Origin of the sequence: Enterococcus spodopteracolus (genome assembly GCF_030441955.1) — a bacterium.
GTDB lineage: Bacteria > Bacillota > Bacilli > Lactobacillales > Enterococcaceae > Enterococcus_B > Enterococcus_B spodopteracolus.
In genome coordinates this window covers 1-114,841 of the sequence record NZ_JARJHD010000008.1, presented here as the reverse complement: position 1 = coordinate 114,841, position 114,841 = coordinate 1, and the positions used below count along the sequence as shown (strand labels likewise).

Genomic DNA, 114,841 nt, shown 5'->3' with positions numbered 1-114,841 from the left:
AAAAAACTCACAACGTACTAGAAACTCTTGTAGAAAATTTAGTCCCTGGTAAGTAGCAGTTGTGCAATCAGGTTGTGATAGATTAAAGAAGTCAGGACTACGTTCGCGCAGTCCTGACTTCTTTTTGGATAGTTTCTTATACTATTCCTTGATTTTTCTTTCACGTACAAAATAGTAAACCGTCATATAGACCAAGAAAACGAAACCGATCATCAAAGAGATCCTTGTTTCAGGATTGATGAACATAAAGACCAATACGACTGCCAAAAAGGCTAATGACAGATAATTAGTATAAGGAGAAAAAGGCATTTTGAACGGATGTGACGTCATTTCTTGATGATGTGTCTTTCTAAATTTGATTTGACTGATCAAAATCACGATCCAAGGAATCATTCCGGGTAAGATACTGGAACTATAGACAAAAACAAATAAATCCTGTGTTTGGGAGTAGACTAATGGCAATAGATAGTTCAAAAGCAAGCCAATCAGAATACCAAACGAGATGGCTACCACTGGATAAAAGGGAACCCCATGACGTGTAAGTTTCAAAAACTTTTTAGACATTTTGCCGTTGATTGCCAATGTGTAAACCATACGACTGGCGCTGAAAATACCGGAATTACAACCAGATAAAGCAGCAGTGATGACAACAAAATTGATCAAACCAGCTGCAAACGTGATCCCGATTTTGGAAAAAGTTTGAACAAACGGTGATCCTAGTTCGCTTAATTGATTCCAAGGATAGATGCTGACAATGATGAAGATCGCCCCAATATAAAAAATCAAGATCCGCCCGATTGTTGATTGGACAGCGTCTACAATCGTTTTTTGTGGATCTTTCGCTTCACCTGCAGTCATCCCGATCAACTCGATTCCTTGGTAAGAGGCAACAACGATTGATAGGGCAAAAAAGAAACCTTTCACGCCACCTGTAAAGAAACCACCATTTTTCCATAAGTTTGAAATCCCGATTGCTTCTCCATGGTTACCAAATCCGAATAAAATGATGCCTAAACCGGCGATGATCATCAAAATAATTGTCACTACTTTAATAGTGGAAAACCAAAATTCTAATTCACCGAATGCTTTGACAGAAAAAAGGTTGGCGAACATCAAGAAAAGGATCACAACGATTCCTGGAATGATCTGGGGCAAGTCTGGCCACCAATAGTTCATATATTCCCCTACAGCAATTACTTCACTGATACCGACCACGATAAACTGAAAAATATTGCTCCAAGCCGTCAAATAACCTGCAACGGGATGGATGTATTCACTTGCATAGTTAGCGAAAGAACCGGTAGAAGGATCTAAATACAACATCTCGCCCAAGGCACGCATGATCAGGTACAAAAAGAAGCCTGCTACAGCATAAGCAACCATTACAGAAGGTCCTGTCCAACGGATAGTGGATGAAGCACCCATGAACAGACCGACACCGATCGTTCCGCCTAGCGCAATCATTTGAATGTGACGTGCACTGAGACTACGAGTTAATTTTTCTTCTTCCATACAAAAACTCCTTTTTTAAGTTGAGTGATAAAGTAAAAAATAAGTTTATTCTATAACTAGCAAACAAAATAACGCCCATTACTTTATAGCTCTTGATTGTGATTTTACAGAAAATTTTCGAAATTTGCGAGAAAAATCAAAAAAATTAGGTATAACACTTGTAAATGATTTTGATATTAGTTAAACTAAGTTTGAATAAAAAGTTAGGTACACCGAAAAGGAGTGGTAAGAGGTGTCTAAAAATGAAATATCCGTTAAAGATTTGACGGTTGCGTATCAAGGAAAGACAGTATTAAATCATGTATCAACAGTTATCCAAGCACAAAAATTTACAGGGATCATTGGACCGAATGGCGCTGGGAAATCTACTTTTATGAAAGCTTTATTAGAATTAGTTCCTAAAATTTCCGGTGAAATCACTTTCGATGGTCGCTCCATAAAAACGATTCGCAAAAAAATTGCCTATGTCGAACAGCGTAGTGAGCTGGATCTTTCTTTTCCGATCGATGTATTAGGAGTAGTTTTGTTAGGAACCTATCCATCCTTGCGCTTGGGGCAACGTCCTGGGAAAAAAGAAAAGGAACGAGCAAAGCAAGCCTTAGCGAAAGTGGACATGATAGATTATGAAAATCGACAAATCAGTGAATTATCTGGCGGACAATTACAGCGGATATTTATTGCCAGAGCCTTGGCTCAAGGCGCAGAATGGATTTTTTTAGATGAACCATTTGTTGGGATCGATGCGGTCAGTGAAAGAAAAATCTTTGCTATTTTGGATGAACTGAAAAATGAAGGGAAAACTATTGTGATCGTCCATCATGATCTGCACAAAGTCGAAGCCTATTTTGATGAAGTAATTTTATTGAATAAAGAATTGATTGCAGCTGGATCAGTTGACGAAGTATTTACTTCAGAAAATCTACAGTTGGCTTATGGGGAGATCATTGGGCAATTAGTTAAAGGGGTAATGGAAAAATGATTCAATCGTTTATTGAGGGGTTAATGGATTATCAATTTCTACAATATGCATTGATTACATCTATGTTAGTTGGATTGGCTTCAGGGGTGATTGGCTCTTTTATTATTTTGAGAGGGATGTCTTTGATGGGGGATGCGATTTCTCACGCGGTACTTCCTGGTGTCGCGATTTCGTATATGTTTGGTTTTAGTTACATTCTAGGAGCTACTGCATTTGGGATGTTGACAGCTGGAATAATCGGATTTGTCACACAGCGTAGCCGTTTGAAAAATGATACAGCTATTGGGATCGTTTTTAGTTCGTTCTTTGCATTAGGCGTCATCTTGATTTCTTTTGCTCAAAGTGCAACCAATCTGTACCATATCTTATTTGGGAATGTTTTAGCAGTTAGGGAAAGTGATATGTTGATGACTGCCATAGTGAGTGGGATCGTATTATTGTTTGTATTTATTTTTTATAAAGAACTGAAAATCACTTCTTTTGATCCGATGATGGCAAAAGCTTATGGGTTGAATACGACACTTGTTCACTATTTGTTGATGTTCTTCTTAACACTGGTTGCCGTCGTGAGTTTACAGACAGTAGGAACGATTTTGGTCATCTCGATGTTGATCACACCAGCAGCAACTGCATACCTATTGACCGATCGATTGGCAAAAATGATTTTTATTTCGGCAACAGTCGGCGTATTAAGTGCGATCATCGGTGTGTTTTATAGTTATAGTTATAATTGGCCATCTGGGGCGACCATCGTGTTGACCAGTGCAGTATTCTTTACGTTGGCCTTTTTATTTTCACCGACTAAAGGGATTATTTTTTCAAGAAACAGAACGAAAAAAAATGCCGAGTCGTAAAAAATCTAACGAATAGAAATGGAGTATGTACATGAAAAATAAACTGAATATCTTATGGTTAATGGGAGCTGTCTTATTTATTTTTGCAGGTTGTGGCAGTTCCGCAGCAGAAGAGAAAGAAGAAAACCTGACAGTCGTAGCAACAAATTCGATTATCGCCGACATGGCAAAAGAAGTTGGAAAAGAACATGTCGATGTTCATAGTATCGTCCCTGTTGGAACTGACCCACATGAATACGAGGTATTGCCAGAAGATATCAAAAAAGCAAGTGATGCTGATGTCATCTTGTACAATGGGCTAAACTTGGAAACAGGAGATGCTTGGTTTGAAAACTTGATGGATACGGCAAATAAAAAAGAAGATGAAGACTATTTTGCAGTAAGTAAAAAAGTTGAACCACTTTATTTGACTGGTGGAGAATCAGAGACAGAAGCAGATCCGCATGCGTGGTTGGATCTTTCAAACGGAATCAAATATGTACAAGAAATCACACGCATCTTTGCTGAAAAAGACCCAGACCATGCTACGCAATATGAAGAAAATGCAGATGCATATATCGGAAAATTGAAAGAATTAGATAAACAAGCGAAAGAGAGTTTTGGATCGATTCCAGACAATAAAAAACTATTAGTAACAAGTGAAGGGGCTTTTAGATACTTCTCACAAGCATACGATTTACCAGCAGGGTATATTTGGGAAATCAACACAGAAAGCCAAGGTACACCTGAACAAATGCAATCGATCATTAGCCAAGTTCGTGCTTCGGATGTTCCAGTTTTATTTGTGGAAACAAGTGTTGATCCGAGAAGTATGGAACGTGTCGCAAGTGAAACAGGTCTTGAAATCTATGATGAGCTATTCACTGATTCTATTGCAAAAGAAGGAGAAACTGGTGATTCTTATTATGGAATGATGAAATGGAACATCGAAACGATCCACGATGGTCTATCTCAAGAAAAGAAATAATCACTAATCGATCGAGCTAACAATCTAATAAAAGAGGCAAAAGTGTGTAGCCTCGATAAATAAGGCGTCATCCACGAAAATTGTTCTTTAAATTTTTGTGGATAGCGCTTTTTTTTTGAAGAGATTCCTTCTGTTCCTTCCGTTTGCTCCGTTTTTGGAGACGTGAGGACTAATGCCTCCGTACTTTATACAAATAAAAATTCGTTCGTTTATTGTTTTAAAGATACCAATTTTAGTGAAATTCCGTTATAGTTAAAAGAAAGGAAAGGAAGGTGAAGCTATGAATTTTACTAGCAAAGACAAACAATTGATTGCAAAAGAAATAACAAAAAAAATCAACCAACTAGAAAATAAAGAGAAAGATCAAGATCTCTTATTTCTTGAAGCAGAAATGGCGAAAGCGTTCATAGCAAGCCCAGAAGAATTGGAAACAGAGGAATACCCTGGGAAATGGTTATTTGATGATTTTCAGCCATTAGATGAAGAAACAGGCATTGGCTACTTTGTCTTTCTTTCATCCGTCGGTTTTACTCCTGGCGTATTAGTCAAACAAGAGAATGAACTAAAGGTTCAAGCATGGCCTGCATTGTTTTCTTTGATAGGGACAGAGGGTGTGATTCCAAAAATCCAATCCGCATTTTTTAAGAGTGCATTTATCGCAAATAGCAAACTTATGAATACGTATTATAATCGTTTAGTAGAAATTGCTCGTCCAGGAGAAATTCCACAAACGTTCACTTATGGGCAACAAAAAAATCTATACGAAGATGTTGTTTATTCACGGGATCTATCTGGGTTCTCACCAAGAGAACAACTCCGTTTACATGAACTACTTCACACAAAACCTGTTTCGCTGAACTTTTTCAATGCATTAGACCAACGTCGAAAATGGGTATCTGTGAATTTCTGGGAAGTTTTTGCGGCTAGACATCGTTGGATGGAAGAAAGAAAAATCCCAGATCAGCAGATCCAATTCGTTCAATTGAAAAAAGAACGATTATATTACGGATTATATAGTCGTGTCTGATCGAGGGTGGTAATGATGGTACTAACATTAAAGGAAGAAATCATTCAAGAAAGTAAGCGAATCGGGATTGATAAAATCGGGTTTACTACAGCAGAGCCATTTGATCATTTGAAAGAATCGTTGGTAGAACAAAAAGCTGCTGGACATACTTCTGGATTTGAACACCCTAATATCGATGAACGTTTATATCCGGAGATGACGTTTGATCGACCAAAATCAATCATTGCAATTGCTTTAGCGTATCCTACAAAGATCCATGAAAAGATGCCTAGAGATGAAAAGCGTGGACAGTTTGCTCGTGCTTCTTGGGGCATCGACTATCATGATGTCTTACGGGATCGTCTGCAACAATTGATTTCATTTATTGAGTCACGAGCGACACATTGGCAAAAGGAAGAAGAATGGCGCTTGGCGCCGCAAGTCGATACAGGTGAGTTGATCGACGTAGCTGTGGCGCAACGTGCTGGTTTAGGGTTTATCGGTCGAAACGGATTATTGATCACAGAGGAATTTGGCTCGTTTGTCTATTTAGGTGAGATCGTGACCAATATCGACCTAGAACCAGATGCTCCTGGTGTCTTTGGGTGTGGCGAATGTACGCGTTGTGTGACGGCTTGCCCAACGGATGCGCTTTTAGGTGATGGTCGAATGAACGCTAAACGCTGTTTGTCTTATCAAACGCAGACGAAAGGCATGATGCCAGAGGAGTATCGAAAAAAGATGAGCAACGTCATTTATGGTTGTGATATCTGTCAGTTGGTATGTCCTTATAATAGAGGGAAAGATTTTCACTTTCATCCAGAAATGGAGCCAAAAGTAGACGAAGTCTATCCGAAACTCACCCCCATGTTAACGATCTCTAATAAAGAATTTAAACAGCAATACGGTCATTTGGCTGGTTCATGGCGTGGCAGGAAACCTCTTCAACGAAATGCGCTGATTGCCTTAGCCAATTTAGGAGAACGTGCTGCTTTGCCTCATATTGAAGAGTGTCTAAGTGATGTCCGTCCAGTGATTCGCGGGACAGCAGCGTGGGCAATCGGTAAGTTAGGAATCAAAGATCCTAAAAAATGGCAAGAGGTATTAAGTTGCGCACTAGAAAAAGAAACAGAAGAAGAAGCAATCCATGAAATGAACCAAGCAATCCAATTGTTACAAAAGAAAAAAAGTTCTAAAAAATGAATTTTTTACTCAAACACGTCATTTTTCCCAGTAATTGTTGTAACAATTACTGGTTTTTTTGTGTTTATTATATTAATTATTGGAAAAACGAAAAGAATTTCGCAGATAAATACCATAAATTGAAAAAAAATTATTCTGAATATTACAGAACATAAGTTTTTCAAAAGTATCTGCGGAAGAGTTAGAAAACGATTTCGACGTTGATTTATAAAGATTCTACGACTTTAGTCCTAGTTTTTCGGAAAATCAAATATTACAAATATTAAAAATGTGACGATTTTGTCATTAAATGTCATAATTCCTTCACCTATGAAATATTTCTAGATGATAAAGTTAGTGACGTTGAAACAAATCAAAGAGAAAAAAAGGAGCTTACTATGAATTCAATTAAAAAGATCGTTTTGGGGACAACTGTTGCCGCTGGAGCAACTGCAATGTTTGTAGGGACTACTGCTCATGCAGATGAAGTCTATACAGTAAAAGCTGGAGATTCATTATCTAAAATCTCACAAAAATTTGCAGGTGACAATTCACTGATAAAGGCTATTGCAGAGCAAAATTCGATTGACGATATCAACCGCATTTTCGTTGGTGAAGAATTAACAATTCCAACTGACGCTTCATCAGTAAAAACAACAGAAGTAGCACCAACAACTGAAAAAGTAGAAACTCCTGTAGTAACAGAAACACCAGCGCAAGAATATACATATGTTGCGCCTGTTGAAACAGTTGAAGTAGCACCAGCTACAACTACTGTAACAACAAACAGCAACTCTGCGAAAGAATGGATTGCACAAAAAGAATCAGGTGGTTCTTACACTGCAACAAACGGACGCTACATCGGACGCTACCAATTAGATTCAGCATATTTGAACGGTGACTACTCACCAGCGAACCAAGAACGTGTTGTAGAAGAATACGTTGCTGGACGCTATGGTTCATGGGATGCTGCAAAAGCATTCTGGTTAGCAAACGGTTGGTACTAAGATAACCATCAATTTATGATGTCAAAAAAGAGGGCTACGCAAGTAGGCCTCTTTTTTTCTCTTCATTTACAATCGTGAAAGATACGTATCGATCGGTTTTTGATAATGATCACCTCGCCAAATCCCTGTATTGATATACTCTGCAATCAAATAGCCGATATAAGGGCCGGTAGTCAAACCAGAGGAGCCTAAGCCGCTTGCGGCAATCAAGCTTGGTTCCCCTGGGACAGGGGCAAAGAACGGCGCAAAATCGGATGTGTACGCACGAGTACCTACTCGCATGGTGTGTTTCCATGTAGCAAGCTGATCGGGTTCAGCTAAAAATGGCACTGTACTTTTTATCAATTGCAGATAAGCAGATTCAGTAGGAGTCAAATCCCAGCCTCCATCATTTTCATGGGTTGCGCCTACCAATATAGTTCCATCTTTGAATGGGATAAAATCGGCTTCCCCTTCCAACATGGCGACAGGCCATTCTTGACTGTTTACATAAGGTGTTTGAAAAACGATCAACTGTCCTTTTTGTGGACGAATATCGGCATGAAAGCCAACCTGCTCCAGTAATGGCTTCAATGAAGGGCCAGGCGCTAATATGACTCGGTCAAAGCTAAGATGTCCAAAAGCACCAGAGACGATCCATTGTGCAGATTCTTTGCGTAACTGGACACGTTCAGAGATTACTTTGACCGTTTGTTTCTCCAATCGTGTGGCCAGATGAGATAGGTAGGCATGGCCGTCTAAACGTCCCCCTCCACTTACAAATAACGCAGGTGTTGATTTTAACAATGGAAGAGTCGTGGCTGTCTCTTCAGCCCTTAACAGCGAAATATTGCCGATTTCAGGTGCGTCTTTCTTTCGTTCTTCGGCCACTGCAGCAAGATCTTCCAACGCTTCTTTTTGGCGAAAGATCAGTGTACCGGATTGTTTATAGATGGAATCATCAAGTGATAGATCCTGGATTAGTTTTGGGAAAAAAGCCGCACCATCTTTTGCTAACTGATACCACTGTTTATTTCGTCTTTTTGAAAGCCAAGGCGAGATGATGCCTGCACTAGCGCGAGTGGCTTGTCCTTCTTTTGCATCAAATAAGGACACCTCAAATTTAGAGGTGTCTAAATAGTTGGCTAATGTCATACCGATGATGCCACCACCGATAATAGCAATTTTTTCCATAGAAAAACCTCCTTTACTTATCTACCATCTCATAGAACCATTAGAGATACAATATTTTATCCAAGGATTTTTTTCTATTTCATATGAACAAATGTATGGACAAAACTGATTATTGATCAAATTAGAGACAAAAAACAAGGAGGAGTGAGCTTCATTCTCCCACACCTCCTTATATATTAATTTTGTATTTACTTAGGCTTTTGCACCATATGGCGGATAAATAGGATCAAACTAATGAGCAACAAGCCAAGTAGGACGCTTAAAGCAACTTTTGATCCTAACGTTGTTGCTGCTTCATAACTATCTGAACGATGGTCTTGGAAAAAGTTGATGATCACAGCGACTAGCGTAGTAGCGACAGCTCCGGAAAATTGTTGTAACGTATTGAATACAGCGTTACCATCACCTTGTAATTCCATCGATAAAGCATTCATTCCAGTAGTCATCATATTGCTATAAGACAAACCAATACCGATCATATAGAAGAAATGACAGGCAATCAAAAAAACTAATGATGCGTGACCTAAAATAAGCACAAGGACGGTCCACCCGATAAGTGAAAATAAGAGACCAATAAAGATTGGCTTTTTAGGTCCATGTTGGTCGAGTAACTTTCCAGAAAAAGGAGATAAGAGGGCACCAATGGCTGCACCTGGTAGCATAGCTAGACCAGCGACAAAGGCATTGTTTCCTTGGACGATTTGGACGAAGTTCGGTAGGACAAAAGAAACACCAAGTAATAAAAATTGATAAACTAAAAAGCTAAATAAGAATAAGCAGAACGTATGATTTTTAAAAATTTCAAGTCGGATCAAAGGATGATCGGCTTTTTTTGTTCGTTGATAGAAAAGAATAAATCCTAAAATGGCGATGATTAAGGATACCCAGCCAACCCAGTCTCTAAACATGCTTAGAAAAGTTAAGCTTCCACTGAACATCAGACTAACACCAAGGACGCTGGGCAAATCTAAGCGGCCACTTTTTTCAACTTTAAATTTAGGAATTGCGTATAAGCCAATCCCAAGTGAAAGGAGTAATACTGGCAATAGAAAGAGAAAAATATGACTCCATGAGAAATTAGCAGTCAAAATCCCACCATACGTAGGACCAATCGCGGGGGCAATGGCGGTTGTCAAAGTACCAAGGCCCATCATCGTTCCTCTTTTTCCCAGAGGAGCAAAAGTCAAGATGATGTGAAACATCAATGGCAAGGCTATCCCTGTCGCAGCACCTTGGAGTACCCGCCCTAAAAGCAGTAACAAGAAGGTAGGGGAAAAGTAATCGACCAACAACCCAGCAATAAATAGTAAATTGGAACACAAGAAAAGGGTTCTCAGACTAAAGTTTTTGGTCAGATAAGTTGAAAGTGGCACAATGATCGCAATCATTAATAAGTAAATGGTTGTTACCCATTGTACTTGGGAGGTACTGATTTGAAATTCCTGAATCAGTGTTGGGAAGGTCACGTTCATTGCGGTTTCGATCAAAACGCCTGAAAATGACATGATCCCAGTAGCAAGTACGGCCGGCACTAACTGTAGTTGTTTTTGTTTTTGCATGTTTTTCACCTCTAATTTATTCGTAAAAAAAGAGAGAGATTTCTATTCGAAAATAGAAACCGCCTCTCTCTCGACACGCTAGGCGTGTTATCTGTACGATTTATCGTTCGGCTTATTCTAGCATAAGTCTAAAAATAGTGTCAACCAGATTAGCCAATCCAATGTAAAAGAGTTATGATAGTAGTGAAGAAGAAAACAAGGAGGGCCTATGGAAAAAATCGAATGGAGAAAAACCGACCCTAGTTATCGTATGTCAAAGAAACCGCAATTGATCACACTTCCTGCTCAAAAATTTTTTTGTATCAACGGAATAGGTGATCCAAATGGAGAAGAATTTAAGCGTCGTGTAAGTAGTTTATATGCTGTTAGCTATACGATCCGAATGGCACCTAAAAATGATTGGCTAGTTCCTGATTACTCACCTTATACTGTGTATCCTTTAGAAGGTCAGTGGGGACTGCAAGAAAAATTTTTGAATGAACCATTGATGTTAAAAGAGCATTTTTCTTATCAGTTGATGATCAAGCAACCGGATTTTGTGACTCCTCAAGTTGCTGCAGAGGCGTTAGTGCGAGCCAAAACCAAAATTCCAGAAGATCTCGCGAGTCAGCTCGTTTTTAAGACGATCGAAGAAGGCCTTGTAGCGCAGATCTTACACATTGGTTCCTACGACGATGAACCAGAAACATTTGAAAAGCTGGCTTTATTTCTCAAAGAAAAAGGCTATCGCCGAACTTCGAAGGAGCATAAAGAAATCTATCTGAGTGATCCCAGAAGGACGGCGCCAGAAAAATTAAAGACGATTTTGCGAGTAACTGTTGAACAAGACAAATCATTCGAAGTGTCAGATATTAACTAAAAGAAAGAAAGACTCCCTGTTTTTTTGCTATAATAGATACGAAGAGGTGTTTTTTGTATGAAAAAAAATCAACGACAATCATTGATTCGCCAATTGATCACGGAACATGCGATCGGTACGCAAGAGGAATTATTGAATCATTTGCAACTGAACGGGGTCAATGCAACGCAAGCAACGATCTCACGAGATATACGTGAGTTGAAACTTGTGAAAATCCAAGATGAGAATAAACAAATACGCTATGCGTTGTTCAATAAACAAGCGGATTCTTTGATGGAAGATCGCTTGCGAAGTGCGGTCAAACGAGAAGTATTACGAATTCAACGGATTCAATTCATGATCGTTGTCTTAACCGAAAAAGATGGTGCGGATGTGGTAACAAACTGGTTAGATGAAGTGGATTATCCAGAAGTAGCTGCAACGATTGCCGGCGTTGATACGTTCATAGTCATTTGTCGCACAGAAGAAGAAGCCCAGACTTTCGCTGAAAAATTAGAGCAAATGAGAGAATAGGCTCACTTTTAGTCTAATGATCAATGGAAGCGCTAAACATATTGACGTTGTGTAAATCCTACTAAATTCCATGGATACTGGACTTGCAAGAATGGTACGAAATGATTAGAAGGATGTCTGTACAATCTGGATCATTCTAAAGTTGCAATCAATTTGAATAAGCATATAGTGAAAGAGGGGCGAGCAGTCCAGTGATGACAAATATGATCATTTTCCTGACGATTTTAGTTTACGGCGTCAATTTTTTGGCATTTATGTACATTAAAATAAAAGAGATCAAAAATTACCTGGAAAAAATTGCAATCTATTTTGGTGTGAACATGACATTGTTGTTTACCAGTAGTATTTTCCTATTTTTTGGTAAGATCGTCGAAGACGGAATATTGTTGATAGAATAATAGAAAAAACTGATGCCCATTAATATAGGGCATCAGTTTTTAAGTCTCATTTATTTTTTTTGGGAGGTGTACCATACATTTTAGGTGTTACCGGTTTTAATTTAGGTGCTTTGCCTTCGATCTTAGGTTCTTCCAACCATTGATATTCCCCTTCACCATCTAAAGCTTTACCTTTTGCCCAAGAACCTTTGCTACTTTCGTCACCTTCTGAAAAGTTATAGAAGTCATAAGCAATATCTTTACGTTCTTCTTCTCTTGGGAAAGTCGTAGGAACAAGAATACCGCCCTCTGTTTCTTCTAATTCTTTGACAGCTGCTGCCCAAAGGTTTTGATGATAACTGTCTCTAGCCAATAAAACTGATAGTAGGTCTTTTACGCCACGATCATCGATCATTTCGTAAATACGAGCTACTTGTAGTCTTCCTTGAGATTCTGCGTTTAAGTTTGCACGAAAATCAGCAAGTAAATTTCCACTAGCAACAATATAACCACCACTCCAAGGATTACCAACGCTATCCGCAGGACGAGGTCCTAAGCCAGCTACAATAGCGTGTTGAGGATTCATGCCGGAAATGATCGCACCAATCGTTGGGTCTTTTTTCATTGCTTCTTCTTGATCTTCAACAGGTGCATCTTCAAGTAAGCGAGCAACCATTGTCGCTAACATTTCAACATGTCCAAGTTCTTCTGTTGCAATGTCCATCAGCATATCTTTATATTTTTCTTCTCCACGACAGCTCCAACCTTGGAAAAGATATTGCATCGCTACACTCATTTCACCATACTGTCCGCCAATTAATTCTTGTAAATATTTTGCGATTAATGGATTGGGACGATCTGGTTTTGCCTCAAACTGTAATTCTTTTTGGTGTCTAAACATCAAATCTCCTCCTAATCATTTTTTAATACATTACTATTGTTATATGTAATGGAAAAAAATTCAAAGAAAACGCTCTAGATATTGAATTTATTTTTTAAACGTTGATCTATCAATGTTTTATTCTGTGAGAATGACTTCGTTAAAAGAAAAAAATTAGGAATAGCTCAATGAAATATTTTTTTTATAAATGATAACTATTGATGATTTCCAATTGTATTCTCATTTTTGTTAACGGAAAGTAAGTAACGAGAAAGAAGAGAGGGTCACATCAAAGAACGATTGTTTTTAATTCCAGCTTCCAGCTTGGAGCTGAACGGCTTTCTCACGCCCCTGATAAACGGTGTTCCAAAAGCTTACTGCTCAGGTCAAAATGCTTTTGTCACGACCTATTGTTACTTGTAGAATGTTTGCTTCTTTGATATGGTTAATACAAGAAAAACATCGGAGGTATATCATGGCTAAAATTATGGTAGTGGAAGATGAAGAGATCATTCGTCAGCTGATTATGGAAGAGTTGGAGAAATGGCAATTTGAAACCTATGGAACGTCAGATTTCAATCAGGTTTTTGCTGATTTTGAGAAAGAAGAACCACAACTTGTTCTTTTAGATATCAATTTACCAGTATTTGATGGATATTATTGGTGCCAAAAAATACGAGAAATTTCCAAAGTCCCAATTATTTTTATTTCAAGTCGTAATACGAATATGGACATGATCATGGCGATGAACATGGGGGCAGACGATTTTGTGACGAAGCCGTTTCAAATCGATGTCTTGATTGCTAAAATCAATGCTTTATTGCGTCGCTCATATAATTATGGTGAGTTGTCGAGTGAAATGATGACCCACAATGGAATCACGTTGAATGTCGATAATGGTAGTATGGAGATTAATGGTGAAATGATCGATTTGAGCAAGAATGAGTATCGCTTGTTGTTTATTTTAATGAAGCAACACGGGAAAATTTTGACTCGTGAAAAATTGTTGCGTGCGTTGTGGGATGATGAACGGTTTGTCGATGACAATACACTGACGGTTAATATCAATCGCTTACGTCGTAAAATCGAACAGGCAGGGATCACCGATTATATCGAAACAAAAGTCGGCCAGGGGTATATTGTTCCCTGAAAGGATGAAAGACAACTATGAACTTTTTTAAGTATTTGAAAGATCAATGGTCGCTGATCGTCGGATGGATATTTTTTATTTTATTGACGATTTTTGTGATGTGGTTAGCCCCTAATATTACGGTCGATTGGGCCACGATTGCTTATTTAATACTGATCGAAGGTGTTTTCTTAATCTTTTTTTTACTTGTCTGTTACTTGAGTAAACGTCGATGGTGGGCAAAATTGGCAAATCTACAAAAAAATTCTCCCTTGCAAAATTATTTAGATGGTGGACATACAGAGGAAGAGAAGTTGATAGAAGATTATATCAATCAACTGATACGTGAACATCAGGAAGTGATGCAAGAAGCCATCACGAACCAGCAAGATCAAAAAGATTATATCGACTCATGGGTCCATGAAATCAAAGTCCCCGTAGCGGCTGCAGAATTGTTAGTACGATCGATCGAGTTTGATATCGATGATCAAAAATATACATTGTTAGAAAATGAGTTGTCTAAAATCGATGAGTATGTGGAACAAGTATTGTATTATGCGCGCTTGGATAGTTTTTCAAGAGACTATTTGATCCAAGAATACAAGATCAAGAGTATCATCCAACCCGTCATTCGTAGCCAAGCCAATTATTTTATCCAAAAGAAAATACGTTATGAAGTGATAGGTGAAGATCAAACGATTTTGACTGATTCCAAATGGGTGGCTTTTATTTTCAAACAGATTCTTAGTAATGCCATTAAGTATACGCCGGATGAAGGCGAGATCAAACTATTGATCGAAAAGACGACAAAAGGTGTAAAATTTTCTGTCAAAGATTCGGGCATCGGTATACCGAAAGAGGATATTGGACGGATTTTTGACAAAGGCTTCACTGGAGCGAATGGCCGTCTGAGCAAAACTCACTCTACTGGTTTAGGATTATACCTCGCTAAAAATCTCGCGGAAAAATTAGGGATTTCTCTCACTGTTGACTCGATTGAAGGAGAAGGGACGACCATGTCTTTGTTTTTCCCTATCTTGAGTTTTTACCAGGAAGAACGTTAAAAAATGGGATTGCGACAGGTTCACGCGTATTTCTGAAGGAACTACCGGTTGAACATATTCTAATTTGGTTGTGAGAGAAGTGTGTTGACCTTAAATGATGATTGAACAAGTTTAAATATAGTTATCCATCAGCTGTTACCCCGAAAGTAGAAGAATTTTCGAGGAAACAGTTGATTTTATTTATGGATTTATTAGTGACTGATTGAACTTCATAAAAACGTCAATGAAGTTAAGTTAGAAAAAAGTGAGAAATAAAAAATAACTCTTGTGTTGTTAACGTTTTCGTTGATATGTTCTATAACATGTGACATTTAAAAGAAGGAGAATGTTTATGGAATTATTAATCGCATTAGTCCCAATGGTCGCGTGGGGAAGTATTGGTTTAGTCAGTGGAAAGATCGGTGGCGATGCCAATCAACAAACATTAGGAATGACGATCGGTGCATTTCTTTTTTCACTCGTTGCTTTTTTCATCGTTAATCCAACGATTACGCCATGGATCATATTGATTGGATTTTTATCTGGTCTAGCGTGGAGTGTCGGACAAAATGGGCAATTTCATGGTATGAAGTTCATGGGAGTATCTGTAGGATTACCTTTATCCACTGGTTTTCAATTAATTTTGAATACGATTGCGGGCGCTGTCTTTTTCCATGAATGGACACAAACAAAAGATTACGTTTATGGTATTTTAGCGCTGATTCTTCTTGTAAGCGGTGCGTATTTGACTGCTCGACAAGATGATGAAGGAAAAGTCGATACAGATAATAAAATGCTTGATTTCGGTAAAGGATTCAGAGCATTGATCTACTCTACTTTAGGTTATGGTGTCTATACGATCATCGTCAACTGGGCGAATTTAGATGCGATGTCGATTATTTTACCGCAAAGTATCGGTATGATCTTAGGGGCTAGTTTCTTTGCTTTCCGAAAAGTAAAAGTTGATCAATATGTTTGGAAAAATATGGCGAGTGGATTGTTATGGGGAATCGGTAACGTATGTATGCTATTGACCGTTAAGTCATTAGGACTAGCAGTCGGTTTCTCTCTTTCTCAAATGGGGATCATCATTTCAACTCTAGGTGGTATTTTTATCTTAGGGGAGAAAAAGACCAAAAAAGAGCTTATATTTGTAATTGTAGGTTGCCTTTTAGTTATTTTTGGTGGTATCCTTTTAGGGTATATGAAAACAGCGTAAAGCTGTTTTTTTATATACCAAAAAATCAGGGGGAGGGAATTTAATGGATTTGTTTCGTAAGAAAAAAATCAGTCTCAATCATACGAGTGAGATGAAGAAAGAACTAAAAACATCCGATTTGATCATGCTTGGTATTGGCGCGATCATCGGTACAGGTATATTTGTCGTAACAGGAGTGGCAGCAAACCAAAATGCCGGTCCGGCACTATCATTATCATTTGTTTTAGCAGCGATCGTTGTGATTTTATCTGGTCTAAGCTTTGCAGAATTTGCTTCGCGGGTACCAGTGATCGGCGGACCATATGCGTATCTATACGTCGTATTCGGTGAATTTGCAGCTTGGTTGACTGGATGGTTATTAATCGGTGAGTTCTTATTGGCCGTTTCATCCGTTGCGTCAGGTTGGTCCGGTTATGTACAAGGGTTTATTGAAAGTCTTGGTTTTGGCTTACCAACGGCACTAACAGGTGGATATAATCCAGCCAATGGTACATACATCGACTTAATTGCGGTGCTTGTTGTGATTTTCGTCACATACGTTGTTTCTTTGGAAGCGAAGAAAGCGTTACGATTGAACAACATGATGGTTTATGTGAAATTTGGAATCATTGCATTATTTATTATTGTAGGAATCTTTTTTGTTAAACCAGAGAATTGGCAGCCATTCACACCATTCGGCTTTGAAGGTGTACTAGACGGTGCAGCCTTAGTTTTCTTTGCATTCTTAGGATTCGATGCGGTAGCGATGGCTGCGGAGGAAGTAAAAAATCCTCAAAAAGATGTACCAAGAGGAATCATCGGCTCGATCTTGATCGCCACGGTGTTGTATATTATTGTGACATTGATTTTAACAGGGATCGTTCCTTATACAGAATTAGGTGTAAATGATCCTGTGGCATTTGCGATGCGTTACGTAGGGCATGGAACAGTAGGAGCAATCATTGCGGTTGGAGCGATTTTGACCTTATTGACTGTAACGATCTCAATGATGTATTCATTAGCTCGCTTATTGTTTGCAGTAAGTAAAGATGGCTTGTTACCACAGTTCATGACAGAAATCGACAAAAAACATCGTACACCGAAGAAAGCAACTTATGCAGCTGGAATCGCTGCACTATTCTTTGCTGGGTTCTTCCCACTAAATATTTTGGCAGAGTTGACGAACATCATGGCATTGGCTTATCTAATGTTAGTTAGTCTAGGCTTACTGAAATTGCGTAAAATGTTTGGCAAACCAAAAGCAGGCGAGTTCAAAGTGCCATTGGTACCGATTTTACCAATCATTTCGATCTTATCTTGTCTAGTCTTGATGTTACGTTTACAGGCGGTTACTTGGTTAGTCTTCGCGATTACGATGGTGATCGGCCTAGTGATTTACTTTGGCTATGGTTACAAACACAGTAAGATGAATACCGAAAAATAAAAAATGAACAAAAAACCTTGTATCAAGCAGCGTTGCTGATACAAGGTTTTTTCATTCTATTTGTTATTGCGTTAAATCGAGTAATTTTTGTTTCAAGTCTTCTTCCATATGGCCAAGTTCGACTTCTGCATGACGACGTTTTTCTTTTCCTTCTTGTTGGATACGAAGTGTTTCTTGGATCGTTTCGATCAAATCATTTTGTGTGGTTTGCAATGTTTCGATATCCACGATGCCACGTTCATTTTCTTTAGCAGTTTCGATGGCAGAGATTTTCAACATTTCTGAGTTTTTCTTCAATAAATCATTGGTTGTTTCAGAAACTTGTCGTTGTGCTGTCACTGCATCTTTTTGTCGAAGCAAGGTCAACGCAATCACCACTTGGTTTTTCCATAATGGGATGGCTGTAGCAATCGATGCTTGGATCTTTTCTGCCAATGCTTGGTTTGTATTTTGGATCAAACGGATCTGGGGCGCTTGTTGGATCGTGATCTGTCTGGCTAAGCGTAGATCATGAGTGCGCTTGTCCAGGCGATCAAGAAACTGTGTATAATCATTGGCGATCTGTACATCCATTTGATCCCCTGTTTCTTCTGCTTTTCGCATGGCTTCTGGAATGATCTTTGTTTGCAATTCTTCCATTTTTAATTCGCCAGCAGCGATATAAATGTTCAACGCATCAAAATAATCTTTATTTTTTTGATAAAGTTGTTCTAACATCAGATTGTCTTTTAATAGGCCATCTTTTTCTTTGTCTAATTTGACTGAGATCTTGTCGATTTGCGCACCGATTTTTTGGTATTTGGCAGTGACTTCATAAATCGATTGTTTGACTTTACCGAATACGCGTTGGAAAATATTTCCTTCTCCTGCACGTAATTCATCTGGATTTGCTTCTTGAAGGCGGTACATCAGTTCAGTCAATGAATCACCGACTGGTCCGATATCTTGTGCTTGCACGTGATTCAACATCGACTGTGAGAACTCACCTAATTTTGTTTGAGCAGCTGAACCGTAGCTGATGACCGACTGAGAATCAGTGACATCAATTTTTTCAGCCAATTGTTTGGCTTGTTCTTGTCTTTCAGCAGGTAATTTATCAATCAACCGAGCAGCAGTTTGCTGTTCTTGAAGTGCATTAATTTCATTTTGTTGTGTTTGAGTCAATTTATCGACGGGTGTCGAAAAAGGATTATTCAATAAATCTTCTAAAGTATCATTTACAGGGGTTACTTCGTTTTTTGGTTCATGTGGATTATTTTCCATTAAAATTCCTCCTTATCGATTAAGCTAGAAAAAGTACCCGAAACAATCAGACGATGTCTAAGTGTTCCGAGTCCAAGAAATAAACGTGCTTATTCTTCTGGTACATCTTTATTATCACGCTTTAAGCTTTGTTTCGCAACAGATATCTCTACATCGATATCTTCCAAATCTTCCGAAACGAAATCTTGATAGTCTTTCGCGACTAATGAAGCAAGTTGATCAATGATCTGGGTACTTTCTTCCAGTTTTTGATAGGTCTGTTTGTTTTTGATCTCGTGTTCATTGATCTCAATATATTTGTTTGTCAAATCCACTAGGTTTGGCAAGTGGGTGTAAAGAAACTGACTCGCATCATGCAATCGAGTAGGTTCTTTTACGAGTTCTTTGAACAAACCTTTTGCTGCTTTTACAGGTTCGTGACGAAGATCGATCGCTTTAAGCTTTGCCGTTTCGTACATATTTTTTTCTAGTTGTTCGATTTCATTTTTTGTTTGATTCATCGTTTCTCTGAAAAAAGAGACTTCACTCGGTGTCATGCCATTTTCGCTATAATGGGCTGCTAATTTATCAGATAGATTTGGTAAAGCTGTTTTGTCCTTAGGTTTTTTACGAAAACCAAAAAGCCCCCAAATCAGCAAAACTGCGCCAATTAACAAGATCATTGATATGATCGATACATCATTATAACTGAAGAACAGTATCACTAAGAGTAAACCTACGATCCATTTCCAATTCTTTTTAATCATCCTAAAAACCTCCGTGTATATTCATTGTCCACTCTGCTCATCTACTTCTTTATTTTAGCACAACCTTCTTAATAATTAGTATCGGACTAAAGGTGGATTTTATGAGTTTATAGAATTTCTAAGGTTTGGATATGGTAAACTAAGTAAGAAATCAAAAAGAAAATTGAAAAAAATAAAAAAAGTAGTTATTATAGGACAAAAGAAAGCAGGGGAAAAGATGCTTGAATATGAACAGTTTGAAGAGAAAACGATCCAACGAAAAGAAATTTATCATGGAGCGATCATTGATGTCGCTGTGGATGATGTCCGCTTACCAGATGGAAATATCGGGAAGCGTGAATTAGTCTTTCATCCCGGTGGTGTAGGAATCATTGCTTTTGATGAAAAAGATCGTCTACTATTAGTCAAACAATTCCGCAAACCTTTAGAAAAAGTGATCCTCGAAATACCAGCTGGTAAAATTGATCCAGGAGAAAAACAGGCGCCTGAGATCACTGCTGCTAGAGAATTAGAAGAAGAAACTGGATACCGCGCAGAGCGTTTAGAGCATTTGACTTCTATGTATTTGTCACCAGGATTTGCGAATGAACTCCTGCATATCTATCATGCAGTAAATATCGAAAAAGTGGAACAGCCTCTCGCACAAGATGAGGATGAAGTATTGGAACTTTATGCGTTGACTTTAGCAGAAGCAAAACAAGCGATGTCAGATCAAGTCATTTGCGATGCAAAAACGATTTATGCGATTCAATACTGGGAATCAATGAACAAAGGAAAGTAGAGGGATCAATTGATGGTCAAAGGACCGCTAGTCACACGTAGCGAAATCCGTAAACGACAGCAAGCACAAGCACAAGCATCATTAAAAAAACAAAGAAAAGCGGAAGCTACGTACAAACAAGAAGAAAAAAAGATCGCGAGTTTCTATCGTAAAGAACAAAAGAAAAATAAGCCAATCACGAAAACAAGAGCGGGCGAACGAGAAAAAACACGTAAATGGAATGCTGTTTTGATGAAAGGCTTGGTTATCGTTATTTTATTGTTAGCCATCGTTTTTCTGGCAGTTGCATTTATATAGAAAGAAGGAACAACTAAATGAAAATTGGAATCATCGGAGCAATGGAAGAAGAAGTAAAAATTTTAAGAGAACAACTAGGAGAACCCTTATCATGGGAAAGAGCAGGTGCTCTGTTTATCTCAGGCTCATTAGGCAATCATGAAGTCATTGTTGTACGTTCAGGTATCGGTAAAGTCTTGGCATCGATCACAACAAGCTTATTGATTCAACAATACGGTGTAAACATGGTCATCAATACAGGATCAGCTGGCGGCATCGGTGAAGGCCTACGTATAGGGGATGTAGTGATCTCTGACAAAGTTGCCTATTTTGATGCAGATGTTACAGGGTTCGGTTACAAGCCAGGACAGTTACCAGGCATGCCTCTTTATTATGAAGCAAGCACGTATTTACGTTCAGAAATGAAAAGAGCCGCAGAAGCAACCAACTTGAATGCAAAAGAAGGCTTGATCGTCACAGGAGATACATTTGTTGATTCGCCAGTCAAAGTCCAAGAGATCCTTGGCAATTTCCCTGAAGCACTTGCTTGTGAGATGGAAGGGGCTGCAGTCGGTCAAACGGCGCAACAATTCAATATTCCTTTCTTGATCGTGCGAGCAATGAGTGATACGGCGGACCATTCAGCGACACAAAGCTTTGACGAATTCATCGAAGAAGCAGGGAAACGTTCAGCTGAAATGGTGATTGAATTTGTCAAACATCTTGTATAAGGAGCGAACCGAATGAAAGCATTGATTTCGATTGATTACACCTATGATTTTGTGGCAGATGATGGGAAATTGACGACTGGAAAGAGCGGTCAGGCAATTGAACCAGCTTTAACGAAGTATACAAAAAAGTTTATTGATGAGAAAGAATTTGTCGTATTTGCGATCGATGCACATGATCCCGAAGATGCTTTTCATCCGGAAAACCAATTGTTTCCACCACATAATATAGTCGGAACCAGAGGCCGCGATCTGTATGGTTCATTGCAAGAGATTTATGCGGAACATCAAACACAAGCCAATGTTTATTGGATCGATAAACGTCACTATTCTGCATTCAGTGGAACAGATCTTGACATTCGTTTACGGGAACGTGGGATTACAGAGATTTATTTAACAGGTGTTTGTACAGATATCTGTGTCTTGCATACAGCAATCGATGCCTATAACCTAGGCTATCAATTATTTATTTACGAAGATGCAATTGCCAGCTTTGATCCAATCGGACATGACTGGGCATTGAAACATTTTCAAACAGCCCTTGGTGCAGAGATCATTAAGGGATAAAAAGAGTGAGGTAGTGGATAAAATATTCGATCGAATATTTTATCCACTATTTCTATTGGTCATTAACTGAAACAATGGGAAATATATACATACAAATTGATCAATGGAGTGTACATAAAGTCGTTTATACGTGAAAGGAAGGAATCGGTATGAGAAAAGGGAAAGCAAATTTAGGTTTTTTTGGTTTAATGGGAATTTTAGTGTTTTTAGGATATTTACCAAATCTCTCAGGGTTATTTTCGCTCTTTGCATTATTTTCTTTGCTTGGCTTTTTTTGGATAACAAAAAATGGGGGAGGAGTGGAAGATTTTTTTATTAAAGAGAGCATTTTAACCAGAAGTATCTTACTAAAAACTATAATTTTTTCACTGTTATTAGCATATATTTTAACTATAAAACTGGGAGAGTTACAATTTTAATTGTTTTAAATTCATATCTGAGCAGAGGCTAGTACGGAGTAGCATCAGTTGATAGGTAAAGAAAATATAAAATCATACATAGATTCAAATTCAAAATATCAAAAAGAAATATGAAATAAGCCGGAAAAAAAGTTTTTCGACAAGTAGTGTTTTCATTTCAACTATTAAGAGGTGGGTGGAAAAAAGCAGGAACTCTATTTAAAAAACTGAACACTGCTGAAAGCCAGTTAAGTCAAATTGTGGGAGTAACCACCATTCGAGAATCAGAGTCAAAGATTGGTATAGAGACAAAATGAAAAAAGACTGTTTATCGAAGTAATTACTGTAAATAATATGATATAATTTTGAGGTAGAGAAGTGAAAAGATGGTGGCTAATCTCTTGAAAAAAGGATGATGCCTATGGTCCATAGCTCTTTATCCCTAGAAGGGGTAGGCAAGTGTCAAGTTTTGAAGCAATGCAACTGATGATTGCTTTTGCGACGTTAGTGTTGCTGATTATTGACTATAAAAATCAAATAAATAACCCTCTAAACAGAAAATTCTTTACTGAAAAAACGTTGATACAATGAAATATGACTTTAAAAAAAGAGTATAAAGCAAACAATTTGGTGTGTCTGCTCTATACTCTTTTAACTTGTTGTTTGACTATCAATTTTTTGATATAGTTCCTAAAAGAAATTTTTCACCAAATATGCACACGTTTTTCAGGTGCTAGATACATCGGATCTTCTTCGGTAATCTTAAATGCTTCGTAGAACTCTGCTAAGTTTTGTGGTTGGATATTCGCCCGAAGTTTCGCAGGTGCGTGAACATCGATTTGTAAAAGTAATTGTTGGTATTCTTTTTTCGCTTTTGTACGCCAGATTGTCGCCCAGTTCATGAAGAAATCGGCTGCTGAATAATCGTCTTCTGTCATTGCAGCTTCTAGTGCGCAACTTAATCCACCGGCATCGGCAATGTTCTCAGAAACAGTCAGTTTTCCATTGACTGTGCCATCAGCAAAAGGTACACCGTCAAACTGTTCGATCATGGCTTGCGCTTTTTCTTGGAAATGAGCGAAGTCTTCTTCTGTCCACCAGTTATTCAAGTTACCGAATTCATCAAATTTCGCGCCGTTGTTGTCAAACGCATGGGAAATCTCATGGGCAATGACTGCACCGATTCCGCCGAAGTTTGCCGAGCTAGATTGTTCCAAACTATAAAATGGTGCTTGTAAAATCGCAGCTGGGAAAACGATCACGTTTCGAAATGGATGATAGTACGCATTGACTGTATCAGCACTCATTTCCCATTCATCACGATCAACAGGCTTGTTCCATTTACTGAAACGGTCTTTTAGGGTTAGATGACTAAAGTTCAACGCATTTGAAAGCAAGGTTCCACCTTCATTTGCGGGAACTGTTTGGAACGCATCGAACAAGGCAGGGATTTTATCAGGGTAACCGACTTGGATGCCTAATTTGTTCAATTTGACGATTGCTTTTTCACGTGTCGCATCACTTAACCATTCATTCGTTTCGAGTCGTTTTTGGTAAACAGTGATCATTTTCTTGACCATTTGTTCAACATCTTTTTTTGCTGCTTCGCCAAAATACTTGTTTCCGTAGTAATCGCCCAACACATGATCAAACTGTCCAGAAGCAAGGTAATAAGCTGCTTTCTTTTGTGGCATTGCTTCATCAGTTCCTGATAAAGTCCGAGAGAAGATCCCACTGACTTGACGGAAATCTTCAGATAGATAACTGCTTAGTGAACGAACCGTTTTTACGATCATCCAGCTTTTAAGTAGTCGGAAATGTGGAGTCGTCAAAAGTTCAGCTAAATGTTCAAAGTAGACAGGGTCAGTAACGATCACTTGGTCTGGACGTGTGCCGATCAAGCCAGTGGTCAACGTAGTTAAGTCGAGAGCATCTGTATATGCCGTAAATTCAGTAAAGGCACGTGGGTTGTACATTTGGCTATAATCTGCATTTTCTTCCGCGCTTTTGACATGTGGCGCAATCAATTTATCGAATTGGATCGCTTGTTCGACGATTACTTCTGCCTGACTTCTTTCTCGGCCTGTCATTTCTAAAAGTTGGACCATCATATCAAAAAAGACGGACAATAATTGAGCACCATTTGGATGTTCTGCTTCATAATATGTTTTATCTGGTAAAAATAAAGAGGGTGGTGAAGCGAAAAAGGCATTGACCTGCGCATTTTTCATATCTGCATCCACATCTAAGACAACAGGCAACGGTAAGCTGTCCAATGTCCATTCGGGAAATTGCTGATTTAATTCGTCAAAGGAAGTGACTTGCTCGATCCTTTCGAGGATTGGTTGTAAAGGTGTAGCACCTAATTGATCTCTATATTCATAATCATTTGCTAGTTGATAATAAGCAAGGAAGTGACGCATTTTATCAGATGTAACTTTTGTTGGATCAGCTAACATCTCATCTGTATCTCGCATCATTAGTTGATCAATGCCATCAACTAAATCCTGAAACCCACCAGTTGCTGGCTTATCGGCAGGAATTGTTGCTGTTTTTAACCATGCTTCATTTACTGCTTCAAAAAAATCTTGTTTCAAACGTTCTTGGTTCATTGAATCATCGCTCCTTTTTAGTTCCGTGTGCCCATTATCTAACAAAAAAGCAGAATAAACAAATGGAACGTAAAATCTATTTCCGAGGAATAAAAGTGTAATCGGTTTCTCAGGCGGAAGAGGAGTAAAAACACGTAACATCTGAATCAAGAAAATTGATCAGAAAGAGCAATCAATCACTAGTCGATCTGATTTATTTTTTTAGGACTATCCCTTATAATGAGGGAGGAGGTGATTGATTCTGAAAAAAGCAAGTGGGAAATGGCAAGAAGTCTTGCTCAATGGAAAAACCGAGCGAATCAGTGAGTTTCGTCTGCTAAAAAGGAAACAAGAAAAAGGACACTATTTAGCAGTGATTTTTGAAAATGAGAGTTATTTGATCGTTGATCCTCAAGGAAAAGCAGTCGAATTTGTTACAGTGGTAAATGCCTATTCAACAAGCATTGCAACATCCAATACTTGGCAAGAAGCCAGTATAAATGCAGAAGGAATTGACGATGAGATGATCGATAAGCTTTGGGCAAAGTGGACACAACGAGCGCCGACGACTCATTTAATTGATTGCTGGGTAGGTTTGCCGGAACAACGTTTCTTGACATATAAAAAGTGGCGAACAACATCTGGTTATCTTTGTGGTACCTATGCGGCAGCAGTTTTACTTGCCTACTATCAAGATCATTGTATGCCCAATCTGATTCCTTCAGATATCCGCCGAAAAGATTCCCGCGATGCGAAAGAATTGATCCAAAAACTGCGTAAAACGATTCAACCTTTAGGCTTGCCTACCGTACCTATCCAAGTAAGTACAGGAATCTCAGCCTTTTTTAGAAAACAACAGCAACCGATTTATGCCAGAAGTACAGTAGTCGGTTCTTGGCAACGAGCAACAAAGCGTATTCGAGAAGGAAAACCTGTGATGATCGGTATTTTAAGATTGCTAGGTAGTACCTATGGTAATCATTGGGTCACTGCGTATGCTTACTATGAATCAGCTTCTGGTGAGCGTTATTATAAAGTCCATGATAATTGGGGAAACACAAATAAAGTGATTCCTGCAAGTTGGGGAAATGGAACAGTCTCACTTCCTTGATTATTTTCAGAAAATACCAGAAATACGGAACGAAATATGTTAAACTATCGAAGAATAGAGAAGTTTGGGAGGATGTCATGAGTAAAAAGTATCAGGACGACACGTTGAAAATCTTTAGTTTGAATGGGAATCGACCGTTAGCAGAAAAAATCGCCAAAGTATTTGGAACAGAGTTAGGGAAAAGTGTAGTCAAACAATTTAGTGATGGAGAAATTTCAATCAACATTGAAGAAAGTATCCGTGGCGACCATGTCTACATCGTTCAATCGACGAATGCACCAGTCAATGATTACTACATGGAATTATTGATCATGATTGATGCGATGAAACGTGCAAGTGCCAAAACAATCAATGTGGTATTGCCTTATTATGGTTATGCGAGACAAGACCGTACAGCGAAGCCCCATGAACCAATTACAGCAAAATTGATTGCGAACATGCTTGAAGAAGCAGGAGCGACTCGTGTATTGACCTTAGATCTGCATACGGTGCAAGTACAAGGATTCTTTGATATTCCAGTAGATAACTTATTTACAATGCCATTATTTGCACATTATTACCGTGAACTTGGTCTGATCGGCGATGACATTGTCGTTGTTTCACCAAAGAACAGTGGTGTCCAACGCGCGCGTAGCTTATCAGAGTATTTGAATAGTACGTTAGCGATCGTTGATCATGCGGACGAAGAAGTCGAAGGGACAGCAGCAAGTTACGTGATCGGGAATGTTCAAGGAAAAACGTGTATACTGGTTGATGATATTTTAAATACTGGATTGACATTCGCTCGAGCAGCCAAAGTCTTGAAAGAAAATGGCGCCAAGGATATCTATGTTTGTGCTTCCCACGGCTTGTTATCAGAGCCAGCAAAAGAGATCTTGGACGAAGCGCCAATCAAAGATATCTGTATCACTGATTCTGTCTATACACCAGAAGACCGTCACCCTGAAAACTTGACGATCGTCACTTGTTCAAACTTGATGGGTGAAGCCGTCAAACGTATCCACGAAAACACGCCAATGAGCCCATTGTTCCGTTTGGAAGAGAAGAGCTTTAGATAACAAATGAAACACCATAAAATGACGGAATTTAGGTCATTTATGGTGTTTTTTGCTAGAAACTTGGGCATATCGACTAAAAAAACATCTTTTTGGCTAAGTTTATTTTTGGTAACTAGCTATTTCTATGCTAGAATGTGCCTAGTTCTATTTGAAAGGGATGAATACATTGGGCAATATTTATTTAGATCATGCAGCGACGACGCCGATGCATCCGTTAGTAATCAAAGAAATGATGGCTATCATGGAAGGGACATTTGGCAATCCTTCGAGCATTCATGGATTTGGTCGGATGGCTCATGAAAAATTAGAAAATGCCAGACAAATCGTGGCAGATAGTTTGCACGTCCACCCGCATGAAATCATTTTTAACAGTGGCGGAACGGAAGGCGATAATACTGCGATTATTGAAACAGCATTCTCACGTCAAAATGAAGGGAAACATCTAATCACTACAGTTATTGAGCATCCAGCTGTCTTGAATACGATGAAGTATCTTGAAAAAAAGGGTTTTGAGGTTACATATCTACCAGTTGACCAAAAAGGAAATATCTCGATCGCTGATTTCCGCTCGGCTTTAAGAGAAGACACGATTCTAGTCTCGATCATGTACGGGAACAATGAAATCGGCAATTTATTACCAATCAAAGAAATCGGTGGAATTTTACGAGAACATCCAGCCTATTTCCATACGGATGCTGTTCAAGCTTATGGTAATCAAACGATTCATCCTCAAGAGTTAGGAATCGATCTTTTGAGCATATCTGGTCATAAAATCAATGGACCTAAAGGAATCGGTTTTTTATATAAAAGAGATGGCGTAAATATCCCACCTTTGCTTTTAGGTGGAGAACAAGAAGAAAAACGCCGTGCCGGTACAGAAAACTTAGCAGGGATCTGTGGCTTAGCGAAAGCGGTAGAAATATTAACGCTGGAAGAAAGAGAAGCACGTAATAAAAAATACTTGGGCTTCCAACAACTGATTTTAGATAAATTGACAGAAAATGAGATTGAATATGCGATCAATGGTGATTTGACGAATAAATTACCTCATGTACTGAATTTACGTATTCCAGGGATCGTCAACGATCTATTGTTGATGAAATTGGATCTACAAGGCTTTGCGATCTCAATCGGTTCGGCATGTACTGCTGGAAATATCGAACCTTCTCATGTACTAGAAGCCATGTATGGAAAAGGAACACCATTCTTGAAAGAATCCATCCGCATCAGTTTTGGCTATGGGAATACAGAAGAAGAAGTCCAACGATTTGCTGATGGTTTAGTCAAAGCAATCTAAGCGCTAAAAAACCTAGTAAAACGAGTTAGAAACTTTTATAATAAAGAGGAAACTAAACTTACTGAGGTGAAAAAGATGGCATTTGAACAAACAGCGTCCGTACTCGGTTCTCCAGTTAGCTACCGTTTACATCCAGATGCAAAAAGATACACATTACGCGATAATGGCTTTACAGAAACAAATGGCGGGAACTATCAATTGATTCGTCCACTTGATGCAACACCACAAAGCAAAGAAGGTTTTAAATTAAAAATCACGGTTGCAAAAGACATCAAGACAATGAAAATGTCGATCACGACAGCCAATGGTTTGCGTGCAGTCGATATTTTTAAAGATCCAAAGCAAAAAATGAGCCAAGATAAGTTTTATTTCTTGATGGATAGCATGATCAGTCGTGGACTATTTGAAAAAGTAGAAGGCTAAGCACTCATGTGACACAACAAAGAAAAACAAAAAAGTACCCAAGCACTAGAAAAACAAGTGCATGTATCGTCTTCATGTGACGGCGAGCATGCGTAACTGTCCTTCTTGCGCTTGGGTATTTTTCATTTATCGATCAGCAATCATTCAACTTTTGACCATTCATCTAATGTTTTTCCTTGGGCATCTTTTAGTTCTAACCAACTATTTGTTCCGCCATAATACAGTAATAGGCTAGCTTCATTCACGCTTTTGACGATGATGTCCTCCACAACTTTCCCATCTTTGATCTGCTCTTGGTAGTCAGCCCGCATCTTATCTCCATATTTCGCGGCATAACTAACCGAACCGTCTTTATTCAAAGGGGCATCAAGTAATAACGTAGCGCCAGCTTTGATCAACATCTCATTGCGACTGATCCAGTAAAGTGTTGCCTTGCTACCACGAAATTCCACAGTAAAAGGAATCTCGCTGATTTGTTTCGTCCACCGATGACGCGCTTTGGCAGGTTTCTTTTTCGTTGCAGTAAGCGGAGCAAATCCGTAGCCAAACGAGGATAACACAGTCGTTACTTTTTCGATCGTCGGGGCTAATTTTTTGGTTGCTTCAACTGGGATTTTTTCTTTGAAATCTTTGTCTTTTTCTAATGTCAGCCCAACTTCGGCGGCTTGATTATTCATTAGATACATAAAATAATCGGCTTCAAGATCCCATGGTAAATGGATAGTGATGACTTGGTCAAAGGATTTTGGGCGGATCTTTGTACCAATTGCCAGACACTTTTTATCTAAGTAATAAAGATAAAAGGAATTTTCTATTTCTTTTACTGGCTTTGAACAAATAGAGAGTTGGATTTGTTCTTTCTCCAATTGGATCTGTGTTTCAGAAGCAGTGATCGTGGTGTGAAAACTAACCTTAGGCATAGGTGTATCCTCCCGTTTTTTTCTACAGTGTACCATGTTTTTCAAGCAATAATAAAATAATCATAATTATAAAAAAATATGAGATAAATGAATGGTAAAATACAGAAAGAATACAAAATTAGGAGGCGTTATGCAGAAATACTGGAAAAAGAATATTAATTTATTTTTGATGGGACAATTTTTATCAGGAATCACAAGTATGGTCGTTCAATATGCTATTATTTGGTATTTGACGCAAGAAACAGGTTCTGCGACTATTTTAAGTTTTGCCACATTATTAGGAATGTTGCCGATGGTTCTATTAAGTCCGTTTGTTGGGCCGCTGATCGATCGCTGGGATAAGAAAAAATTATTGATTTATACGGATATCATTGTTGCGATCTTTGCACTTATTTTATCCATTGTAGGAACGGTGATGTCGACCTTGCCGCTCTGGTTAGTGTTTGTTTCTTTATTTATTCGCTCGGTCGCACAGACATTCCAAATGCCGACGATCCAATCAATTTTACCAACAATGGTTCCAGAAGAAGAATTAACAAGGATCAATGGGCGATTGGGGATGGTGCAATCAGCGAATTATATCGTTGCTCCTGGACTAGGTGCTTTTTTATTTGCTGCGGTACCCATGAATGCTTTGATTCTTTTGGATGTATTAGGTGCCATTCTTGGTGTGGGATTGTTGATTCTTGTGGTAATTCCCAAGATGGACATCCAGGGAGAAGCGGTTCATTTGTTAGCTGATACTAAATTTGGAGTAAAGAAACTATATGAGAAGCGAGGGGTGTGGCATATCATGATCAATGGGGCAGTTTTCATGTTGTTGTTCATGCCTGCCGCAAGCTTATATCCCCTGATGACCATAGGCTATTTTAAAGGCACAGTTGGACAAGCGGGGTTGATCGAAGTCATTTACGCCGTTGGGATGTTAATAGGAGGCGCAATCATTGGTTTTTCTGGCCATTTTAAGAATCGGATGCAGGTAGTCATTCTTTCTTATATTGTCATGGGTCTGTCGATTGGTGCTAGTGGATTGTTGCCAGCAACCTCACAAGGATTTATTTACTTTGTTCTGTTGAATGCCATTGCCGGCTTGGCTACGCCTTACTACAATACATTAGTCATGGCGATGATCCAACAAAGTTTTGAGCCAAGTATTTTAGGAAGAGTATTGGGCGTGTTCAATTCGCTGATGTCTCTCCCTGGTCCAATCGGTTTGATCTTTGCCGGGCCACTAGCAGATGCCATTGGCGTTGAGAAACTATTTGTGATTGCCGGTGTCGGTACATTACTTTGTGCAATTGCACTGTACATGGTTCCTTCAGCTAGAAACTACGATTTAGAATTACAAAGTAAACATAGCTAAGAAAAAGCAATAAATTTCTTTTTTGAAAATAGGCATTGATTGCCTATTTTTTTTGTTTTCACATACGATATTTATATAGGAGAGTGAGCTTAGATGAATTATTTTATCAGTGATATGCATTTTTTCCATGAACGGTTGCTCGGTAATAGTGATTTTTCGCCGAGACCATTTAAAAATGTTGCCCACATGCACCATCAACTGATCACTAGTTGGAATGCAGTCGTAAAGGAATCCGACCATGTTTATCATCTAGGAGACCTCGCGATGCACCCTAAGTATGAAAAAGGTAGCGCAGAAATTCTTTCCTTAGTCAAAGAACTGAATGGCACGATCCACTTTATCAAAGGGAATCATGACAGTCGGGCCTTTTTCAACTATTTGGAACAACATGATCCGTGGAAAAATGAAGGAAAGCAAAAGTTTCACTTTTATGATGTAGGTGTCATCATAAAATTCAATCATCAGCAATACTATTTGACCCATTATCCATTGTTGCTCGGAGGCAATGATAAAATACGCAATCTTCATGGCCATATCCATCATTATAGCGTACCCATCGGCAACGACGTCAATGTAGGCGTAGACGCACCAGAGCGAGAACTGTTGGCAAAATCATTACCTTTTGGCACTCCCTTATCTGAAAATAATATTGAAGAAATCTATCAGAAAAAACAAGCAGAATTGGAACGTTTGAAGAAAATGTAACCGCAAGTACGAGATCGTAGTAAAAGCATTCAGTCGATAGATAGTTGAAAAAGCATTCAAATACTACTCGTAAGGGGAGTACTTGAATGCTTTTTATTGTCGGTAGATGAGTTAGTTAAAGAAATGTTACTTATTCTATATAATACAGTTCACCCATTTTCCTTGATCATTCAGCCCTTTACCCACGGAAGCAGTATCATCATTCAAACGTTTAAGATCATTCGTGATATTTGTTGAGTAGACGATAAGGACCTCTTCTTTTGTATATTGATTCAACCAGTCGATCGCGTAATCCACCGATTGGTTGACGCCGATATGATAGTAATAATTTTGGTAAATCGTTTTGGCTTCATCGGTCATTGTAAAGTCATAGTTCAAGCCATAACCGTTCCTCTGAGAAGCAGGGGTTGTGAAAGAGCCATGGAATCGTAGATAAGTAGCGGAACGATAGGTACCATTTTCTAGCTTGATCAAGGCATGGAAATTATTAAAGAAGTAATACCAAGTCGGACGGTTCTTCGTGTAGGATACGTCATAATTCAATGGATTCGGATAGGCTAGATCATAATTTTCATAGACACTTAAATTCTCCGTGTAATCAAATGTTCGTTGAGTAAATGCTGGAGAAGTATGTACTACTTGACTAACTAAATAGCCATATGAAGGATGTGCTTTTTGATCAATTTTTGAATAAGTCGGATTATAGCGTAGGTGATTACTATCCGTCGTGATATCTTTTGAGTAAACAATATCAAAGCTACACTGAGTATAGAGATTGATCCAATTCATCACGTAATTTGGGATATCCGCAAGTTCAATACCATTAGGTACAACAGGGATATTTTTATCTGCGTATTTTTGCTTCGCTTCATCAGTCAAAGCGAAATTGATGAATAAATCTAATTGTGCAACAACATTTCCACTGGCGTTACGACCGAGTGTAAGGGATTTGTTGGTGTAGGGACGTTGGTTGTTTTGGTCGATTGCTAAGAAATGATAGTCGTTTTCAAGGTAATAGAGGTTAGAGTTTCTACTGAAAATAAAATCTTCACCTTCCATTGGGGAACCTCCTCCCGCCCAAGTGATATTCTTTGTATAATCATTGTATTCAGGGAACGAAGGACTGATTTTTTCCAGTTTATCGGAGCGCCAGATATCGTTAGGTGTAATCGTTGGCGATTCAAACGGATCATCTTTAGACTCAAGATCAATCCCTTGGAAATTTGGGTCATCTCCAGGCGTCAGGTCATCAATGTTGCCATCAGGTGTAGCGTTCATGTAAGCAGCCCATACGAGCATGGAACAATACCATGTAGATCGGCTAGAGGAGCGGTTGCGATGATTATCATGATCATCAAGATCATGTAAGGCATAACCTTTTCCTAGTTGTGATTCCATAAATCTTACGGCAGCTTGTTTTTGTAAAACTGTTGCTTCAGGTACTCGTAGGATGGAGGCATTGGTATAATCAAAGCGTTCGTCATCTAATACTCCGTAGACAACGCCATCACTTTTGACACCGAAGTTTCCTTTTGTCGCTTCAATTGTTCGAATATATGTAAAGGTTTCTTCTTTTCCATTGATTATATATGTTTCTTCAACAATATCATCGACAATCATGACATGATGAAGGTATCTTATGAGAATATCAGCTCTGTTTACCTCAAAAATAACATCTCCAGGCTGGACCGTATTTAACAAGTCATAAGTACCATATTCCGGCTTCTTTTCAAAAGTAATATTATCTAAAGAATTTCCAATATTGAAGGACCATAGTGGTGGAATTTTGGCTAACCTTTCTGCTTCCTCGGTTAAATACGTGTCATTGATGGAATGTGCATATTCTTTTAAGTGATCCTCATCTAAATAAGGTGTCTGGTTGTAGTAATCAGCTGAAAATTCCTCAAATGTCCGCCTAATGGAAGCGTATTCATTTTCGAAAAATTCATAATAATCCTCTAAAGACTGATAAGATTCCGCTTCGGCAAGTACCTGCATATTTGAGAATTGAAGTGAAACGATTAATAAAAAAGTTGTGAAAAAGAGTTTGATCTTCATGATATTTTCTCCTTGATTTTATGATAAAATAATAACATATGAAAATTTATAAAAACACCTATTTTTTATTTTTTTATGTTTTTTTTATATGAATTTATGGGAAAAATATCTAATTATATTGTTTATTAAAAGTTGATGTGGTTTTTTTATTATTGATTTGTAAGTTTGTTGATTTATTTTAAAGTTATTTTATCTTTTATTTTAAATAACTGTTTATCGGTTTTTTTGTTCACCGTAAATTATTTATTCGCCCCGCATCTTCATATCAGATATTTAATCCAGTTTTTAACGAGGGTTCTATAGGTTGTAAGAGATCAACGAATAAAAATAAGCTGAATCAGCGAATAGCGTTACCTAAAATTTTTAGAAGAAAGGAAGATTAGATGAACGGTTATAAAATCGGGTTAATTATTTCTATGATTTTATCGATCTTATGTTTATTGGGAATACTCATAGATTATAGAGGGTATGTTGGTTTTATTTTGTCATTTGTAATCATAATTCCTGGCTTTTTGGGAGTTTATTTTACTACAAAAACTACCATGAAAAAGTACTTAGAGTGGACTCTGTTAGTTGTGAATTATTTATTTGCGACTACGCTTAGTGGTTGGTATTTTATTCAGTTTATTTTACATTTATGCAAGTAATGTATGATACATATCAAAAAATGGGAAAAGGAGGAAATATAATGACTCAAAATAAAAAGTATTTAATTCTATCATTTGTCTTTTTAGGTCTGTCATGTCTGCTTGCTAGGCATTATTTTTTACCCTATATGCAATACCCTCTTATATTTCGAAGAATCATTATTATCGGCTGTTGGATACTAAGCGGATTTAGTTTATTTTTTTGTCGAGGAATCAGGAATAAACTTCTGAAAGTGATTGTCATTGGCATCAACATTTTCTGTATCTATGGTTGGTGGATTTTTTATTGATTGTTAAGTTCTATCAAGTAAACTGGTCATCCGAACAACAATAACTTAAATGAAATTATGAGAGGATATAGTTATGAACGGTTATAAAATCGGGTTAATTGTTTCTATGATTTTATCGATCTTATGTTTATTGGGAATAATCATAGATTACGGAGGATATATCGGCTTCATTTTGGTGTTTGTGATCATTATCCCAGGACTTACGGGAATTCATTTTACCACAAAAATCACTATGAGAAGGTACTTGAAATGGTCTCTGTTAGTCGTGAATTACTTATTTGCGACTACGCTCACCATATGGGATTTGGTCTATGTTTTCTTACAATTTTTTATAAATAAAAAGGACCAGATGTATCAATAAAAGTATTGAGAGAAGGAGAAAAAAATGGTTCGAAATAAAAAATATTGGATTTTGTCGTGTGTATTATTGATACTCTCATGTCTACTTGCTAGACATTATTTTTTATCCTATAGACTATATCCACTTGTATATCAAAGAATGATTGTCTACGGTTGTTGGCTACTAAGTGGATTTAGTTTATTTTTTTGTCGGGCGATTAATAATAAATTTCTGAAGAGTATTGTCATTGGAATCAACATTTTCTGTATTTATGGTTGGTGGTTTATATATGATTTTTGAAAATACAGATATTCATAAGTTTAAAGGAGAATAAGATGACGAATAACCAATTCATATTATCTATAGCAATGTTTTTTTCGATGAGTTGTTTTGTTGGAGGAATCATTTCAGGAGAGAGTGCTCTACGAATTATTTTGTTTTTCATGATGACTTTTCCAAGTCTGCTAGGACTTTATTTTTCCACTAAAGTGGAACTTCGACATTATAAATGGTTGCTTATTTCTTTGAATTACTTTTTTGCTACATTTATAATTATTGGACAATTCATTCAATTAATTGTTTTAACTTTGAACAAAAAATAGAGGTAAGTATTATTTGAAAGGGAGATTGAAATGAAAAGTACATACAAAAGATATTGTTCATTGATTGTTTTACTATTATCCATCAGTGTGATTACGTTCAGCCTGGTTCAAGGAGGATGATATAGTATTGAATTGCGAGTAATATTGACATCGATTTGTTGGCTACTTAGTAGTATAAGTTTATTTTTTTCAAGGTTCATTGAAAGTAAAGCCTTAAAAAACTTAGTCATTTTTTTGAACTTTAGCTGTATTTACGGTTGGTTATTTTCCTTTAGTTAAGTCTCTATTTATTTATGAAATGAACATTAACTGTAAATAGAAAAAAACGCCATCACGCTACAATAAATAAAAGTTGAATAGGAGATCACCATGAAATTCCATAAAACAGGATTCAGTTTGTCGATGCTGTTGTCTACCTTCTTTATGATAGGGAGCTTTCTATATCGAGAAGATCAACTTTCAAGTTTTGCATTTGTCCTGTACATGGTAATTCCTGGACTTATGGGGATTTATTTTACGAACTGTCTTACGATGGGTAAATATCAGAAAGGATTTCTCTTAGTCGTAAATTATGGATTTGCGACCGCTATGAGTTTGATGCGTGTGATTGAGTTTATTTCTAGTAAGCTATGATCGTAATCGTTGAAAAAAGGAGTGAGTGGAATGTTTGTAAAAAAAGTATGCCGAATAAATATATTTCGTTCTATCTATTGGCGCTTTGTTTTCTATTGGGAAGTTTAGTTTTTGTTTTCAAATTTTTTTGGTTATTTGGAACAGTCCAATATTCTTGGTGGAACATCAGTGGAATCAGTTTGTTTTATTCAACTAGAATCCCCTCAGCATTCTTAAAAAGGTGCTCATTGGCATTCATCTTGTTTTGATGTACGGTATTGTACTTGGAACTTTATTAGGTTTTGTCAGCTTTAGTAAGGTGGAGTATTTATTATTCCCTGTTGCGTACGTATGGATTGTGGGCGCGCTTCATGAGTTAGAGAGAAAGAAAGCATTCTTTATCATGGGCTGGGTCATCCCGATGTCTATTTCTACACTCGCATTTATTTATGTGCATTATTTGATTATTTTTCAAAGTCATTCCTTCGAAAGTTATTATTTGATTCCTTTACTGCTGTTGATGGTGATCTCTGGATTGATTAGATTATACGCCGTACCAAAGCTTGAAACTAGCCGGCGAAAGTTTTACTTATTGCTTATCAACTATTTGTGTTCTACATATTTCAATGTTGTGCTGTTACTTTTGTTTTTGGTGAATGTAGTAAGAAACTAAATCACGAATAAGACTCATCTCATAGCAAAGTTTTGGTATCTGAAAAGTACAGAATGAGCTAACTAAAAAACGTCGCTTTTTTAAATTGATTATTTAGGGGTGAAATTTTCAGAAAGATGACGTATAATGTAAAATACTGAAAAGTTGCGACCTTCAACTCGTAGATGTTTCAGAATCTAATTGAAATGATGGTGATACCATGACAGACAACAGCAAAACACGCGTTGTCGTTGGGATGAGTGGCGGTGTTGACTCATCTGTAACAGCACTTTTGTTAAAGGAACAAGGCTATGATGTAATCGGGATCTTTATGAAAAACTGGGATGATACAGATGAAAATGGCGTCTGTACGGCGACGGAAGATTATAAGGATGTAGCGAAAGTCGCTGCCCAAATCGGGATTCCTTATTACTCAGTCAATTTTGAAAAAGAATATTGGGACCGTGTGTTTGAATATTTCTTAGCAGAATATCGTGCGGGGCGTACCCCGAATCCAGATGTAATGTGCAATAAGGAAATCAAATTTAAAGCATTCTTAGACTATGCAATGGACTTAGGAGCGGAATATGTTGCTACAGGCCATTATGCGCAAGTCACACGTGATGAAAATGGCGTGTCACATATGTTGCGTGGGGTAGATAATAACAAAGACCAAACGTATTTCCTTAGCCAATTGTCACAAGAACAGTTAGCAAAAACGATGTTTCCGTTAGGCGGTATGGAAAAATCAGAAGTACGTGCGATTGCGGAACGTGCCGGTTTAGCGACTGCGAAGAAAAAAGACTCAACTGGTATCTGTTTTATCGGCGAAAAGAATTTCAAACAATTTTTAAGTAACTATTTACCAGCTAAAAAAGGCAATATGGTGACCCTTGATGGTGAAGTCAAAGGCGAACACGCTGGTTTGATGTACTACACGATTGGACAACGCCAAGGCTTAGGTATCGGTGGCGGTGGCGATTCACAAGAACCTTGGTTCGTGGTGGGGAAAGATCTTGTGACGAATACATTATATGTTGGGCAAGGTTTCCACCACCCTGCATTGTATGCAACCAGTTTGGATGCAAGCGAAATCCATTTTACAACGAATGAACCAATGCCAAAAGAATTCAAATGTACAGCGAAATTCCGATACCGCCAACAAGATGTACCGGTAACTGTACGCTTATTAGAAAATGATCGGGCGGAAGTCATTTTTGACGAACCTGTACGTGCAATCACACCCGGACAAGCCGTTGTTTTTTATGACGGAATGGAATGTTTAGGTGGCGGATTGATTGATCATGCGTATCAAGAATCAAAAGTTTTGCAATACGTCTAACATAATCTAAAAAAGCCGCAGGATTTTTTTACGAATCCTGTGGCTTTTTTGCTATTTATTGGCGAAAGCATGACCATTGCTTGTTTCTTCCTGCTTATGGATCTCCTTCGTATTATGGCGAACCAGTACAAAGTTTGCTAGTACAAGTAAGGATGTGGATAAAAAGACCCCACGATAACCGAAAATACTTGAAACGCTTGAACCAATCAATGGACCAACGACATTTCCAGTGGCTTGGAAGGATTGATTATAACTAAATATTCTTCCGGCAGCTTGTGGGGGAGAGTATTTAGTGATCAATGCTTGCACCGCTGGAAGGAGGCAAGCGTCGGAGATCCCGATCAAAAATCGTAGTCCTGCAAGTTGCCATACATTCGTTACGAAAGCCATTGGGATATAGACGATCAAGGCGAAGCCTAATCCGATGGCTAAGATTCGTTCACTTCCGATTTTATCACCTAAGCGTCCGAAACGAGGAGCGGCTATCAGGGTGGCAATCCCGGGAATAGACGCAATGATTCCGCTGATCAACGTGACGTTGCCGTGTCCATGTAATAATTGCCGGATATATAAACTAATGATCGGGCTGATTGAATTATTTGATGCTTGAATGATCATTGTCGTAATAAACATGCCGATGACAACATGTGGGTATTTCAGGTCACGGAAAATTTGTTTAGCAGAAACCAACTCGCCTTTTTCTACAGGAACAAATTGTTCATGGACAAAAAATAAGCTGAGTAAGAAAACGAAGAACAAAATTGTTCCAGTGATAAAGAAGGTGGGGCGATACCCAAAAGCGGAAGCAGAGAGTCCGCCGAGTAGAGGACCAAGCAATGTTCCGGTCACAGAGCCAGTCGCCAAAGTACCAAGTACTTGGCCACTTTTTTCTCGCGGGGTGCCAGTAGCGACTAAAGCTGTTGCATTACTGATATAACCGGAAAAAATCCCTTGTAATAGTCGTAATGCGACTAATTGATACACGCTTGTTACTAGACCCATCAATGAAATCACTACCGCCATCCCTAGTGAAGCGCGTAACAACATCAATTTTCGGCCTTTTTGATCGGCAAGGCGACCCCACCATGGAGAGATCAATGTCGTCACAAGGAATGTCGAGGAGAAGGTCAAGCCACTCCAAAAGTTCAATTGTGACGTACTGTAATTTCCTAACGTATCTATGTAAAGGGACATAAAAGGCATTACAAGACTAAAGCCAATGCCAGCCATAAATGTGCCAAACCATAAAACCACTAGATTTTTCTCCCAAGGTTCTCTTTTTCTGAATACAGCATCCTTTACTTTTGAAACCACAATAAAGCCTTCTTTCTGAAAATTTTCATCTACAATTATTTATTATAAACTACAATGTGTAGTTTATCAACAACAAGTCTTTTTTCTCTTTGTCTTTCATGGTAAACTAAAGGGGATTGAGTTTATTCCATAAGAGGGGAAATCAAATGAAAAAACGAACGCTGTCACAAGAGAAAATCATCGACTGCTTTCGAGAATTGGCAGAAGAGATGACTGTACAGCAAATCACTTTCCAACACTTAGCTAAAGCTTTGAATATCAAATCACCGTCGCTTTATAACCACTTCAAAAATATTCGAGAAGTAAAAACGGCATTGACTGCGAAACTTTTAACGGAGTTAAATGATCAATTACGTCGAGTGTTAGTTGGGAAAAGTAGGGGAGAAGCGATACAAGCATACGCGCAAACTTATCAGTTATTTGCTTTTCAAAATCAAGCAGTCTATGAACTGTTGATCAGTGTACCGCATACAAATGAAGAAATTTTATTAGAGGGAATACATGAAACAAACCAAATTATTTTGCAAATATTTGACGCTTTTTCTTTGTCGAAAGAAGAGAAGGTCCATCGAAGTCGAGAACTGCGCAGCATGATTCATGGCTATCTTTCATTACGTTTTTTAGGGTATTTTACCAATGAACCGAATGTTTCTCCAGAAGAAAGTTATGTCTGGATGATCGACGACTTTATTGCAACTTTACCAATAAAATAAAAGGCATCATTTCAATGAATTTTCTGATCATTCATAAAAAGCCCCTTTTAAGCAAAATTTCTTGCAACTTTCTTGGAAAGTGACTAATATGTTTTTAAGATGACCTGAGAAAAGGAGCGCATGTATGTATCAAGTAATTACAATGTTCGGTGATAATGAGCCTTGGTGGTTCTTTGAGGATTGGCAAGAAGATATTCAAATGGAGGAAACTTTCTCCTCTTTTGAAGAAGCGCAACAAAACTATGAAGAAAAATGGCTAGCCATTAAAGACAACTATGAGTATATCCACGCCAAAAATAATTTTCTTAGCGCTTTTTGGAATGATGGCGATGAGCGCTGGTGTGAAGAATGCGATGATGATTTGCAGCAATACAAAGGACTGGCTTTGCTGAAGGATTATCAGCCGATCACCATGGAAAGCAGAAAGGATTTTTATGAAACAACTAATTCTAGCGGAAAAGCCAAGCGTTGCGAAAGACCTAAGCAAGGTGCTTGGTGCTAATCAAAAACACAAAAATTACTACGAAGGACCTAAGGTGATCGTGACTTGGGCCCTTGGTCATTTATTAGGTCTAAAGATGCCAGAAGATCTGAATAAGGAATGGCAAAGCTGGCAGATGGAAACATTGCCGATGATCCCGAAAAAACTAGGGATCAAACCATTACCAAAAACTGGTCATCAATTGAAAGCTATCAAGCAATTGGCTAGTCGTAAAGATGTCTCAGAAGCAGTGATCGCCACAGATGCCGGACGTGAAGGAGAACTCGTTGCACGTTGGATCTTGGAATACGTTCATTTCAATAGGCCGGTGAAACGTTTGTGGATCTCCTCACAAACAGATAAAGCAATCAAGACAGGTTTCAACCAATTGAAACCAGCTAAAAGCTATGATGCGCTTTATGAGTCTGCTTTGGCTAGGGCAAAAGCAGATTGGTTGGTTGGGTTGAATGTGACACGTGCGCTGACAGTAAAATATCAAGACAATTTATCAGCGGGTCGGGTACAAACTCCAACCTTAGCTTTAGTGCGTAATCAAGAAAAGAAAATCGAGTCGTTCCGACCACAAACGTATTTTACGATTTCATTGACAGTCGGCAATGAACAAGCAAAAATGGTCCAAAAAAACCAGTTTGCTTTGAAATCCCATGAAGAAGCCCAAGCGTTTGTTAAAACCCTTAGTCAGAGTAAGGGAACAGTAGTCAACATTGAAGAAAAAACAAAGACAGAAAAAGCGCCACTGCCTTATGATCTAACGGAGATCCAACGCGAAGCCAACCAACGTTATGGCTATTCTGCAAAGAAAACGTTAGGTCTTGTTCAAAGTTTATACGAAACGCACAAGATCGTCACCTATCCACGAACAGATAGTAAATATTTGACGAATGATATGAAAAGCACGATGAAAGAACGACTTCAAGCCATCAGCGATTTTGCACCAGAAGTCAAAACTTATTTGAAAAATGGGGCAGTGGTTCGTCAAACGAGTGTCTTCCAAGATAGTAAAGTAACAGATCACCATGCCTTGTTGCCGACGGAAAATCGTCCACGCTATGAGAAACTAAGCAACGAAGAACAAAAAATCTATCAAATGATCGTGACACGTTTCTTAGGCTTGTTTGCAGAACCACATAAAATCAGTCAAACAAAAATCACTGTCGTATTTGGTAACGAACAATTTGTTTTTCGCCAAAACCGGGTGTTGGAAGCTGGCTGGAAAACGTCTGCGGAAAGTCATGTGGATTCGTTTGACTGGAAAAAAGACATGCGCATCCAACCTGATTTTACAATCAAAAAAGAATTGTCGGCACCGCCGAAACCTTTGACGGAAGCAAGTTTGTTAGGCTTAATGGAAAAACACAGTTTAGGCACGCCTGCGACTCGTGCGGAGATCATTGAAAAATTGATCAAATCCGAATTAATGGAACGCACACCCCAAGGTTTACAAGTCTCGCCGAAAGGCAAGCAGTTGTTAGAACTGGTCAATCCATCACTTGTGACACCAGATTTGACTGAAAGTTGGGAAAGAGATTTAGAAGCGATCGCGCTTGGGAAAAAACAAGCGAATGTCTTTTTGCAATCCATCGAAAAAGAAACGAAGCGACTTGTCCAAGAAATCAAAACAAGTAAACAACAATATCAAGATTTTTCGATTACACAAAAGAAATGTCCGGATTGTGGCTCGAATCTCCGTGAGAAGAACACGAAAGATGGCAAAATCTATGTGTGTACAAACCAAGATTGTAACTATCGCCGTCGCAAAGATCCGAAAGTCTCCAACCATCGTTGTCCGCAATGTCATCGCAAAATGGAGATCATTGAAGGCAAGAACGGGGCTTACTTCCGTTGTAAATTTGATGGGACGACAGAGAAAATGCTAGGGAAAAAAGAGCAGAAGAAAAAAATGACGAAACATGAAGAACGTCGCTTGATGAAGAAATATTCTCAAGCAGAAGAACCGGAAGAAAGCCCACTAGCAGCAGCCTTAAAAGCTGCGATGAAAGATCATTGAGTTACAAGACTTCATATCTTGGTAGATGATTTACATGAGTGAGTAGTCGTTCAAAATCTGCAAAGGGAAATATGATGGTACTGGTGTTGCTGTTTGGATGAAAGCCAACGGTATCATTGCGATCGATCGAGGAGTCAATGACGACTTGGATCTCGTTTTCTAAATCGTTGACTAAGGCAAATGGATTGACGGTGCCTGGCGGAACATGCAACAACTGTTTGACTTGGTCTTCTGGCACAAACGATAATCGTTTTTCATTCAACTGTTCTGCCAATAATTTCAAGTCGGCTTGTTTTTCATCAGGTAAGACGACAAAATAAATTTGTTTACCTTTCTTTGGTTTGACCAAAAGATTTTTGACTTGTGGACCTGGCAAAGTAAACGTTAGATTTTTAACAGAAGTAATGGCTGGGTGGTTCACTTCATGGTAATTGATTGCCAATAGATCCAGCAATTCATAGGCCTCTTGTTTCGTGGCATGACACATAAAAAACAATCCTCCATTCATTTTTTATTTATTTTAGCACAAAAAAGATTGACAAATAAAAATGAATCGGGTAAATTACTCATTAAGTTAAATAAAAGACATCGAAAAGAAGAGTAGCAATTAAGTGTTTGAAGAGAGTCTCTGGTTGGTGAGAAGAGGCAATAACTGATTGTGAAACACATCTTGGAGTCGATTTTCTGAACAGCCAGTAAGGAAATCCGGGAAGCCCGTTACAGCTGCGGTCGTTGTTAGACGACCAGATAAGGTTAGTTTTGCGAGAAACTAATAAAAAAAGGTGGAACCACGTATTTTGCGTCCTTTGGTCTTCGGATCAAAGGACTTTTTTTGTTTTTCATGTGGTTGGAAGGGACAGCTAACAATGTACCCCTTTAAAGAAAAGAGGAGGAAAAGAAAATGAATGATTTATTAGAAGTGATGCCACAGTTGTTAGTAGGGGCACTGACAACCTTGAAATTATTTGCCTTTACCTTGATTGGTTCTTTACCATTAGGAATTATTTTAGCCTTAGGGTTGTCGTTACATTTTAAACCAATCCGTTATTTCGTACAAACGTATGTCTGGATCATGCGAGGAACGCCGCTATTGTTACAATTGATCTTCGTGTTCTACGGCTTGCCAACGATCGGGATCGTGTTTGATCGCTTCGAAGCTGCCTTGATCGCATTCATTTTAAATTATGCTGCCTATTTTGCAGAAATTTTCCGTGGTGGTATCCAGTCGATTCCTAAAGGGCAATATGAAGCAGCACAAGTCTTACAGTTGAGTCCTTTCCAAACAGTGACAAGAATCATTATTCCGCAAGTAACAAAAATCGTGTTACCTTCTGTCGGCAATGAAGTCATCAATCTAGTGAAAGATTCTTCGTTGATCTACATCTTAGGTTTAGGTGATGTGATGCGAGCTGGTAAGATCGCGATGGAGAGAGACGCAAGTTTACTTCCGTTGCTTGGCGTGGCGTTGATCTATCTAGCGCTAACAGGAGTGCTGACGATCGTGTTGAAGCAAATTGAAGAAAAATTAAATTATTACCGCTAAGAAACGAGGAGGGAACAGCGATGATTGAATTAAAAAAGATTAGTAAATCATTTGGTGACAAACAAGTGATCAAAGATTTTGACTTAGTAATCCCAGAAGGGCAAACCTTAGCGATCGGTGGACCGTCAGGAGGCGGTAAAACAACGATGTTACGGATTTTAGCCGGTTTAGAAAAAGCCGACAGTGGCGAGCTTTACCTGGATGGCACGAAATTTGACCCTTTCGAATTGAAAACGAAAGAACAAGTGGTAGGCGTCGTCTTTCAAGATTTCCAACTTTTTCCGCATTTAAATATTTTTGATAACATCACTTTGGCACCTAAAATGGTGTTGAAACAAAGTAAAGAAGAATACACCAAAAAGGCGGAAGAATTAGCGGACTCATTAGGGATTCGTGATTTATTAGGAAATTATCCTTATCAATTATCTGGGGGACAAAAACAACGTGTGGCCATTGCTCGTGCGTTAGCGATGAACCCGCGAGTGCTAGCTTATGATGAACCGACGAGTGCATTAGATCCAGAGTTACGCCAACAAGTAGAGAAGTTGATTCTTTCATTAAAAGAAGAGGGCGTGACACAAATCATCGTGACCCACGATTTAGTCTTTGCTGAAAACGTTGGGGATCAATTGATCAAAGTTATGCCAAGTAAGTAGGAAAGCGGTGGGGAGAAAATGAAAAAATTCAGCTTTTTGATTTTATCTTTGATTGGTTTTTTCTTTTTAACTGGCTGCACGAATGAGCGGACAGCGACAGAAAGCTGGTCAAGAATCAATCAAGAAAAAAAGATTATCGTAGGACTGGACGACAGCTTTGTACCAATGGGTTTTCGTGATAAAGATGGCAAATTGACAGGATTTGATATTGAGTTAGCGAAAGCTGTCTTTGATGAATATGGCATTACTGTTGAGTTCCAACCAATTGACTGGTCAATGAAGGAGTTCGAATTAAACAACGGAACAATTGATCTGATCTGGAACGGGTATTCAAAAACGCCAGAACGTGAAGAAAAGGTCTTGTTTACAAAACCATATATGAAAAATGATCAAGTGCTGATCACACCAAAAACTTCTGGCATTACAAGCTTTGAACAAATGCAAGACAAAATCTTAGGCGCACAAAACGGTTCTTCTGGTTATGATATGTTTGTCAGACATCCAGAAATACTCAAAGACTATGTGAAAAATCAAGAGGCAGTTTTGTACGCAAGTTTTAATGAAGCATTGATCGATTTGAAAAGTGGCCGTACAGATGGTGTGTTGATCGATAAAGTCTATGCCGAGTATTTTTTGAACATACGAGACGAATTAGATAATTTCAATGTGATCAAAGGGGACTTTGATGGAGAAGATTTTGCTGTCGGTGCGCGAAAAAATGACGAAATACTTGTGGAAAAAGTCAATGACGGCATAGCTGAATTGGTTAGAAACGGAAAATTTAGCAGGATCTCAGAGAAGTGGTTTGGTGAAGATGTCACACCAGAATAGGTGACAGGATGACATGAAGGATCGAATCATAGGGGAAGTCAAAAAAGTGGAACAGCATCTGCTGCACCACTTTTTTTGTTTGTTTCGGACTTATTTTTTAAATGACTAGACTTTTATTTGTAAATGTCAAAAATCTACTTGGTAATGAAAAGGGTTTCGTGTTATTCTAAAGAGGTAAAGATTGAACTAGGAAAGGAAGATGTTCATGGAACACCAAAAATTAACTGCATTTCCTGATGATTTTCTTTGGGGGTCTGCTTCAGCTGCCTATCAAGTAGAAGGCGCATGGCAAGAAGGCGGAAAAGGTGAGTCCGTTTGGGATCGCTTTGTTCGTATTCCGGGTAAGACATTTAAAGGAACAAATGGCGACTTAGCTGTTGATCATTATCATCGTTATAAAGAAGATATCGCCTTAATGAAAGAACAAGGTTTGAAAACGTATCGCTTCTCTGTGGCTTGGACACGTATTTTTCCAACTGGCCGCGGCGAGATCAATCAAGAAGGCTTAGCTTTCTATATGGATTTGATTGATGAATTGATCAAACACAACATTGAACCAATGTTGACATTGTACCATTGGGATCTGCCACAAGCATTGCAAGATGAATACCAAGGATGGGAATCTCGTCAGATCATCGAAGATTTTACGAACTATGCAAAAACATTATTCGAAGCATTTCGTGGCAAAGTCCACTATTGGGTTAGTTTGAATGAACAAAATATTTTTACTTCACTCGGTTATTTATTAGCGGTTCATCCTCCAGGAGTGACTGATCCAAAACGAATGTACCAAGTGAACCACATTGCCAACTTAGCTAATGCAGCAGTGATTAAGGCGTTCCATGAAATGGATATGCCTGGGAAAATCGGACCAAGTTTTGCGTATACGCCAAACTATCCGATCGACAGTGATCCAAAGAACATTTTGGCTGCTGAAAATGCGGAAGATTTGATGGCCCATTATTGGATGGATGTTTATATGTGGGGCAAATATCCAATCGCTGCGATGAAATTCTTGGAAGAACAAGGGTGGGCACCAACGATTGAAGAAGGCGATGAGGAGCTATTAGCATCTGCAAAACCTGACTTTTTAGGCATCAACTACTACCAAACAGCAACGAATGCTTTTAATCCATTAGATGGTGTCGGCGCTGGTAAGATGAATACTACAGGTAAAAAAGGCTCATCAGAAGAAACAGGCGTGCCTGGCATGTACAAAAAAGTAGAAAATCCATTTGTCGAACGTACAAATTGGGATTGGGAAATCGATCCAGAAGGTTTACGTATTGCTTTGCGACGAATCACGAGTCGCTACCGTATCCCTGTGTTGATCACGGAAAACGGTTTAGGTGAATATGACAAATTGACAGAAGATAAAAAAATCCATGATGACTACCGTATCAACTACTTGGAAAGTCATGTCAAAGCCATCAAAGAAGCTATTTCAGATGGTGCAGAAGTCTTGGGCTATTGCACATGGTCTTACACAGACTTGCTGAGCTGGTTAAATGGCTACCAAAAACGCTATGGCTTCGTTTATGTAGATCAGGATGAAACACAAGAAGGATCACTTGATCGCTATAAAAAAGATAGCTACTATTGGTACCAACAAGTGATTCGTGAAAATGGCGCGCATATTGGTGAATAGAGGGTCACTTTGATGCGTTTCCTCATTAAATAGTGAATAATTAACTAAGAAGAGAGGACCTAGGTCTTGCTCTTCTTTTTTTGATAAAGAAAGAAAATCAGTAATCGGGCAAACAAAACTTTTGTTCGCTTGCTTTTTTTTGTATAATGGAACTTGATGAAAAGAGGGATATATCATGGCAAAGAAAAAACGTCCTGCTAAGAAGAAGAGAAAAACTAAAAAACAAAAACAGCAGCAGGAGCAAATGATCGCGATCGGTGTTGGCTTTGCTTTTATACTATTTGCCGTCTTTGGCTTTTTGAAATTAGGCTTTTTAGGCATTTTAGTGGCGAATGGCTTTCGCATAGTCGCTGGAAATACGTATCAGATCCTCTGTGTATTATTAGCAGTTTTAGGATTTTGGATCATGGTCAAAAATAGAGAATTCACGATGGGTAAGAGTCGTCGTTGGCTGGGAGTTGGGCTGTTTTATTTAGGTATCTTACTCTTTTTACATGCCAATCTTTTTGGAAAATTGAACAGCGGAGAACCCAATATCATTGGAACGACTTGGGATCTACTATCGGCAGATATTCGTCAAAGCCAAATCACCACGAATGTCGGTGGTGGTATGCTAGGTGCATTTATTTATAATCTGACATTCTTTTTGATTGCTCAACCGGGAAGTTATTTCGTAGCTGTTTTATTGATTATTGGCGGAGCAGTATTATTCAGTAATGTTGAGGGGCATCAATTATTGAATGCCTTACAAGTCATGGGCGATCGATTCCAAGAACTGTTAGAAGGCGACCCAGAAAAGCAGGCACGCAAACAAGCTGCGAAAGAAGAGCGGCAAAAGCAACGAGCAGAAGCGAAAGAAGCGAAACGTCTTGCTGCGAAAGAAGCAGCCGAAGCTGAAGCGACGGAAATGGAACAAAAGCGAGCCACTCGTCAAAAGAATCAGGTCCAAAAGGAAACTTCTCCTATTTATGAAGAAAGTGAACCTGAACAATTAAGTTTTGTGCCGATTGACAGTTTCCAAGGAAATGTCCAACCTCCTGTTATGGAACGTCCTAAACAGGATGAGATGAGTCAATTACAAGAGTCTTCCGAAGATGAGTTATTTGAAGATGATGGCACTGCATTAGAATTTGAGATCGAAGCAGAAGAAGAAAATCAAGCATACGAACTACCTTCAATCGATTTATTAGACTCAGCGCAAACCGTGGATCAAAGTGATGAGTACAAGAAAATTGAAAAGAACATTGGCGTATTAGAACAAACTTTCCAAAGTTTTGGTGTCGATGCGAAAGTCGTCAAAGCAAGTTTAGGACCATCTGTGACGAAGTTTGAGATTCAACCAGCTGTCGGAGTAAAAGTAAGTAAAATCGTTAGTTTAACGGATGATATTGCCTTAGCTCTAGCCGCAAAAGATGTTCGTATGGAAGCACCAATCCCTGGGAAATCATTGATTGGGATCGAAGTGCCGAATAGCAAGATCAGTATGGTTTCGTTTAGAGAGATCATCGAAGCCCAACCGGATCATCCAGACAAGCTATTGGAAGTACCTTTAGGACGAGATGTTTCGGGTCGTGTCCAAACGGCTGATTTATCGAAAATGCCTCACTTGCTCGTTGCCGGGTCGACTGGTAGTGGGAAGTCAGTGGCGATCAACGGTATCATCACAAGTATCTTGATGCGAGCAAAACCTCATGAAGTCAAACTGATGATGATCGACCCGAAAATGGTCGAGTTGAATATGTATAATGGTATCCCGCATTTGTTGACGCCAGTTGTGACCAATCCTAGAAAAGCAGCACAAGCGTTGCAAAAAGTCGTTCAGGAAATGGAGGAACGGTATGAGAAGTTTGCTGCAACTGGTGTGAGAAATATCTCTGGGTACAATGAATTTGTCCAACAAAAAAATCTAGAAAATGGAACCAAACATCCGACCTTACCATTTATCGTCGTCATTGTTGATGAATTGGCGGATCTGATGATGGTTGCAAGCAACGAAGTCGAAGATGCGATCATCCGGTTAGCGCAAATGGCTCGTGCCGCAGGTATCCATATGATCTTGGCAACACAACGCCCAAGTGTGGATGTTATCACCGGAATTATCAAAGCCAATGTGCCTTCACGAATGGCGTTTGCTGTTTCCAGCGGAACAGATTCACGAACGATCATTGATTCTAATGGGGCGGAAAAGCTCTTAGGACGAGGGGATATGCTCTTCTTACCAATGGGTGAGAACAAACCGATCCGTGTTCAAGGAGCCTTCATTTCAGATCATGAAGTGGAACGTGTGGTCAACTTTGTCACCGATCAACAAGAAGCCAATTACGAAGAAAAAATGATGCCAACGGATGAAGTTGAATCGGCTGGTTCAGCAGAACAACCTCAAGATGAACTATTTGAAGAGGCAAAAGCATTAGTCATTGAAATGCAAACAGCAAGTATTTCTTTATTGCAACGTCGTTTCAGAATTGGTTACAATCGAGCAGCCCGTTTAGTCGATGAGCTGGAAGCTCACGGCGTCGTGGGTCCTTCAGAAGGCAGTAAGCCTCGAAAAGTTTTTATTGAGCAAGTGGAAGAGTCAATGGATCAATCATCATCTGAAAATCAGGAAATATAAAATGAAAGCAAGAAATCTTTTCTTATCGAATTGATTTTTTGCTTTTATTTTGCGTTTAGTTCATAAAAATATCTGTTTCGTGTAAAAAACAAGAATTAACAAAACATACATAATAAAATTATACCCACTAAATAATGATAAGCTAAAAGTTACAATTCATCTATGTGACACGTATTTGGGGCATTTTTTATGGAATTATTTTTGATCGATTCTAAGTACGATAAGTGTAATCGCTTTTACTTTGACCTTGTAATTATTGCTTTCAAGAGCATCAGGCTCGAAAAAAGTGGTTGGACTGATCATTTCAGATGTCGGGTATGGTTCGTCTCTTTTATTTAGTTTTTCTTGATCATTCCAGCAACCTTGTCGATTTTAGGGTTTATCTTTATTGAATGGATGATTTTGGATCCAGAAAAATCAGTAGAAGAATACGATGAGTTGCATGATACTCATGCATAGCCTAAATAAGATTTAGTATAAGTTTTTAACGATTATTTAGTTTCTTTTGTGAACTATTGCATTAATAAAGGGAATCAGTTATAGTATGTAGCGATACTTTGAAAAAAAGAGGGAATAATCGTGGAAAAACAATCCATTTATAGCTTAACAAATAAAGAATTGACTGCTTGGTTTTTAGAACATGGTGAAAAGAAATTCCGTGCCTCACAAGTATGGGAATGGCTCTATCAAAAGCGTGTCACAAGCTTTAAAGAAATGACGAATCTTTCAAAAAGCTTGATTGAAAAACTATCAGAAAATTTTGAGATCAATCCATTGAAACAAGTGATTGTGCAAGAGGCAAGTGATGGGACAGTCAAGTACTTGTTTGAGTTGCCAGATAAAAATATGATCGAAACGGTGTTGATGAGACAAGAATATGGCTTGTCTGTGTGTGTAACTACACAAGTCGGATGTAATATTGGCTGTACTTTTTGTGCCAGTGGTTTATTAACGAAAAACCGAGACTTGACTGCGGGGGAGATCGTGGCTCAGATCATGATGGTCCAACATTACTTTGATGAACGTCAACTGGGGGAACGAGTCTCCCATGTCGTGGTGATGGGGATCGGTGAACCGTTCGACAATTACGACAATGTCATGGATTTCTTGCATATCATCAATGATGCCAAAGGTTTAGCAATCGGTGCTCGTCACATCACAGTGTCAACTAGTGGGTTGGCAAACAAAATCAAAGAGTTTGCTGAAAATGGATTACAAGTCAACTTAGCAATTTCATTACATGCACCAAATAATGAAGTACGTACGTCCATGATGCGCATTAATCGCCGTTTTCCAATCGAAAAATTGATGGAAGCAGTGGATGAGTACTTGGAGAAAACCAACCGCCGGATCACGTTTGAGTACATTATGCTGAATCAAGTAAATGATCGTCCAGAACATGCGCAACAACTTGCTGATCTGTTGAAAGACAAGAAAAAATTAACTTATGTCAATTTGATTCCTTACAACCCAGTAAGTGAACATGATCAATATTCAAGAAGTCCAAAAGCGGATGTATTGAAATTTTATGATGTCTTGAAAAAGAACGGCATCAATTGTGTGATTCGCAAAGAACATGGGACAGATATTGATGCAGCTTGTGGGCAATTGCGTAGCAAACAAATGAAAAAAGAAAAAACTGTAGCAAAATAAATATTCTTAAAGTTAAGTTTTCTTTCCTTCTCTTTTCCCCGTTTGGCTGATAGAATAGGCTGAAATTGGAATGGAGGGGAATAGGATGATCATCAGTGAATTTGATCGTAGAAATATTGGTTTGAAGGATCAGCTAGCTGACCTTTTGCGATTGACTTGGCCGAAGGATTACGGCGAACAACCAATGAAAGAAGTCGAGCAACTACTAGCGACGGATCGAATCGCCGTCTCAGCGGTTGAACAAGATCGTTTGGTTGGTTTTATCGGTGCGATTCCGCAATATGGAATGACTGGTTGGGAAATTCACCCTCTAGTAGTAGAAACTTCTTATCGAAAGCAGTATGTCGGTAGCCGCTTAGTTGACTATTTGGAGAAAGAAATCACCTCTAAAGGTGGTGTGACGGTTTACTTAGGAACAGATGATATGGATGGAGACACAAGTCTTAGTCATACAGATCTTTTTGATCATCCATTAGATAAACTGAAATCAATCGAAACCATCAACAAGCATCCTTATACATTTTATGAAAAAATGGGTTATCAAGTCGTTGGAGTGATTCCTGATGCAAATGGGATCAATCAACCAGATATCATTCTGGCAAAACGGCTTGGAGAAATGAATCAATGAACGAAACACTAAAATTTTTGTTTAATCGAATAAAACAAGCGAGCCTCCCCGTATGCGGAGGCTCTTTTTTTAGGCAAAAACCGAACATTCATATCGAATGTTCTAATGAAGACCATTTTTTTATGATTATTTTATTCGAAAGAGCACTAGTTAAAAAACCTTGATTTATCTAGTTTTTTTAGAAAAAAATAATAAAACGTTCATGGAAAAGACATTATTTTTTAGAAAAAGCAAAAAAAACTGTTGCAAATTTAATAATTATTCATTAAACTCATAAACAACTCAGAAAATACTAATTATTCTGAAAATTTCGATAGAGGGGTACGGAAGATGAAAAAGAATTTAACTTTTGGAGTTGTGGCCTTATGTGGGCTTGTGCTTGCTGGTTGTTATGGTGGCAGCAGCGCAGATACAAGTGGTAGTGGTTCTTCAAGCAGTGGATCAGCAGATGGAGGAGGCGTCTTCAACTTAGTAGTACCTCAAGAAATGCCATCAGCCGACTTATCGGTTGCAACAGATACAATCAGTTTTACTGCACTAAATAATGTGTATGAAGGAATCTATCGTTTGGATGAAGATAGTAAACCTCAACCAGCCGGTGCCAGTGAATTGGCTGAAGTGAGTGAAGATGGATTGACTTATAAAGTCAAATTGCGTGAAGACGCAAAATGGTCAAATGGGGAGCCTGTCACAGCAGCTGATTATGTATACGGTTGGCAACGTACGGTAGATCCAGCGACGGCATCAGAATATGCGTATCTTTTTGCACCAGTTGAAAATGCTGAAGCAATCACAGCAGGCGACAAAGACAAATCAGAATTAGGCATCAAAGCAGTTGGTGATTATGAATTGGAAATCAAATTAGCCAAACAAACACCATACTTCCAATACTTACTTGCTTTCCCTTCATTCTTCCCACAAAGTCAAGCGGTGGTTGAAGAACATGGAGATGCGTACGCATCATCAAGTGACAACGCAGTATACAACGGACCATTTACTTTAGCTGATTTTGATGGACCAGGTACTGATACAGAATGGACGTACAAGAAAAACGAAGAGTACTGGGATAAAGATGCAGTTAAATTATCAGAAATCAAAGTCAGTGTCGTAAAAGAATCTTCTACTGCATTGAATCTGTTCAAAGATGGACAAGCAGATGATGTTATCTTATCAGGTGAGTTAGCACAACAAAATGCGAATGATCCAGCTTATACGTCAGTTAAAGAAGCACGTACAAGTTATATCGAGTTCAATCAAAGAGAAGATGATTCACCATTCAAAAATGTGAACTTAAGAAAAGCCATTTCTTATTCAATCAACCGTGAAGCATTAGTGAAACAAGTTATGGGTGATGGTTCAGTGGTTTCAACAGGCTTGATTCCTGCAGACATGACTAAGAACCCTGAAACAAATGAAGATTTCGCAGCAGAAGCCGGCGAATTAGTATCATATGATCAAGACAAAGCAAAAGAATATTGGGAAAAAGCGAAGAGTGAATTAGGAATCGACTCATTAGAATTTGAATTGATGGCATCAGATGACGACTCAACGAAAAAAGTGATCGAATATATCCAAAACTCTATCCAAGAAAACCTTGACGGTGTGAAAGTAAAACCTACACCAGTACCATTCTCTGTTCGTTTGGATCGTTCATCTTCTGGTGATTTTGACACAGTATTAGGTGGCTGGGGCGCAGACTATGCTGATCCAAGTAGTTTCACTGACTTGTTTGTAACAGGTAACTCTTACAACCGTGGTCAATGGTCAAATGCAGACTATGACAAAGCTGTTGAAGCATCTGCTTCTAAAGATGCTGGTGACGAACAAGCGCGTTGGGCTGACTTACAAGAAGCGAATAAAATCATCGCTGAAGATATGGGTGTCGCTCCAATTTACCAAAAAGCTGAAGGTCATTTAGTTAATCCAAAAGTCAAAGGTATCGTTCATCATGCTGCTGGCGCATCATGGGATTACAAATGGACATATATTGAAGAATAATCTGTCCTAAAAAGAAAAAAGAGCGTCTGGGATGTTTGATAAATCCCAGACCTCTCAATTTTCTGATCCTAGTTATTCTTTTGGCCGTTCATTTAGACAAGTGAAATGAGCGCAAAGACAATCGAAAACACAAGCAAAATTCCAGCGATGATCAGCCAAAAGGTATACATACCGTAGCTGACCGAAGATAGGGAAGTAAATTCTGTTTTTTCCTTCCGGTTTCTCGTTCTTGCTAAGTGAAACGAACGTTGAAAGTGATCAAAGAAACCTGAGGAGAACACCCATAAAAATCCGCCGATAATCAAAAACGGCAACGCACATAAAAATAAATCATTGGATAATTGAAGAAGGGTCAACTGATCAGTCAAAGCATTTTTAAGTAACACGAGGACGATCACTAAACCGGCAAACAAATAAGGACGATATTTTTTTTTCATTTTTTTGCTCCTTTATCATTGATTCATTAAATAATGTAGCGAAACATTGATCAGAAGTCAAAAGCTAGGGGGAAACATTCGTGAATAGTTATATAAAATATGTATTAAAACGCGTCTTCTTTATGGTCATCACACTTTGGTTGATTGCAACCATCACATTCTTTTTGATGCAATTATTACCTGGTACACCTTACACAAACCAGGAACGTTTAAGTCCTGAAACAATTGAAATGTTGAACAAGCAAGTTGGTTTGGATAAACCAGTCATCGTTCAATATGGGATCTATCTTTCTAATTTGCTCCAAGGAGATTTTGGTATCTCTTTCCAATTCAAAAACCAACCAGTTGCTAACTTATTAGCAGGACGAGTAGGACCTTCATTACAGCTTGGTCTACAAGCAATCATTTTCGGAACTTTCTTTGGAACGATCCTAGGAACAATCTCAGCAATGAAACAAAATACATGGGTCGATACGTCTTCTACATTAGTCGCGATCTTAGGCCGTTCTATCCCTAACTTTGTTTTTGCTGTATTGTTACAATACATTTTTGCCATCCAATTTCGTGTATTGCCGATCGCAAAATGGGATGGGTTCATGTATACGATTTTACCAACGATTGCACTAGCCATGTCGCCATTAGCAGACTCTGCTAGATTCATACGAACAGAAATGGTCGAAGTCTTGCATAGTGATTATGTCGAATTGGCTCGAGCAAAAGGCTTGAGTCGTTGGGAAATTGCATTCAAACATGGTCTACGTAATAGTTTGATCCCGTTGATGACCTTATTAGGCCCATTAGCAGTCGCGTTGATGACTGGTTCATTAGTTGTCGAAAATATCTTTGCTATTCCGGGTATCGGTGAGCAATTCGTTAAGTCGATCACAACAAATGACTATCCAACGATCATGGCTGTCACGATCTTGTATTCATTTATGTTGATCTTAGTTATTTTAGTCGTGGATCTATTGTACGGACTAGTTGATCCGAGAATCCGAGTTTCTGAAGGGAGTCGAAGCTAGATGGAACTGATACCTAAACGCTACGAAACAATTGCAGAAATTCCTGCAGATGAATTTTTACCGTTACAAAAAAATACAGAAGAAGAACGTGAAAAAATCGAAGCTCCTTCACTGAATTTTATTCAGGATTCTTGGCGTCGATTGAAGAAAAACAAAGCGGCTGTTATTTCCATGGGACTACTGATCGTGATCATCTTTATCTCGATCATCACGATTTTCGTTTCACCCCATGATCCAACCGCTCAAAATGTCGATTACATCAACTTACCACCACGTATTCCTGGTATCAATATCGACGGACTAAACGGAAAAGCAATGGTTGCGGGTGAGTTAGTCGATAAATATGCGCAAGCCAATGTTCCCGCAGATGTGAACTACTTTTTAGGAACAGATGGTCTAGGTCGTGATGTGTTAAGCCGTTTGTTCATGGGAACGCGAATCTCTCTATTGATTGCCTTCATCGCTGCATTACTAGATGTAACGATCGGTGTTGCCTATGGTTTGATCTCTGGTTTGTTAGGTGGTCGTGTGGATAATGCAATGCAACGTTTCTTAGAGGTCTTATCTGGAATTCCTAACTTAGTCGTAATGATCTTGATGTTAGTCGTTTTTGAACCAGGGATCTTCTCGATCGTGGCAGCGATGGCGATCACGAACTGGATTCCGATGGCTCGGATCGTTAGGGCACAAACATTGAAATTAAAAGACCAAGAGTACGTGTTAGCAGGAATGACATTAGGTGAATCCAAATGGAAAATCGCCTTCAAGCATATCTTGCCAAACATTTCGAGTGTGATCATCATCCAAATGATGTTCAGTATCCCATCAGCGATTTTCTTCGAAGCTTTCTTAAGTTTCATCGGCCTAGGCTTGACACCACCTTCTGCTTCATTGGGAACGATGTTGAGTGATGGCTACAAAACATTCTTATACTTGCCGTACCTATTATGGATACCGGCAGCAACTTTATCGGTGATCATGATTGGTTTCAACTTATTAGCAGATGGCTTACGTGATGCCTTTGACCCTAAAATGAAAGAGTGAGTACGATGACGAAAATTCTTGAAGTAAAGAACTTACAAATCTCCTTTGATACCTATGCTGGAAAAGTCCAAGCAATTCGAGGCGTCGATTTTCATTTGAACAAAGGTGAAACATTGGCCATCGTTGGCGAATCCGGTAGTGGGAAATCCGTAACGACTAGAAGTATCATGCGATTATTATCAAGTAACGCATCAATCGATTCTGGTGAGATTTTATTCAAAGGACAAAACCTTGTTGGTAAAACAGAAAAAGAAATGCAAAAGATTCGTGGGAAAGAAATTGCGATGATCTTCCAAGATCCGATGACTTCATTAGATCCAACGATGACGATTGGTAAACAAGTAGCAGAATCTTTACGTAAGCATAATAAAGTATCGAAAAAAGAGGGGCAAAAAGCCGCTTTAGAATTATTGAATCTTGTAGGGATCCCGGAGGCTGAGAAACGCATCCATAGTTATCCTCATCAATTTTCAGGGGGACAACGGCAACGGATCGTGATCGCGATCGCGTTGATATGTTACCCAGAAATCTTGATTGCAGATGAACCAACGACAGCCTTAGATGTGACGATCCAAGCACAGATTTTAGAGTTGTTGAAAAAAATCCAATCAAAAATTGACACGTCGATCATTTTTATCACCCATGATCTTGGTGTCGTAGCGAATGTCGCTGATCGAGTAGCAGTGATGTACGGTGGGAAAATCATTGAAGTGGGTACATCTGAAGAGATTTTTTACAATCCACAGCATCCGTATACATGGGGCTTACTTGGCTCGATGCCTACATTGGAAAGTGGCAATGAACGCTTATATGCAATTCCAGGTTCTCCACCAGATTTATTGAATCCGCCAAAAGGAGATGCCTTCTATCCACGAAATGAATTTGCATTGAAAATCGATGCGGAACAAGCACCACCGTTTTTCGAACTATCACCAACACACCAAGCAGCTACTTGGCTATTAGCCCCACAAGCTCCAAAAGTGACACCGCCAGAAGAGATTCAACGGCGCTGGGCGATTTTTCAAGAAAAACAAAAAGCACATGGCCAAGGGGGATTGAACAATGAACAAAAAACTGCTCGAGGTTAAAGGCTTAAAACAGTATTTTAATGTAGGAAAGAAAAATGAAGTCCATGCGGTGAATGATATCAGTTTTCACATCTATGAAGGGGAAACATTCGGCTTAGTTGGCGAATCTGGTAGTGGAAAGTCAACCACAGGTCGAACGATCATCCGTTTGAATGAACCAACGGGTGGCGAGATTTTATTTGATGGGCAAGATGTGACGAAATTAAAAGGCAAACAAGCCATGACAAAGTTTCGTCATGAAGTCCAAATGATTTTCCAAGATCCATATGCTTCATTAAATCCAAGAATGAAAGTACGAGATATCATTGCAGAAGGAATCGATGTCAATGGCCTAGCTAAATCACCCGAAGAGCGTGCAGAAAAAGTCAACGAGTTACTAAAAACAGTTGGCTTAAATCCTAGCCATGGCACACGCTATCCTCATGAATTTTCAGGGGGACAACGCCAACGGATCGGGATTGCACGAGCATTAGCAGTCAATCCGAAGTTTATCATTTGTGATGAACCAATCTCTGCTTTAGACGTATCGATCCAAGCCCAAGTGGTCAATCTTTTACAAGATTTACAAAAAGAGCAAGGATTGACTTACTTGTTTATCGCGCACGATTTATCCATGGTAAAACATATCAGTGACCGTATTGGTGTGATGCACAATGGCTTGTTGCTTGAGATGGGAACCAGTGAAGAAATCTATAATCATGGAGTGCATCCATATACGGAAAGCTTACTATCAGCGATTCCATTGCCTGACCCTGATCATGAACGTCAACGTCGCCGGATCAAGTATCAACCTGAACCAGACGATGGACAAATCCGCACGTTACGCGAAATTGCTCCTGAACATTTTGTATACGCAACAGAACAAGAAGTTGCTTATTATGCGAAAAAATTAAAACGGCAGAAAGAAGCCTTGCTAGTCGCAAACTAGGGGGAGAAGCCGATGCTAAAAGCCTTTAAATTTCGAATCTATCCCACTGATTCACAAAAACAGTGGTTGATCCAAACATTTGGTTGTGTGCGTTTCACTTACAATCATTTATTAAAAGCCAGACAGGCGTATTATTTAGAAACACAAGAGATCGATTATACGCTGACACCAGCTTCTTTAAAAAAGCAATATCCGTTTTTAAAGGAAGTCGATAGTTTAGCCTTAGCGAATGCCCAATTAAACTTGGATCGTGCATTTCGTAATTATTTTAAAGGACGCGCAAGCTTTCCCAAACTAAAAAATAAAAAAAGTATTTGGCAGTCGTATACGACGAATAATCAAAAAGGAACAATCTATTTAGAAGAAACATACCTTAAATTGCCAAAGCTAAAAGAGAAAATTCGCATCCATGCCCATCGTCCGATTGAAGGAACGATTCGTTCAGCAACGATCTCATCTCGATACAACGAGATCTTTTATGTCTCCTTGCTCTGTGAAGTTCCCCCAAAGACGATGAAAGCGTCAAATAAATGGATCGGGATAGCCTATGATCCAGATCGTCTAGTGGAGATGTCCACACCACTTGACATCACGATTCCAAAATTCAAACAAGTTGATCAACAACTCCTGCGGGCAAAGAGAAAGCTTGTGATCAAAGGACGATCAGCACAGCATCGACGCACACACGTTGAAAGAGTAAAAAATTATCAAAAGCAAAAAAGGAAAATCAAAGACCTTTATTTAAAACAAAAATTTCAACGAGAAGACTATTTAGAACAAATTTCAGGAACAGTGATTCGTCATTATGATTATTTGTTTGTCGAATCGATTTCAGCAGATTGTCCGGAAGGCGATTTTTCTATCCAAGACTGGCATAAGCTATTAGCAAAGCTCCAATATAAATCGCAATGGTATAGCAAAAAGTTAGTATTGATCGATATGAAAGAACAAACAAATCCTTCCACAAATAAAAAGAGTCTGGAATTAATTGAAATCGGGAAGCAAGTCCTGTTTGAATAAAAAACTGGTAGGGGCGCCAGGGTTCGCCTTGCTAATAAAAAACATCTATTGTTTTTGTTTCTAGGAATTTCTTTCAGAGAAGCTCACTAATTATGACAAACCAAAAAAGAGGAGAAGAGCATTCATGCCCTTCTCCTCTTTTTATTCTGTATGTCCAGGTTTTAATTGATAGATCTTTGAGGGACGTCCGATACCGACAGGACGTTCACCGATTTCATCGAAGTATTGTAACATGGCTTTTTTGAAATTGGAATGATCGATCATTTTAAAATCGATCCCTAAGAATTTAGCGAATACTTTGCGTGCTTCTGTGATCGTGAAGTCTTTTCCTAGCACTTGAAGCACTTGGGGTTCATGTTCCATTTTGTTGACGACACGGTTGAAGGCTTTGACAATGATCTCGCTATGGTCAAAGGCTAATGTGACTTTGCCAGAAGACTCGCTCGTCGTCAAGTCTAGAGTGATTGCTACATCCCCACTTGATAGATTCAGTTTGTTTGCATTACGTTCAAGTGAAAACCACTGCACTTCTTTGGCATCGTCTCCAGCGATCAAAGGTTCTTCACCGATAAAGGCGAGATAGCTGACTGTCACGACCCAGCCACGAGGATCACGATTCGGTGTACTGAAGGTATGCAGCTGTTCAATATTTTCTTCGGATATGATGACGCCTGTTTCTTCTTTTGTTTCTCGCAAGACGCTGGCACCAGTCGATTCATTTTTTTGGACGAATCCGCCGGGAAGTGCCCAAGAATTTCGGTAAGGATGACTTTTACGTTGGATAAGTAAAACTTTTAATTGATCTTCTTCTTTGTTGTAGCAGAGTAAAACGATATCGACTGTCAATGAAGGTTTTTCATATTCAGGACGTTCTTGGTCTTGGTACCAAGATAAGAAATCAGTTTCAGAGGCCTCTTGTTCATAATATGTTTTTTCTTCTTCTTTTGAATGAAAATGTTCCACTTTCTCACCTCCTGTTATGTTAAGGTACTTTTTACTTTATTGTAGCAGAATCTCCCTGAAAACCAAATATTTCTAGACAAATAAATCCAACTCAGAGTTGAAAAAGAAATGGTAAGAGTAGATTAAATAGGAAGAAAAGCAAATAAAAAGGGAGAAGTTTCTGTTTTTCTTCTCGAATGGCGAAAAATCCACAGAGGACGATATATCCTGCTAGGATCACTCGAAGGATCAAAGTGAGCAAAAGAAAAGTATTTAATTGCCCATGTAGATTGAAATAACCATACAGGTGTAAATAGTAAAAACTAAATAATAGATGGATGAGGGAAAGTAAAGCAATGCTGATAATCATTCGTTTGTGTTTTTTTGTCATTAGTCTCAAAACCTTTTCTTATATGATATTGCTTATTATAGCATGTTTGTAAAGTAAAAATGTGAGAGTAGACGATCCTGAAAAAAAAGGAGTAAGAGGGTGGGGAGAGAAGGAAGTGGATCATCACGATAACGTGAGTTCTTTATAAATGTTTTCATGAAGGGAAAGGACATCTTTACATTTCGGGAGTTATCAAAAAAAGCTAACAGCGTATTCATTTTATGGTATACTAGCAAGGAAACGAATTCGCACCATGCGATAAAGGAGGAAGTACCCCATGGCAGAAAAGGAAACTTTTTATATCACTACGCCCATCTATTATCCAAGTGGCAAACTGCACATTGGCAATTCTTATACAACGATTGCATGTGATGCTGTTGCACGTTATAAACGTTTGATGGGCTTTGATGTGTTTTATCTAACTGGGGTAGATGAACACGGACAGAAAATTGAGAAAAAAGCAGAAGAATTAGGCGTAGAGCCACAGGAATATGTAGACAAAATGGCTGCAGATGTCAAAAAACTGTGGAAAACATTAGATATCAGCTACGATAAATTCATTCGCACAACTGATGATTATCATAAAGCAGCAGTTCAAAAAATCTTTGATCGTTTGCTTGAACAAGGTGATATTTACTTAGGTGAATATGAAGGTTGGTATTCTGTCTCAGATGAGGAATTCTTTACAGAAACTCAACTTGCAGAAGTATACAAAGATGAAGACGGCAAAGTGATCGGCGGGAAAGCGCCAAGTGGTCATGAAGTTGAGCTAGTTAAGGAAGAGTCTTATTTCTTCCGTATGAGTAAGTATGCAGATCGCTTGTTAGAGTACTACGAAGAACACCCAGAGTTTATCCAACCTGAATCACGTAAAAATGAGATGATCAATAACTTCATCAAACCAGGTTTAGAAGATCTAGCAGTTTCACGGACGACATTCAGCTGGGGAATCAATGTCAAAAATGATCCAAAACATGTAGTGTATGTCTGGATCGATGCGTTGTCGAACTATATCACCGCACTGGGCTACGGTTCAGAAGACGATCAATTATTCCAGAAGTATTGGCCCGCAGATGTCCATATGGTTGGAAAAGAAATCGTTCGGTTCCATACGATCTATTGGCCGATCATGTTGATGGCATTAGATATCCCATTGCCGAAGAAAGTCTTTGGACATGGCTGGTTGTTGATGAAAGATGGTAAGATGTCTAAATCGAAAGGCAATGTCGTTTATCCAGAAATGCTTGTTGAACGCTATGGCTTAGATGCTTTGCGTTATTACTTATTGCGTGCAGTACCATTTGGTTCAGATGGTGTATTTACACCAGAAGACTTTGTGTCACGTGTGAACTACGATTTGGCGAATGACTTAGGGAATCTTTTGAATCGAACGATTGCAATGATCAATAAATATTGTGATGGCATGGTTCCTGACTATGCGTCATTAGTGACACCGTTTGACAGTGAGTTATCAACAACTGCTGCGAATGTGGTAGGTCGTTATCATGACGCAATGGAAAAAATGGAATTCAACACTGCATTAGCCGAAATCTGGGTATTGATTTCTCGTGCCAACAAATATATCGATGAAACAGAACCTTGGGTCTTAGCAAAAGACGAAGAGAAGAAAAAAGAGTTAGAGAGCGTGATGATCCACTTAGCTGAATCGCTACGTATCACTGCGATCCTCTTACAACCGATCATGACAGAAACACCAACTAAAATCTTCAATCAATTAGGGTTGGATGCCGAGATGATGAACCTTGAAGGATTACACTTCGGTGAATTCCCATCTGGGACAAAAGTCGTTGCAAAAGGTACACCGATTTTCCCACGCTTAGAGCTGGAAGAAGAAATTGCGTATATCCAAGCAAAAATGTCAGAAGGTACTCAAACAAATGAGGACTCTGTCAAATGGGACCCAGAAGAAACAGAGCTTGTTTCGACTAAAGAAAAACAAATCAAGTTCGATGTATTTGAAAAAGTCGAATTAAAAGTAGCAGAAGTCATCAATTGCCAAAAAGTCGAAGGGGCAGATAAATTATTGCAATTCCGTCTAGATGCAGGAGATGACCAAGACCGTCAAATCTTATCCGGTATTGCCGAATTTTATCCTGATCCAAGTGAATTGATCGGCAAAAAATTAGTGATCGTTGCTAACTTGAAACCACGCAAAATGCGCGGGCTGATCAGTCAAGGAATGATCCTTTCAGCAGAAGCAGCTGATGGTTCATTACAAGTGATCGAAGCACCAAAAGGTATGCCAAACGGTTCTGAAGTTGGCTAATCAATGACTGTTAAGAACTATTCTAAGCAAATAAGCTTAGAATAGTTCTTTTTTTGATAGGGTTACTTTTCATGGATCTATAAAAATAAAACTAACGAGGTTGTGCGAACACCGTTTATTTTTTTAGGGGGTACGAGAGGACGAAGGTCCTCGGCTTTTTTATAACTTTAATTGAGTGACAAATTTTTTGGAACTGCAGTATTAAACCATTCATACATATTACAATAAGAAAGAAAAGCGAGTAAGTAAACAATCCAAGCCAAATGATCCGATCATTGGGTTAACTAGCGCTTGAGAAGAGAGAAGAAATAGAACAACTATGCTATCTATTGGACGGAGACGAAAGATGAAGGTGGCTGAGTTAAATTTAGTTACCCGATTTGTACTGGAAAAAAAGCAAATCTGCATGGTGGAATTTACCATCTGACGCAAGTAGAAATGGCGTATCACTCCAATCGAATCGAAGGATCGAGAATTTCTGAGAAGCAAACCGCCTTAATATTTAAAAATAATATTCTCCCTCCTGCTGAAAGTGGCGAGGCAACGAAATTAGATGATATCAAAGAAATAGAAAGTCATTTCAAAGGTTTCGATTACGTGATCGATCATATCGAAGAACCGTTATCGAATGATTTTATCAAAGAACTACATCAAATTTTGAAAAGAGGAACAACCGATGAAAACAATCCGCTAACACCTGTCGGAGAATTTAAACTTGTTCAAAATATGATTGGTTTTGGTTATGCTGAGCTTGAAACCTCAGCACCCGAGGAAGTAACTGAAAAAATGACGGAATTACTTGCTTATTATGAAAACTCAAAAAAAAAAAGCTTAGTTGAAATTGTAGATTTTCATGTGAAATATGAACGAATCTACCCGTTTGCAGATGGCAACGGGCGTATAGGACGTTTGCTCATGTTCAAAGAACGCTTGAAGCACAATATCATGCCTGTCGTGATCAAAGATGTCGAACGTGAATTCTATTACAGAGGTCTAAGTAGTTGGGGAACCGAGAATGGTTATTTACTTGATATTTTAGGTATGAGCCAAGATATGCATGAACAGTTTTTGAAAAAATGAAATTCACAGGATTGATTCATCAATAAAATAGTTTTATAGATAATTGAAAAAAGTCGAGCGATGATAATCATCGTCCGACTTTTTTTAGTTTTAGCCGTTGTTTGACTTTCGTTGGCAATAATGCTGCGACGATCGAAAATGGAATACATAGAATATACCAAGCAATCAGGCGACTATTGCCGTAACGTGCATAAATCTTGGTCAATAGCGATTGAAGAATCACCAGCCCTAGGAGTAAGCTGATCGCGAAGAACCATCTTGTATCCCAATCAGTCAAATGACGTATTGCGTTCATGGCTAAAGGATAACCATAGAAAAAAATCCCGACTATCGTGACTCGCCAATTCCTGACGATTGTTTGAAGGTTCAATAGTAAAAAGACGACCGATAGTAAAAAAGCAATGGGCGGAAACAAACCGACGAGGAAGGTATAGACGATTCCCCAAAGTACCATTCCAGGTCCTTTGATCAATGTGACGACCAGAAGAAAACTAGCCATCAATAGCAATTGCTGTGTCAATGTCGCAATTGTTAACCAGCCAAATAAAATCAACAAAAACCAGTGTAGTTTGGATTGTTTTTGTTCTTTTTGTGGAAAGAAAGTGGTACCTTTATCTTTTAGATAAGATGCTAGTTTTGGATCGATCGATTGAAAATCCATAGGTTACCTCCTTACATTTCAAGTAGCTTCATTCTATAAGAAGTAAAACAAGAATACATCCGTCTTTAGAGGGATATTTTCACTACAAATTTCTGAAAAGAATGGTAAAATGAAAAGTTCTCGGTTATACTGAAAAAAATAAAAAAGAAATACGAAATGAGGAAGAGAATGAAGGGGAAATTAAAACGCGAGATCAATTTGTTTGGTGCATTATCCACAGTAATGGGAACTGTGATCGGCGCCGGCGTCTTTTTTAAAACAGCAGCGGTAGTGGCAAGTACACAATCAACAAGTTTGACGTTACTCGCGTGGTTGTTAGGGGGATTCTTAACGATCTGTGCGGGGCTAACAGTCGCTGAATTAGCCACTGCCATTCCTGAAACTGGTGGAGCGGTCAAGTATATTGAAGCAGCTTACGGTAAGTTACCAAGTTTTTTGTTAGGATGGGCACAAAGTTTGATTTATTTTCCAGCCAACATTGCGGCATTATCGATCATCTTTGCAACACAGCTGATCAATCTCTTACAGCTATCTCCTGATTATTTATTAGTGATTGCTATTATTACAGCATTTTCTATCACTGGATTGAATCTGTTAGGGACCAAAGTTGGTGCGTACGTTCAATCTATTACATTGGTAGTCAAGTTGATCCCAATTGCAGTGATTATTATTTGGGGGCTTCTGACACCAGGACAAGGTACTGTTCAATTATTTCCAGTAGAAGCCGGACAAGGTGTTTCATGGGCAGAAGGACTTAGTGGTGCTTTGTTGGCAACGCTTTTTGCTTACGATGGCTGGTTAGGTGTCGGAGCCATGGCTGGAGAAATGAAACGTCCAGAAAAGGATCTACCAAAAGCAATTATTTTAGGCTTGAGTTTTGTGACATTCGTTTATCTATTGATCAACTTCGTCTTTTTAAAAACATTACCAATTGATCAAATTGCTGGGAACTTGAATGCTTCATCTGATGCGTCAGCAGTCATCTTCGGTGAACTAGGAGGGAAAATCGTGACGATCGGTATTTTGATCTCTGTCTACGGCGCATTGAATGGTTATACGTTGACTGGGATTCGTGTTCCATATGCAATGGCATTAGAAAATGAATTACCGTTCAGCAACCAGTTGACAAAGCTTTCAAAAAACTTTACTGTTCCTTATGTCCCTGCGTTGTTCCAATTAGCGATTGCATGTATCATGATGAGTTTAGGGTCTTTTGATTTTCTGACGGATATGTTGATTTTTGTCATGTGGCTATTTAGCTTATTGATTTTTATTGGTGTTTTTATTTTAAGAAAGAAAGCCCCAGAGATGCCTCGTCCATACAAAGTACCCCTTTATCCTGTGATACCGATCATTGCGATTTTAGGAGCCATCTTTATTTTAGGGATGACACTGATCACACAAACGAATTTGGCATTGATCGGAATATTAGTCACATTGTTAGGTGTACCTGTGTTTTATTACAAAAAAAAACAGACTGAAAGTAACTAACTGATAATGAAAAAGACAAGAAGTGAATCAAGTCATTTCTTGTCTTTCTTTGCATAATATATCTTGTTTTTTAGTCTTTGACACTTCTTTAACGCCTATATATATGCTAAAGTAATGAATGAAAAGGAGAGATAAAGATGATATTTGATTCTCATACTCATTTGAACGCGGAACAATTCAATGATGATATTCCTGAAACGATCCAGCGTGCAGAAGAACTAGGTGTGACTAAAATGGCCGTTGTAGGATTTGATACACCAACGATCGAAAAGTCCTTGATGCTTAGTCAAGATTACCCAAAAATTTATAGCATCATCGGCTGGCATCCTACAGAAGCTGGTAGCTATACGAAAGAAATCGAAAACAAACTACAAGAACAACTGACTTTACCAAAAGTGGTTGCTTTAGGGGAAATCGGACTGGATTATTATTGGATGGAAGATCCCAAAGAAGTCCAAGATAAAATCTTTAGAAGACAGATCGCCATTGCAAAAGAAATGCGTTTACCGATCAGTATCCATACGAGAGATGCCTTGGAAGATACTTATAAGGTGTTAAAAGAAGAAGACATTCGTGATATTGGTGGAATCATGCATAGCTTTAGTGGTGATTATGAATGGGCACAACGTTTCCTTGATTTAGGGATGCACATTTCTTTTAGTGGTGTCGTGACATTCAAAAAGGCGTTAGATGTGCAAGAAGCAGCGACAAACGTCCCAATGGATCGTCTATTAGTGGAAACGGATGCTCCTTATTTAGCGCCAGTGCCATATCGAGGAAAAAGAAATGAACCAGGGTATACTCGTTACACAGTCGAAAAGATCGCTGAACTTCGTCAATTACCAATGGAAGAAGTAGCGGCACAAACATGGAAAAATGCCCATCATTTATTTGGATTGTCAGAGCATGACTAAGTTAAAGATCCAAGAAATCATTGTTGTCGAAGGGAAAGACGACACGAGAAGGCTACAAGAAGTGGTTGAAACCGACACGATAGAAACGATTGGTTCAGCGATCAATGAAGAAATCTTGATGCAGATCGAACATGCACAGGAAACTAGGGGAATCATTATTTTTACGGACCCAGATTTCTCAGGTGAGAAGATCCGTAAAACGATCATGGAAGTGGTACCACAAGCAAAACATGCATTTTTGCCAAGGAACCAAGCCGTACCGAAAAAAAGGGGAAGCTTAGGGGTCGAACATGCGAGTGATGAAGCGATATTAGAAGCGTTGAAAAAGGTCGTTACGCCAATCGATGATGAGACCCAAGCACCGGAGATCACTAGACAAATACTTGTTGCATATGGATTGATTGCTGGAGCACATGCAAAAGAAAAACGTGAGATGTTAGGTGATGAATTACGCATCGGTTATACGAACGGAAAACAATTGGAAAAACGATTGAACATGTTCCGAATTACGTTAACTGAGTTTAAGCAGGCAATGAAAAAAGTGGAGGATCATTATGAGTGAATATCGGGATATTGCAACACCCACTAGAACAAAAGAAATTTTATTGAAGCACGGCTTCTCTTTTAAGAAGAGTTTAGGACAAAACTTTTTGACAGAGCCCAATATCCTTCGGAAAATCATTGAAACTGGTCAAATCGATCAGCAGACTAATGTGATCGAAGTAGGGCCAGGAATTGGTGCATTAACAGAGCAAATCGCGCGTCATGCCAAACAAGTAGTCGCATTTGAAATCGACGATCGATTGATTCCTGTCTTGGCAGATACCCTTTCACCTTATCCGAACGTCACAGTCATCCACCAAGATATTTTGAAAACTGATTTAGCAGAGGCAGTCCGTACAAAATTCAACGAGCAGTTACCATTGAAAGTGGTAGCTAATCTACCTTATTACATCACGACACCAATCATGATGCACTTTCTTGAATCAGACGTAGTGGTTGACGAAATGATCGTGATGATGCAAAAAGAAGTAGCTGATCGCATCTCAGCAAAACCGGGAACAAAAGCATATGGTTCTTTATCGATCGCTGTGCAATACTATATGGAAGCAAGTTTGGCTTTTATTGTGCCAAAAACAGTATTTGTGCCACAACCAAACGTGGATTCAGCAATCTTGAAATTGACAAGACGCGCAACACCAGCAGTTTCCGTAACGGATGAAAAAGCCTTTTTCCGTCTGACAAAAGCAGCGTTTCAACAGCGTAGAAAAACTTTATGGAATAATTTGCAACATGCCTATGGGAAAGACGAAGAAACTAAAAGATGGTTAACTGAAAGTCTGACTGAGGCAGGAATCGATCCGAAAAGACGAGGAGAAACACTTTCTTTAGGAGAATTTGCTGCTTTGAGCAATGCCATGGAACATCTAAAAAGATAAAGTGAAGAATAGAAGGCTGAAAAAGTCTTTTCGCTCTAAGCATAAGGCATCACTTGAGGAAACCATTTTGGGTATTCTTCAGGTGATGCCTGACTATGTTAAGAAATAAGGTCCGAGATCAAATTTTTCGATTTCAGAGTGGGTAGCATTTCAGACATCCTGTTTCTCTTGATGTGTCTTGACACTTAAGAAAGTTAGCGGTACAATAGGTCAAAACAAATGTGTCAAGACACATCAAGGGAGTAAAAAAATGAAAACAAATTCTGTAAGAAAATTGACAATTTCCGCTTTATTGATCGGAATGGGCGTCCTTATTCCGATGATCATGCCTAAGATCGTGATTCCGCCTGCTTCATTTACACTAGCTTCACATGTGCCATTATTTATCGCAATGTTTTTTTCACCTGGTGTAGCTGTGGCAGTGGCGCTAGGTACAACATTTGGCTTCTTCTTGACGACACCCGTGATTATTGCGCTTCGTGCACTATCGCATTTGGTGTTTGCTCTGCTTGGTGCGTGGTATTTACAAAAAAAACCAGGGATCGTCTTAAAAGACGGGCAATTCACATTAATGAACTGGCGTTTTCAAGGGTTTAACCTATTGATCGGCGTGATCCACTCGATCATCGAAATGCTAGTGGTAAGTGTGTTCTTCTTCATTGGGAATATGCCGGAAACATACTATGCAGAAGGCTACTTCTATACCGTATTCATCTTGATGGGGATCGGTGGCTTGATCCATAGTTTGGTGGATTACAATATCGCTTACTTCATTGCTGGAACATTGAGTAAATTCTTTGATATCCCAGTTTTCACTGCTGCCAAGAAACAGCAAAAGAAAGAGATCGTGCAAGGAACGATTAAAAAAGTCGTTTAGCAATTCTACAGATAAAGACTGAAAAATAACCAGAAAAAAGACCCAAGATCGAAAGATCCTAGGGTCTTTTGCTTATTGTCCATTAAGGGATCGTGATGACATCTTCTGTATCTTTATCAAAGAAATGGCCTTTGTTGATATTGAAGGCAAGGTCGATCATTTCACCTGGTTTGTGGAAGTCACGGGCGTCAACTTTTGAAATGAACTCAGTTGTTCCAGTGCGAGTATAAAGCATGGTTTCTGCGCCAAGTAATTCTGATACAACGACTTCGGAATTGACAACAGTTTCTGGTGAGGCATCCAAGACAACTTGTTCACTATGGATATCTTCTGGACGGATACCAAAGACAAGTTCTTTTCCTTCATAACCTTTTTCAACTAGCACTTTATTTTTACCTTCAGGGATTCTCAATTTTAGTCCATGACCATCTGAGATAACGCCTTGGCTTAATTTTACATTGAAAAAGTTCATGGCAGGCGAACCAATGAAACCAGCAACGAACATGTTGACCGGTGTGTCATAAACTTCTTTCGGTGAACCGATTTGTTGGATAAATCCATCTTTCATGATGACGATACGGTCTGCCATTGTCATCGCTTCTGTTTGGTCATGGGTAACGTAAATGGTTGTTGTTTCTAAGCGTTGATGCAACTTCGCGATCTCGGCACGCATGGCTACACGTAGTTTGGCATCCAAGTTTGACAATGGCTCATCCATCAAGAAGACTTTCGCATCACGTACGATGGCACGACCTAAAGCGACACGCTGACGTTGCCCCCCAGAAAGAGCAGCAGGTTTACGTTTTAAGTATTCAGTCAAACCAAGGATCTCAGCAGCATTTTCCACACGTTGTTGGATGTCTGCTTTGTCGTACTTACGCAATTTCAAACCAAACGCCATATTGTCAAATACCGTCATGTGAGGGTATAAGGCATAGTTTTGGAATACCATCGCGATATCACGGTCTTTAGGAGCAACATCGTTCATTACTTTGCCACCGATATTCAATTCTCCTTCGGAAATATCTTCAAGACCAGCGATCATTCGTAGAGTTGTTGATTTCCCACAACCGGAAGGACCAACGAATACGATAAATTCGCGATCTTTGATTGCCAAGTTAAAGTCAGTAACAGAATAGTTTTCTGCATTGTCATATTTCTTGTATACATTTTTCAGAGCCATTTCTACCATCGTACAAACCACGCTTTCTTTTTTCTTTTATTTGATGTGCTTAGTATAATTGAAAGCGCTATCTACATTCAATGTCACAATGAACAAGAATTCGTGAAATCTTTCGTCAATGTGTACAAAATAATTGAAAAGTGCATGAGATAACTAAATCTCTCACCTATAAAATAGAATAAATGATGTTCATGAAGCAGATCCTTCAATAATGAGAGGAAACTCCAGCAATATGGCAATTTATTTTTGGATCTTTTACTGCTCGCTTTATCAGAACTTTACCCTTTATTCACTATATTCGAGCGTATAATACTTTGTGGGTATTAAGAAATATAAAAAAAGATACAACCAAGAAAAAAATTTTGATTTTCATGTTAGATTAAGTTGAACTCGGTTTAACATGAGCTGGGAGATGATAATAATGGAAACAACTGTTAGAAAGATTGGAAATTCTGTAGGAGTGATTTTTCCAAAAGATATTTCTCCAGAAGTTGGAAAAATATATACGATTATAAAAATAGGTGAAACATATGTATTAAAACCCAAAAAAGAAGATATTTTCAAGAGTCCAGAGGCATGGGAAGGCTTTAGAGATCCAATCACCAAGAAGATAAAGAGTGGGATGAGATGAACCGTGAATGGGAGGAACTGTAAATGGATTATCCAAAGCAAAAAGACATTGTATGGCTGGATTTTGATCCATCTAGAGGAAAGGAAATAAATAAGCGAAGACCAGGTTTGGTAGTAAGTAAGAATAACTTCAACCAATACACTGGTTTTTGTTTTATTTGCTCAATCACATCAACTGAAAGAAAATTTGATACATATATTAAGATAAAAGAACCGCAAATAATTTCTGGACAAGTTGTTACACATCAGTTGTGTTCAATTGATTACACCGCTAGAAAATTAATAAAAATTGAACAATGTGATATTCTGACAAGGGTGGATGTACGAGAAGTCCTTGATATGTTTATAAAGGAATTTGAAAAATATCAAACCACAAAGAAATTTGTTACACTGGTAAAAAAGGAGTGAGGACGGATGAAAATAGCATTGATTGCACATGATCGTAAAAAAGAATTGATGATCAAATTTACAACAGCCTATAAAATCATACTTGAACAACATGAACTATTCGCGACAGGGACAACTGGTCAGCGGATTGCAGAAGCCACAGGATTATCGGTCCATCGGTTCAATTCAGGACCTTTAGGCGGTGACCAACAAATTGGCGCGATGATCTCAGAAGATGAATTGGATCTAGTGATTTTCCTGCGTGATCCTTTAGCAGCTCAACCTCACGAACCTGATGTCACTGCGTTGATTCGCTTGGCTGATGTATATGATATTCCTTTAGCAACAAATATTGGGACAGCAGAAGTTTTGTTGCGTGGACTTGAAGCCGGATTTTTGGAATTTCGAAAAGTCATTCATGAAGAAGGAAGTAAGCTCCCTTTTCCTAATAAGATCTAAAATTCGGATTTTACGAGGATAGAGACAGTTGATCAAGACGAATGTCTGCTATGTTACGAACTTAGGAATCGTTTTCGTTTAGAACATTAGGTTTTTTTATTTACAGTTCTTCCTTTTCTATGCTATAGTTTGTCTGGGATAAGTTCCCACTATTAACAGAGTAGAAAATAAAGCGTTAAGTGCTTAGAGGATGGGATGTTGCCTCTAGGACGAAGGACGTAAGTTCGCGGTTTTATTTTCGCATTCGCTGCATGAAACATGTAGCAGCTCTTAAAGGAGATGCTAGAAATGAAGAAAAATCGTTTAGATGCTCGTATGATTACGATCATGGGACTGCTGATCGCATTGATGGTCACGTTGTCTCGCTTAGTTTCATTTGAAACACCATTACTCAAAATCAGTGTAACGTTCATTCCCCAAGTAATCATGGGTATTTTATTTGGCCCATTTTGGACAGGGATCGGTTCTGTGTTAGCTGATGTGGTGGGTATGGCATTATTTCCTAAATCTGTCTTTTTCATCGGCTTCACGTTGAATGCTTTTATTGAAGGAGCGATTTATGGGTTCTTTTTCTATCGCAAAGAGATCACTTGGAAAAATGCAATCCTAGCCACGCTCAGTGTGACAGTGTTCGTTAGCTTGATCCTGACACCATTATGGTTGGTCATCATGTATCAAGTACCGATGAACTGGGTATTCTGGGGACCACGTTTATTAAAAGCCATTATCTGGTTGCCGATCCAATCGACGATGATCTATGTGATTGGGCGCGCCATGCCATATAAAAGAATTTTGCGGAGTTTAACGACGCATACAAAATAAAAAACAAGCAGTCTTCCCATCCCAGAAGACTGCTTGTTTTTTGCATAGATCAGAAAAACCATCTGATTCGATGTTCACTATTTTTCAACCGATCCAGTAAATTGCGCTTGGTAAAGTTGACGATAGCTGCCATCTTCAATTTTCAATAATTCATCATGTGTTCCCATCTCAACAATTGCCCCTTGATCCATCACGAGGATCTGATCGGCATTTTTGATCGTGGACAAGCGATGGGCAATCACAAAACTCGTTTTTCCTTCCATCATTTTTAGGAAGGCATTTTGGATTTTCTTTTCTGTCAACGTATCCACTGAACTTGTTGCTTCATCAAGTATCAACATGGGTGGATTACTGATCATCGTACGAGCAATCGTCAGTAATTGACGCTGCCCATCGGAGATTTTTAACCCCTGTCCACCAATGCGTGTATCTAGTTTTTGTGGCAAGCGTTGGACAAATTCATACATATAGGCTGATTTTAGGGCCTCATTGATTTCTTCATCGCTGGCATCTGGCTTCCCGTAACGTAAGTTTTCTCGTAACGTACTGTCGAATAACCAAGTATCTTGTAAAACCATCCCAAAGCTTTTACGCAAGGAATCACGGGCGATTTGGGTAATATCATAATCGTCGATCGTGATTGTCCCAGAATTGACATCATAAAAACGCATCAATAAATTCACTAATGTGGATTTACCAGCTCCTGTTTTACCAACGATTGCCACAGTTTGACCTGGTTTGGCAACAAAGCTGAAATTCTCGATCAATCGTTGTTGTGGTTCATAAGAGAAAGAAACATGTTTAAATGCGACCTCGCCTTTGATCGTTTGAGGATCAAGTTGATACGCAAAAGGTTCATCTGGCGTTTCTTCCGGTTGGTCGATCAATTCAAATGCTCGTTCTAAACCAGAAAATGCTGTTTGGATCTGTGTCGTGATACCTGATAATTCAATAAAAGGTTTCGAAAACTGACTTGAATAGATTGTAAAGCTTGAAATGATCCCGACAGTAATCGTTGAATCACTTCGTAAGGCGAGTAAACCACCAATCAAACCAATGGAGAGATAGGCTAAGTGATCGACAAAACGAGAAGAGGGATTCGTTAATGAAGAAGAGAATTGTGCGCGCTGCCCTTTTTCATATAAATCAGCATTCAATGCACTGAATTGCTGTTGATTGACTTCTTCTTGTTGGAACGCTTTGATGATTTTTTGATTACCGATCCGTTCCGTAACAAAACCTGAGATATTTCCGATGATTTTTTGTTGGTTATCAAAATCATTTTGAGAAGCTCGTGCAACTAACCAGCTGACTAAGAAAATGATTGGTGTCGAACAAATGACGACAAGTGTCAATAACGGACTCAAACTGAGCATGAAGATCAGTGAGAGGATAATGATGGCTACCCCAGAAAACAATTGATTGAACGCCGCTGATATCGCGATGGAGATGTTATCCATGTCGTTTGTAAAGCGACTGACAATGTTTCCATGGGCATTTTGATCATAGTATCTTAAAGGTAAAAGATTCAAACGTGCAAAGGCGTCTTTTCGTAGATTCGCAACGGAGAGGTAAGCCAATCGGTTACTTAATACTTGGATCAGCCATTGACTGATGACATTAAGTAAAACGATCCCGCCAAACATCACCAGAAGTTGGACTAATCGAGTAAAGTTGACTTGCCCCACACCAACCATTTGATCGATACTTTGACCGATTTGTAAGGTCATCACGACGGTAGCAACACCATTGACGATTCCCAACAAGACAGCTAACCAAATTTCACGTGGATGGGCCGTCAGATAAGGAACAAAACGTTTGAGCGTTTGCCAAGATAGTTTTTTTGTTTTCATTTTATACCTCCTCCTGTGATGCCACGATTTCACGATACTCAGAAGATTGACTAAGCAATGTATTATGTGTACCCTGGGCCACGATTTTTCCTTGATCCATGACGAGGATATGCTCTGCTTGTTGAATCGAACGGATACGTTGAGAAATAATGATGACCGTTGTGTTAAGGGAAGTTTGTAGTGCTTGGCGCAAGTTTAGATCCGTCTGATAATCAAGTGCACTCAAGGAGTCATCTAAGATCAATAAGGCAGGTTTGGCGATCAATGCACGAGCAATCGTCAACCGTTGTTTTTGTCCCCCGGAAAAGTTTTTCCCATTCTCCATGACTCTTGTGTCTAAACCTTTGGGTAATTGGCGAACAAAATCCTCTGCTTGGGCAATTGCCAAAGCTTCCCAACACTCTGCGTCTGTCGCGTCAGGTTTTCCCCACTGAAGGTTTTCCCGAATGGTACCGGTGAATAAGACAGCCGTTTGTGGTACTTGCGAAATCTGACTTCGTAATGTATCTAACGGCCAGTCACGAACGTCTTGTTCATCAAATAGCACAGAGCCTTCACTAACATCATAAAAACGTGGAATCAATTGTGTCAATGTGGTCTTCCCGCTTCCGGTCGGACCAATGATTCCTAAGACAGTTTGGCGTTTCAAAGTGAAATTGATTCCTTGTAATGACAGACCAGATTCTGGCGTATAACGAAAATCTACGTCTTTAAATTGTAGAATTGTTTCAGAATCCATGACTGGTTCACTAGGAGTCTCAGCATCTGTAATGGTATTTTCGGTATCTAAGACTTCTTTAACCCGCTGAGCAGAAGCTTCTGCACGAGTGAAAATCACGACAAGATTGGAAACGACGATCAAGGCTAATAACATTTGGTTCATATAATTGATCAATGCTAAAACTTGTCCTTGTTGTAAGGAACCGATATTTACCTTGACCCCGCCGACAGTCAATAGACAAATGATCCCAACATTCATGATCAATGTCGTTGCCGGAGAGAGCAAAGCGGAGATATTGGAAACACGTAAATAATTTTTTGCTAAGTCATCCGTGTTTTCATCAAATGTTTCGATTTCTTTATTGGTACGTGAAAATGCTCGGATCACACGAACCCCGCTTAAGTTTTGGCTAACAGTCTCATTTAGACCATCCAACTTTTCTTGGACTTTTTGATAGAGGGGGATCGTCTTACGGATAATAAAGTATAAAATGACTGAAAAAACAGGTAATAGAGCTAAGAAGAATAGCCCGACTTGCCAGTCGATCACAAAAGCCATCACTACTGATCCAATACTTAAAAAAGGTGCTCGGATCAATAAACGGATAACCATTGCGAGTGCAAGTTGTAGCTGATTGATATCATTGGTCATCCGCGTGATCAATGTATCCGTCCCAAAATGATTTAATTCACTATGGGAGAAAGAGTTGATTTTTTTGATGAGTTGGTTTCTAAGTTCTGTTCCAAACCCTTGAGAGGCAATGGATGAGTAATATTGACAAATAATGGCACAGATCAATCCAATCACCGACATGACGATCATCCAGATACCCATGTTGATAATTACTTCACGATTGTTCATTTTTAGCCCATTATCGATCAGCGAAGCCATCAGTAAAGGTAAAATCAATTCAAAGACTGCTTCTAAAAATTTAAATACAGGACCTAGGATGATTTGTTTTCGATAGTCTTTCGCATAGCGCAATAACTGAATCATAAAAATTTCCTCCTAAAAACAAGTTACCCAATATTGTTCGAACGTCTATCGGCAAAAAACAACCGATTTATGATAAATAGATATCCTTAAAGCAACAAAAATATCTTGCAGCGAGAAATCTAACGATGATATAACTAGGTACTCTCATATTGTAGCTTATGAAATTTAGAATGAAAAGAGAACAAGCCTTTTCATAATTCGCACATTTTAGTAAAACTTAAGAAATCACACCATAACGCTTAACGCATTGTCGCTCTTGCAACTCCTATAATTGAATAAACCATAGAAAAAAATAACCACAAAAAAGCACCATCTAAAAAAATTGACAAACAACTCTCGTAGATGGTGACTTATTTTCCTTGGCTAAAGATTCCTGCCTCGGTCTCTTTCGGTTATTAATAATTTTTATTTTTGTAAGTCAGCTAAAACTGTCTCACCTTTAACATCGACATCAATGACATTATAGAACCCATTTTTAGTATCAGCGACATCCCAAACAGCTAAGATCACATGATAACCTAAACGGTCATTGGGAATATTGATCGAATGTGTCGGATTAGTAGAAGCTAGTTGTCCATTATTGCCTACTTCACCAATGAATTCCAAGTCGTCTCTTGTCAACACATCATTTTGATTCCAACCGGCTTTTGTCATGTAGTAATGCCATTTTGTTGTTGAATGGTTGGCAGTGAATGTCCAAGTAAAATCATTTGCACCAGCTGTCAGTTGTTGTTTTGTCCACAATGAGGCTGTTTGTTGATCCAATAAGAAATCACCTACCGCACCATTTGCAGAAGCGATTTGACCATCTTCAGGTCCAGCAGCTGGGAATCCTTTTGGTGCTTCAAGAGATTGTGGCTCATTAATAACAGCTCCGTATTTTTTGAATGCAGCATTCCAGTCTGTATTTTTGTCAAGGCTTCCTTGGTATCCACGACTTGCTGGTTCAGAAACGTAACCATGAGCAGCAACCTCAACAGAAGTAAGCGTGCTTGCTCCGATACCTGCTAAAATGAATCCTAAACCAATTAATGTACTCTTTTTCATAATAATTCCTCCGATATTTTTACTTTATGCAATGTACGATTGTCATCATAACGGATATATTATTAATGTGAAAAATATGTATGTTATTGCAACAAAAAAATTTCGTTTATCGCGAGTGTTATTAGAAATTATACTATTTAGTCATTTTTTAGGTGGAACGCAAATGTTCGCTGGAGAAAGAATTGCCACTGAAGGAGTCGCGTTTGCACAGTATAGAAAGGGGAGACATGGAGACAAAACAAGTAATAAAAGAATCTATTGAGAGGAATTGTAGAGAACGAATCAGAAAATCAAGGAAGCAACGTTATGCACCAACACAGGCAGTAGGCTAGTACGCCCGTGTAGGTGATCCATATGACTGGGCAGGATCTGCTGACTTTAGTAATCGGTACCCCTGAAAGGAATACACGAAGACGAATTTCTTTAATGCGTTGCATTTCTGATAGTTCTTTGATCGATAATCGTCTGACTACATAATGTGTGAATGAACTATTTAGAAAGTCTCGTATCAAGTACGCTATTCCAGTGGAACCTATCGAATCAATCGAGAATAAATAGAGAGACTTAAAAACCGTGTATCTTCTCATTTGGAAGTGAGGAGATACACAGTTATTTTAGACAGGATTCACTTGGCGTTGTGGAGAGAGGCAATCGCACGTACTTTTGACAACGACTTTTGTGTGGTGATCATTGTGCGAAAATTCACATAGTTCAGCAGAAAATTTTTCTTTTAGATTGATCATGTAGTCTTTACTCGTAGAAAGATCTAACCATTCAAAAAACGCAATACCCGTTTCCACTTCTTTTAAAGCTGTTTTTTGTCCATCAGCTAGTTTATCTAAAGCAGCAAATACTTTGTAATGTGCAAGATCGAGTGTTTGTTTGTGTGTTGTCGCGATTTTTTTTAATTGGGCTAGAAATAATTTGCGTAATGTGGTTGATTCACGGTTAAAAGAAAGACGTACACCATTCAAAATAAAGTTAGAAAGGAGTTCAGAATAATAGGTATTATCTAGGTAGGATTTCATCTTTATGACACTATTTTGGAACGAATAGGCAATATATTCATCATCAAAAATAAATAAACAATTCGAAAAAATAGTCAATTCAAAGTGCCCCCATGTATCAATCTTTTCAAGATACTTCTTTATAACACTGATTTCTTCTTTCATTGATGCGGTAAAAGAACTACTATACAGATAATTTGAAATCAATTTTCTCTGGGCATAGATCAAACGATAATAAATGTTTCCTGTTTTTTCAAATTCGTTGAGCAATTCTTGTTCTTGAGCAGATGTAATGGTTTTTGAAGTGATTAAATAATTCGTTAATTTTTGTTTATTAGACAACGAATTACTATTCAACAAAAATTGATATTCTTCAAGTGTGATATTCATCCGATCAAGGTAGTTCACTATTAGTTCAAAGCCGATTTTTGTTCCCCGTGATTCGAAAGCTGCTAAGGTTCCTCTTTGTGAGATACCTGAAGTTAGTTGTTCTTGTGTCAATCCACGATCTTTTCTTAATTTTCGAATTAGAGCAGCATGTTCTGTCATGTTCATTTCCTCCAGAAGCTGTTTTTTGTACATGGCTATAATAGCATAATGTAGTTATGTGGATGTTATGTTTTCATATATGCGCCCTTTTGTTAAAAAAGTGCGATTTTTTTGTTTGGAAAGTTATTTTGTTGCAATACCAAACAAAAAAAATTTTGAAGGATAAGATATGTTTTAATCTGTTCTGTAATACAAATTTAGGAGGGAAAAAATGAATAAGAAAAGTTTATTATTCTCAGTTGGTCTTTTAGGTTGTTTGATTGGAGGCGGAACAGATGTGTTTGCAGCAGACGCAGCAGATACGATGCCAGATATCTCAAATCGCCAAGTTTCAGTAGGTTATTATCATAATTGGGTGCCTGAACAAGGTGCGGGTTACCAAGGTGGCCGTCCGGCAGATACTGATTTGGCAAAAGTAAATCCTTTTTATAATGTGATTGCTGTGTCATTCATGAAAGGAGAAGGTATCCCAACATTCAAACCTTACAATATGTCAGATGCTGAATTTAGACAAAAAGTAGCCACTTTGAATGCTGAAAATCGTGTGGTCATTATTTCACTTGGTGGTGCAGATTCTCATATTGAATTACATAAAGGGGATGAACAAGCCTTTGCCGATGAAATCATCCGTTTGGTTGAAGTTTATGGATTTGATGGCTTAGATATCGATTTAGAACAAACCGCAGTAGATGCAGGCGATAATAAAACAGTGATTCCAGATGCTTTGAAGATTGTCCGTGCGCATTTTGAGAAAGAACAAAAACATTTTATTATCTCAATGGCGCCAGAGTTTCCGTACTTAAGAACACAAGGTAAATATGTACCATACATTACTGCTTTAGAACAAGAATATGACTTTATTGCACCACAGTTATACAACCAAGCAGGTGACGGTATCAGTGTTGGAACTGAATGGATCGCTCAAAATAATGACAGCAAAAAATTTGAGTTCTTATATGGAATTTCAAAAGCTTTAAACGAAGGAAGCGGTGGGTTTATCCAAATCCCAGCGAATCGCTTAGCTTTAGGTATTCCAGCAAACGTGGATGCTGCAGCAAATGGTTTTGTAAAAGAACCATCGAAAGTTTACGATGTATTCGAACAAATGGAAAAAGATCAAACACCGTTAAAAGGTTTGATGACTTGGAGTATCAACTGGGATGAAGGAAGAAACTCAGCTGGAGTAGAGTACAATGAATCATTTGCGAAGTCTTATCAGGATCTATTCCAAGAAAAAACACCTGATACAGAAAAACCATCACAACCAACAAATCTAGCAGGCACAGCCACACATTCAACTGTTGCTTTATCATGGACAAAATCAACAGATGATCGTGGCGTAGCAGGTTATTACATTTATCGTGATGGCGAACAAATTGGCAGAGCAACAAATAATACTTATACAGACACAAAATTGACTGCCAGCACAGAATACACTTATACAGTGAAAGCATTTGATGCAGCTGGTAACGTTTCAGAAGAAAGTAAAGTATTAGTGATCTCTACATTAGAAGAGCCACCAGCAGACTTAGAAGCTCCATCAGTACCATTGAACATTACGGCTTCATCAATTAGTGACAAGAGTGTTGCTTTATCATGGACACAATCAACAGATAACGTGGGTGTAGTAGGTTACTATGTTTACCGTGATGGTGAGCAAGTAGGAGAAACAGAAACAAATAGATTTAGTGACGCAGGATTAACAGCTAATACGGAGTATTCTTATACAGTAAAAGCATTTGACGAAGCGGGCAACATTTCAGAAGAAAGCAAAGCATTAGTTGTGACAACGGCGGATGCACCATCAGTAGAAGCATGGGATGCAGATACAATTTATGATTTAGGTGATGTCGTGACACACAAAGGAAACACATATCGTGCAAAATGGTGGACACGAGGCAATGAGCCTGGAGCTGAACCATGGGGACCTTGGGAATTGATTGGCTAATCGATCCATACCCGTTTTTATTAATGAAGCAATCGTTGATGCTGAATCAATCAACGAATAATTGATTTGCTCAGTATTGTTAAGATTTTCGTGTATGTATAACGAGAATCTTAGCAACTGGGGGAAACGCATGATAAAAATTCAATTATTTTTTATGCTTGTATAACAGAACATGAAAAAAACATATATTATAACAACTATTATAAAAATTCCAAGTCCTCTTTTTAGAGGGCTTTTTTTATTTTATAAGAAACATAATTGTTTTGTTATAATAGTGCTATGTATAAAAAAATCATCGAGAAAGAATTACGGTAAATAGAAGAGATGGACACAGTGACAGCTGATTTTTAGAAAAATAAATAAAAAAACGAAAATCGCTTATTGAACGACGATCTTCGTATTTTTATTCTTGAGATTTTTGTCTATTCTTGAAAATTGGACTTACATTGGTGGAGTAACTGACCACATAAGATACACCTCCTTTTGTTCAACTGTTGATAAATAGACTATATCATTGGAATAGACCAAATAAACATCTTGTATGGTATTGCAACATTATAATTTCTATTTAAGTTAGATCAAGAAATAAAATGGCTGAATAAAATGTTTCTGGCGTCATTTGACCTTTCACACATCTAAACTGTATAAAGGAGGGGAACAAAAGTAGCCACTTCGAAACACTTCTATCTCGACCTCTTCTTAAACAAAAGCTAAAAACAATGAAAATAAGTCCAGTATTTTGTTAATCTATACTATAATAGAAACTAACTATGAATTTTGGAGGAATTTCCATGAAACAAAAAATTGCAGTATTAGGCCCTGGCTCTTGGGGAACTGCTTTAGCTCAAACCTTAGCAGAAAATGGACATGACGTCCGTATCTGGGGGAATGTTCCAGAACAAATCACAGAAATCAATACGTATCATACAAATAAACACTATTTACCTGAATTACATTTACCAGAATCGATCATCGGTTACACAAAATTGGCTGAAGCTGTCAAAGAGGTAGATGCAGTATTATTTGTCGTACCGACGAAAGCAATCCGTGCTGTAGCACAAGAATTGCTACAACATTTAACGACAAAACCAGTGATCATCCATGCAAGTAAAGGATTAGAACAAGACACGCATAAGCGGATCTCAGAAGTGATTGCTGAAGAAATCCCAGAAGAAAAACGGCAATCCATCGTTGTTTTGTCGGGACCTAGTCATGCAGAGGAAGTGGCAGTTCACGATATCACAACGATCACTGCTGCAAGTGTTGATCAAAAAGCAGCTACTTATGTCCAAGCAATATTTATGAATGATTATTTCCGAATCTATACAAATAATGATGTGATCGGTGTGGAAACAGGTGCAGCATTAAAGAATATCATTGCAATCGGTGCCGGTGCGATCCACGGTCTTGGTTTTGGTGACAATGCGAAAGCGGCGATCATGACAAGAGGATTAGCTGAAATCAGTCGTCTCGGTGTAGCAATGGGTGCGAACCCTTTGACCTTTATTGGATTGAGCGGTGTCGGTGATCTGATCGTCACTTGTACCAGTGTCCATTCACGTAATTGGCGCGCGGGGCATATGCTAGGTGAAGGACAGAAATTAGACCAAATCTTAGAGAATATGGGGATGATCGTGGAGGGTGTATCGACAACAAAAGCGGCGGTTGAGCTTGCTGAGCAACTAGGTGTAGAGATGCCCATCACTCAAACAATCTATCAGGTCCTGTATCAAGGGAAGGATATCAAACAAGCAGCAAAAGAAATTATGTTGCGTGATGGCAAGATGGAAAACGAATTTCAGTAAATCAACAGAATGGAGTATATAAATACGCATATGGAGAATAAAACCGTAAGAAAAGCAGTCATTCCTGCAGCAGGTCTAGGTACACGTTTTTTACCTGCTACAAAGGCAATGGCAAAAGAAATGTTACCGATCGTTGATAAACCAACGATCCAATTTATCGTAGAGGAAGCTTTAGCTTCGGGGATCGAAGATATTTTGATCGTTACCGGAAAAGAAAAACGACCGATTGAAGACCATTTTGATTCGAATATCGAATTAGAATTGAATCTACAAGAAAAAAATAAAATTGACTTGCTAAAATTAGTCGAAGAAACAACAAATGTCAATCTCCACTTTATCCGTCAGTCCCATCCTTTAGGATTAGGTCATGCGGTATTGCAAGCGAAAACTTTTGTTGGAGATGAACCATTCATCGTTATGCTTGGGGATGATTTGATGGACGATGAGATTCCCCTGACAAAACAATTGATTTTAGATTACGAGAAAACAAAAGGTTCGACTGTAGCAGTCATGAAAATTCCTCATGAAGACACGTCAAAATATGGGATCATCGATCCAGAAGCAAAAGAATCTGAAGGTTTGTATGAAGTGAAACGATTCGTCGAAAAACCAACACCTGAACAAGCTCCGAGTGATTTAGCGATTATTGGACGCTACTTATTGACACCAGAAATTTTTGAATTATTAGAAACACAAAAACCTGGAGCTGGAAATGAGGTTCAATTGACGGATGCTATTGATGAATTAAATAAAAAGCAACCCGTATATGCGAGAGAATTCAAAGGCTCTAGATATGATGTCGGTGATAAATTTGGTTATCTAAAAACAAGTATCGAATATGGTTTAGGTCATCCTGAAATCAGCGAGCAGCTGAAACAATACCTCATTGATCTAAGTCATTCTCTGGACTAAAAACTTAACAATTAGAGAAATAAAAACTTGAGAAAAGAATAGTAAATGAGGTGTATTGCTTACATGGGGATTCTAATCAACATTGCACAAACGTTTCTTGATGGATTGAAATGGTTGATGGAGGGAAATAATTGGCTGTTTTTACTGCCAGTATTATTTATTAGTTTGTTTACGATGTTTTATATGGTCAGAATAAAAGAAACCTTTTTGATTTTTATTTGGTACTTAGCAACAGTGGCAATCGGTAGTTTGATCATCGTTCTTTTGTGGGGAGATCAACAGGCATTTCTTTTTGCGGCAGCATTTCTTTTGCTGTATCTTTTTGCTTATATCCCATATCTACTCAAAAGATTTCATGTCGTCAAAAAAGGCAAACATGCGGCTTCTCCGAACCGCTTAAAGGATGTCTCAGAAAGACGGACAAGGTCTGACCGCTGATATTTTGATACTTGCACTTGTTTCGCACTTTCCTTACAATAGATGCAGATAGAAATAACTAAAAAAAAGGCTCCTTGATAGTTAGCGGCAACTAACTATCAAGGAATGACCAGTCACACGTATATACCCTGACCGATCATTTTGCCATAGTCGATGCAGCGCACCGACCGCATTTATTGTACCTGATTTAAGGAAGCTTTTCTACCTTATGAATCTAAAAAGCGGAGGAAGCGAGGCAGTTTATTTACTATGTCAAAACAGATGTATATTCAAGCGAGAAGTTTGTTTAATCCGTTTTAAAGACTTGCTTTTAGCGATACATCGTTCCTATCTTTTACACTGAAGGCGAAGAACATCAAGATGCTGCTACATCAAATCTTTTGCTTGATTGTAATGAATAAGTGGTTAAGGTAAAGATGAGACTGAGCAATTGCTTCGTCTTATCTTTTTGTATTTTTCTTTTTGATAGTTGTCTCTATTCTGAAATAGCAGAAGAAGAGGAGAAAAGAATGAGCTTACCCTATTTAGATTATTGTCAAAAACTTGAACAAAAATTAAGGATCGAGGAACCCTTGATGGAACAAGCGGGACGTTGGGTCGCTACACAGATTCATCGAGGAGGATGCTTACATATTTTTGCTAGCCGTACCTTACAAGGCATTGCCTATGAATTTTGGCAACAATGTCCAAAAATCTTGCCAACTCAGTTGATTGAACATCCCGCAGCGGGGATTTATGAGTCGCTGGAAGGAACTGGACAAGCAATCATTGAACAAATCAATGCGCAACCCGAAGATATTTTTCTTCTCTTATCAAATGAAGGTAGAAATCCTGCAATCATTGAACTGGCGGAATGGGTCAAAGAACAAGGGTACCTATTGATCGTGATCACCGGATTTGATCTATCCCGAAGTATCAAGTCAAGACATAGTAGTGGTTTGCGCTTATATGAATATGCAGATCTAGTATTAGATAACTATGCAACGATAGATGATGCCGTCCTTAGGGTTCCTAAGTTTGAGCCAGCTATATGTGGTGCGGCTTCCTTAGCCACCTTAATCCTATTACAGCAGATTGTTTATTTTTCAGTGTATTATTTGTTGGAGAGTCACTAAAGCGAAAAGGTTAAGAGTCCGAAAAAGAGACAAGAAAGAATCATGAAGATTCTTTCTTGTCTCTTTATACACGTTGATGAAAGAGTCTTCCCCAAAACTCTTTACACTCCAATTATAGTACATTTGTTATGAATATTGCAATGAAGATACCTAATGAAAATAAAAAGACAGGAAGAGCGAGGTAGAAATTCAATCAAAAACATCGGTTCAAATAGGAAAGGACCGAGGAAAAGATGTATAAATATTTGTGAATAACTGAAAAAATCTTTGTTTATACGTAATTATAAATGAAAATAAATAGTCGTAAATAGCGACATTGTAAAAATAAAAAAAGAATTTTAATCCATTTTTATAGGTTATATGGCTTTGAAAACAGCATTTTTATTAAAATATGTCTTGAGGATAACTAAAATCAATAGATTTTTTTAATTGTTTATTCATGTGGTATAGAACATTTTACTGTATAATCTATTTGCTTATTCATTATTGACAAAAACGTAGCAAGAAAGGAAGAACGAGTTTTGAAGAGAAAAAAATCTTCAGTAAAGAAAAAACGAGACTTTACCAAAATGACGACCCCGCATACGTATGTCATTATTTTTGGTGTAGTTGTACTTGCCTGGTTATTAACATTTATCGTACCAGCTGGGAGATTCAGTACGCAAGATATAGAATACAAAGATGCGAATGGAGAAACCAGTACCAGAACAGTATTACGCCAAGATTCGTTTCGTTATGCTTATGAATTAGATAAGGCTTTTGTATTTGATCAACTGGAAGAATTACAAAATGATCCAAAAGAAAGAGAAAAGTTAGCTGTTCCTGAAGAAGGATTAGAAGAAGTCTTGGCAGCTGGTGAGAAAAACTTGACCCAGGAGAAACTAGATGAAATCTCACTGACAGATGATGTTTTATACGATCAATATGGTGAAGACATCTATGACACCTCAAAGAAATTGCATAAAACAGCAAAACTATGGGGGACCGATGATTTCGGTGGTTTCGGTTTTTTAAACTTCGTTTTTGAAGGTCTAGTATCAGGTGATAAATATGGTTCAGCAGTCGGGATCGCTGCACTTATTTTAGTCGTGGGTGGTGCATTCGGAATCATCATGCGAACGGGTGCCATCGATGCAGGTATTTATGCTTTTATCAATAAAACACGTGGTCTAGAACGTTTAGCTTTACCGCTCTTATTCTTTGCTTTTTCATTTGGAGGCGCAACGTTCGGTATGGCTGAAGAAGTCATTCCATTCTCAATGGTCATGGTACCTTTTGTGATTGCCTTAGGCTATGATTCAATCGTCGCCGTCACAGTTACCTATGTGGCTTCACAAGTCGGGAATGCCACGTCATGGATGAGTCCGTTCAGTGTCGCCGTTGCTCAAGGGATCGCAGGTATTCCAGTCTTATCAGGCGCCACCTTCCGATTGATCATGTGGGTAGTCGTGACTGCGTTATCGGCTGGTTACTTAATGATCTATGGAGAAAAAGTTCGGAAGAATCCGGAAAGTTCATTAACGTATAAATCTGACGAATACTTCCGTAACCATTTGAAGAAAACCTCTGATGAACAAAAACCCTTTACACTAGGCCATAAATTGATTTTAGGCGAGATGTTGATCGTTTTAGTTTGGATCGTTTGGGGAGTCACACAAAAAGGCTATTATATCCCAGAAATCGCCTCTCAATTTTTTGTTATGGGATTAGTTGCAGGGATTATTGCTGTTTTATTCAAATTGGACGGTATGACGGTCAATGACATTGCCTCTTCTTTCCAATCTGGAGCAGCTGATCTAGCTGGAACAGCAATCGTTGTTGGGATGGCAAAAGGAATCTTACTTGTATTAGGTGGATCAGATGCTTCTGTACCTTCTGCGCTTAATACGATCTTACATGGTATTGGAACAGCACTGACTGGTGTGCCGGCAGTTATCGGCGCATGGGCGATGTACGTGTTTCAAAGTTTGTTCAACCTAGTCGTCACTTCAAATTCTGGACAAGCGGCATTGACGATGCCAATCATGGCACCGTTAGCTGATTTAGTTGGTGTCTCTCGTCAAGTGGCTGTATTAGCTTATCAATTAGGTTCAGGATTCATGGATGCGTTCACGCCAGTTTCTGCTAGCTTGATCGGTGTCTTAGGTGTAGCACGGATCGAATGGGCAAAATGGGCACGATTCCAAATCAAAATGCAAGGATTCTTCTTTGTTTTAGGAACGATCTTCATTATGATTGCGATCGCGATCGGACTTCAATAAACCAAATAAGAACTGATTTATAGCAATCAAAGAAGTTATGCTAACCGATACGTAACTCTGAGGCAATAAGCGAGGAATCCCGAAAGTATCTTCATATTTTTGGATTTTCTCGCTTATTTCCGAAAGAGCGATGGATTGCTTATTAAACAACCTTTTGAGTATTTTAAAAGGTACAGATTATTTATAAAGGAGAAAATCAGGTATGAAACTCATTCGACAAATCGATGTCTATGCACCAGAATATCTTGGTAAGAAGGACGTATTAGTGGCAGGAAATAAGATCGTTGCCTTGGAAAATCAACTATCTGGCGGTTACGAAGAATTGATCGTAGAAGAAATTTCAGGAGAAGGAAAACTCTTGACCCCAGGTTTTATTGACGCACATTTCCATATTTTAGGTGGCGGCGGCGAAGGTGGCTATCATAATCGCACGCCAGAAGTCACACTTAGTCAATTAACGACAGCAGGAGTGACAACAGTCGTAGGTTGTATCGGGACAGATGGCGAGGGTCGAGATATGACTGCTTTGATCAGTAAAGCAAGAGGGCTAGAGGCAGAAGGATTGACTACGTACGTTTACGTGGGTTCTTATCGGTTGCCGGTCAAAACGGTGACTGATTCATTGATCAAAGATTTTCTTACCATTGATAAGATCATTGGGATCGGAGAAATCGCTGTCTCTGATCATCGCTCTTCTCAGCCAACATTCGACGAGTTTGCTCGGGCAGTGGCGGATGCTCGTGTTGGTGGCATGTTATCAGGTAAAGCAGGGATCGTGAATGTCCATTTAGGTGGCGGAAGTAGAAAATTGGAACTATTGAATCGTGTGGTTGAAGAAACAGAAATCCCTATTACTCAGTTTTATCCGACGCATGCGAATCGGACAACTGAATTATTAGCTGAATGTATCGAATTTGCAAAAAAAGGTGGAACGATCGATTTCACTGCAAGTGAAGATCCTGATTTTTGGGAAAAGACCGATGGTGAAGTTCGTTTCAGTAAAGCATTGAAGCAGTTATTGGAAGCACAAGTCTCTCTTGATAACTTTACCTTGACCTCCGATGGACAAGGTAGTCTCCCATATTTTGACCAAGAGAACCATTTTATCGGTATGGGCGTCGGTAGTGCGAAATCTTTACTGGTGGGCATCAAAGAAGCCGTTCAAAAAGAAGCCATTCCTTTAGAGATTGCCTTACGAGCTGTGACTTCCAATCCTGCAAGAGTCCTTAAACTGGACCAAAAGGGAAGAATCGCTGTTGGTAAAGATGCAGATCTTTGTCTACTTGATAAAGAAACCTTAGAAATCGATACGGTGATCGCTAATGGCACCATCATGGTCCAAGAAAAACAAGTGAAAGTTTGGGGAACATTTGAGCAAACGATTGCAACGAGCTGAATGTTGAGATAAGCATACTGTTTGTTTGTTTTTATAATTGGTGTTAATCTAAAAGTAGTTACAAAGACAAATTTTAGAGGAGGAAATATCATGGCAGATTTAGAAGGACGCTCTAAAGATTTGAAAGACAAAGTTGCAGGTGAAGGCAAAGAAGCCTATGGAAAAGCAACAGGCGATAGAAGTAAAGAAACAGAAGGTAAAGCCCAATCTGTAGGTGCGGATATCAAGAGTAAAGCTCGTAATATCGGCGATGAAATCAAAGAAGGCTTTGAAGATGTAAAAGAAAAATTTTCAAAAAAAGACCATAAATAGTCTACTTGTAAATTATAAAAAAGCGTCCTACCAATAAGGTGGACGCTTTTTTAGCGATTATCCAATATCAATGGACGCGAATGTTTTATTTTTTAATTCAAAAACTTCATCACATTTTTTAGCCACTTCTAGTTCGTGTGTCACAATGATGATACAGCGATCTTGCTCATGGGCGATTTCTTGGAAGAGTTGAACGATTTCTTGTGAAGTCGTTTCATCAAGGTTTCCTGTTGGTTCATCCGCAATGATCAACTGATGTTCGCAACAAATCGCTCGGACGATCGCTACGCGTTGTTGTTGTCCCCCAGATAATTTAGTGACTTGTTGTTTTGCAAGTGTTTCATTTATCCCAACGCGTGCCAAGCGATCAAGTGCTACTTGGCGAGAACCTTTTTGAGGAGTATTTGAAATTTCCATGGCGGTAATGACGTTATCAAGAGCGGAAAGGTAAGGCAATAAGTTGTACGCTTGAAAAATAATGGATACATCATTTTTACGATAATTCCGTAGTCCTATTTTAGCTAAAGCTCGCTCTTCATAATAAACAGTCCCTTCTTTTGGTGTATCAAGTCCTGAAATCAACGAAAGAAAGGTCGTCTTTCCTGAACCACTTGCTCCTAGTATGGCGTACATTTTTCCTTTTTCAAAAGATAGATTCACATCTTTATAAAGTGCTTCTGTTGGATTCTGATACCAGAAGCCCAAGTTTTCTGTACGTAACATCCAATTCCTCCTTTAGTTTAATAAAATTTTTCGTGGATTTAATCGTAGTATGCCGATGGAGGCTAGAAAAACTGAGAGTAAGCTGATCCCAAATGCAACAGCTGCTAGTAGGCCGAATTGAGCTGGTTGAACGGTGATTTCAAGGTCGCTTACTTGCTCCGAAACGGTAAATGGATTACTAGTTCCACCTGGTTGTCCGCCAGGTCCACGATTGCCACCACTAGGCATTTGCTCTCCTTGTTGCTCGGCAGGTGAGTCGGTTGACGTTTCAGTTTGTTGATCAAGTAACTGTTGACCAACCGCATTTGCAACGACATTTCCACTAAAGGAAGCCGCAGCTAACGCGACGATCATACATAGGGCTACTTCTGCAAACAATTGAAGGACGATTTTGCTTCTGGATTCACCTAATGAAAGCAATACCCCTAATTCATGGCGACGCTCACGAATCGTGATCATGATGATCAAAGTCAAAATGATGATTCCGGTAACTGCAACGAGTAAAACGACATTTTGTGAAAAACTAGCCACGTTGTTAAGTGGTTCAAGCATTGCTTGGAACATGGTATCGTTTGATTGAAGACTGAACGTTGAAGTATTGATCAGGTTTTCTGCTTCATTGATAAAGTCTGTCATTTTATTAGGATCGGTCAGCGTATAAACCGCAGAATCGATTGTGTCATCTTCTGCCGCGCCATTCAATGTATTGGCAAACGTATAATAAGTATACAAAGTGTTCGCTGGATTCATGAAATTGAAATTCATTCCCATGCTACTAGTTGTTTCACTTGACTCATAGATTCCTTTGATCGTCATTTCATAAGTAGTTTCTTCATCTTCCGTGCTAGTAATTATGAAAGTGTCCCCTACGGATAAGTCATTCGCGCTAGCTAAAGTAGAGTCGATCACAACATTATTCGTATCTTTGTCGCTATCAGTGATTCCTTCTCCTTCGATGATTTTAGCTGTGCCATCTGTAAAGCCACTGGTTTGGGCTGTATTCGATACCCCGCTGATTTGAAAATCTGCTTGGATCATTTGCGGTTTGCCACCTCCCATAGCTCCACCCAAGTTTTCACCGTTTGGTGCAGCTTCAGTTGCAGTATCAGTTTCTTCGGATGTTTCTGAGGTATCAGAGCTTGAAATGGCAGTGATTCCGCTATTTGCTAAAGCTGATGCAGAGCTTTCAAAGGAAAAACTTGCTACATGATATAGTGCTGCGATCTTTTCTGCATCGCTGACTGAAACAGGTGTGAGGGAGAAACTTCCAGGATCTGGTCGTCCACCGGATTCAGTATCAGTTGCCTCCGTTTGTTTTTGAAAAGCGGCTTCGCGATTTGCACTTAAAGTGACCGTCGCACCGACATCTTTTTGAGCTTGCTCTGCTGCTTCTTGTGCCGCACTACGTATGGTTAGTCCAGCAAGAACGAAGACAAGGATTGCTGTAAAAACTGCTAATAATAATAAAGAACGCCCCCATTTTACTTTTGTACTTTTTAATGCTCGTTTGAAAAAATTCATTGGTTCGATCTCCTTTCGAAATGAGTACAAAAAATAGAATAAAGGGAGTAGCTTAAGCCTACCTTAAAAAGAGGCTACGAATACAAACAGTTGAAAGCTAAAAACAGATCAAATGGAGCAGGAAATGAAAAACATTCTATAGTTATTGAGTAATTTATGTTAAAATAGACGAAGTATCTTCTAAAATAAAAGAAGAAAAAATGGTCTGGGAAAAACATGAAGATAGAAACAATCGTACATGCTAGCGATTTGTTTGATTTGTTGTATAATGATGTGGAGCAGTTGATCGAGCAACTGAAGCAATCCCGATTTTTTTGTGTCAAAAAAAGATCCTAAACGCCTGTAAGATTAAGATAGATTTGATTATCTAATGAAATCATCCGAAAATGAGGCACTCAGAAATTGGATCGTTTTAAATAAAATAGAAAATCGACATCGTCAAAATGAAGATGTCATAAGAAGAGGTGAAATTTGTGAGTACCATTAAGATTATCCCTTTAGGCGGTGTACGCGAAAACGGAAAAAATTTGTACATTGCAGAAGTAGGGGAAGCAATTTTTATTTTAGACTGTGGTCTGAAGTATCCTGAAAACGAATTATTAGGGATTGACGTTGTAATTCCTGATTTTACGTATCTAGAAGATAATGTCGATCGTGTAGCAGGTGTCTTTCTGACACATGGTCACGCAGATGCGATTGGGGCGTTGCCTTATTTATTGTCAAAGATTTCTGTACCTGTGTTCGGAACCGAATTGACGATCGAATTGGCAAAATTGAATGTCAATCGCAATGATGCTGCAAAAGGATTCAAAGATTTTCATGTGGTAGATGAGCATACAGAGATTGATTTCGGTGAAACAATCGTTAGCTTCTTCCGCACCACCCATACGATTCCAGATTCAGTTGGGATCAATTTAAAAACCCAAGAAGGAAATATCGTTTATACGGGTGATTTTAAATTTGACCAAATGGCGATCCCAATGTACCAAACGGATTACGCTCGTTTAGCAGAGATTGGGAAAGAAGGCGTGTTAGCTTTACTGAGTGAGTCAGCAAATGCAGAAAACGCGACCCCTGTTGCTTCTGAGTTCCAAATTGCTGATGAAGTATTTGACACCATCAAATATTGGGAAGGACGGATCATCGTTGCTTGTGTTGCAAGTAATCTTCAACGTGTCCAACAAATCTTAGACGCCGCTGCTAAAGCAGGACGTAAGGTTGTGTTGACTGGGCAAGACTTTGAACGGATCATCCGAACAGCTATGCGCTTAGAAAAACTTCAATTACCAAGTGAAGACCTATTGGTCACATTAAAAGATATGAAAAACTATGAGCCTGAAGAACTGATCATTTTGGAAACAGGCCGGATGGGTGAACCAATCAAGTCTTTACAAAAAATGGCGAATGGCGCACATCGCCATATCAAGATCAAAGAAGGCGATCTTGTTTATATCACAACGACACCAAGTATTGCGATGGAAACAATGGTTGCTAAGACAGAAGACATCATTTACCGAGCTGGTGGAATAGTCAAACAAATCTCTGACAACCTGCGGGTTTCCGGTCATGCAAATCCAAATGACTTACAATTGATGTTGAACTTCATGAAACCTAAATATTTCATCCCAGTTCAAGGAGAATACCGTGAACTAGCTGCCCATGCAGACTTAGCCCATGCAGTTGGTATCCCCTATAAAAATATCTATATCACAGGACGTGGGGATATTTTAGAATATAAAAACAAGCGGATGAGTGTGGCAGGTACGACAAGTGCTGAAAATGTCATGATCGACGGACTAGGTGTCGGTGATATTGGAAACATCGTCTTACGCGATCGTAAAATCTTATCTGAAGACGGTATTTTTGTTGCAGTAGTGACAATTAGTCGTCGCGAAAAGAAAATTGTCTCAAAACCGCAAATCACTTCACGAGGATTTGTTTATGTCAAAGCAAGTCGTGATTTGATCAATGAAAGTAGCAACATGATCGAAACTATTGTAGGCAAACATTTAGAAAGCGATGATTTCGAGTGGAGCAAGTTGAAACAAGAAATACGTGATCAATTAGGTCGCTATTTGTTTGAACAAACCAAACGTCGCCCAGTGATTTTACCAGTCATCATGGAAGCGACACAACGTCGCGGCAAAAGATAAAAAATGAAAAGCTATATCAAAAGGTGTTCAGATAATGGATATGTTTGGTATAGCTTTTATTTTATAGAAGTGAGCGCATTGGATATATTATGGAAAGGTGGAAGTGTATGTAATGGAAAAGGAATTTTTTTTGGAAAATAATCAAATGAAAGAGAAACAGATTATCGTTTTTGGCGTAACTTCAATGAGTACAGATAGTACGCTTTATATCAATTTGTTAGTAACAAAGATGAACAACTTAGCAAAAAAACAAAATTTACTTGTGCATGTTGACATGCATAGCATTTCTAAGTTGGATCAGTATGCAAAGGCTGCCGATGTTATTCTATTATCACCAGAGCTGTCTTCTATGAGAGAAACTATCGTAAAAGATTATCCTACAAAGGTTATTGAAGTGATAGACATGAAAGATTATGGTCTGCTAAATGCTGAGAATATCTTAAAAAAATTTTTTGATCACTAAACTAGAGAAGAAGAAATTTTCAAAGTAGTTAGCAAACTGCTTTTTTATATTTTATCACTCTTCCACCTAAAAAAGTGTTGCGGATTAGTTCAGTCTTGTAAGGCTTATAAGGTAGCTAAACTGTAATAAAAAATACCAATAGTAGAAACTAGCGTCTTAGTTTCTACTATTGGTATTTTTTATTTTGAACATTATTACAGTTTCGTAGTCATTCTAGATTTATTCACAGAAATCAAACAATAAACAGAAACTGTCAATTATAGACGAAACATTCTTTTATCTGGGTATTCAATAGTAAGTACACGCTCACTTGATACTTGGTACAACCTGTATTATCTGTTACAATTGAATAGGATATACTGTACTACTAATTGTGTAAATGTTCGAAACGAAAACGAAAGAGTCAGTGACCAAAATGTTGAGGAGTGAGAAGATGAAGATTACTTATCATGGACATTCTTGTATTTCTCTTGAAATGCAAAATGGCCAACAAGTGCTGATAGATCCATTTATTACTGGGAATCCTATGACTGATTTAAAAGTGGATGAAGTCCAGACGGACTGGATATTGATCACCCATGGACATGCTGATCATATTGGAGACATGTTGCCGATTGCGAAGAACAATGAGGCGACCATCATCAGTATTGTCGAAATCGCTGATTATGCACAACGGCAAGGAGCAAACTCTTTTGGTATGAATATTGGTGGCAAAAGGGAGTTTCCTTTTGGCACAGTCAAATTTGTCCATGCACAGCATAGTTCAAGTATTGAAATCGATGGTGTTTCGCGTTATATGGGAGAGCCTAGTGGTATTCTGATCCAAGCAGAGGGGAAGACGATTTATCATGCGGGTGATACCGCAGATTTTAGCGATTTAGCGCTCTTAGGTGAACAGTTTATGATCGATGTAGCCTTTTTACCGATTGGCGACAATTATACAATGGGTCCTGAGGATGCGGCTCGTGCAGCGAAGCGAATCAAAGCGAAGAAAGTCGTACCGATCCATTACAATACCTTTCCCGTCATTGAACAAGATCCGCAAGTATTCATCGATTTATTAGCAGATACCGAAGGAAAAATAATGAGCGTTTCGGAAACGCTGGAAGTGTAGGGGAAAAAGATGGCGACAAAACATGATTTGATTTTAGAATATATCGAAAGCCTACCAGTGGGGAATCGAATATCTGTCCGTAGTATAGCCAAAGAATTGAACGTCAGTGAGGGAACGGCCTATCGAGCAATTAAAGATGCTGAAAATGTAGGGTTAGTGTCAACGATCCAACGAGTAGGAACGATACGGATCGAACGTAAGTTGAAGAAAAATATCGAACGATTGACGTTTGGCGAAGTCGTGCGGATCATCGAAGGCGATGTCTTAGGCGGGGCAGTCGGTCTAGATAAAGTCTTGAATAAATTTGTCATAGGTGCGATGACCGAACATGCAATGGAACGCTATATCACTCCAGGTTCATTGATGATCGTCGGTAACCGTACTGAAGTGCAAAAGTTAGCACTTGAGGATGGCGCAGCAGTGTTGATCACGGGTGGCTTTGATACGACGCCTGAGATTGCCAAATTAGCTGATGAATTAGCTATGCCGATTTTACGTACGACCTATGATACATTTACTGTAGCAACGATGATTAACCGAGCGCTTAGTGACCAACTGATCAAAAAAGATATCATGCTCGTCGGTGATATTTATCTGTCTGCCCAGAAAACACATTATTTGTTACAGTCGGATACGGTGGCTGATTATCAACGGATTTCAGAAGAAACCCAACATTCTCGTTTCCCAGTGGTGAATCATCACATGCGTTTGATGGGGATCATTACGGCAAAAGATGTCGTAGGTAAAGCACCGACACAAGTCATTGATCGGGTCATGACCAAAGATCCAATCAGTGTCAAGAAAACGATGAGCGTTGCTTCTGTCGGACATCAAATGATTTGGGATGGTTTAGAAGTCATGCCAGTCGTTTCCGATGATTTGACGTTAGAAGGATTGATCACACGACAAGATGTCATGAAGGCGATGCAATTGGTACAACGTCAACCGCAAATTGCTGATACGATTTCTGATCAGATTTCAGGAGCTATCCAAACGATCGATACCGATCGCGAAGGCAATCGATTGACGACGCCTAAGTTCAAATTTGAGGTTTCACCACAAATGGTAACAGGTGTTGGAACGATTTCTTTTGGGGTATTAAGTGAAATCATTTCAGATGTTGCTCAAAAAACAATGATCATGAATCAACGAAGAAATATCTTGTTGGAACAAATGAATCTACATTACCTTCGTCTGATCCAGATCGAAAGTGAGTTAGACATTCATCCAAGAGTTTTAGAAATCGGTAGAAGGTCTGCTAAACTTGATGTAGAAGTATTTATAGAAAACACGATCGTGGCTAAAGCTATTGTCGTCTGCCAAGTGATGGAACGTTCGTAGGAAGTAGGAAAGAAAATGACCATACAAGAAGAAATTTTGAATGAAATCAAAAAATATCAAAAAATCGTGATCCACCGACATCAAAGGCCAGATCCAGATGCTTTAGGTTCACAAGTGGGATTAGCCGAGTTATTACGTAATAGTTTTCCAGAAAAAGAAATTCGTCAAGTTGGAAAAGACGTTGAAGGTTTACGTTATTTAACAGAAATGCAAGAAATCGACGATGCCTTCTATCAAGGGGCATTAGTCATTGTGACAGACACAGCGAATGCGCCACGTATCGATGATAAGCGTTATTCCTTAGGAGATCAAGTGATCAAAATCGATCATCATCCAAATGATGAACCATATGGCGATTTACTTTGGGTGGATACGAAAGCTAGTAGCTGTAGTGAAATGATCGCTGAGTTTGCTTTGATGTTCCCTAATGAGCTGAAAATGAACAGCGATTCTGCTCGTTTATTGTATGCGGGAATCGTTGGAGATACTGGTAGGTTTTTGTATCCTTCAACAACAGGTCGTACGTTAGAACTAGCAGCAGAGTTAAGAAAGTACTCTTTCGATGCAAGCCAATTGAATCGTGAAATTGAACAGATCACCATGAAAGTAGCGAAATTATCCGGTTGTGTCTATCAAACGATCGAAGTTGACGAAAAAGGTGCCGGAAAAGTAATTTTGTCACAAGAATTGTTAGACAAGTATGGCATCGTTGATTCAGAGACCGCAGCTGTCGTCTCTTTACCGGGTGTGATTGACGAAGTGTTAGCTTGGGCGATTTTTGTCGAACAACCAGAGGGCTATTATCGTGTACGTTTACGTTCAAAAGGACCAGTCATCAACGAGATCGCCAAACGACATCATGGTGGCGGCCATCCCTTAGCAAGTGGCGCAAATGCAAAAGACCTGCAAGAAGTAGCAGAGATCTACAAAGAAATACAAGAAGCTTGCACCAATTATGCACGTTAAAAGTGTACTTCAAGTAGTCAATCGAGAATTTTAAGCAAACGTTACATTCTCTTTTATCTATTCCCTTTGGCACGAATAAATGGTGGGGGTAGAAGTGACCTCTTCGGCAATCAGGTTCCTTCTACCTTGCCCCTTTACTCATCGAAGTTGAGTGTCTTTTTATCAGGGATATGTGCAATCAAGGTCAGTGAGATTGAATCAGCGGAGGTATTCTAGGATCTCCGATAAGAAGTTGCTCTTTTCAAACTGTTATTTTTCCGTTATAATATTGCTCAATAACGAACAAAAAGGAGAAACAACATGACAGTACCAAATTGCCCAGTATGTGGTTCAGAATATGCTTATGAAGATCGGGGATTATTGATTTGTCCTGAATGTGGAAACGAATGGACACCATCTGAAGAAACAGAAGCAGAAGCAGAAGGTTTAGTAGTACTTGATGCAAACGGCAATCGTTTAACAGATGGCGACAGTGTGACCGTTATCAAGGATTTAAAAGTAAAAGGAGCTTTCTCACCTATCAAACAAGGAACAAAGGTGAAGAATATCCGTTTAGTTGAAGGAGACCATAATATCGATTGTAAAATCGAAGGGTTTGGTCCAATGAAGCTGAAATCAGAATTTGTCAAAAAGAATTAAAATATTCAATCTCTTTTCACAATTATTCTACTCGAACAATGGTAAAATAAAAGCAATGAGGAAAGGGTGAAACGATTATGTATGGATATGGTTTTTATGGCTTAGATCCAACGTTTCTTTTAGTTATTGCTGGATTGGCTATTTCCGGAATTGCTTCTGCTTACGTCAATAGTACTTTTCGTAAATACGACAAAATCAGAAGCAAAAATAACGTGACTGGTACACAAGCCGCTCAGTTCATTTTACAAAGTCAGCAAATCAATAACGTTGGCGTCCAACAAATCGCCGGTGATTTGACGGACAATTATAATTCAGGGAACAAGATGTTGAGTTTATCGCAAGCTACAGCACAATCTACATCAGTCGCTGCAATTGGTGTAGCTGCCCATGAATGTGGACACGCAGTGCAAGATGCCGTTGGTTATGCTCCGTTGAAAATCAGAGCTTCATTAGTGCCTGTCGCGAATTTTGGCTCGATGATTTCGTTTCCGTTGATCATGGTAGGTGTATTATTTAGTTGGAATACGACGTTGATCAATATTGGTATCTTCGCTTTTTCATTGGCACTATTGTTTCAACTTGTTACGCTACCAGTAGAGTTCAATGCGTCAAGACGAGCGATCCAAATTTTAAGTGAAGGTGGCTTACTGACAGAAGAAGAGGTACCAATGGCGAAACATGTGCTATTTGCGGCGGCTTTGACCTATGTTGCTGCAGCGCTATCTACTTTCTTACAATTACTACGTTTGATTTTGCTCTTTGGCGGCAATCGTCGAGACTAGAACAAACCAATAGAAGTGAGGGACAGTCGATTGGACTGATCCACTCACTTTTTATTTTGGAGAAATTTTTAGCAATTTAAAAGTTCAGACGATAGAGACACGCTTGTTTCTCCTATCTTTTCTTTAAATCAAATCATTTTATTGACATAGAGTTGTTGAATTTTTGTGACTAAATCTACCCACAAATCTTTTTCTTTACTAGGATCAAGGTAAAAAATTTTACTCGTTTGATGCAATTTATCAAACCAATCGGTGACGATCAAATCTGCTTGTTCTGGATTTTCTGTCAAGCGAATCATTTTTTCGTCAAATACTTGTCGTAATCGATTTTGGATATGATAATTCCCAGTCAGCGTTTTATTCATTTGTACATAGATCAATAATTTTTCATTTGTTTCCGACTGCAAGAGGTTATAGATCAAGCTACTCAAATAATAAATAATCAACGTTTTTTTTGGGTGGTCATGAAAAACTTCAGAGATAATTTGTTGTATTTGTTGTATTTGTTCATTCGATTCATCAAGCTCAAGTGCTGGTTTAGGAAAATGCAACGAGTAGAAAAAGGGAGTTGTATTTCCCAATATCAAAATAGAAATTAAAGAAAGCATAAGATAGTAATTGTAAAAAAACCTTTTTTCAGATGCTGCGATCACTGGAAAGGTTTGAGCTAGCTCTTTTGTGAGTGAGGTGATTTTCATACATAGATGATTACGTTTATTCGTCAAAGTATAACCAATCAAACTCTTCTGCTGACTTGAAATGAGATTAGGAAAAAAGCAATAAATCAAAAAATTAAAATACAATAGTTCATCAATGGCGATTTCATGTGGTAAAAGATGAAACAAATGATGTTTAAAACTACCAGAGATATCTTGTACCTGTTGCAGCAATTCTAAAATAGCATAGACCTCACTAGATTCAGAGGTAATCAATGATGATTGTTGTGTACGAAGCGTAAAAATAGCAATCAGCAAATACAAGTTTTCTTGATATTTCAAAGAATGCTTTGAAACGAGCAATTTTTTGGATAATCGCCGCTCTTTTTTTAGTTGGCTCAATTTGAATTTATCAAAAGGCCATTCCAACCCTTGAAAAGCATCAGATAGAATAAAAAACAAATAGAGTCGGATAAATAATTCGTTTCCTTTGAACAAATAACAGCCCTGAGATGAAACAATCTCGATTTCAAAATCTTGAAGTGTTTCATTCAATTGGTGTGTTAATTTTTCTAAGTAAGAGTGGGATATGTATAATTGCTCCAATAAATATTTTTTCGGAACATACGCTTTGGGATAATTGACCATAAGTAATAAGTAGTTGAAACGATTAGATTCTCTTAAATAAAAAAGTTTGAGTTTGTGATAAATCATCATTTTTATTTCTTGGTATTCATCGGATATAGTTATTTCTCCTTTGTGTGTAGAGAAAATAAAAGTAGAAATGCTCAAGTGCTGTTCAATCGTAGTATTCAACTTTCGAATCAATTCTTTGATTGTCCGTTTAGGTATAGTCAGTTCATCCGCCAGTTCTTTTAACGTACATTGACTTTTTTGAGCGATCGTATAGAGGACTAATAATTCTTTCTTTTTTGCATCGATTAACATGATGGACTCCTTTCTGACAATTAGTGTACTAGTGGTGACATAAAATGTGAGTGGAAAGTGTTTTCAATGTATGATATTCTCACATAGTAATAGAATTAGATTATATAACTTGTTATTTTAATAAATGATAATCAGTTATCTATTCTATTGTTTATTTCTTTGCTTATTTTGTCAAGTTGGAATCATTTAAATAATCTTGGATGAGGGAATACAATGTTATTTAATTGAGTGTTTCGTTATTTTTTAAATCTTATTTTTGGCGAAGCATTAGATAAATCAAGCTTCTATTACAAAGAGACATATTTTAACCCCCGAAATATGTTATTATCGTTTTTTTTTATCAAAACTTGTTTCTTCATGGTTTACATAAGTTTTTCCTACTAGCTAATGCGCTGGATCGTCATGGGAAATAAAAAAAGAATCATTGCCGGATATGAATAAGATAATCGGAAAGGATGGATGGTTTCGTGGGAAGAGTGACGAATTTTAGTAAAGAATATTTACTATTTAAGAGTATGGTATATGCTGAAGAAAATGGGTTATCGACAATCACAGCGAGAAGTTTAGCTTCTTTTTGTGGCTGTTCTACTTACCCGATCTATGCACATTTTAAATCAATCCGTATACTAAAAGAAAAAATTATCGAAGAGATCACGATATGTTTTGATCGATATTTAGCTGAATACGTTATTGACGATTTTTTCAGTGTCGTTCATTTATTGAAGGAGTTTTTCTCGATTCATGAGAGTATTAGAGGAGTAGTTATCAAATCCGAATTAGACATGGCCTCGTTGTTCAAACGAACGTTCTCAGAGTTTGTCAGAGAACATACGGGAATCAAAGAAGCGTATTTATTAGAACTTCTTTGGCTGAACGCACTAGGAAGTTTAAATTCAGATAAATCATCAAAGGAATTTTTTGAGACAATGACATTGATTTGGAATAAGTTAGCAGAATTAGAAGATGATTTGCCTGAAATGCTAACAAATATCCAATACGTTCCGGATAATTGACCTTACATTTCTTAGTATGGATGATTTACTTTAGTTGTATGTATGAAGCATCTCCAAAAAGGAGGTGCTTTTTTTAACGCATCAAACTAAGGTTGCTTAAAACCGGAAACGCCAAATGTGGCGTCGTACAAAAGCAAATCATAAAATAAGACAGTATTTGCTTTTTGTAAATTTTTTTGCTATTCATCTGGCAGGGCTCATAGCAATTAGTTCGCTTATCTATTTGACTGTGATATGATTGTAGTAGATAAAAAGGAGCTGATAATTATGAAAACATCAACAAAAGTAACGATTGGATTAGGTGTCGCAGCAGCAGCAAGTGTGGCAACAGCTGTAGTTGTTTCTGGCAAAGTGATCGAAAAAATCCATCATCTAAGTAACCGAACAAAAGTAAAAAAATTCGTGTATGACAAATTTGATGGGAATGAAAAGTTATTAGATGTCGTCGACCATTTATCAGATAGCGATTTAGATTCATTGATGGGTATGCTTGCAAAGATTAAATCTGGCAAAAAGAAAATTTCTGTCTACGGTGACTCTATCAAAGACTCAACAGAAGATGCGAAAGGTCGTCTGATGTCACTTGTTGAGAAAATGATCTAAAAACGATTCTCTTTGAATTGATCGAAAAAAGGAACAAGCAAGGCGATGTTTATTGCTGCTTGTTCCTTTTTTATATGTGTAACAAAAGGAGATAACAAAAGAGTAAGTCATCTGCTTTTTTTAAATTGAAGCCTGTTTGTTCGTCAAACTTTTCGATCCGATATTGGAGAGTGTTTCGATGCATAAAAAGTTGTTTAGCCGCTGAACTGATATTCCCGAAATTTTTCCACAGTTCGATAATGATGTCTTCCATTTTAAAACTACGGATTATTTCTTGATATTCATTTGTTAGCTGACTGGATGTAGCTAATTCTTTTGTATAATAATATAAGGCAATTTCTTGTATGGAAGTCGTTTGGTCGGCTACTTGTATTTGTGTTCGTTTATTCAGGAAAATTTTTCGTTCTTCATTGAACATAGCGGTTAGATTTTGTCCAGCTGAATGGAATGAACCGACAAAGGCTTGTGTCGTCATATCAAAATCGACATCAAGAGATAAAAAGATGCCTTTAAGATCTGTCGTATTCAAATAATTGGTATGCTTTCTTTCGATGATCAACGCATCTGTCTCTGTGTAAAGAAAAAAATCAAGAGCTTCGGGAAATAATCCGGAAATTGTTTCTCGCCATTCTTTTTGTAAGAAATCTGATCTCTTTTCAAAATGTAACTGAATGATTCGACAGTTTTCTTCACATACATATACCTTTTCCTCAAATAAATATTGATACCAAGGATGGCTGTCTAAGGTGTTTGTTTTCTGAAATAACGCTTTCAAAAGTTTTTCTTCTTGAACGGACAAGGAACTTTTATCGATCCACAAGAAGTAATCTTCTACAACCAGTGAAAGAATTCGATCATCAGAAGAAGGAGAATTCTTTTTTTGTGCATTTGGGTATAATCCAAGTAACTTTTCTGTGTTCATTTACTTCACCTCATCCTCTAGTTTACCATAGGACATGGCGATAAGGAAAAACTCTTTGTACTTCACTAAAAAGCCAGTTATACTATGTTTGATAGAGAAGATAAGTAAATCTAAAAAAGGTAGGAGTACAAGTGGTAGAAACAGAACAACAGCGAATAAAAGAAGAATGGATGCGTGTGGCTATTGAAGAAGCCAAAAAAGCAGAAGCGTTAGCAGAAGTACCAATCGGCGCCATCGTGGTTCACCAAGGACAGGTTATTGGGCGTGGGCACAATTTGAGGGAAACAACACAAAATGCAACAACACATGCTGAGATGATTGCAATCCAAGAAGCATGCAAGGCAATCGGAAGTTGGCGTTTAGAAGAAACACAATTATATGTCACGTTAGAACCGTGTCCAATGTGTAGCGGTGCTATGATTCTTTCTCGCGTAAAAGAAGTTTACTTTGGTGCCTATGATCCAAAAGGAGGAACCGCAGGGACATTGATGAATCTACTTGAGGATGAACGTTTCAACCATCAGGCCGATGTGGAGGGCGGAATATTAGAAGAAGAATGTGGTGAACTTTTATCTATGTTTTTTAGAGAGTTGCGAGCAAAGAAAAAGAAATTAAAAAAGGACTAGCCAAGGATAATAAAATGCGGTATACTATTCCTTGCCGAAAGGCTAGGACAATGGTGGGCTTGTGAAGCGTGTCAGATCCGGAAGGAAGCAGCACTAAGCAGGTGCCGCCATGTGTCTGATTGATTGGATTATTAAGCCTAAAGGGCTTTTTTTTATTAGAGGCAAGTTTAAGGTATTTAGATTTTGTGAAAAAGTCTAAGTACCTTTTTTTTGTGAAAAAACTTTCCATGTGAACAAAGGGAAACCCTATGGTATGATGAAAAAAAGTGAGGTGGAACAAACAGTGGAAGAAATCGTTCTTTTACACACGAATGACTTACATTCACATCTTGAAAACTGGCCACGGATCAGAAGATTCCTTGAGCAAAAAAAGCGTGAAAATGAGAAAAAAAATAATACGACGACTCTCACGGTTGATCTTGGAGATTTTGTTGATCGTTGGCATCCTTTGTCAGAAGCAACGAATGGTCATGCCAATGTTGAATTAATGAATCAAATCGGATATGATGCAGCAACTATAGGGAATAATGAAGGTGTGGGTAATTCCAAGAATGAGTTGAATCATTTATATGATCACGCGAATTTTGATGTGCTACTGAGCAACTTATTCGATAAAAATACTTTGCAACCACCAGTGTGGACAAAGCCATATAAAATCATCGAAACAAAGCAACGAACAAAAGTCGGTTTGATTGCTTTTACTGCGCCATTCCCTTTGACATATAATCCAAATGGATGGGACATCCGTCAGCCGTATGACCTTTTGCCAGAACTAGTGGAGCAATTGCGTCCACAGGTAGACGTTCTTGTTTTAATGAGTCATTTAGGGATCCAAGATGATTTACAGATTGCAAAAGAAATCCCTGCAATCGATGTGATTCTAGGATCGCATACTCATCATCTTTTTATTGATGGGAAAGTCGTGAATGAGGTACAATTAGCCGCTGCCGGAAAATTTGGGCAATATGTAGGGGAAGTACATCTTTCATTGGAAAATAAAAAAATCATCGGACACTACGCCAAAGCGATTCCGACAGATACAATGACTGCATTCGTAGAGGATGAGAAAGAAATCGCCGGTTATCTTGAACAAGGACATCGTCTTTTAGCCCAAAAGAAAGTGGCAGATCTGCCATTTGACTTATCACTTGATTCATTTGATGAACATTCCTTTATCCAAATCGCTTTAGAAGCGGTAAAAGAAAGAGGAAACACAGAAGCATCATTTCTGAATAGTGGGCTTTTTTTGAATAGCGTACCTAAAGGAGTGGTTGACCAAGATCAACTCCATAGCGCACTGCCACATCCGATGCATTTGATCAACGTCACGCTGAAAGGGTCAGATATGATTCGCTTAGTGTTGGAAATTGAAAAAAGTCGCCTTTTTTTACGGAATTTTCCTATCAAGGGAATGGGGTTTCGTGGTCAGATATTCGGTGAGATTTTCTATAGTGGGATCACGTATGATGCGGTCAATCGAGAAGTTCTGTGGCAAAAACAACCAATCGAAGAGGAAAAGAATTATACCGTTACTACGGTCGACCACCTGATGTTTGTTCCTTTTTTCCCAACCATCGAAATTGTCGGACAGGTCGATTTTTTATTTCCCGAATTTATTCGCACAGTAGTGGGAGACTACTTAAATGCTCACTACCCAACCAATGAAAAAGAAGGTATAATAGAGAAATAGGTGGTGAAAGCATGTCGACGAAACAAAATAAACAACACAACAGTGACAAAAAAGAGAGTCAAACAACGGTCGATCGCTCACAAGAACAAACAGTGACCGAAGAAGTGACGGCAGTTTTAGAAGAAATAATCGAGGAAACGAAGCCAGAGAAAGTCAAAGGAGAAATCGTCACATTGACAGATGAAACGAATCTTTTGATTGGTGATAGACCTTATCGTATCCTAACGGATTACCGGGAAGGTTTCAATGCTGAGAAGCTTGGTGAGAGATATAGCGAAGTGCTTTCCAGATACGATTACATCGTAGGTGACTGGGGGTACGAACAGCTACGTTTGAAAGGCTTTTTTGATGCCACGAATCGACGTGCTCACCCAGATCAGCGAATTGATGCATTAGAAGATTATTTATACGAATATTGTAATTTTGGCTGTGCATATTTTGTCATTGAACGTATTGGCGGAAAAAAAGAAAAAAACACCCAACGACGTAAAAAGAAAAAAAATCCGAATCGCAACAATCAAGCGCACATCGATGAAAAAAAAGCGCCCGTTGAATCGGTACGCAAACAACCTGTGATCAAAAATCGTAAACCAGCAACACCAAAGGGAACTGAAAAAACATCAGAACGCCCAACAAAATCAACTTCTAAAAAGAATTTTACTATTAGACAAAGGGAAGAATGATCCTATGAATTATAAAGGCTATTTGATCGATTTAGACGGAACGATCTATCGTGGAACGGAGCCGATACCGGCAGGAAAGCGATTCGTCGAACAGTTACAGGAAAATGGGACGCCCTTTTTATTTGTAACCAACAATACGACAAAAACACCGGGTACAGTGGCACAACGTTTAGCCACTGAGTTTGATATCCATGTCTCACCAGAAACGATCTATACAGCATCTCTAGCGACAATTGATTTCATGAAATCAGACGCTAAAGGAAATAAAGTGTATGTGATCGGTGAAGCTGGATTGACAGATTTGATCTTAGAGGCAGGGTTTGTATGGGAAGAAGAACATCCTGATTATGTCGTAGTAGGCCTAGACAATCACTTGACTTACGAAAAAGTGGTGACCGCAACGTTAGCGATTCAAAAGGGAGCAACGTTCATCGGCACGAATCCTGATAAAAATATCCCTACAGAAAGAGGATTATTACCTGGAGCTGGCTCGGTTGTTTCTTTTGTAGAGACAGCGACACAAACCACACCGGTCTATATTGGTAAGCCAGAAGCAATCATTATGAATAAAGCAGTGGAACTTTTAGGATTGAACAAAGAAGAAGTCATCATGGTAGGAGACAATTATGAAACTGACATCCAAGCAGGGATTCGTAATGGGATCGACACACTGCTTGTGTTATCAGGCTTTACAAAAGAAGAAGACATGCCAGATCTGCCAACACCAGCAACCTATGTCTTGCAATCGTTAGATGAATGGAGTTTCTAAAACAATGAAAAATAAACGATGGCAATGGGTGGAATATGCGGGGATGGTTAGTTTGTTCCTGACGTTGTTCACTTTAGCAATTGCAATAACGATCAACTTCCGCCCACTATATGTGTTTGATATCGGGCATCTAGGTATCTTAGATTACACTACTGTGGATCAGCCAACATTACTTCGAAATTATGATCAACTGATGAGGTATCTCAATAATCCTTTTGAGCAAGTGTTGGCACTTCCCGACTTTCCAATGTCAGCGAGTGGCTTACATCATTTTTATGAAGTCAAGTTATTATTCATGCTCAATTATGCGGTGTTGTTACTTACATTGATCCCAAGTGGCTTGTTTCTTCGCCAGTTGAAAAGAAATCAGCGTTTGTGGCGGCTAATACGCCCATTCCAAATCGGCATGGTCCTACCATTTGTTTTTGGCTTTTTCATGTTGATTGGTTTTGATCGTTTTTTTATTCTTTTTCACGAAACATTTTTCAATAATGATGACTGGTTGTTTGATCCTCAGACTGATCCAATCATCAATGTCTTACCTGAGCAATACTTCATGCATTGTTTCATTCTGTTTTTTGTGCTTATCGAATTATTTTTCGCTTTGATGGTTCTTGTTGGCAAAAGAGAATTGAAAAAGGAGAACAATTAACCAATCACTTACGTGTAGCGCGTTGATTGTTTTTTCGGATATAGCAAAAAATCATCCATAAAAATCCTTTTGCGATTTTTATGGATGATTTTTTATTTTTATTTGATTATTGTGTCAAACGGCTCCGTTTTTCCGGTTCTTGGTGGGCCAAGCGGCTTGCGGCAGAGGCAGCAATTGCTCCCACGATATCATCTAAAAATGTATGGACATTTTTGCCATCGTGACTATTTAACTTTTTCAAGATCCCAGGTTTTACTTTATCGATATAGCCATAATTGGTAAAACCAATCGTTCCATAAACATTGACGATCGACAAGGCTAAAATTTCATCTATTCCGTATAATCCTTCATCATCTTCAATGATATGTTGAAGAGGGCTCATCAATTGTTTTTGTTCTGCCAAGATATCTAATTGGATGCCAGTAATGATCGCGTTATGGACTTCACGCTTTGTCAAGACTGCATTAATACTTTCCGCACAATCCTCCAAGCTTAAATCTGAGATATAGTCTTTTTGTAAAAACATGACTAATTCAGCGATATCCTCGATCGTTACGCCACGTTCTTTTAGGAGATCTCGCGCTTTTTCTTCTAAGGTTTCTGTTTTTATGACCATTTTTGATTCCTCCGTCTCTTCTTTCTATCTATCATGGTAACGTAGTACGTACAAAAAGCAAGAATCATTTCTTTTATAAAAAAGCAGCTAAGTTATTTTGGTCCAAATGTTTTATCGTAAAGGCTTGTACTATGACCAGGCTGTGTACGTTCTTTTGGATTGATGAAATGCAATGCGTTATTGACAGCAGTCGGTGCTTCTCCAAATCCCGTGGCAATCAATTTCACTTTTCCTTCATAGCTACAAATGTCGCCAGCAGCATACACACCAGGAATTGAAGTTGACATATCAGAGTGTACGGTGATCGCATTTCTGGAACTTTCAAGTCCCCAAGAAGATAAATGCTCTAAATTAGAAGTGAACCCATAATTGACGATCAATGAGTCAACCATGAGATCAATCGTTTCATCTGTCTTAGCTTTTTTTAGACGAATGTCTGACAACTCTCCATTTGAACCAGATAAACGCTCAATCAAATAAGGTGTTAATACATTTACAGAGGATGGTTTCAACTGATTGACGCTATGTTCATGAGCCCTAAATGCCTCTCGACGATGAATCAAATAAACTTCGCTCGCAATAGGTTCAAGCATCAGTGCCCAGTCGATTGCTGAATCCCCACCGCCAGCAATGGCAACTTTCTTTCCTGCATATTTCATTAAGTCGTTCACGAAATAATCTAACCCATGGTTTTCGTATAGGTCAGCATGTTCTAAGTTCAGCTTTCTTGGTTGGAAAGAACCACTTCCTAGTGTCAGGATCACAGCTTTTGAATAATGGATACCTTTCGTAGTAGTGATCTCGATGATCTCGTCTTCTCTGGAAAGTGAGAGAACTTCTTCATTTAAATGAAATGTATGATTAAAAGTGGTCAATTGTTTCTTTAAATTATTAACAAGATCAACCGCTTTGATTGCTGGATAACCAGGGATATCATAAATATATTTTTCAGGGTATAAGGTAGTTAACTGTCCGCCAAGTTGAGGCAAACTATCAATAATATTGGTTTTCGCTTGGCGCATACCAGCATAAAAAGCTGCAAACATGCCAACCGGCCCTGCACCAATAATTGTAATATCGTAAATTTCCATTTGAAATTCCTCCCTTGGTGACACTATAACAGAATTTAATTGAGAATTCTTCTCAAATAGTTTAATTATGGAACGAACAGTTACTAAAATATAAGGAGTGATCTAACATATAGTTTATTTACTTTCAATATTAGCTAAAAAGAGTTATTTTATTAGTACGAAGTGTTTGAATCTAAGAGGTAGAATTTTATGATTAAAAGAATAACAAGCAATGCAAAAGAAGACGGAGTATTGACGCTGTCTTTTCTTTTAGCAATAGGGACCATGTTCGTCATCCCGCCAAACTTCAATTATTTTTCTTATATCGATTTTCACACATTGATTCTTCTTTTTTGTTTGATGTTGATTGTAGAAGGGATACGGCAACAACAGTTTTTCGATTATCTAGGCAATTATTTGATCACCCAGACAAAAAATACGAGAGGCATAATTTTGATTTTAGTGTTTCTCACGTTTCTCAGTAGTATGCTGATTACGAATGATGTGGCACTGATCATTTTTGTACCATTTGGTCTATTGATAGTAGAAAGGAGCGGCATGCGAACCTTGATTCCTCTCGTCATAACTTTGATGACGATTGCGGGTAATCTAGGAAGTATGTTCACTCCGATCGGTAATCCACAAAATCTTTATTTATTCGCACAGTCACAATTACAACTGCTCGAATTTTTACAGTTGATGCTTCCATATACACTAGCTGCTGCCATATTATTGGTGGTGTTGATCTATGGGAGAATCAAAAATAATACCATCGATTTGGCGAATGCAGATGAGATAATGTTAAAGCGAAAACAACTCATTTTTTATTTTGGTCTATTTTTAATATGTCTTCTAGCTGTAAGTGGCATCATCCCTCATTATGTTGTATTGGTCTTAGTGAGTGTCAATATACTAGGCAATGATCGCCGACTCTTTAAACAAATCGATTACTCCTTATTATTTACGTTTGTTTTTCTTTTTATATTTATCGGGAATATCAAACAAGTAGATGTTGTCCGAGCCTTTTTTGAAAAAAGTGTGGCGCATCATGAAGTCAGTGCAAGCATTTTTGCAAGTCAATTGATTAGTAATGTTCCTGCGGCGCTCCTACTATCAAGTTATACAGAAAATATCAAGGGTTTGATCATTGGGACGAACTTGGGAGGATTAGGGACATTGATTGCTTCAATGGCAAGTTTGATCTCTTACAAATTAGTCATCAAGCAATATCCCGAATGGAGAAAAAAGTATTTATTCGTCTTTGCATTCTACAACATCGTTTTTTTGATTTTCTTGTGGCTCATCTTTACCGTATATCAATAGAATATGTTATGATTACACAGGAAGACAGAATTTTTTAGGAGGAAGAAAAAATGGCATTTCCACAACTTGATCTTATGAATGAAAAGGGGCCTAAAGCTCTTATAAAAACGAATCGCGGAGATATTACAGTAAAACTATTTCCTGAGTTAGCACCTAAAACAGTCCAAAACTTTGTTGAATTAGCAAAAAAAGGATACTATGATGGTGTGATTTTTCATCGTGTGATCCCTGATTTCATGATTCAAGGAGGCGACCCAACCGGTACAGGTATGGGAGGCGAAAGCATTTACGGTGAAAGTTTTGAAGATGAGTTCAGCCGCGAATTGTTCAATCTACGTGGCGCACTATCAATGGCTAACTCTGGTCCAAATACAAATGGCAGCCAATTCTTTATCGTCAACAACACAAATGTGCCAGAAAACATGCTTAGTCAATTAGAAGGAGCAGGATTCCCTAACGAAATCATTGAAGCGTATAAAAATGGTGGAACACCATGGCTTGATTTCCGTCATACAGTGTTTGGCCATGTACTTGAAGGAATGGACACAGTCGATGATATCGCAAATGCGCAACGTGGCCCACAAGATCGTCCAGTACATGATGTAGTGATCGAAACGATTGAGATTTCTGAATAAAATAAAATTTTAAACATACCAAGCTCTTAAAAAACACCGAACAGCAAAAGCAGAAAATACTTTTGCTGTTCGATGCTTTTTTGGTTTGGGCGGTAACAAAGTAGGAAAGAATAACATTTGTTGTGCAATGACTTCTTTCGTTTTCTAACTTAAAGCACGTTGGATACGTAAGAGTCCTTCTTTTAATACTGATCTTGGACAAGCGACATTCAAACGCATATGGCAATGACCGCTTGGTCCAAAACTGATTCCAGGATTCAAGACAACTCTGCCTTTTTCAATCAGCTTCTTTTCAAGTAGCCGGTCATCTTTCGTATAGGCAGAAAAATCAAGCCATATAAGGTACGTTCCTTCTGGCTTCATCACTTTGATATCAGGAAGATACTTAGTAAAGAAGGTAATGACTTCTCGGACATTTTCTTCCAGATAAACTAATAACTCATTTAACCATTCCTCACCAGTTTCGTAAGCAGCTTGAGTGCCTAAGAGTCCGAAAGTATTGATTCCTTGATGTTGATTTTTTTCTAATTGTTTCGTAAAGCGACTTTTTAAATCATGATCTTTGATGAAGACCATTGAATTTTTTATTGCAGCTAGATTAAATGTCTTAGTTGCTGAAGTGAATGTGATCAATAATCGAGAAAGGGCAGGATCAATTGTTTGCATCGAGGTGAATTCATATCCGGAAAAGACGATATCTTGATGGATCTCATCACTAAATAAGAAGACGTCGTATGTTAAGCATAGTTCACTCAACTGTTTGAGCTCTTCTTTGGTCCAAACACGACCACCTGGATTATGCGGGTTACATAGAATCATTGCTTTTATCTTGTTTGAGACAATTTTTTCTTCCATATCTTGAAAATCCATTTCAAAATGATTGGCTGTTTTATTTAAAGGACTGCGAATCAATTGACGCTCATTATTTTCAACAATTGCACCAAATGGCGGATAAACTGGATCATGAATCAACACTGCGTCACCTGGAGCTGTAAATGCTTGAATCGCCAATGAGAGACTAGCTAAGACTCCACTAGTGAAAAGAATGTGGTCTTTAGTTAGAGTCACATGATGGCGCTTTTCTTCCCAATCAATCACTGATCGGTAGAGACCGTCCGGTACGATCGAATAACCAAAAATGCCTTTTTTCAGATAGTTTTGAAAAGCTGTTGTTACTCCTTGAGGGGCAAGAAAATCCATATCCGCTACCCATAAAGGTAAAAGATCATTCCTATGATAAGTTTGTGAGATGGTATCCCATTTTACGCTATCTGTGTTTAGTCTTGAAACTATTTCATCAAATTGTTCCATCTATAAGACCTCCATATCTAGATGCAAGAACAGAACTTCTTTTTTTTTAATATTTACAGTATAATGATAAATGCGAAGAGAGGGAAGTATATGACTTATAGAATAGGCGAAATAATCAAAGGGAAAATCACTGGAATACAACCATATGGAGCGTTTGTTTCATTAGATGAAGAGACACAAGGGTTGATCCACGTATCAGAAGTGCAATCTGGTTATACGAAAAGTATTCATATATTATTGAAGGTAGGGCAACCGGTGACTGTACAAATCATTGATATTGATGAGTATTCGAACAAAATCAGTCTGTCGTTACGTACCTTAGAAAAGAAAGTACCATCGATCCCATACCGAAGAAAACGATACTTCACTAATAAAAATAAAAAAATCGGGTTTGCAACGATTGAAAAACAGTTACCTATATGGATCAAGGAAGCATTGATCCAATTAGATAAAAAAGAACCAAGGAAATAAAAGTGTATTTTTTCTGAAAATATGCTAAAATTCTCTTGTAAGCCATAAACAAGTTGATCGAGGTGGAAATTTTGGCAAACAAAAGAGTCGCTGGTACAATTATGTTGCATTTGGAGGATGGATCTAAAAAATTTTTAGTTCATTCAAGAGAGAATAAATTAGAGTTCGCATGCGCAGACCACTCAAATGATAAGACTGGTTTAGCAAACATACTTAGTTTCCTAAAAGAAATCGTTCATATTGATGTGAGTAAAATCAACTTGATGGAGTTGACGAATACCCATATCAATCAAGAAAATGTTCCACTTTTTGTTTTTGAAACGGAACAAAAAAATCAACAAGAACAGTTAGGCGAAGGTTATCATTGGGAAGATCCAGGACAAATGCGTACGGTACTAGGGATTTATGAAGTAGATGGTGTACCGATTTTTTAAATTGATTCCAGTACTTCTACCAAAGAGAAATGAATACCGTCCGCAGGTGTATCGTTGACTACTTGAGAATCAACGAATAAAATAGGAGATCATTTTTTGGAACCAAGCAGGACTTTCAGAGAAGTTTGAACATCTTTCAAACTTCTTTTTTTTGTCTATCTTACAAGAAAAGTAGAAGAGAATGTTCAGGATTCAATTGATTTTTTAACTTTTTTATAAAAAAAACACTTAAATACATGGATAATCCGAATGATCATAAAATGATTGGAAACCTTGTCTTTTTTTTACTTAAAAATAAGTATTGACGCTAGGTGTGTAGCATGGTAAATTAGACAACGTTGATTCGAAAATAAGTTCTTTTGAAAATATTCAGAAAAACATCGAAAAAACTATTGACCGCTGGATAAAACCATGTTAATATAACGAAGTTGAATTGTTTCAGCGCTTTGTGAGACGCTTATATGTAAGGATTTAAAGCGAAATAAAGTGTTGACAAATAACATACGACGAGTTATGATGAGTGAGTTGCTGAAACAGCCTCGTGAAAAACGAGTTCAAAAAACTTTTGAAAAATAGTTGACAATCATCCGAGAGTTTGCTAAGATATAAAAGTTGCTACGGCAATCACAAATGATGAATTGAGACAGTTGTGTTTCAATTATCACGTAGACCTTTGAAAACTGAACAAAGTAAGA

Annotated in this window: 105 protein-coding genes, 1 other RNA gene, 2 pseudogenes, 1 riboswitch and 1 other annotated feature; of the genes and pseudogenes, 81 read left to right on the top strand and 27 right to left on the bottom strand. The window is 38.4% G+C overall.

Annotated elements, in window-relative coordinates:
- Positions 1 to 141 precede the first annotated feature (141 nt).
- On the bottom strand, positions 142 to 1,512 hold the full coding sequence (locus P3R27_RS10485) for an amino acid permease (RefSeq protein ID WP_034688983.1): 1,371 nt from the start codon (positions 1,510 to 1,512) through the stop codon (positions 142 to 144).
- A gap of 232 nt (positions 1,513 to 1,744) precedes the next feature.
- Between P3R27_RS10485 and P3R27_RS10480 the strand changes: the two genes are divergently transcribed.
- From P3R27_RS10480 to apf, 6 genes are all read left to right on the top strand, one after another.
- Entirely contained in the window at positions 1,745 to 2,491 is a 747-nt protein-coding gene (locus tag P3R27_RS10480; protein ID WP_034688981.1) for a metal ABC transporter ATP-binding protein, read from the top strand.
- Positions 2,488 to 3,345: a metal ABC transporter permease gene (locus tag P3R27_RS10475; RefSeq protein ID WP_126133931.1), complete on the top strand. Its 858-nt coding sequence runs from the start codon at positions 2,488 to 2,490 to the stop codon at positions 3,343 to 3,345. The genes P3R27_RS10480 and P3R27_RS10475 overlap by 4 nt, the downstream gene beginning before the upstream one ends.
- A 31-nt stretch (positions 3,346 to 3,376) precedes the next feature.
- Positions 3,377 to 4,312, top strand: coding sequence for an Mn/Fe ABC transporter substrate-binding lipoprotein EfaA (efaA, locus tag P3R27_RS10470; protein ID WP_126133932.1), 936 nt, complete (start codon positions 3,377 to 3,379; stop codon positions 4,310 to 4,312).
- A 280-nt stretch (positions 4,313 to 4,592) separates the two neighbouring features.
- Positions 4,593 to 5,339, top strand: a complete 747-nt coding sequence (locus P3R27_RS10465) for a hypothetical protein (RefSeq protein ID WP_034688974.1) — start codon at positions 4,593 to 4,595, stop codon at positions 5,337 to 5,339.
- 15 nt (positions 5,340 to 5,354) lie between these two features.
- Positions 5,355 to 6,521 carry a tRNA epoxyqueuosine(34) reductase QueG gene (gene queG, locus P3R27_RS10460; protein WP_034688971.1) on the top strand — a complete coding sequence of 389 codons (1,167 nt, stop codon included), beginning with the start codon at positions 5,355 to 5,357 and terminating at the stop codon, positions 6,519 to 6,521.
- Between the two features lie 377 nt (positions 6,522 to 6,898).
- Positions 6,899 to 7,507: an aggregation-promoting factor gene (gene apf, locus P3R27_RS10455; protein ID WP_023519180.1), complete on the top strand. Its 609-nt coding sequence runs from the start codon at positions 6,899 to 6,901 to the stop codon at positions 7,505 to 7,507.
- 66 nt (positions 7,508 to 7,573) lie between these two features.
- Here apf and P3R27_RS10450 read toward each other — a convergent pair whose 3' ends face one another.
- Both P3R27_RS10450 and P3R27_RS10445 read right to left on the bottom strand, forming a co-directional pair.
- A complete protein-coding gene (locus P3R27_RS10450) occupies positions 7,574 to 8,680 on the bottom strand; it encodes an NAD(P)/FAD-dependent oxidoreductase (RefSeq protein WP_126133933.1) in 1,107 nt (368 codons plus the stop codon).
- Positions 8,681 to 8,868: 188 nt separating this feature from the next.
- The gene (locus P3R27_RS10445) at positions 8,869 to 10,239 is read right to left on the bottom strand and encodes an MFS transporter (RefSeq protein ID WP_034688966.1); all 1,371 of its coding nucleotides are present in this window, start codon (positions 10,237 to 10,239) and stop codon (positions 8,869 to 8,871) included.
- A 208-nt stretch (positions 10,240 to 10,447) separates the two neighbouring features.
- Here P3R27_RS10445 and P3R27_RS10440 point away from each other — a divergent pair, with 208 nt between their 5' ends.
- The 3 genes from P3R27_RS10440 (at position 10,448) to P3R27_RS10430 (ending at position 12,009) form a co-directional block, all read left to right on the top strand.
- Positions 10,448 to 11,098, top strand: coding sequence for a GyrI-like domain-containing protein (locus P3R27_RS10440; RefSeq protein WP_034688964.1), 651 nt, complete (start codon positions 10,448 to 10,450; stop codon positions 11,096 to 11,098).
- A 57-nt stretch (positions 11,099 to 11,155) separates the two neighbouring features.
- Positions 11,156 to 11,611, top strand: a complete 456-nt coding sequence (locus P3R27_RS10435) for an arginine repressor (RefSeq protein WP_034688962.1) — start codon at positions 11,156 to 11,158, stop codon at positions 11,609 to 11,611.
- A 191-nt stretch (positions 11,612 to 11,802) separates the two neighbouring features.
- Positions 11,803 to 12,009: a hypothetical protein gene (locus P3R27_RS10430; RefSeq protein ID WP_023519183.1), complete on the top strand. Its 207-nt coding sequence runs from the start codon at positions 11,803 to 11,805 to the stop codon at positions 12,007 to 12,009.
- 46 nt (positions 12,010 to 12,055) lie between these two features.
- Here P3R27_RS10430 and P3R27_RS10425 read toward each other — a convergent pair whose 3' ends face one another.
- On the bottom strand, positions 12,056 to 12,889 hold the full coding sequence (locus P3R27_RS10425; RefSeq protein ID WP_034688959.1) for a manganese catalase: 834 nt from the start codon (positions 12,887 to 12,889) through the stop codon (positions 12,056 to 12,058).
- A 454-nt stretch (positions 12,890 to 13,343) separates the two neighbouring features.
- Between P3R27_RS10425 and sapR the strand changes: the two genes are divergently transcribed.
- From sapR to P3R27_RS10405, 4 genes are all read left to right on the top strand, one after another.
- On the top strand, positions 13,344 to 14,018 hold the full coding sequence (gene sapR, locus P3R27_RS10420; RefSeq protein WP_010736206.1) for a two-component system response regulator SapR: 675 nt from the start codon (positions 13,344 to 13,346) through the stop codon (positions 14,016 to 14,018).
- A gap of 17 nt (positions 14,019 to 14,035) precedes the next feature.
- The gene (sapS, locus tag P3R27_RS10415; protein ID WP_034688958.1) at positions 14,036 to 15,061 is read left to right on the top strand and encodes a two-component system sensor histidine kinase SapS; all 1,026 of its coding nucleotides are present in this window, start codon (positions 14,036 to 14,038) and stop codon (positions 15,059 to 15,061) included.
- Between the two features lie 331 nt (positions 15,062 to 15,392).
- On the top strand, positions 15,393 to 16,259 hold the full coding sequence (locus P3R27_RS10410) for a GRP family sugar transporter (RefSeq protein WP_034688957.1): 867 nt from the start codon (positions 15,393 to 15,395) through the stop codon (positions 16,257 to 16,259).
- 43 nt (positions 16,260 to 16,302) lie between these two features.
- Positions 16,303 to 17,682, top strand: a complete 1,380-nt coding sequence (locus P3R27_RS10405; RefSeq protein WP_034688956.1) for an APC family permease — start codon at positions 16,303 to 16,305, stop codon at positions 17,680 to 17,682.
- A 63-nt stretch (positions 17,683 to 17,745) separates the two neighbouring features.
- On the opposite strand, the gene P3R27_RS10400 is transcribed toward P3R27_RS10405, so the two are convergent.
- Entirely contained in the window at positions 17,746 to 18,945 is a 1,200-nt protein-coding gene (locus tag P3R27_RS10400; RefSeq protein ID WP_034688954.1) for a toxic anion resistance protein, read from the bottom strand.
- An 89-nt stretch (positions 18,946 to 19,034) separates the two neighbouring features.
- Positions 19,035 to 19,691, bottom strand: a complete 657-nt coding sequence (locus P3R27_RS10395) for a 5-bromo-4-chloroindolyl phosphate hydrolysis family protein (RefSeq protein ID WP_034688953.1) — start codon at positions 19,689 to 19,691, stop codon at positions 19,035 to 19,037.
- Between the two features lie 217 nt (positions 19,692 to 19,908).
- Here P3R27_RS10395 and P3R27_RS10390 point away from each other — a divergent pair, with 217 nt between their 5' ends.
- The 6 genes from P3R27_RS10390 to P3R27_RS10365 all read left to right on the top strand — a co-directional run bounded on the left by P3R27_RS10390 (position 19,909) and on the right by P3R27_RS10365 (position 23,032).
- Positions 19,909 to 20,472, top strand: coding sequence for an NUDIX hydrolase (locus tag P3R27_RS10390; RefSeq protein WP_034688952.1), 564 nt, complete (start codon positions 19,909 to 19,911; stop codon positions 20,470 to 20,472).
- A 12-nt stretch (positions 20,473 to 20,484) separates the two neighbouring features.
- Positions 20,485 to 20,769, top strand: a complete 285-nt coding sequence (macP, locus tag P3R27_RS10385; RefSeq protein WP_034688951.1) for a cell wall synthase accessory phosphoprotein MacP — start codon at positions 20,485 to 20,487, stop codon at positions 20,767 to 20,769.
- Between the two features lie 17 nt (positions 20,770 to 20,786).
- Entirely contained in the window at positions 20,787 to 21,479 is a 693-nt protein-coding gene (locus P3R27_RS10380; protein ID WP_126133935.1) for a 5'-methylthioadenosine/adenosylhomocysteine nucleosidase, read from the top strand.
- 12 nt (positions 21,480 to 21,491) lie between these two features.
- Complete coding sequence (locus P3R27_RS10375) at positions 21,492 to 22,043, top strand: cysteine hydrolase family protein (protein WP_034688948.1); 552 nt, start codon at positions 21,492 to 21,494, stop codon at positions 22,041 to 22,043.
- Between the two features lie 149 nt (positions 22,044 to 22,192).
- Positions 22,193 to 22,462, top strand: a complete 270-nt coding sequence (locus P3R27_RS10370) for a hypothetical protein (protein WP_034688947.1) — start codon at positions 22,193 to 22,195, stop codon at positions 22,460 to 22,462.
- 438 nt (positions 22,463 to 22,900) lie between these two features.
- Entirely contained in the window at positions 22,901 to 23,032 is a 132-nt protein-coding gene (locus P3R27_RS10365) for a putative holin-like toxin (RefSeq protein ID WP_235186340.1), read from the top strand.
- Between the two features lie 113 nt (positions 23,033 to 23,145).
- Here the strand turns inward: P3R27_RS10365 and P3R27_RS10360 are convergent, their stop codons facing one another.
- The gene (locus P3R27_RS10360) at positions 23,146 to 25,053 is read right to left on the bottom strand and encodes a M13 family metallopeptidase (protein WP_301356903.1); all 1,908 of its coding nucleotides are present in this window, start codon (positions 25,051 to 25,053) and stop codon (positions 23,146 to 23,148) included.
- Between the two features lie 235 nt (positions 25,054 to 25,288).
- Here P3R27_RS10360 and P3R27_RS10355 point away from each other — a divergent pair, with 235 nt between their 5' ends.
- From P3R27_RS10355 to P3R27_RS10340, 4 genes are all read left to right on the top strand, one after another.
- Complete coding sequence (locus P3R27_RS10355; protein WP_034688944.1) at positions 25,289 to 26,143, top strand: hypothetical protein; 855 nt, start codon at positions 25,289 to 25,291, stop codon at positions 26,141 to 26,143.
- A gap of 77 nt (positions 26,144 to 26,220) precedes the next feature.
- Entirely contained in the window at positions 26,221 to 27,201 is a 981-nt protein-coding gene (locus tag P3R27_RS10350) for a ribose-phosphate diphosphokinase (protein WP_126133936.1), read from the top strand.
- A gap of 166 nt (positions 27,202 to 27,367) precedes the next feature.
- Positions 27,368 to 28,498, top strand: a complete 1,131-nt coding sequence (locus tag P3R27_RS10345) for a cysteine desulfurase family protein (RefSeq protein ID WP_080693158.1) — start codon at positions 27,368 to 27,370, stop codon at positions 28,496 to 28,498.
- A 75-nt stretch (positions 28,499 to 28,573) separates the two neighbouring features.
- Positions 28,574 to 28,921, top strand: coding sequence for a DUF1831 domain-containing protein (locus tag P3R27_RS10340; protein ID WP_010736189.1), 348 nt, complete (start codon positions 28,574 to 28,576; stop codon positions 28,919 to 28,921).
- Between the two features lie 140 nt (positions 28,922 to 29,061).
- Here P3R27_RS10340 and P3R27_RS10335 read toward each other — a convergent pair whose 3' ends face one another.
- Positions 29,062 to 29,841 (bottom strand): hypothetical protein, encoded by a 780-nt coding sequence (locus P3R27_RS10335; RefSeq protein ID WP_126133937.1) that lies wholly within the window; start codon positions 29,839 to 29,841, stop codon positions 29,062 to 29,064.
- A 91-nt stretch (positions 29,842 to 29,932) separates the two neighbouring features.
- Between P3R27_RS10335 and P3R27_RS10330 the strand changes: the two genes are divergently transcribed.
- Both P3R27_RS10330 and P3R27_RS10325 read left to right on the top strand, forming a co-directional pair.
- The gene (locus tag P3R27_RS10330) at positions 29,933 to 31,204 is read left to right on the top strand and encodes an MFS transporter (RefSeq protein ID WP_277600568.1); all 1,272 of its coding nucleotides are present in this window, start codon (positions 29,933 to 29,935) and stop codon (positions 31,202 to 31,204) included.
- A 93-nt stretch (positions 31,205 to 31,297) separates the two neighbouring features.
- Complete coding sequence (locus tag P3R27_RS10325) at positions 31,298 to 31,909, top strand: metallophosphoesterase (RefSeq protein ID WP_301356908.1); 612 nt, start codon at positions 31,298 to 31,300, stop codon at positions 31,907 to 31,909.
- Between the two features lie 135 nt (positions 31,910 to 32,044).
- Here the strand turns inward: P3R27_RS10325 and P3R27_RS10320 are convergent, their stop codons facing one another.
- On the bottom strand, positions 32,045 to 33,967 hold the full coding sequence (locus P3R27_RS10320) for a C40 family peptidase (protein WP_126133940.1): 1,923 nt from the start codon (positions 33,965 to 33,967) through the stop codon (positions 32,045 to 32,047).
- Positions 33,968 to 36,215: 2,248 nt separating this feature from the next.
- Here P3R27_RS10320 and P3R27_RS10315 point away from each other — a divergent pair.
- Together P3R27_RS10315 and mnmA are read left to right on the top strand one after the other, a co-directional pair.
- Positions 36,216 to 36,479, top strand: a complete 264-nt coding sequence (locus P3R27_RS10315) for a hypothetical protein (protein ID WP_034688928.1) — start codon at positions 36,216 to 36,218, stop codon at positions 36,477 to 36,479.
- Between the two features lie 851 nt (positions 36,480 to 37,330).
- On the top strand, positions 37,331 to 38,452 hold the full coding sequence (mnmA, locus tag P3R27_RS10310) for a tRNA 2-thiouridine(34) synthase MnmA (protein ID WP_301356796.1): 1,122 nt from the start codon (positions 37,331 to 37,333) through the stop codon (positions 38,450 to 38,452).
- A gap of 51 nt (positions 38,453 to 38,503) precedes the next feature.
- On the opposite strand, the gene P3R27_RS10305 is transcribed toward mnmA, so the two are convergent.
- Entirely contained in the window at positions 38,504 to 39,766 is a 1,263-nt protein-coding gene (locus P3R27_RS10305) for a multidrug efflux MFS transporter (RefSeq protein WP_034688926.1), read from the bottom strand.
- A gap of 146 nt (positions 39,767 to 39,912) precedes the next feature.
- On the opposite strand from P3R27_RS10305, the gene P3R27_RS10300 reads away from it, so the two are divergent.
- The 3 genes from P3R27_RS10300 to P3R27_RS10290 all read left to right on the top strand — a co-directional run bounded on the left by P3R27_RS10300 (position 39,913) and on the right by P3R27_RS10290 (position 42,989).
- Positions 39,913 to 40,479: a TetR/AcrR family transcriptional regulator gene (locus tag P3R27_RS10300; RefSeq protein ID WP_034688924.1), complete on the top strand. Its 567-nt coding sequence runs from the start codon at positions 39,913 to 39,915 to the stop codon at positions 40,477 to 40,479.
- A 124-nt stretch (positions 40,480 to 40,603) separates the two neighbouring features.
- Positions 40,604 to 40,981 (top strand): DUF1033 family protein, encoded by a 378-nt coding sequence (locus P3R27_RS10295; RefSeq protein ID WP_034688922.1) that lies wholly within the window; start codon positions 40,604 to 40,606, stop codon positions 40,979 to 40,981.
- A complete protein-coding gene (locus P3R27_RS10290) occupies positions 40,914 to 42,989 on the top strand; it encodes a DNA topoisomerase III (RefSeq protein ID WP_126133944.1) in 2,076 nt (691 codons plus the stop codon). The genes P3R27_RS10295 and P3R27_RS10290 overlap by 68 nt, the downstream gene beginning before the upstream one ends.
- A gap of 1 nt (position 42,990) precedes the next feature.
- Here the strand turns inward: P3R27_RS10290 and P3R27_RS10285 are convergent, their stop codons facing one another.
- On the bottom strand, positions 42,991 to 43,476 hold the full coding sequence (locus P3R27_RS10285; RefSeq protein ID WP_034688919.1) for a YbaK/EbsC family protein: 486 nt from the start codon (positions 43,474 to 43,476) through the stop codon (positions 42,991 to 42,993).
- A 92-nt stretch (positions 43,477 to 43,568) separates the two neighbouring features.
- Positions 43,569 to 43,799 (top strand) — a binding site (T-box leader).
- Between the two features lie 91 nt (positions 43,800 to 43,890).
- Here P3R27_RS10285 and P3R27_RS10280 point away from each other — a divergent pair.
- The 8 genes from P3R27_RS10280 (at position 43,891) to P3R27_RS10245 (ending at position 54,560) form a co-directional block, all read left to right on the top strand.
- A complete protein-coding gene (locus tag P3R27_RS10280; protein WP_034688918.1) occupies positions 43,891 to 44,532 on the top strand; it encodes an amino acid ABC transporter permease in 642 nt (213 codons plus the stop codon).
- 20 nt (positions 44,533 to 44,552) lie between these two features.
- Complete coding sequence (locus P3R27_RS10275) at positions 44,553 to 45,188, top strand: amino acid ABC transporter ATP-binding protein (RefSeq protein ID WP_034688916.1); 636 nt, start codon at positions 44,553 to 44,555, stop codon at positions 45,186 to 45,188.
- An 18-nt stretch (positions 45,189 to 45,206) separates the two neighbouring features.
- Positions 45,207 to 46,019, top strand: coding sequence for an amino acid ABC transporter substrate-binding protein (locus tag P3R27_RS10270; RefSeq protein ID WP_034688915.1), 813 nt, complete (start codon positions 45,207 to 45,209; stop codon positions 46,017 to 46,019).
- Positions 46,020 to 46,224: 205 nt separating this feature from the next.
- A complete protein-coding gene (locus P3R27_RS10265; RefSeq protein WP_034688913.1) occupies positions 46,225 to 47,667 on the top strand; it encodes a glycoside hydrolase family 1 protein in 1,443 nt (480 codons plus the stop codon).
- Between the two features lie 175 nt (positions 47,668 to 47,842).
- Positions 47,843 to 50,281: a DNA translocase FtsK gene (locus P3R27_RS10260; protein ID WP_034688910.1), complete on the top strand. Its 2,439-nt coding sequence runs from the start codon at positions 47,843 to 47,845 to the stop codon at positions 50,279 to 50,281.
- 579 nt (positions 50,282 to 50,860) lie between these two features.
- Positions 50,861 to 51,934: a dual-specificity RNA methyltransferase RlmN gene (gene rlmN / locus P3R27_RS10255; RefSeq protein WP_034688909.1), complete on the top strand. Its 1,074-nt coding sequence runs from the start codon at positions 50,861 to 50,863 to the stop codon at positions 51,932 to 51,934.
- An 85-nt stretch (positions 51,935 to 52,019) separates the two neighbouring features.
- Positions 52,020 to 52,562 carry an aminoglycoside 6'-N-acetyltransferase gene (locus P3R27_RS10250; protein ID WP_034688908.1) on the top strand — a complete coding sequence of 181 codons (543 nt, stop codon included), beginning with the start codon at positions 52,020 to 52,022 and terminating at the stop codon, positions 52,560 to 52,562.
- Between the two features lie 330 nt (positions 52,563 to 52,892).
- Complete coding sequence (locus P3R27_RS10245; protein WP_034688907.1) at positions 52,893 to 54,560, top strand: peptide ABC transporter substrate-binding protein; 1,668 nt, start codon at positions 52,893 to 52,895, stop codon at positions 54,558 to 54,560.
- Between the two features lie 92 nt (positions 54,561 to 54,652).
- On the opposite strand, the gene P3R27_RS10240 is transcribed toward P3R27_RS10245, so the two are convergent.
- Positions 54,653 to 54,997: a DUF3899 domain-containing protein gene (locus tag P3R27_RS10240; RefSeq protein ID WP_034688906.1), complete on the bottom strand. Its 345-nt coding sequence runs from the start codon at positions 54,995 to 54,997 to the stop codon at positions 54,653 to 54,655.
- A gap of 80 nt (positions 54,998 to 55,077) precedes the next feature.
- Here P3R27_RS10240 and opp3b point away from each other — a divergent pair, with 80 nt between their 5' ends.
- The 5 genes from opp3b to P3R27_RS10215 are packed head-to-tail and all read left to right on the top strand — an operon-like array spanning position 55,078 to position 60,099.
- On the top strand, positions 55,078 to 56,019 hold the full coding sequence (gene opp3b / locus P3R27_RS10235; RefSeq protein WP_023519216.1) for an oligopeptide ABC transporter permease: 942 nt from the start codon (positions 55,078 to 55,080) through the stop codon (positions 56,017 to 56,019).
- Positions 56,020 to 57,063: an ABC transporter permease gene (locus P3R27_RS10230; protein ID WP_019722499.1), complete on the top strand. Its 1,044-nt coding sequence runs from the start codon at positions 56,020 to 56,022 to the stop codon at positions 57,061 to 57,063.
- Positions 57,064 to 57,068: 5 nt separating this feature from the next.
- The gene (locus P3R27_RS10225; RefSeq protein ID WP_034688901.1) at positions 57,069 to 58,151 is read left to right on the top strand and encodes an ABC transporter ATP-binding protein; all 1,083 of its coding nucleotides are present in this window, start codon (positions 57,069 to 57,071) and stop codon (positions 58,149 to 58,151) included.
- Complete coding sequence (locus P3R27_RS10220) at positions 58,126 to 59,079, top strand: ABC transporter ATP-binding protein (protein ID WP_010736151.1); 954 nt, start codon at positions 58,126 to 58,128, stop codon at positions 59,077 to 59,079. Before P3R27_RS10225 ends, P3R27_RS10220 begins: the two co-directional genes overlap by 26 nt.
- A gap of 12 nt (positions 59,080 to 59,091) precedes the next feature.
- Positions 59,092 to 60,099: an RNA-guided endonuclease TnpB family protein gene (locus P3R27_RS10215; protein WP_034688898.1), complete on the top strand. Its 1,008-nt coding sequence runs from the start codon at positions 59,092 to 59,094 to the stop codon at positions 60,097 to 60,099.
- Positions 60,100 to 60,240: 141 nt separating this feature from the next.
- Here P3R27_RS10215 and P3R27_RS10210 read toward each other — a convergent pair whose 3' ends face one another.
- Together P3R27_RS10210 and P3R27_RS15165 are read right to left on the bottom strand one after the other, a co-directional pair.
- Complete coding sequence (locus tag P3R27_RS10210) at positions 60,241 to 61,062, bottom strand: NUDIX domain-containing protein (RefSeq protein WP_126133945.1); 822 nt, start codon at positions 61,060 to 61,062, stop codon at positions 60,241 to 60,243.
- A gap of 91 nt (positions 61,063 to 61,153) precedes the next feature.
- Entirely contained in the window at positions 61,154 to 61,432 is a 279-nt protein-coding gene (locus P3R27_RS15165; protein ID WP_010736143.1) for a hypothetical protein, read from the bottom strand.
- Positions 61,433 to 61,709: 277 nt separating this feature from the next.
- Between P3R27_RS15165 and metG the strand changes: the two genes are divergently transcribed.
- Positions 61,710 to 63,719, top strand: coding sequence for a methionine--tRNA ligase (metG, locus tag P3R27_RS10205; RefSeq protein ID WP_034688895.1), 2,010 nt, complete (start codon positions 61,710 to 61,712; stop codon positions 63,717 to 63,719).
- Positions 63,720 to 64,157: 438 nt separating this feature from the next.
- Positions 64,158 to 64,799 carry a Fic family protein gene (locus P3R27_RS10200; RefSeq protein ID WP_235186338.1) on the top strand — a complete coding sequence of 214 codons (642 nt, stop codon included), beginning with the start codon at positions 64,158 to 64,160 and terminating at the stop codon, positions 64,797 to 64,799.
- A gap of 67 nt (positions 64,800 to 64,866) precedes the next feature.
- Here P3R27_RS10200 and P3R27_RS10195 read toward each other — a convergent pair whose 3' ends face one another.
- Complete coding sequence (locus tag P3R27_RS10195; RefSeq protein ID WP_034688892.1) at positions 64,867 to 65,460, bottom strand: hypothetical protein; 594 nt, start codon at positions 65,458 to 65,460, stop codon at positions 64,867 to 64,869.
- A 168-nt stretch (positions 65,461 to 65,628) separates the two neighbouring features.
- On the opposite strand from P3R27_RS10195, the gene P3R27_RS10190 reads away from it, so the two are divergent.
- From P3R27_RS10190 to P3R27_RS10170, 5 genes are all read left to right on the top strand, one after another.
- A complete protein-coding gene (locus P3R27_RS10190; protein ID WP_126133946.1) occupies positions 65,629 to 66,951 on the top strand; it encodes an APC family permease in 1,323 nt (440 codons plus the stop codon).
- Between the two features lie 137 nt (positions 66,952 to 67,088).
- Positions 67,089 to 67,865, top strand: a complete 777-nt coding sequence (locus tag P3R27_RS10185; protein ID WP_301356795.1) for a TatD family hydrolase — start codon at positions 67,089 to 67,091, stop codon at positions 67,863 to 67,865.
- Positions 67,858 to 68,427 (top strand): ribonuclease M5, encoded by a 570-nt coding sequence (gene rnmV, locus P3R27_RS10180; RefSeq protein WP_034688886.1) that lies wholly within the window; start codon positions 67,858 to 67,860, stop codon positions 68,425 to 68,427. Before P3R27_RS10185 ends, rnmV begins: the two co-directional genes overlap by 8 nt.
- Entirely contained in the window at positions 68,420 to 69,304 is an 885-nt protein-coding gene (rsmA, locus tag P3R27_RS10175) for a 16S rRNA (adenine(1518)-N(6)/adenine(1519)-N(6))-dimethyltransferase RsmA (protein WP_034688884.1), read from the top strand. The genes rnmV and rsmA overlap by 8 nt, the downstream gene beginning before the upstream one ends.
- A 250-nt stretch (positions 69,305 to 69,554) precedes the next feature.
- A complete protein-coding gene (locus P3R27_RS10170; protein WP_034688882.1) occupies positions 69,555 to 70,181 on the top strand; it encodes a hypothetical protein in 627 nt (208 codons plus the stop codon).
- Between the two features lie 82 nt (positions 70,182 to 70,263).
- Here the strand turns inward: P3R27_RS10170 and P3R27_RS10165 are convergent, their stop codons facing one another.
- Positions 70,264 to 71,373, bottom strand: coding sequence for an ABC transporter ATP-binding protein (locus P3R27_RS10165; protein WP_010736134.1), 1,110 nt, complete (start codon positions 71,371 to 71,373; stop codon positions 70,264 to 70,266).
- 412 nt (positions 71,374 to 71,785) lie between these two features.
- Between P3R27_RS10165 and P3R27_RS10160 the strand changes: the two are divergent.
- The 4 genes and pseudogenes from P3R27_RS10160 to P3R27_RS10145 all read left to right on the top strand — a co-directional run bounded on the left by P3R27_RS10160 (position 71,786) and on the right by P3R27_RS10145 (position 73,662).
- Positions 71,786 to 72,018: pseudogene (locus P3R27_RS10160) on the top strand (AbrB/MazE/SpoVT family DNA-binding domain-containing protein).
- Positions 72,019 to 72,342: pseudogene (locus tag P3R27_RS10155) on the top strand (type II toxin-antitoxin system PemK/MazF family toxin); the annotation flags it as partial.
- Between the two features lie 66 nt (positions 72,343 to 72,408).
- Positions 72,409 to 72,840: a methylglyoxal synthase gene (mgsA, locus tag P3R27_RS10150; RefSeq protein WP_034688879.1), complete on the top strand. Its 432-nt coding sequence runs from the start codon at positions 72,409 to 72,411 to the stop codon at positions 72,838 to 72,840.
- 154 nt (positions 72,841 to 72,994) lie between these two features.
- Positions 72,995 to 73,092, top strand: a riboswitch (THF riboswitch).
- 36 nt (positions 73,093 to 73,128) lie between these two features.
- Positions 73,129 to 73,662 carry a folate family ECF transporter S component gene (locus P3R27_RS10145; RefSeq protein ID WP_034688877.1) on the top strand — a complete coding sequence of 178 codons (534 nt, stop codon included), beginning with the start codon at positions 73,129 to 73,131 and terminating at the stop codon, positions 73,660 to 73,662.
- Between the two features lie 77 nt (positions 73,663 to 73,739).
- On the opposite strand, the gene P3R27_RS10140 is transcribed toward P3R27_RS10145, so the two are convergent.
- The 4 genes from P3R27_RS10140 to P3R27_RS10125 form a co-directional block, all read right to left on the bottom strand.
- Positions 73,740 to 75,515 carry an ABC transporter ATP-binding protein gene (locus tag P3R27_RS10140; protein ID WP_034688876.1) on the bottom strand — a complete coding sequence of 592 codons (1,776 nt, stop codon included), beginning with the start codon at positions 75,513 to 75,515 and terminating at the stop codon, positions 73,740 to 73,742.
- A 1-nt stretch (position 75,516) separates the two neighbouring features.
- On the bottom strand, positions 75,517 to 77,232 hold the full coding sequence (locus P3R27_RS10135; RefSeq protein ID WP_126133948.1) for an ABC transporter ATP-binding protein: 1,716 nt from the start codon (positions 77,230 to 77,232) through the stop codon (positions 75,517 to 75,519).
- 405 nt (positions 77,233 to 77,637) lie between these two features.
- Positions 77,638 to 78,279, bottom strand: coding sequence for a lytic polysaccharide monooxygenase auxiliary activity family 9 protein (locus tag P3R27_RS10130; protein WP_126133949.1), 642 nt, complete (start codon positions 78,277 to 78,279; stop codon positions 77,638 to 77,640).
- A gap of 614 nt (positions 78,280 to 78,893) precedes the next feature.
- Entirely contained in the window at positions 78,894 to 79,835 is a 942-nt protein-coding gene (locus P3R27_RS10125; RefSeq protein ID WP_126133950.1) for a helix-turn-helix domain-containing protein, read from the bottom strand.
- A gap of 211 nt (positions 79,836 to 80,046) precedes the next feature.
- Between P3R27_RS10125 and P3R27_RS10120 the strand changes: the two genes are divergently transcribed.
- The 8 genes from P3R27_RS10120 to P3R27_RS10085 all read left to right on the top strand — a co-directional run bounded on the left by P3R27_RS10120 (position 80,047) and on the right by P3R27_RS10085 (position 90,022).
- Entirely contained in the window at positions 80,047 to 81,783 is a 1,737-nt protein-coding gene (locus P3R27_RS10120) for a fibronectin type III domain-containing protein (protein WP_034688869.1), read from the top strand.
- Positions 81,784 to 82,574: 791 nt separating this feature from the next.
- Complete coding sequence (locus P3R27_RS10115; RefSeq protein ID WP_126133951.1) at positions 82,575 to 83,588, top strand: NAD(P)H-dependent glycerol-3-phosphate dehydrogenase; 1,014 nt, start codon at positions 82,575 to 82,577, stop codon at positions 83,586 to 83,588.
- 30 nt (positions 83,589 to 83,618) lie between these two features.
- A complete protein-coding gene (galU, locus tag P3R27_RS10110) occupies positions 83,619 to 84,500 on the top strand; it encodes a UTP--glucose-1-phosphate uridylyltransferase GalU (RefSeq protein ID WP_034688864.1) in 882 nt (293 codons plus the stop codon).
- 63 nt (positions 84,501 to 84,563) lie between these two features.
- Entirely contained in the window at positions 84,564 to 84,938 is a 375-nt protein-coding gene (locus P3R27_RS10105; RefSeq protein ID WP_034688861.1) for a hypothetical protein, read from the top strand.
- A gap of 509 nt (positions 84,939 to 85,447) precedes the next feature.
- Positions 85,448 to 86,053 (top strand): SIS domain-containing protein, encoded by a 606-nt coding sequence (locus P3R27_RS10100; RefSeq protein ID WP_034688860.1) that lies wholly within the window; start codon positions 85,448 to 85,450, stop codon positions 86,051 to 86,053.
- 521 nt (positions 86,054 to 86,574) lie between these two features.
- Positions 86,575 to 88,314 carry a putative basic amino acid antiporter YfcC gene (gene yfcC, locus P3R27_RS10095; protein ID WP_034688859.1) on the top strand — a complete coding sequence of 580 codons (1,740 nt, stop codon included), beginning with the start codon at positions 86,575 to 86,577 and terminating at the stop codon, positions 88,312 to 88,314.
- Between the two features lie 202 nt (positions 88,315 to 88,516).
- A complete protein-coding gene (gene iadA, locus P3R27_RS10090) occupies positions 88,517 to 89,710 on the top strand; it encodes a beta-aspartyl-peptidase (protein ID WP_126133953.1) in 1,194 nt (397 codons plus the stop codon).
- 90 nt (positions 89,711 to 89,800) lie between these two features.
- Positions 89,801 to 90,022 (top strand): CsbD family protein, encoded by a 222-nt coding sequence (locus tag P3R27_RS10085; protein ID WP_010736118.1) that lies wholly within the window; start codon positions 89,801 to 89,803, stop codon positions 90,020 to 90,022.
- A gap of 57 nt (positions 90,023 to 90,079) precedes the next feature.
- On the opposite strand, the gene P3R27_RS10080 is transcribed toward P3R27_RS10085, so the two are convergent.
- Both P3R27_RS10080 and P3R27_RS10075 read right to left on the bottom strand, forming a co-directional pair.
- Positions 90,080 to 90,745 carry an ABC transporter ATP-binding protein gene (locus P3R27_RS10080; RefSeq protein WP_126133954.1) on the bottom strand — a complete coding sequence of 222 codons (666 nt, stop codon included), beginning with the start codon at positions 90,743 to 90,745 and terminating at the stop codon, positions 90,080 to 90,082.
- Positions 90,746 to 90,757: 12 nt separating this feature from the next.
- Positions 90,758 to 92,266, bottom strand: a complete 1,509-nt coding sequence (locus P3R27_RS10075; RefSeq protein WP_301357370.1) for an ABC transporter permease — start codon at positions 92,264 to 92,266, stop codon at positions 90,758 to 90,760.
- A gap of 473 nt (positions 92,267 to 92,739) precedes the next feature.
- Between P3R27_RS10075 and P3R27_RS10070 the strand changes: the two genes are divergently transcribed.
- From P3R27_RS10070 to P3R27_RS10040, 7 genes are all read left to right on the top strand, one after another.
- Positions 92,740 to 94,419, top strand: coding sequence for a ribonuclease J (locus P3R27_RS10070; protein ID WP_034688849.1), 1,680 nt, complete (start codon positions 92,740 to 92,742; stop codon positions 94,417 to 94,419).
- A gap of 112 nt (positions 94,420 to 94,531) precedes the next feature.
- The gene (locus tag P3R27_RS10065; protein WP_034688848.1) at positions 94,532 to 94,882 is read left to right on the top strand and encodes a PTS sugar transporter subunit IIB; all 351 of its coding nucleotides are present in this window, start codon (positions 94,532 to 94,534) and stop codon (positions 94,880 to 94,882) included.
- Between the two features lie 433 nt (positions 94,883 to 95,315).
- Positions 95,316 to 95,996: a metal-dependent hydrolase gene (locus P3R27_RS10060; protein ID WP_034688847.1), complete on the top strand. Its 681-nt coding sequence runs from the start codon at positions 95,316 to 95,318 to the stop codon at positions 95,994 to 95,996.
- 9 nt (positions 95,997 to 96,005) lie between these two features.
- Complete coding sequence (locus P3R27_RS10055) at positions 96,006 to 97,337, top strand: DRTGG domain-containing protein (RefSeq protein WP_034688846.1); 1,332 nt, start codon at positions 96,006 to 96,008, stop codon at positions 97,335 to 97,337.
- Between the two features lie 15 nt (positions 97,338 to 97,352).
- Entirely contained in the window at positions 97,353 to 98,303 is a 951-nt protein-coding gene (locus P3R27_RS10050; RefSeq protein ID WP_034688845.1) for a DHH family phosphoesterase, read from the top strand.
- A 300-nt stretch (positions 98,304 to 98,603) separates the two neighbouring features.
- Positions 98,604 to 98,942 (top strand): zinc ribbon domain-containing protein YjdM, encoded by a 339-nt coding sequence (locus P3R27_RS10045; RefSeq protein WP_126133956.1) that lies wholly within the window; start codon positions 98,604 to 98,606, stop codon positions 98,940 to 98,942.
- Between the two features lie 77 nt (positions 98,943 to 99,019).
- Complete coding sequence (locus tag P3R27_RS10040) at positions 99,020 to 99,724, top strand: zinc metallopeptidase (protein WP_034688840.1); 705 nt, start codon at positions 99,020 to 99,022, stop codon at positions 99,722 to 99,724.
- A gap of 128 nt (positions 99,725 to 99,852) precedes the next feature.
- Here P3R27_RS10040 and P3R27_RS10035 read toward each other — a convergent pair whose 3' ends face one another.
- On the bottom strand, positions 99,853 to 101,328 hold the full coding sequence (locus tag P3R27_RS10035; RefSeq protein ID WP_034688839.1) for a helix-turn-helix domain-containing protein: 1,476 nt from the start codon (positions 101,326 to 101,328) through the stop codon (positions 99,853 to 99,855).
- A 467-nt stretch (positions 101,329 to 101,795) separates the two neighbouring features.
- On the opposite strand from P3R27_RS10035, the gene P3R27_RS10030 reads away from it, so the two are divergent.
- Positions 101,796 to 102,341 carry a hypothetical protein gene (locus tag P3R27_RS10030; protein WP_034688837.1) on the top strand — a complete coding sequence of 182 codons (546 nt, stop codon included), beginning with the start codon at positions 101,796 to 101,798 and terminating at the stop codon, positions 102,339 to 102,341.
- Positions 102,342 to 102,608: 267 nt separating this feature from the next.
- Complete coding sequence (locus P3R27_RS10025) at positions 102,609 to 102,944, top strand: hypothetical protein (RefSeq protein ID WP_034688836.1); 336 nt, start codon at positions 102,609 to 102,611, stop codon at positions 102,942 to 102,944.
- A gap of 70 nt (positions 102,945 to 103,014) precedes the next feature.
- Here P3R27_RS10025 and P3R27_RS10020 read toward each other — a convergent pair whose 3' ends face one another.
- Positions 103,015 to 103,866: a helix-turn-helix domain-containing protein gene (locus P3R27_RS10020; RefSeq protein ID WP_034688834.1), complete on the bottom strand. Its 852-nt coding sequence runs from the start codon at positions 103,864 to 103,866 to the stop codon at positions 103,015 to 103,017.
- A gap of 131 nt (positions 103,867 to 103,997) precedes the next feature.
- On the opposite strand from P3R27_RS10020, the gene tadA reads away from it, so the two are divergent.
- From tadA to P3R27_RS09990, 6 genes are all read left to right on the top strand, one after another.
- Positions 103,998 to 104,492 (top strand): tRNA adenosine(34) deaminase TadA, encoded by a 495-nt coding sequence (gene tadA / locus P3R27_RS10015; protein WP_034688832.1) that lies wholly within the window; start codon positions 103,998 to 104,000, stop codon positions 104,490 to 104,492.
- 40 nt (positions 104,493 to 104,532) lie between these two features.
- An RNA gene (ffs, locus tag P3R27_RS10010) (signal recognition particle sRNA small type) lies at positions 104,533 to 104,617 on the top strand.
- A 158-nt stretch (positions 104,618 to 104,775) separates the two neighbouring features.
- Positions 104,776 to 106,182 carry a bifunctional metallophosphatase/5'-nucleotidase gene (locus P3R27_RS10005; RefSeq protein WP_284592395.1) on the top strand — a complete coding sequence of 469 codons (1,407 nt, stop codon included), beginning with the start codon at positions 104,776 to 104,778 and terminating at the stop codon, positions 106,180 to 106,182.
- An 11-nt stretch (positions 106,183 to 106,193) separates the two neighbouring features.
- The gene (locus P3R27_RS10000; RefSeq protein WP_126133958.1) at positions 106,194 to 106,865 is read left to right on the top strand and encodes a YutD family protein; all 672 of its coding nucleotides are present in this window, start codon (positions 106,194 to 106,196) and stop codon (positions 106,863 to 106,865) included.
- A 4-nt stretch (positions 106,866 to 106,869) separates the two neighbouring features.
- The gene (locus P3R27_RS09995) at positions 106,870 to 107,634 is read left to right on the top strand and encodes a TIGR01457 family HAD-type hydrolase (protein WP_301357060.1); all 765 of its coding nucleotides are present in this window, start codon (positions 106,870 to 106,872) and stop codon (positions 107,632 to 107,634) included.
- 4 nt (positions 107,635 to 107,638) lie between these two features.
- Positions 107,639 to 108,286, top strand: coding sequence for a TIGR01906 family membrane protein (locus tag P3R27_RS09990; protein ID WP_034688827.1), 648 nt, complete (start codon positions 107,639 to 107,641; stop codon positions 108,284 to 108,286).
- Positions 108,287 to 108,392: 106 nt separating this feature from the next.
- Here P3R27_RS09990 and P3R27_RS09985 read toward each other — a convergent pair whose 3' ends face one another.
- The gene (locus P3R27_RS09985; protein ID WP_010736099.1) at positions 108,393 to 108,902 is read right to left on the bottom strand and encodes a phosphatidylglycerophosphatase A family protein; all 510 of its coding nucleotides are present in this window, start codon (positions 108,900 to 108,902) and stop codon (positions 108,393 to 108,395) included.
- A 92-nt stretch (positions 108,903 to 108,994) separates the two neighbouring features.
- Positions 108,995 to 109,993 (bottom strand): NAD(P)/FAD-dependent oxidoreductase, encoded by a 999-nt coding sequence (locus P3R27_RS09980; RefSeq protein WP_034690853.1) that lies wholly within the window; start codon positions 109,991 to 109,993, stop codon positions 108,995 to 108,997.
- Positions 109,994 to 110,182: 189 nt separating this feature from the next.
- Between P3R27_RS09980 and P3R27_RS09975 the strand changes: the two genes are divergently transcribed.
- Positions 110,183 to 111,295: an SLC13 family permease gene (locus P3R27_RS09975; RefSeq protein ID WP_301357057.1), complete on the top strand. Its 1,113-nt coding sequence runs from the start codon at positions 110,183 to 110,185 to the stop codon at positions 111,293 to 111,295.
- A gap of 50 nt (positions 111,296 to 111,345) precedes the next feature.
- The gene (locus P3R27_RS09970; protein ID WP_034690848.1) at positions 111,346 to 111,930 is read left to right on the top strand and encodes a peptidylprolyl isomerase; all 585 of its coding nucleotides are present in this window, start codon (positions 111,346 to 111,348) and stop codon (positions 111,928 to 111,930) included.
- A 144-nt stretch (positions 111,931 to 112,074) separates the two neighbouring features.
- Here the strand turns inward: P3R27_RS09970 and P3R27_RS09965 are convergent, their stop codons facing one another.
- Positions 112,075 to 113,241 carry a MalY/PatB family protein gene (locus tag P3R27_RS09965; RefSeq protein ID WP_034690846.1) on the bottom strand — a complete coding sequence of 389 codons (1,167 nt, stop codon included), beginning with the start codon at positions 113,239 to 113,241 and terminating at the stop codon, positions 112,075 to 112,077.
- A gap of 90 nt (positions 113,242 to 113,331) precedes the next feature.
- On the opposite strand from P3R27_RS09965, the gene P3R27_RS09960 reads away from it, so the two are divergent.
- Both P3R27_RS09960 and P3R27_RS09955 read left to right on the top strand, forming a co-directional pair.
- Positions 113,332 to 113,712, top strand: a complete 381-nt coding sequence (locus P3R27_RS09960) for a CvfD/Ygs/GSP13 family RNA-binding post-transcriptional regulator (protein ID WP_301357054.1) — start codon at positions 113,332 to 113,334, stop codon at positions 113,710 to 113,712.
- A gap of 71 nt (positions 113,713 to 113,783) precedes the next feature.
- Complete coding sequence (locus tag P3R27_RS09955; protein ID WP_019724011.1) at positions 113,784 to 114,146, top strand: hypothetical protein; 363 nt, start codon at positions 113,784 to 113,786, stop codon at positions 114,144 to 114,146.
- The last annotated feature ends 695 nt before the right edge of the window (positions 114,147 to 114,841 follow it).

What these genes read in the sequence shown, in the direction of transcription:
- P3R27_RS10035 (WP_034688839.1), bottom strand. Translation starts at nt 101,328, where the DNA reads ATGTTAATCGATGCAAAAAAGAAAGAATTATTAGTCCTCTATACGATC.
- P3R27_RS10195 (WP_034688892.1), bottom strand. Translation starts at nt 65,460, where the DNA reads ATGGATTTTCAATCGATCGATCCAAAACTAGCATCTTATCTAAAAGAT.
- mgsA (WP_034688879.1), top strand. Translation starts at nt 72,409, where the DNA reads ATGAAAATAGCATTGATTGCACATGATCGTAAAAAAGAATTGATGATC.
- P3R27_RS10130 (WP_126133949.1), bottom strand. Translation starts at nt 78,279, where the DNA reads ATGAAAAAGAGTACATTAATTGGTTTAGGATTCATTTTAGCAGGTATC.
- P3R27_RS10135 (WP_126133948.1), bottom strand. Translation starts at nt 77,232, where the DNA reads ATGATTCAGTTATTGCGCTATGCGAAAGACTATCGAAAACAAATCATC.
- P3R27_RS10275 (WP_034688916.1), top strand. Translation starts at nt 44,553, where the DNA reads ATGATTGAATTAAAAAAGATTAGTAAATCATTTGGTGACAAACAAGTG.
- P3R27_RS10375 (WP_034688948.1), top strand. Translation starts at nt 21,492, where the DNA reads ATGAAAGCATTGATTTCGATTGATTACACCTATGATTTTGTGGCAGAT.
- P3R27_RS10080 (WP_126133954.1), bottom strand. Translation starts at nt 90,745, where the DNA reads ATGTTACGTACAGAAAACTTGGGCTTCTGGTATCAGAATCCAACAGAA.
- sapS (WP_034688958.1), top strand. Translation starts at nt 14,036, where the DNA reads ATGAACTTTTTTAAGTATTTGAAAGATCAATGGTCGCTGATCGTCGGA.
- P3R27_RS10040 (WP_034688840.1), top strand. Translation starts at nt 99,020, where the DNA reads ATGTATGGATATGGTTTTTATGGCTTAGATCCAACGTTTCTTTTAGTT.
- P3R27_RS10025 (WP_034688836.1), top strand. Translation starts at nt 102,609, where the DNA reads ATGAAAACATCAACAAAAGTAACGATTGGATTAGGTGTCGCAGCAGCA.
- P3R27_RS10020 (WP_034688834.1), bottom strand. Translation starts at nt 103,866, where the DNA reads ATGAACACAGAAAAGTTACTTGGATTATACCCAAATGCACAAAAAAAG.
- iadA (WP_126133953.1), top strand. Translation starts at nt 88,517, where the DNA reads ATGAAACTCATTCGACAAATCGATGTCTATGCACCAGAATATCTTGGT.
- P3R27_RS10390 (WP_034688952.1), top strand. Translation starts at nt 19,909, where the DNA reads ATGCTTGAATATGAACAGTTTGAAGAGAAAACGATCCAACGAAAAGAA.
- sapR (WP_010736206.1), top strand. Translation starts at nt 13,344, where the DNA reads ATGGCTAAAATTATGGTAGTGGAAGATGAAGAGATCATTCGTCAGCTG.
- P3R27_RS10360 (WP_301356903.1), bottom strand. Translation starts at nt 25,053, where the DNA reads ATGAACCAAGAACGTTTGAAACAAGATTTTTTTGAAGCAGTAAATGAA.
- P3R27_RS10165 (WP_010736134.1), bottom strand. Translation starts at nt 71,373, where the DNA reads ATGGTAGAAATGGCTCTGAAAAATGTATACAAGAAATATGACAATGCA.
- P3R27_RS10220 (WP_010736151.1), top strand. Translation starts at nt 58,126, where the DNA reads ATGAACAAAAAACTGCTCGAGGTTAAAGGCTTAAAACAGTATTTTAAT.
- P3R27_RS09990 (WP_034688827.1), top strand. Translation starts at nt 107,639, where the DNA reads ATGAAAAATAAACGATGGCAATGGGTGGAATATGCGGGGATGGTTAGT.
- P3R27_RS10215 (WP_034688898.1), top strand. Translation starts at nt 59,092, where the DNA reads ATGCTAAAAGCCTTTAAATTTCGAATCTATCCCACTGATTCACAAAAA.
- P3R27_RS10465 (WP_034688974.1), top strand. Translation starts at nt 4,593, where the DNA reads ATGAATTTTACTAGCAAAGACAAACAATTGATTGCAAAAGAAATAACA.
- queG (WP_034688971.1), top strand. Translation starts at nt 5,355, where the DNA reads ATGGTACTAACATTAAAGGAAGAAATCATTCAAGAAAGTAAGCGAATC.
- P3R27_RS09960 (WP_301357054.1), top strand. Translation starts at nt 113,332, where the DNA reads ATGACTTATAGAATAGGCGAAATAATCAAAGGGAAAATCACTGGAATA.
- P3R27_RS10425 (WP_034688959.1), bottom strand. Translation starts at nt 12,889, where the DNA reads ATGTTTAGACACCAAAAAGAATTACAGTTTGAGGCAAAACCAGATCGT.
- metG (WP_034688895.1), top strand. Translation starts at nt 61,710, where the DNA reads ATGGCAGAAAAGGAAACTTTTTATATCACTACGCCCATCTATTATCCA.
- P3R27_RS10265 (WP_034688913.1), top strand. Translation starts at nt 46,225, where the DNA reads ATGGAACACCAAAAATTAACTGCATTTCCTGATGATTTTCTTTGGGGG.
- P3R27_RS10000 (WP_126133958.1), top strand. Translation starts at nt 106,194, where the DNA reads ATGTCGACGAAACAAAATAAACAACACAACAGTGACAAAAAAGAGAGT.
- P3R27_RS10320 (WP_126133940.1), bottom strand. Translation starts at nt 33,967, where the DNA reads ATGAAGATCAAACTCTTTTTCACAACTTTTTTATTAATCGTTTCACTT.
- P3R27_RS10340 (WP_010736189.1), top strand. Translation starts at nt 28,574, where the DNA reads ATGGCATTTGAACAAACAGCGTCCGTACTCGGTTCTCCAGTTAGCTAC.
- P3R27_RS10380 (WP_126133935.1), top strand. Translation starts at nt 20,787, where the DNA reads ATGAAAATTGGAATCATCGGAGCAATGGAAGAAGAAGTAAAAATTTTA.
- P3R27_RS10435 (WP_034688962.1), top strand. Translation starts at nt 11,156, where the DNA reads ATGAAAAAAAATCAACGACAATCATTGATTCGCCAATTGATCACGGAA.
- P3R27_RS10400 (WP_034688954.1), bottom strand. Translation starts at nt 18,945, where the DNA reads ATGGAAAATAATCCACATGAACCAAAAAACGAAGTAACCCCTGTAAAT.
- P3R27_RS10085 (WP_010736118.1), top strand. Translation starts at nt 89,801, where the DNA reads ATGGCAGATTTAGAAGGACGCTCTAAAGATTTGAAAGACAAAGTTGCA.
- P3R27_RS09985 (WP_010736099.1), bottom strand. Translation starts at nt 108,902, where the DNA reads ATGGTCATAAAAACAGAAACCTTAGAAGAAAAAGCGCGAGATCTCCTA.
- P3R27_RS10295 (WP_034688922.1), top strand. Translation starts at nt 40,604, where the DNA reads ATGTATCAAGTAATTACAATGTTCGGTGATAATGAGCCTTGGTGGTTC.
- P3R27_RS10290 (WP_126133944.1), top strand. Translation starts at nt 40,914, where the DNA reads ATGAAACAACTAATTCTAGCGGAAAAGCCAAGCGTTGCGAAAGACCTA.
- P3R27_RS10115 (WP_126133951.1), top strand. Translation starts at nt 82,575, where the DNA reads ATGAAACAAAAAATTGCAGTATTAGGCCCTGGCTCTTGGGGAACTGCT.
- P3R27_RS10125 (WP_126133950.1), bottom strand. Translation starts at nt 79,835, where the DNA reads ATGACAGAACATGCTGCTCTAATTCGAAAATTAAGAAAAGATCGTGGA.
- P3R27_RS10350 (WP_126133936.1), top strand. Translation starts at nt 26,221, where the DNA reads ATGAGTAAAAAGTATCAGGACGACACGTTGAAAATCTTTAGTTTGAAT.
- P3R27_RS10270 (WP_034688915.1), top strand. Translation starts at nt 45,207, where the DNA reads ATGAAAAAATTCAGCTTTTTGATTTTATCTTTGATTGGTTTTTTCTTT.
- P3R27_RS10250 (WP_034688908.1), top strand. Translation starts at nt 52,020, where the DNA reads ATGATCATCAGTGAATTTGATCGTAGAAATATTGGTTTGAAGGATCAG.
- rsmA (WP_034688884.1), top strand. Translation starts at nt 68,420, where the DNA reads ATGAGTGAATATCGGGATATTGCAACACCCACTAGAACAAAAGAAATT.
- P3R27_RS09970 (WP_034690848.1), top strand. Translation starts at nt 111,346, where the DNA reads ATGGCATTTCCACAACTTGATCTTATGAATGAAAAGGGGCCTAAAGCT.
- P3R27_RS10100 (WP_034688860.1), top strand. Translation starts at nt 85,448, where the DNA reads ATGAGCTTACCCTATTTAGATTATTGTCAAAAACTTGAACAAAAATTA.
- P3R27_RS15165 (WP_010736143.1), bottom strand. Translation starts at nt 61,432, where the DNA reads ATGACAAAAAAACACAAACGAATGATTATCAGCATTGCTTTACTTTCC.
- P3R27_RS10200 (WP_235186338.1), top strand. Translation starts at nt 64,158, where the DNA reads ATGGCGTATCACTCCAATCGAATCGAAGGATCGAGAATTTCTGAGAAG.
- P3R27_RS10315 (WP_034688928.1), top strand. Translation starts at nt 36,216, where the DNA reads ATGAAATTCCATAAAACAGGATTCAGTTTGTCGATGCTGTTGTCTACC.
- P3R27_RS10330 (WP_277600568.1), top strand. Translation starts at nt 29,933, where the DNA reads ATGGTAAAATACAGAAAGAATACAAAATTAGGAGGCGTTATGCAGAAA.
- P3R27_RS10445 (WP_034688966.1), bottom strand. Translation starts at nt 10,239, where the DNA reads ATGCAAAAACAAAAACAACTACAGTTAGTGCCGGCCGTACTTGCTACT.
- P3R27_RS10405 (WP_034688956.1), top strand. Translation starts at nt 16,303, where the DNA reads ATGGATTTGTTTCGTAAGAAAAAAATCAGTCTCAATCATACGAGTGAG.
- P3R27_RS10060 (WP_034688847.1), top strand. Translation starts at nt 95,316, where the DNA reads ATGAAGATTACTTATCATGGACATTCTTGTATTTCTCTTGAAATGCAA.
- apf (WP_023519180.1), top strand. Translation starts at nt 6,899, where the DNA reads ATGAATTCAATTAAAAAGATCGTTTTGGGGACAACTGTTGCCGCTGGA.
- P3R27_RS09965 (WP_034690846.1), bottom strand. Translation starts at nt 113,241, where the DNA reads ATGGAACAATTTGATGAAATAGTTTCAAGACTAAACACAGATAGCGTA.
- P3R27_RS10230 (WP_019722499.1), top strand. Translation starts at nt 56,020, where the DNA reads ATGGAACTGATACCTAAACGCTACGAAACAATTGCAGAAATTCCTGCA.
- P3R27_RS10045 (WP_126133956.1), top strand. Translation starts at nt 98,604, where the DNA reads ATGACAGTACCAAATTGCCCAGTATGTGGTTCAGAATATGCTTATGAA.
- efaA (WP_126133932.1), top strand. Translation starts at nt 3,377, where the DNA reads ATGAAAAATAAACTGAATATCTTATGGTTAATGGGAGCTGTCTTATTT.
- P3R27_RS10300 (WP_034688924.1), top strand. Translation starts at nt 39,913, where the DNA reads ATGAAAAAACGAACGCTGTCACAAGAGAAAATCATCGACTGCTTTCGA.
- P3R27_RS10170 (WP_034688882.1), top strand. Translation starts at nt 69,555, where the DNA reads ATGAAAACAAATTCTGTAAGAAAATTGACAATTTCCGCTTTATTGATC.
- P3R27_RS10325 (WP_301356908.1), top strand. Translation starts at nt 31,298, where the DNA reads ATGAATTATTTTATCAGTGATATGCATTTTTTCCATGAACGGTTGCTC.
- P3R27_RS10475 (WP_126133931.1), top strand. Translation starts at nt 2,488, where the DNA reads ATGATTCAATCGTTTATTGAGGGGTTAATGGATTATCAATTTCTACAA.
- P3R27_RS10485 (WP_034688983.1), bottom strand. Translation starts at nt 1,512, where the DNA reads ATGGAAGAAGAAAAATTAACTCGTAGTCTCAGTGCACGTCACATTCAA.
- P3R27_RS10245 (WP_034688907.1), top strand. Translation starts at nt 52,893, where the DNA reads ATGAAAAAGAATTTAACTTTTGGAGTTGTGGCCTTATGTGGGCTTGTG.
- P3R27_RS10240 (WP_034688906.1), bottom strand. Translation starts at nt 54,997, where the DNA reads ATGAAAAAAAAATATCGTCCTTATTTGTTTGCCGGTTTAGTGATCGTC.
- P3R27_RS10145 (WP_034688877.1), top strand. Translation starts at nt 73,129, where the DNA reads ATGAAGAAAAATCGTTTAGATGCTCGTATGATTACGATCATGGGACTG.
- P3R27_RS09980 (WP_034690853.1), bottom strand. Translation starts at nt 109,993, where the DNA reads ATGGAAATTTACGATATTACAATTATTGGTGCAGGGCCGGTTGGCATG.
- P3R27_RS10185 (WP_301356795.1), top strand. Translation starts at nt 67,089, where the DNA reads ATGATATTTGATTCTCATACTCATTTGAACGCGGAACAATTCAATGAT.
- P3R27_RS09975 (WP_301357057.1), top strand. Translation starts at nt 110,183, where the DNA reads ATGATTAAAAGAATAACAAGCAATGCAAAAGAAGACGGAGTATTGACG.
- P3R27_RS10450 (WP_126133933.1), bottom strand. Translation starts at nt 8,680, where the DNA reads ATGGAAAAAATTGCTATTATCGGTGGTGGCATCATCGGTATGACATTA.
- P3R27_RS10065 (WP_034688848.1), top strand. Translation starts at nt 94,532, where the DNA reads ATGGAAAAGGAATTTTTTTTGGAAAATAATCAAATGAAAGAGAAACAG.
- P3R27_RS10055 (WP_034688846.1), top strand. Translation starts at nt 96,006, where the DNA reads ATGGCGACAAAACATGATTTGATTTTAGAATATATCGAAAGCCTACCA.
- P3R27_RS10225 (WP_034688901.1), top strand. Translation starts at nt 57,069, where the DNA reads ATGACGAAAATTCTTGAAGTAAAGAACTTACAAATCTCCTTTGATACC.
- P3R27_RS10105 (WP_034688861.1), top strand. Translation starts at nt 84,564, where the DNA reads ATGGGGATTCTAATCAACATTGCACAAACGTTTCTTGATGGATTGAAA.
- P3R27_RS09995 (WP_301357060.1), top strand. Translation starts at nt 106,870, where the DNA reads ATGAATTATAAAGGCTATTTGATCGATTTAGACGGAACGATCTATCGT.
- P3R27_RS10120 (WP_034688869.1), top strand. Translation starts at nt 80,047, where the DNA reads ATGAATAAGAAAAGTTTATTATTCTCAGTTGGTCTTTTAGGTTGTTTG.
- P3R27_RS10140 (WP_034688876.1), bottom strand. Translation starts at nt 75,515, where the DNA reads ATGAAAACAAAAAAACTATCTTGGCAAACGCTCAAACGTTTTGTTCCT.
- P3R27_RS10050 (WP_034688845.1), top strand. Translation starts at nt 97,353, where the DNA reads ATGACCATACAAGAAGAAATTTTGAATGAAATCAAAAAATATCAAAAA.
- macP (WP_034688951.1), top strand. Translation starts at nt 20,485, where the DNA reads ATGGTCAAAGGACCGCTAGTCACACGTAGCGAAATCCGTAAACGACAG.
- P3R27_RS10075 (WP_301357370.1), bottom strand. Translation starts at nt 92,266, where the DNA reads ATGAATTTTTTCAAACGAGCATTAAAAAGTACAAAAGTAAAATGGGGG.
- P3R27_RS10370 (WP_034688947.1), top strand. Translation starts at nt 22,193, where the DNA reads ATGAGAAAAGGGAAAGCAAATTTAGGTTTTTTTGGTTTAATGGGAATT.
- P3R27_RS10260 (WP_034688910.1), top strand. Translation starts at nt 47,843, where the DNA reads ATGGCAAAGAAAAAACGTCCTGCTAAGAAGAAGAGAAAAACTAAAAAA.
- rnmV (WP_034688886.1), top strand. Translation starts at nt 67,858, where the DNA reads ATGACTAAGTTAAAGATCCAAGAAATCATTGTTGTCGAAGGGAAAGAC.
- P3R27_RS10410 (WP_034688957.1), top strand. Translation starts at nt 15,393, where the DNA reads ATGGAATTATTAATCGCATTAGTCCCAATGGTCGCGTGGGGAAGTATT.
- galU (WP_034688864.1), top strand. Translation starts at nt 83,619, where the DNA reads ATGGAGAATAAAACCGTAAGAAAAGCAGTCATTCCTGCAGCAGGTCTA.
- P3R27_RS10395 (WP_034688953.1), bottom strand. Translation starts at nt 19,691, where the DNA reads ATGATTAAAAAGAATTGGAAATGGATCGTAGGTTTACTCTTAGTGATA.
- P3R27_RS10440 (WP_034688964.1), top strand. Translation starts at nt 10,448, where the DNA reads ATGGAAAAAATCGAATGGAGAAAAACCGACCCTAGTTATCGTATGTCA.
- P3R27_RS10280 (WP_034688918.1), top strand. Translation starts at nt 43,891, where the DNA reads ATGAATGATTTATTAGAAGTGATGCCACAGTTGTTAGTAGGGGCACTG.
- P3R27_RS10335 (WP_126133937.1), bottom strand. Translation starts at nt 29,841, where the DNA reads ATGCCTAAGGTTAGTTTTCACACCACGATCACTGCTTCTGAAACACAG.
- P3R27_RS10190 (WP_126133946.1), top strand. Translation starts at nt 65,629, where the DNA reads ATGAAGGGGAAATTAAAACGCGAGATCAATTTGTTTGGTGCATTATCC.
- mnmA (WP_301356796.1), top strand. Translation starts at nt 37,331, where the DNA reads ATGACAGACAACAGCAAAACACGCGTTGTCGTTGGGATGAGTGGCGGT.
- P3R27_RS10285 (WP_034688919.1), bottom strand. Translation starts at nt 43,476, where the DNA reads ATGTGTCATGCCACGAAACAAGAGGCCTATGAATTGCTGGATCTATTG.